This is a genomic window from Actinomadura sp. NBRC 104425 (assembly GCF_030269545.1).
GTDB lineage: Bacteria > Actinomycetota > Actinomycetes > Streptosporangiales > Streptosporangiaceae > Spirillospora > Spirillospora keratinilytica.
Map to the genome: position 1 here is coordinate 56,300 of NZ_BSTN01000018.1, position 82,476 is coordinate 138,775.

The following is an 82,476-nucleotide window of genomic DNA, read 5'->3' on the forward strand; positions in this document are numbered from 1 at the left end:
CTGCCGTGCTCGTCGCCGGCGCCGACCACCAGCGACAGCACGTCGGCGAGCGCCTCGCGGCCGAGCCCCCGGGTCGCGTCGAGCCGGGGCAGGTCGGCGGGGAGCACCCACACCAGCGGGTCGTCGCCGCGGTCGGCGGCCAGCCGCAGCAGGTCATGGGCGACCGCGCCCTCGGACAGGTCGATGACGGTGACGCGGGCGCCGACCGCCAGCCGGGACGCGCCCATCGTGGTGACGGCGGCGGACCAGCCCGCCAGCGTGCCGCCGACGATGTCGACGCGGTCGACGCCGGGCGGGACGGCCACCGGGTACCACTCGCGCTGGCTGTCGTAGGCGCGGCGGCGCCGCTCCCAGTCGCGGTAGGCGGCCTCGTGCTCGCGGGCCGCGGCCTCCTCGCGGCGGCGGCGTTCGGCGCGCAGGCGTTCCAGCCGGTCGCGTTCGGCGGCCAGGCGGGCCCGGATGACCCGCTCCTCCCGCCACAGCGCGGACCCGGTGATGCCCAGGATGATCGCGCAGGCCAGCAGCGCCACACCGGCGAACGCCCAGGGCAGCACCCCGGCCAGCCCGCAGCCGACGAACAGTGCGACGCCGACGCCGGTGGCGCCCGCGGCCATGCGCAGCGGACGCCCGGCCATGTGCTCGACGGGCCGCGGCACCGGAACGGCGGGCGGCGGTTCGAGCCCCGCGGGCTCGGGCGGTTCCGGCGGCGGCCCGGGGTCCGGATGGACCTGCGCGTAGCGCCAGCCGACGTAGACGCGGTCGGCCTGGATCAGCCGTGTCGTCGCGGACCCGCGGGCGCTGTCGGTCACGTCGTGAGACCCCTGGGAGTTGCGGGATGCCTGAGGGCATGGCGTCCTCTTCCGCCCAGATTAAAGACGTTCGCCGGGTCCCGCGCCACGTTCCCCCGAAGAGCGCCTGATGAGCGATATTCATGGCGAATTCGGTCAGCAGGTTCACCTGCGGTAAACATCGGGCACCCCGACGCCGCAGCGCTGGCCGGATCCGGTCACCGGAACATCGCCGTCAACCCCCCGCGGGCTCGGCCGAGCCGGTACAGGTGCCGTGGGGGCTACGGTTTGCGGGCGATGCCGCCGTACATGAGGCGCCGTCCGGGCGCCACAGCGGCAGGGGCACCCGGCCGCCGTGGGCACCGGCCGGTTCCGCACCCCCGAGCCTTTTCAGCCGTGGATCGGTCGCCGGAAATGCGCAGGTTGTCGGGCCTGGTGCGGGCGGTCACGAGGCGGGCGCCGCGGCGTCGGGCTCGGGTTCGGCTTCGGCGGTCCGCTTCCGTGAGGCGTAGACGCAGGCCACGACGGTCATGACGGCGGCGATGGGGAGCCAGACGGCCGCCACCGGCCAGAAACGTTCCTTGTCGCTGCCTGCGGTCAGAACCGGGGCGAAGAGCCCGGCGAAGAACAGCGCGATGGACAGGCCCAGAGCGGCGGCCATGCCCGGCGTCGGGTCGGCGACGCGGCGGGCCAGCCGCCACAGGCACACGGCCGCCATGAGCAGGCCGCTCGGGATGGTGATCAGCGCGAGCACGAGGGACCGGGCGCGCAGGTCGGCCGGGGCGTCGTAGGTCCGCTGGGACTCGCCGTCGGCCGCGATCTCGGTCAACCGGCCGCGCCAGATGGTGCCGGTGACCCGGTCGCCCTTGTCCAGGCTGTCCACGACGGGGGCCCGGGAGGTGTAGCGCGCCTCCCAGGTCTTGCCGTCCGCGCCGGTCAGCACCACGCGGTCGAAGTCGCCCCTCTTGTTGGTCAGGTGGACGCCGGACACGGTGAACTCCTGCGTCCAGCGGCATTCGGCGGGCCCGGACGGGGCGGCCGGGCAGCGCTGCGCCGCCTCGTAGGCGCGCAGGTCGCGGACGCCGTCCGGGAACTCGGCCACGACGAAGACGACGCCGATGGCCGCGATGACGACGCCGAACAGGAGGGTGACGACGGTTCCGACGACGCTGCGCAGAACCCCGGAAACGGAGAGATGAGACACATTCATATTGTCCCACCCATTGGGGATTCGGTGCGTTCCGCCCGTATCCCGCACACGCACGTTTCGCGATCTTGACTCTCCCGCAATGGGAGCGTCCATGCTGGTGGCGTGACAGAGGAACTCCTGCCGATCGGGCGGTTCGCCGGCTGTACCGGCTCGGCGTCAAGCAGCTGCGGCACTACGGCATCCTGGGCCTGCTGGTTCCGGCCCGGGTCGATCCGGACACCGGCTACCGCTACTACCGGCTGGAGACCCGGCTGATGATCCGGCTTGACGACGCGGGCTGACCACGCGTCCGACCTCGAAGGGACCTGAACGATGGCGTCCTACGACGTCAAACGAGAACGCAAAGCGCTGTACGCGCCGAAGAACACCGAATGGGCGCTGGTCGAGGTGCCCGAGCAGCACTTCATCGCGATCGACGGCCAGGGCGACCCCAACACCTCGCCCGTCTACGCGGCCGCCGTCGAAGCCCTCTACAGCGTGGCCTACACGCTCAAGTTCGCCGCCAAACGCGAGGGCCGCGACTTCGTCGTGGCGCCCCTGGAAGGGCTGTGGTGGGCAGACGACTACGAGGTGTTCACCGCCCGGGCGAAGGCGTCCTGGGCATGGACGATGCTGATCAGCCTGCCCGACTGGATCACCAAGGAGGCGGTCGAGGAGGCCCGCGCCATCGCAGCGGCCAAGAAGAAGCGCCCCGCCATCGCCGACGTCCGCCACCACACCCTGCACGAGGGCCTGTGCGCGCAGGTCCTGCACGTCGGCTCCTACGACGACGAGGCGCCCCTGCTGGCCCGGCTGCACAACGAGTACATCCAGGCGGGCGGCCTGCGCCTGCACGGCCTGCACCACGAGATCTACCTCAGCGACCCGCGCCGGACCCGGCCGGAGAAGCTCAAGACGATCCTCCGCCAGCCCGTCCGCCGGGCCGAGTGACGCATCGTGCCCCGGGCGATCGAGATCAAGTGCTGAGCCCCGGCCGAGGGCGGACGCCGCGCGGCTGTCAGTCCCACCAGAACCACCAGGACTCGGCGTCGGCCAGGAACTCGGCGTACTGGTCGAAGTCGCCGACGCCCTGCCAGATGTTGTCGGGGCACAGCGCGTGGTGCTCGACGGCGACCCGGCGGGCGTGCTCGACCGTCGTCGGCGGCGCGGCCACGGAGAGGCGGAGGATGTCGAAGCCCACCGACGTCACGCGGGCCCCGAACCGGTTCTCCCAGGAGCGGACGACGGCCGACACCTCGGCCGTGCCGAGGTGGTTGCACGGACCGCCCCAGCCCGCCGCGGTCAGCGCGTCCGCGCCGCGCTCGGCGGGCACGAGGCCGAGCAGGGCGCAGTCGCTCCTTTCGGCCTGGCGGCGCGCCGCGGCGTCGGCGTCCGCGTCCGCCTCGCCGGGAGGGGCCAGGCCGGGCCACGGGCCGGACAGCGGGCCGTGCTCCGCCCCCTCGGTCACCGAATGCCACGCCTTCTCCAGGACGTTCTCGGCGTCCAGTGCGTCGATGGCGGCGACGGAGCCGGGCCACAGCTCGCCGTCATGCCAGGGGCGGCCGGGGTCACCGGCCAGCCCCTCCAGCAGCAGCGGGTAGAGGCCGGTCTCGTGACGCAGGTCGTAGAGCCGCAGCCAGTGCCGGCCCGCGTCGGGGAGCGGCTCGTCCGACACCCACAGGGCCGGACGGTCGGCCTCCTCAGGTGTGATCAGCCTGCCCGGTGGAAGCCCGTCCGGCAGTTCGTCCAGGGATCCTCGCGACATGCGCCGCAAGCTAACCGGCCCCACCGACACTGCGCGGCCGCCCGGCGGCTGCCCCGTGCTCAGGTGGCGTCCGGCCGGGCGGTGTCCAGGCCGGCGGCGGCGGCCAGGGTCGCGGCGGCGGCGCGTACCGCCGGGTCCGGGTCGTCCAGCAGGCCGAGCAGGGTCTGCCGCCGGGACGCGACCGCCGCGCGGGCCAGCGCCGCACCGCGATCGGCGGCGGGGGCGCCGACGATCCGGGCGAGGAGGTCCAGCAGCCCGGCGCGGACCTTGCACCCCGGGTCGGCGGCCGCGTCCAGCAGCGGGGGCGCCGCCGTCCCCGCGGCCGGGCAGGTCGCGCCGTCCTCCAGGAACCGCGCCGCCAGGGCCTCCACCGTGCGCTCGGCTTCGTAGGCGTCCGCCGTCGCCGCGCGCAGGATCAGGTCGGGGATGTTGGAGGCGTCGCGGTCGGGGAAGGTCCTGAGCGATTCCCACTCGACCTTCTGCAGCCGCGCCGCCAGTTCGCGCGTCGGCCACAGCCGTTCGGGACGCAACCGCAGCAGGACCGTCCCGTGGTCGCCGCCGACGACGAGCGTCGCGTCGGGCCGCAGGACGAGATGGTCGATGCCGCTGCCGAGTTCGAGGTCGGCGGTGAGCTGGGTGACCATGTCGTGGATCCGGACCAGCCCGTCCGACCAGGCGACGGCGACGGCCACGCCCGTGGGCAGCAGCTCCGCATGCAGGGCGGTGACCCGGTTCCGCCTCCTGATGTCGTAGGGCACGTCCAGCGGGTCGAGCTCCGAACCCCACATGCGGACGACGCCCTTGTCGTCCCCGCTCCACATCACCGAGGCCCCGCTCCGCGCCCTGAGGCTGGTCACCGCCGTCACCGCGCCGTTGTGCAGGGCGTGCTGGAGGGCGCGCGGCGGGTCGGCGTCCAGGAGCCGGACGTGCACTCCGCCGTCGCGGTCCCCGGCGACCAGGGTGGCGGCCTCGGAGTCGAGGGCCGCCACCGTCAGGCCGGGCGGCTCGGCCTCGCCGGTCACGGCCCCGAAGGAGATCTCGGCGCGTTCCGTCCGCTCGGGGCTCACCTGGAGCACCGTCCACCGGCCCTGGTCGTCGGCATCGCCCGCGGCGAGCGCGACGGGCCCGAGGTCCAGCTTGGCGTCCTCGGGGTCGGGCTCGGAGATCCACTCGTCCCGCACGTCGATGCCGAGCGCCTCCGCGACGTCGCACAGGGCGGCGCGGGTCCGCCCGTGAATGTGCAGGGGGCCGCCGTCGTAGTCCTCGGCGTTGAACCGGATGATCGCGTCAGGGGCGCCGTAGGTGTGGCTCTCGGCGCCCAGCTCCCGCCACGGCAGCAGGCCCAGCTCCGGGAACCGCTCCCGGACCCGCCGGGCCATCTCCGCCTCGTCCGCGCCGAACTCCTCCTCCCCCAGCCACAGCGTCCACCCGAAGTGCTGGGGCAACCGCTCCACCGCGAGCTGGAGGAAGAACTCCGACACCGAGCGGCTCTGGACGACCCAGCCGTCCTCGACGCTCACGAACACCCGCGGATCGGCCATCCCGGCCTCCGCGGCCAGGTAGCCCCACTCGTTGCAATACTGGTTCTCCGCCATGAACACGCAGAGCCGCAGGTCGCCGCCGGGGCCGACGTACGGGTTGTCCTCCGGCAGCCCGTCGCTGACGCCGTACCCGGTCGGGTCGGGACGCACGGCCGGCGGCCACACCGGGTTCGTCCAGTAGAGGCGGGGGCGGTAGGCGAAGGAGTTGAACGGCAGGTCCCACCACTCGTCCAGCGCCTTGGGGATGGGCAGCGACAGGTCGACGTCGGCGAACCGGTCGTCGTCGGTATGGCCGAACAGGCTGCGCACGTACGCCTTGTGCCCGTCCTCCGTCCAGCGCGGCCAGGCGGGCTCGCCGCCGGGCGGCACGTACCCCCACTCCTCCTGGAACTGCCGCAGCAGCTCCCAGCGCGGCCCGGTGTCGGCCAGGTGCTCGGCGAACTCCTCCTCGGACATCCGCCCCCGGTCGTCCCAGCGCGGCATCACCTGCCGGAGCCGCTCCGCAAAGCGCCCATAGTCCACGATCCCCGTCACAGGGCCCGACCTTACCGATGACGGGGGGACACCCTGGTGCAGTCCGGACGACCGAAGGGGCGCTTCGGCCGCCGCGGGAACCGGAAACCCGGCACACGGCTCGTTCATTAACCGTTCACGCGAATTTCGCCGATTGCTAATCCGCGTGTCGCCGAGCCGTTTCCGCCGCAAAGTACACGGCCCGGCGATCTGCCCCGAAAACCGCTTCCGCCCGCCCGATTCCGTCGATTCGTGCATGGCGGACGCACCGGCCAAAGTAAGCTGCATCGGGTGCCGATCGCTGGTTTGCCTGCTTGGCGAGGACCAGTATCGTCTCCCTTGGCGCCAGAGGAGTCCACTGCCGCGGCGCCGCCCGCGAGGAGACCGCACGGCGAGCGGCACACACCCCTTGACATGCGATCGAGCCGGTCGCCGCGGTCCACCCGCGACCGGTCCGCAGCGCACCCGATGAACGAATACGAGGGCCACCTTGAACATTCTGGAAGCGGTATTCCTCGGCGCCGTGGAGGGGCTGACCGAGTTCCTGCCGATATCCAGTACCGGGCATCTGACGATTCTGGAGAGCCTGCTCGGATATTCTCCCGACGATGCTGATATCACCGCGTTCACCGCGATCATTCAGATCGGCGCCGTCCTGGCGACGCTGCTGTACTTCCGCGGCGATTTCGCGCGGCTGATCGGCGCGTGGCTGCGCGGCCTGTTCCGCCGCGAATTCCGCGACGATCTGGACTACCGCCAGGCCTGGGCGGTGGGGCTCGGCGCGATCCCGATCGGCATCGTCGGCCTGCTGTTCAAGGACCAGATCGAGACGACGCTGCGCAGCCTGTGGTACGTCGGGTCGGCGCTGATCCTGTGGAGCGGGGTGATGTACTTCGCCGACCGGACCGCCGCCCAGACCCGCAGCGAGAAGGAGGTCACCTGGAAGGACACCCTGGTCATCGGGCTCGCGCAGTGCCTGGCGCTGATCCCGGGGGTGTCGCGTTCGGGCGCGACGATGTCCGCGGGCCTGCTGCGCGGCCTGGACCGGGTCACGGTCACCAAGCTGTCGTTCTTCCTGTCGGTCCCCGCGCTGGCCGCCGCGGGCGGGCTGCAGCTCGTCGACGAGTACGACACGATCACCGAGGGCGTCGGCTGGACCGCGACGCTCACCGCCACGGCGGTGAGCTTCATCGTCGCCTACGTCGCCGTGGCGTGGCTGCTGAAGTTCGTCGCCAAGCACACCTACACCGTCTTCATCGGCTACCGGGTGGTGCTCGGCGTCATCGTGCTCGCCCTGGTCGCCACGGGCACGGTCTCCGCCTCCTGAGCGGAGATCACGTGGCGTCCGGCGGCGCGCCTCAGGCTTTGACGGGCAGAAAGGCCTCCAGCTCCATGGAGGGGTGCGGATACTTCCAGTCGAGGCCGGCGAACGGGACGTACATGCCCTCGTGCCGGCCCGCGAGGAAGTAGTTTCCGTTCCACCGGTTGGGGTTGGTGACCGGGTCGCCGACCGGGAAGTTGGCGCCGAGCGGCTCGCAGTCGACGCCGACCCCGAACACGGCGTACACGGCGGCGTCCACGAAGTTGTTGTGCTCGATCGAGCCGCGCAGGTGGGTGCCCTGGATGGCCAGGCCGTGCACGCGGTCGCGGACGAAGTACAGGGCGCTGAGGTCCTTGACGACCTGGTTGAAGTCGTGGGCGCCGTCGTGGTGGACGAACGCGCGGGTCTGCGGCTCGGCCGTCAGCACGATGCTGACGTAGGTCGGCAGGTCGCCGTGGAACATCCGCACGCGCGCCATCGCGTTCGGGAACAGGCGGCGCAGGCGTTCGCGCGTGAACTGCAGGTAGGCGTGGTTGACGTCCACCAGGTCCAGTTCCAGCCCCATCGGCTCCACGCACCCGGCCAGGATGGCCGACGAGCCGCCCATGAAGACGCCGACGTCGACCAGCCGGGTCAGCTCCAGATGGGTGCGCTCGACACGGCAGAACACGTCGAAGTAGTGGTGGGCGCTGCACTGGTCCTCGTAGGCCACCTGCGACGACTCGATCCGCGCGGTGATGCGGTCGAAGATCGTGCTGCGTCCGGCGAACGTCTTGAGCGGGGCATGGTGCCCGCTGTAGATGGGGATGTGCAGCGCCTCGTGCAGGTCGTCGACGTCGGCCAGGGCAGGGTCCGGTTCGAGGAAGGTCCCCCAGGTCTCCTCGTGCATCGCGACAGTCGTGACGTAGTTGCCCAATTCGTCCCTCCGCAAAGAGCGAGGCCGCGGCGGCGGGTCGGATCCGGTCAGGAAGCCGCGGCCGGGGTGTAACGATCGCGCGGCGCCCCGGCGTTCCCGAAGCGGGCGGCGCGGGTGCACAGCCAGGTCATCGCACCCAGCGCGAGCAGGCCGACCGTCGCCGTGAGGAGGGCCGTGGCCGAGCCCAGCGGGGGCTGCCACTCGCCGGTGAGCGGGTTCACAGCGGGCACGCCGGGCCGCAGGCCGTGCTGGTATCTGATCATCGTATACGCCAGTCCCACCAGGTGCGCGGGGAGCACGGCCGCCGCCAGCCAGCGCGTCACCGAGGGGGCGAACGGGCGGGCGAACAGGCCGCTTTCGTCGACGGTGTAGGCGGCCAGCAGGACGGCGCCGACCGCGCACGGCAGCATGTAGCGGCCCTGCGCGACCATGCCGTCGGATTCGGCGCCGAAGACGTCCAGCCACAGCGGCAGGGCGAACGCGCCCGCCGCGGTGAGCAGGAGGCGGAGCCGGTCGCGGCCGGTGCCCGCGGCCAGCGCGGCGAGCAGCAGGAAGCCGGCCGCGGCGAACCAGACGGCGTAGAAGGCGGCCGGCATGGTGAAGTCCAGCCACCCGAACTGGCCGACCATGGACTTCAGATAGAACGACAGGCGTTCGACGGCGACCACGCGCAGCGCGTCGGCGGGGCCGAGCCCGGCGCCGCCGGGGACCGGCACCAGCTCGGTGGCCTTCATCGCCAGCGTCCAGATCCCCGAGGTCAGGCAGGCCGCGGCGACGGCCAGGGCGGTCAGCCGGGCGGCGCGGTCGCGGACCAGCCGGGCGAGGCGGGCGCGGCCGGCGGTGCCGCCCAGGACGGCCAGGGCCAGCGCGACGGCCAGCGGTCCGGACGGGCGGCTCCACGCCACGACGGCGGCGGCGACACCCGCCAGAACCAGCAGCCGCCGCTCGACCGGCCGGTCATCGAGGACGGCGGGGATCAGGGCCGTCCACATCGCGATCGCCGCGCTGACCTCCAGCCCGTTCGGGTTGATCACGCCGGTCAGGTGCAGCGCGAGGGGCGTGGCGGCGACCAGCAGACCGGCGAGCAGGAACGGCCGCCGCGCCCAGGCCAGGACGCTGTGGGTCGCGGCGGCGAGGAAGGCCGCCGACAGGGCCGCGCTCAGCAGCCGGGCGAGCAGCAGACCGGTGTCGTCCGGCCACAGCCTGAGCGGCCAGCCGACCACCGCGTGGTAGGTGGGGTGGTAGCGGCCCGTGGCGGAGAACCCTTCCGCGGGCGCGTGCGGACGCGGCGCCGGGGCCCTCTCGTCCATGCAGCTGGCGGGCTGCTCGGGTTTGAAGGCGAAGCACGCGGGCGACTTGCGCAGGACACCGGACGGAACGGTCTGGTGGGTGCCCGGCAGCGGCCGCGGGAAGCCGGGCACGGTGATGTACGCCGGCGGTGCGGCGACGTCTCCGCCGACCACGCCGGCGGCGCGGGTGATGTGCGCCTGCTCGTCCGGGCCGCCGTCCCAGGGCATCGCGATGGCCCAGCCGCCGCCGACCGCGAAGAAGCCGAGGAAGGCCAGGATCGCGATCAGCCGGGACGGCGGCGCCGGGGTCATCGTCCGTCCGGGTCCCGGCGCACTTTGGCGGTTATGGCCCGCCCCAGCTGGGTGACGGCGGTGCCGAGTTCGGGCGGTGCGGCGCGGCGGGGGGCCGTCCGCCGGGCCAGTTCGGCGCGCAGCCCCTCCAGTTCGTGCCGCCGGGTCGCGATCTCGGCGTCGCGTTGTTCGAGTTCGCCGCGCAGCCGCTCGATCTCCCGCTGCTGGGCGGCGATGGTCTCGGCGAGCCGGTTGGCGTCGTCCGCGTGGGTCTGCGCCTCGTACTGCAGTTGCAGCACCCGCGTGTACAGCGCGATCCGGTTGTTCTCCATGGCGGCGAGCAGGGCCGAGGACGTGTACGGCCGCAGCGCCGCGAACAGCTCCGCGGTGCCGGGGACCTCGTCGCGGGCGAGCACGCCGAACCCGAACACCGCCGGGACGATCTCGAACCGCCAGCCCGCGCCGCCGTCGGCCAGCGCGTCCTCGACGGCCGTGAGCACGCCGTTGCGTTCGCCGCCCGCATGCGTCGCGACGGTGTAGGCGCCGTCGCCGACGAACCCGGCCGGGGTGACCTCGTCGTGCCAGACGGTGGGCCCGTCGCGGGTGGAGTCGTGCACGTCCGAGGGCGGCAGGGGGGACGGCTGGTAGTAGAAGTCGCGGCGGCCGCACGGCCACAGCACGTCGTGCAGCACCACGACGGCGTCCGGGGCATGCGCCATGATCCAGGCCAGTTCGCGGCGGACGACGGCGTAGTTGTGGTCGCCGTCCAGCACGTACAGGTCGGCGGCGGGCAGCTCGCCCAGGACGTCGGGCGACGCCCCCTCGACCAGGTTGAGCCGCGGATGCTGCGCCAGGAACTCGCGCAACCGCTCGTCGGGGTTCGGCTCGACGCAGTACACGGTGGCGCCGAGGTCGGCGTAGACGGCGCTGACCTGCCCGGACTCCACGCCCACCTCGACGACGGCCGACACCCGGCGGTGCGCGAACACCAGCTCGAACAGCTCGCGGAACACCGCCATGGAGTGCAGCAGCAGCGGCTGCTCGCGCGCGGCCCTGGCCTGCCGGTGCGGGTCGCCGCGCGAGCCGCGGATCTCGGCCGGGTTCAGAACGCACCTCCCAGCTTGCGCCTGGCGACACGGCCCGCCCCGGCGGCCACGCCCTTGACGCCCGAGGTGCGGTACTCCTCGCGCAGCCGCCCCGACAGGCGGGCCGCCCGCGCCGACAGCTCCGCCCGCTTGTCGACGGGCATCCGCGGCGCCATCCCGCTCATCGACTGCGGCAGCATGGCGAAGGCGACGCTGACCTGGCCGGACGACACGACCGGCGCGCCGGCGCGGCGGGCGATCGGCAGCCAGACGGCGGCGTGCGGGGCGAAGAACTCCATCAGGTTGCCGCCCAGGTAGCGGCAGTCGGCGTAGTGCAGGCCGACGAAGTCCTCGGGCTTGTCCCAGCGCAGCACCTGCTCGCGGCGGCGGCCGCCCGCGATGACCCGGGCCTCGATCCAGTCCACCCGCACGATCGCGGGACGGCCGGGGATCGCCAGGGAGATGTCCACGGTGTCGTGGTGCTCGAAGCGCAGCCGGGCGAACGACAGCCCGTTGTGGTTGACGCGGACGCGACAGCGGATCGTCTCGTGCCAGCGGTCGTCCACGGTGCGGTAGCGCAGCCGGGTGTCGACCGGCTCCCCGGCCGGTTCCAGCGCCCGCCGGTCGAGGTGGCCGTCGGCGATGACGCGGGCGAGCGCGCCGAGCTGCGGGTCGGACGCGGCGATCAGACCGGGCCAGAACGAGTCGCGCATGTGCAGGTCGGCCAGGTCGTTGACGGACAGGTACGGCACGGCGGCGCGCAGGTCGTCCGGCAGCAGCGTGGTGACCAGGTCGGAGCCGAAGTTGTCCTCGTGCACCCAGTTGCCGAAGACGGCGGCCTCGGCGGGGGTCGGCGTCTCCAGTGCCGCCACCAGGATGCGGGCGAGGCGGTCGCGGGCGGCCTGCGGCTCGGCCAGGTCCGGCCAGGGGGTGTCGGCGGCCGCCGCGTACCGGTTCCAGTTGCGCTGGAAGGCCAGGATGCCGTCCTGGACGGCGCGCCGCTCGGCGTTCTGCGACGGCGCGTCGGCCGTCTCGCCGAGGATCGGGGAGCCGTCCTCCTCGAACCCGACCAGCGACCCGCACAGCGCGTTGACGCACTGCTCGACGATCTCGGGGCTGCGGGTGATGGTCGCGGCGACCCGCTCGGGGTGCCCGGCCTGCGCCAGGTAGCCCTCGGCGCGCAGCCCGGCCAGGTAGACGCGTTCGGACCGGTTGTCGGTGGCCAGGTAGAGCCCGGCGGGGGCGACGTCGATCCCGGCGATGCGCAGCGCCCGGGCCAGCTGGAGCTGGATGGTGCCGCCCCAGCCGAGGTCCACCAGGGTCAGCTCGCCCCTGCCGTCGGCCCCGTCGGCGCTTTCGTCGAGGGCGCCGGCCTCGCGCAGCGAGCGGATCATCCGCTCCCGGGCGGCGGTGACGGTGACGGCGAGCCGGTTGCGCAGGTGCGGCGTCTCGGTCAGCGCGCGGGCGACGCGTTCGGCGATGTCGCCGTTGTCGATGACGGTGTCCAGCTCGGTGGCCAGGCCGGGCACCTCGCCCGCCTGCAGCTCCAGCACCGACAGCACCTGCCGGACGGTCATCTGGTAGCCGCTGCGCACGAACGCGTGGACCGCTGCGGTGTCGAACGGGTCGAGCCCGGCCAGCGAGGTGACGAACCGGGACAGCCAGACCGGGTGCGCCTCGACGTCCCAGCCGCGGGTCCGCGCCGCATTGTTGATCATCTGGGAGAGCAGTTCGCCCTCGCGCATGGGGCACCACAGCCGGCGGATGCCGGACGCGTGCGCGCGGGCGGCGGCCCATTCGGCGAACCCGGTGAGCACCGGGCCGAGCACGCCCGCGCCGTACCGCCAGGCGGTGTCGAGGGCGGAGGTGGCGTGCGGGCCGCCGGCGTGGATGGTCTTGGCGCGCAGGCTGGTCAGGCCGAAGTCGCCGTGCACCGGGTCCAGGTCGGGGGCGTGCGCGTCGAGGTCGTCCAGCGGTTCGCGCTCGCGCCGCAGCACCTCCTCGTAGGCGTCGTCGAGCCTGCGGTAGTGGACGGTGCGCACGCCCAGCTCCGCCGGGACCTCGAAGTCGGCGGTCTCGTTGTCGCCGATGTGCACGATCTGGCGGGGGCTGCGGTCCAGCTCGCGCAGCACGATCTCCCACAGGCCGGACGCCTTGTCGGTGCCGTGCTGGTTGGAGCGGAAGATCGCAACGTCGTGCATCGGGCCGAGCTCGGGCCGGTCGAGCAGCAGCGACAGCTGGTCCTCGGTGAAGTAGGTGTCGGACACCAGCACGATCTGGATGTCCTGCTTGCGGGCGGCGCGCACGACCGCGGCGACGTCCAGGTCGACGACGGTGATGTCGCGTTCCAGCCGCACCTCGGCCTCGACGAGCTGCTCGGGCTCGGCGCCGGCGAACACGTCGGCGGGCATGGCGCGCCAGATGTCGGCCAGCGACACCTCGCTGCCCATGGCGTCGCGGCCGCGGCGGGCGGTGCGCTCGGCGGCGATCCGCATGCGGCGGAACGTGGCGTCGGTGACCCACGGCGGGCACAGGCCCTCGGCGCGCAGCCGGGCCGCCAGCAGCGCGAACGCGTCGGTGGGCCGCGGCACCCGCCGCCACAGCAGGGTGTCGAAGATGTCCAGGGACAGCACCGCGCACTGTTTGTCGGCGACGATGCGGTGGACCTCCTCCAGCATCGGGCACCCGATCTCGTGCTCAGCCAACGCCGTCCCCTCCTGCTGCCATGCCTGTTCTGCCCGACGTGTGGATGATGGTGCGGACACCCTATCCACGCGCACTGCTTCATCCACGCGCAATACTTCGACGCGTTATCTGTCGATGCGTTCCGTCATCGCGGCAGAATCAGGAAGCCGTCCCATTATGTCCGGCGGTGCCGCCGGGACCGGGCGTCCCGCCGTGGCCGCTGGTGGCCGCCAGCCGGCGGGCCTGCCGGTCCTCGCGCCACAGCGCGCCGGCCTCCGCCACGTCCCCGTCGAAGACCTTGCGGCCGTCCCGCATCATCACGCCGCGATCGCACAGCTGGGTCAGCATCCGGATGTCGTGCGCGACGATCACCATGGTGCGGCCCTCGCCGCGCAGCTCGCGGATGCGGGCCAGGCACTTCTCCCTGAACGGCGGATCGCCGACGGCCAGCACCTCGTCGATGAGGAAGATGTCCGGCTCGGTGTGCGCGGCGATGGCGAACGCCAGCCGCATGAACATGCCGGACGAGTAGAACTTCACCTGGTTGTCGAGGAACCGCTGCACCCCGGAGAACTCGACGATCTGGTCGAACTTCGCGCGGATCTCCCGTTCGCCCATGCCGAGGATGGCCGCGTTGAGGTAAACGTTCTCCCGGCCGGTCAGCTCGGGGTGCAGGCCCGCGCCGACGTCGATCAGCCCGGCGATGCGGCCGCGCACCAGCACCCGGCCGCGGTCCGGCCGCATCACCCCGGAGATCAGCTTGAGCAGGGTGCTCTTGCCCGAGCCGTTCAGCCCCATCAGCGCCACGGTCTCGCCGGGCCGCACGGTCAGGCTGACGTCGTCCAGCGCGTTGAAGGTCTCCGACAGCTTCTCCCGCCGCATCGCCCGCACCGTCATCTCCTTGATGGAGCGGGCGTGCCGCAGCGTGAACCGCTTGCTGACCCGGTCGATGACGATCGACGGAGGGACGTCCGCTCCGCCGCCGTTCACGGCTGCGCCGTTCCGGGCGCCGCCTGTCGCGTCACTGCTCACGGCTACAGCTCCTCGGCGAAGCGGCGCTGGGCGCGGGCGAACAGCAGCCTCCCGGCCGCCAGCACGGCCGCCGCCACGGCCAGCGACACCGCGGCCCGAGCGTACAGGTCGGGCGGGAAGGCGAAGTCCTGCCGGGTGCCGGGGAACCAGAACGCCCGCTGGAACAGGCTGACCGCCGAGACCAGCGGGTTGGCCAGATAGGCGTCCAGCACCCAGTCCGGGGCCTGGTCGCGCACATGCGTCCAGGGGTAGATCATCGGCACCGTCCAGGTGATGACGATCATCAGGATGTCGACGACCTGCTCCAGGTCCCGGAAGTACACGTTGACCGCGGCGCACATCAGCCCGAGGCCCAGCCCCAGCACCACCACGATCGCGAAGGCCAGCACGGCGCCGCCCAGCCCGGCCGGCGTCGGCCGCCACCCGTACGCCGCCGACGCGGCGAGCAGGATGCCGAAGCCGGGCAGGAAGTGCACCAGCGACACCAGCAGCGACGCCACCGGGAACAGCTCGCGCGGCAGGAACACCTTCTTCACCAGCGGCGCGTTGCCGGTGACCGAGCGGGTGCACGAGTGCAGCGTCTCGGTGAACAGGTTGACCAGCACCATCCCGGAGAACAGGTAGACGGGGAAGTGCTGGACCGCCCGGTCCATGCCCATGAACACGCCGATGACGTAGAAGTACACCGTGAAGTGCACGGCGGGCCGCACGTACGACCAGCCGAGCCCCAGCAGCGACCCCTTGTAGCGGGCCTTCAGCTCCCGGCGCACCAGCAGCCGCAGCAGGTAGCGGCGCCGGAACACCTGCGCCAGCCCGCCGTCGGCCTCGGGCGGGCGCAGCCCGTCGGCGGCGACCCGCGGCGCAGCCGCCGTCATCGGTCCCCGGCGTCCGCGGCGTCGAAGGTCCGGCGCCAGGTCTCGGGGGCGGCCAGGTCGTGCATGGCGGCGCGGTAGCGGCGGCTCAGCTCGGGCCACTCGCGGGTGAGCCGGGCGTGCAGCAGCGACGTCCGCTTCATGATGCGCTTGAACCGGTCGGGGTCGCGCTGGTACCAGGCCACCTTCGTGCCGTCGGCCGACGACACCAGGGCGCTGTCGAACTTCGACAGCACGCCCCAGTGCCGGTCGATGTGCGGGATGACGGTCTGCGGGTTCTCGCGGGTCGCGGCGTCCACCGGGCGCAGCTGCCGCAGGGTGCCGAGCGCGGCGCCGACCAGCAGCGCGGCGCGGCCGCGCGGGGGCCGCGGCTCGCGCCCCCGCTTGGGCGGCCGCCGCCGCTTGACCTGCGGGAACTCCTCGTGGCTGGAGCGGTTCTGCGCGTCGGGGAAGGCGGCCCGGAACGCCAAAATCTGCGGCAGTTTTCCGGCGATCTCGGCGTGCATGTGGTCCGGTCCGCGCAGCACGTCCTCGATCGCCTGCAGCATCAGCTCGGCGGTGGAGTACTGCATGGCCAGGGCGTGCTTGATCGAGATGATCAGGCTCTCCTTGAGCAGGTTGCCGCCCCGCTCGTAGGGCGAGTGCAGCAGCGCGGTCACCAGCCGGTTGCGCTCGTGGAAGTAGGCCTGCCAGTCGATGCCGTCGTCCTTGTCCTGCCACGGGACGTGCCAGGCGGCCATGCCGGGCAGCGAGACGGTCGGGAAGCCCGCGGCGCCGGCGCGCACGCAGTACTCGGCGTCGTCCCACTTGATGAACATCGGCATGGACAGCCCGATCTTGCGCATGACGTCGACCGGGATCAGGCACATCCACCAGCCGTTGTAGTCGACGTCGACGCGGCGGTGCAGCCAGGGCGTCTCCAGCAGGCTGCCGGTGCTGGCCTGCTTGGCCGTCAGCGGATTGGCGGGGCGGGCGAAGTCGTGCTCGCGCCGGGTGTGCGGCGCCTCCTCCCACCACCACCGGTACCGCTGGATGCTCTCGCCGTAGGCGTGCAGCTGCGACCGGACGAACAGGTTGAACATGTGCCCGCCGACGATGGTGGGCGTGCGGGCGTGGTCGCCGAACGCCACCGCGCGCAGGATGCCCTCGGTCTCGGTGACCACGTCGTCGTCGAGCAGCAGGACGTAGTCGCTGCGGCCGGCGCGCAGCGTCTCGTCCATGGCGCGGGAGAAGCCGCCCGAGCCGCCCAGGTTGGCCTGCTCGATGACGCGCAGCCGCTCGCCGAGCAGCTCCGCGGCGCGCGGGAAGTTCTCGTGGTCGCGGACCTTCTGCGTGCCCTGGTCGACGACGTAGATCGCGTCGAGGACGTCCAGCACCTCGGGTGCGCCGCCCAGCGCGATCAGCTGGTCCACGCAGAACGAGGGCCGGTTGAACGTGGTGATGCCCACGCTGACCCGGCCCTGCCGGACCGGCTGCGCCCCGTCCGGCTCGGCGCACCAGTCGGCCCGCTCCAGCACGGCGGTGCGCTCCCCGGCCAGCACGTCGAACCAGTACCAGCCGCCGTCGATGAACGGCTGCAGCGACAGCCGGAACGTCTCCTCGCGCGGCTCGTCGGAGTCGATGCGCACCGACGCCACCCGCTGGATGTGGCCCTTGGCGGACGACCGGTAGACGATCACGTTGGCCTGGCCGCGCACCCGCACCCGCAGCAGCACGTCCTCGACGCTGGTCCAGCGCCGCCAGTAGCTGGCCGGGAAGGCGTTGAAGTAGGTGGCGAACGACACGCGGCGGCCGATCGGGACGACGACGGTGCGGCGCCCCACGTCCTCGGCGGCGACGTCGAGCGGCAGCTCGGCGGCCCGCGCGATGTCGTTCTCGGCGGCGCGTGCGGCCTCCAGCGCCTCGGCGCCCCGGGCGATGCGGCCCTCCACGTACAGCTTGAGCACGTCCAGGTCGCGGTCCACGGGCAGCACCACGCGCTGCAGCACGCGCAGATCGGCGGGCGCGTCGGGCGCGCCGGTCACCTCGGTCACTCGTCTGCTCCTCCGGTCACGAGACGCGCTCCCTCCGTGAAGTGGGGGCGCAGTTTGTTGTCGACCATGCTGAGCGCGCTGGCGATGGCCATGTGCATGTCCAGGTACTTGTAGGTGCCCAGCCGCCCGCCGAACAGCACGCCCTGCTCGCCGCGCGCCAGCCGCCGGTAGGCCAGCAGCCGGTCCCGGTCGGCGGGGGTGCCGATCGGGTAGTAGGGCTCGTCGTCGCGCGCGGCGAACCGCGAGTACTCCCGCATGATGACCGTCCGGTCCGGCGGATACCAGTCGCGCTCGGGATGGAAGTGCCGGAACTCGTGGATCCGCGTGTACGGCACGTCCTCGTCGGCGTAGTTCATCACCGCGGTGCCCTGGAAGTCGCCGGTCTCCTTCACCTCGGTCTCGAAGTCCAGGGTGCGCCATCCCAGCTCGCCGTGCACGTAGCCGAAGTAGCGGTCCAGCGGCCCGGTGTACACCACCGGCACGTTGCCCACCACGTCGTCGCGCACGTCGAGGAAGTCGGTGTTCAGCCGCACCTCGATGCGCGGATGGTCGGCCATCCGCTCCAGCCACGCGGTGTACCCGTCGACCGGCAGCCCCTCGTAGGTGTCGTTGAAGTACCGGTTGTCGAAGGTGTACCGCACCGGCAGCCGGGTGATGACCTCCGCCGGCAGCTCCCGCGGATCGGTCTGCCACTGCTTGGCCGTGTACCCGCGGATGAACGCCTCGTACAGCGGCCGCCCGATCAGCGAGATCGCCTTCTCCTCCAGGTTGGCCGGGTCGGACACCTCGGCCGCCTGCCCGGCGATCAGCGCGCGCGCCTCGTCGGGGGTGAACACCCGGCCGAAGTAGGCGCAGATCGTGCCCAGGTTGATGGGCATCGGGTACACCCGGCCCTTGAAGGTCGTGTACACCTGGTGCCGGTAGCCGGTGAACTCGGTGAACCGGCGGGCGTACTCCCACACCCGCTCGTTGGAGGTGTGGAACAGGTGCGCGCCGTAGCGGTGCACCTCGATGCCGGTCTCTGGTTCGGGCTCGCTGTAGGCGTTGCCGCCGATGTGGCCGCGGCGCTCCAGCACCAGCACCCGCAGGCCCAGTTCGGCGGCGCAGCGTTCGGCCACCGTGAGCCCGAAGAAGCCGGACCCGGCCACTACTAGATCAACATTCACAGGACGACGCCGTCTCCGCGGGGGGCTTCGGGGGTCTGCCAGGGCCTGCTATCGGCCGATCGGTACTGATTCGGGGCTAAGATACCCGGGGTTCCACTGGTACAAGTGCAAGTCCGTGCGGATCAGCCGTCGGCGGGCGTGAGGATTCGCACGTCGACGCGTACGTCAACGAGGATCTCCGTGCCCCCGACCCCTTCCGGCAGCGTGCCCTCGGGCGACCGTCCCGTGGTCTTCCTGCACGTGGGGGCGGCCAAGAGCGGCACCACGTACCTGCAGACGGTGCTGTGGCACAACCGCGAGCGGCTGCGCGCCGAGGGCGTGCTGTACCCGGGCCGCGACTTCGCCGCCCACGTCAGGGCCGCCTTCGACCTGCGCCGCACGTTCTTCCGCGGCGCCAGCGACCCGACGGTGCGCGGCGCGTGGCGCGAACTGGTGGACGCCGCGCGCGACTGGCCCGGCACGACCGTCATCTCCCAGGAGCTGTTCGCCCCCGCCCATCCGCGCTGGGTGGCGCAGGCGCTGGACGACCTGGACTTCGCCGAGGTGCACATCCTGTTCACCGCCCGGGACCTGGGCCGGCAGATCCCGGCGCACTGGCAGGAGGACGTCAAGAACCGCTTCACCTGGACGTTCGAGGAGTTCGTGGACGCGCTGTCGCGGCCCGACTGGGAGAACTTCGAGGCCGCGCGGCTGTTCTGGGGGCTGCAGGACCCGGTCGCGGTGCTCGCCCGGTGGGGTGGGCGGCTGCCGCCCGAGCGGGTCCACGTCGTCACGCTGCCGCGGCCCGGCGCGCCCCGCGACCTGCTGTGGCGGCGGTTCTGCGAAGCCGTCGGCCTGGACCCCGACGTCTGCGACCTGTCCGCCACGTTCGCCAACCCGTCGCTGGGCCTGGCCGAGACGCAGTTCCTGCGGCTGCTGAACGAGGGGCTGGAGGGCCGGGTCGGCTGGCACGTCTTCAACGACGAGGTCAAGCTGTTCTTGGCGCAGGAGGTGCTCACCCGGCGCCCCTCCCCCATCAAGATCAGACTGCCCGCCGAGCATCTGCCCTGGGCGGTGGAACGCGCCGTGGAGACGGTGGAGGCGCTGCGTGCGGCCCGCTACCGCGTCGTCGGCGACCTGTACGAGCTGATCCCCAACTACGAGACCCCGCCCGGCGCACCGCCCGCGCCGCCGCCGGACGTCCCGCGCTGGGCCGAGGCCGCCGACGTGGGCACCGACGCGGTCGCCGCGCTGCTGGGGCGGCTGCTGGAGCGCGAGCGGCAGGCGGCGGAGGCGCCCGGCGGTGACGCGACCGTCCGCGAACGCCTCGAGGAGCTGTCCAACGACGCGGCCGCGCTGGGCGACCTGACCGCGCGGATGGCCCGCGACGCCGCCCCGCTCACCACGCGCGCCGCCCTCGGCATGCGGCGCTACCCTGCGGTCCGGCGGCTGGGCGGCGCCTACCGCCGCATCCAGGCCCGGACCGGCGCCCGGCCGGACGCCGGCGCGGCCCGGGACGACCGCGCCGGCAGCGAGTGAAGGTGAACGCGCACATGGCCGAACAACGATCCGCCGAACAACGACCCGCGAAGCAACGACCCGCAAAGTCCGTCTTCCTGCACGTCGGCGCGCCCAGCGCCGGCGCGGACTTCCTGCAGCGGGCGCTGTGGAAGAACCGGGCGCGGCTCGGCGACTCCGGGGCCTGCTACCCGCTCGGCGGGCCGGGGGAGCACTTCGGCGCGGTCATGGACCTGCGCGAGATGTCGTGGGGAGGCCGCCGCGACCCCGCCTGGGACGGCGCCTGGCAGCGCGTGGCCCGCCGCGCCCGCGACTGGGACGGGCCCACCGTGCTGTTCTCCCAGGAGCTGCTCGGCGGCGCCACCGAGGAGCAGGTGAAACGGGCCGTGGCCGCGCTGGAGCCGGCCGAGGTGCACGTGGTGTTCATCACCCGCGACCTGGGCTGGCAGCTGATCCTGGACTGGCAGGCGCAGCTGCGGCACGCCCACACCATCACCTTCGAGCAGTTCGTCGACGACCTGGTCGAGCTGGGCATCGCCGCGCCCGAACCGTACGGGCCGATGTTCTGGGGCCTGCACGACCCGGTGCGGGTGCTGCGCACGTGGGAGTCGGCGGTGCCGCGCGAGCGGATCCACGTCATCACGCTGCCGCCGCCGGGGCCGGGCCCCGAGCAGCTGTGGCGGCGGTTCTGCCGGGTCACCGGGCTCGACCCGGACGCCTACGACGTGGCGGGCATCCCCGCCGAGGAGCCGTTGACGGTGGTCGAGGCCGAACTGCTGCGCCGCCTCAACGTCAAGATCGGGCCCGCGCTGGGCGCCGACTACGAGCGGGCCGTGCGCGACCACCTGGTCGGCGCCGGGCTGGCCGACGCCGCCGAGGACGCCGGCCGCACCCCGATGGGCCTGCCCGCCCGGCACGCCGCCTGGGCCGCCGACCGCACCCGCGAGCTGGCCGGTTCGCTGCGCGCGTCCGGCTACCGGATCGTCGGCGACCTGGACGAGCTGACCACCTCGCGGTCCCCGCGGGCCACGCTGCTGCCCGGGGACGTGCCGGACGAGCAGATCGCCACCGCGTCCGTCGCCGTCGCCGCCTACCTGCTGGAACGCATCTGCGAGGCCAATGAGCGCATCGGCCTGGCCCACCTGCACAGCGAGCTGGCGAACGTGCGGCACAACCTGGACCGGCTCATCGAGACGGCCGCGTCGCCGTCGCCCGGGCTGCAGCGGGCCGCCCGCCGCGCCGCCGGAAGGCGCACCTCGTGAGCGTCGCGGTGACGGCCGTCGTCGTCACCTTCAACCGGCGCGACCTGCTGGCCGAGTCGCTGACCGCGCTGCGCGCCCAGACCCGCGCCCCCGACCGGATCGTCGTGGTGGACAACGCCTCCTCCGACGGCACCGCGGCGATGGTGCGCGACCGGTTCCCGGGCGTCGAGCTGCTGGAGCTGCCCCGCAACATCGGCGGTGCGGGCGGGTTCGGCGCGGGCATGGCGCGGGCGCTGGACGGGCACGCCGACCTGCTGTGGCTGCTGGACGACGACACCGTCCCCGAGCCCGGCGCGCTGGAGGCGCTGCTTTCGGCGCGCGACCGCGCCACCGCCGGCGACGGCGCGCCCACGCTGGTCGCCAGCCGGGTCGTGTGGAGCGACGGCCGCGACCATCCGATGAACACACCACGCGCCAAGCCCCGCGCCACGGCCGCCGAACGGCGGATCGCGCAGGCGGCGGGGTGCGTGCCGATCCGGTCCGCGTCGTTCGTGTCGGTGCTGGTGGACGCGGCCGCCGTGCGCGAGCGCGGGCTGCCGGTCGCCGACTACTTCCTGTGGAACGACGACTTCGAGTTCACCACCCGGCTGCTGCGCGGCCGCCGCGGAGTGCTGTGCCCGGACAGCGTGGTCGTGCACAAGACCCGGGCGTTCGGCGGGACCGAGACCGACCCGGGCGACCGCTTCTTCTACGAGGTCCGCAACAAGATCTGGCTGTTCACCGGCAGTCCGGGGCTGTCGCCGCCGGAGCGCGTGCTGTACGCCGGGTCGACGCTGCGGCGCTGGTCGCGCACGTTCGCCGCGTCCTCCGACCGCCGGGTGCTGCGCCGCGCCCTGCTCCGCGGGCTCAAGGACGGGGTGCTGTCCCGGCCCCGGCCGACGGCGGCGCTGCTGCGCGACGTGGGAGTGGACGTGAAGGGCGGCGCGGGCGTGGAAACGGAGGGGAACGCGGAGGCGAACGCCGTGCGCAAGGCGTCGCACTCCGTGGACGAACCGCCGCATTCTTCGGCATGATCCCCAGATGTCCCACGCGACGTCTGATCAACACGTGCGCGCCGTGGACCATCGCGCGCCGTCCCGGGCGCTCCGGCTGATGCCGCTGCTGCCCGCGGCGGCCGCGCTGGCGGTGACGCTCGCGGGTATCGGCGGGCCGTCGTTCTGGCTGGACGAGTCCGCCACGGTCAGCCTGGCCGGGCGTCCCGTCGCGGACCTGCTGCCGGTCTTCGACCGGTTGGACCTCGTCCACGCCGCCTACTACCTGATCATGCGTCCGTGGGCGGCGGTGTTCGGCACGGGCGAGCTGTCGCTGCGACTGCCCAGCGCGCTGGCGACCGCGGCGGCCGCCGCCGGGGTCGCGGTGCTGGGGCGCCGCTGCTGCGGCCCGCTCGCCGGACTGCTGGCCGGGCTGGCGTACGCGGGCGGCGTCACGGTGTCGCGGTACGGGCAGGAGGCGCGCTCGTACGCCATGGTGGCCGCGGCCGCCGTCCTCGCCTCCTACCTGCTGGTGCGGGCCGTGCAGCGGAACGCGCGGCGGCCGTGGCTCTGGTTCGCCGCCTACGCGCCCGCCGTCGTGCTGCTGGGGCTGCTGAACCTGGACGGCGTGCTGCTGGTGCCCGCGCACGCCGTCACGCTGCTGGCGGCGCACAGAGGGCCGGCGCGCGCCGGGCGGGTGTGGGCGGGCTGGTCGGCGGCGGTGGCCGTCGCGGCGGTGCCGCTCGTGCCGTTCGGGCTGGCCGCTTCCGGACAGAAGGTGCAGATCGACTGGCTGCGCACGCCGACGTGGCAGACCGCCGAGAAGCTGCCGGAGTTCCTGACCGGCGGGCGGTGGCTGGTCGCGCCGGTGCTGGCGCTGGCGGTGCTCGGCGCGGTCGCGGGACGGCGGCCGCGCGGCACGGCCCCGCTGACCGCGCTGGCCGTGCCGTGGCTGGTGCTGCCCCCGGCGGTGCTGGTGGTCGTCTCGCTGGTGTCCGACCCGATGTACACCGAGCGCTACGTCTTCTTCTGCGTCCCCGCCCTGGCTCTGCTGACCGGCGCGGGCCTGGCGCGTCTCGGCGCGCTCGGGCGCCCGGCGGTCGGCGCGGCGGCCGTGACGGCGGCGGCCGCGGCCGTGGCGGCCGTCTCGGTGCCCCAGCACGTGGCGATCCGGCGGCAGGACAGCCGCCCCGACGACTTCCGGGCCGCCGCCCAGGCCGTGCGCAACCACGCACGCGACGGCGACGCCATCGTCTACCTGGCGGGCATCGCCCGGTGGGGCGCGGCGGCCTATCCGCGCGCCTTCGGACGGCTGCGCGACATCGGGCAGGCGCAGTCCCCGGTGCGGGCCGAGAACCTCAAGGGGCGCGACCTGCTCCCCCGCCAGCTACGCGGCCCGCTCATCCGCTCGCGGCGCGTCTGGGTGATGCGCACCAGGTCGATCGTCACGCACCCGGGCGACGTGGTGTGGCGGCGCGAGCAGATGGTCCTGGCCACGGGGCCGTGGCGGGTGGCCGGGCAGTGGCGGTTCCGGGGCGGCATGCTCACCCTGCTGGAGCGGACCGGCCCCTACCGCACCTCCACGTAGTCGATCTGGCCGCCGCCGTCCAGGCGCCGCAGGCCCAGCGTGTTCCATCCGGCGCTCAAGTCGCGCTGGACGGTCGCCGACGTCCAGGAGCCCTTCTTCGTCCTGCGCAGGCTCACCGGCGCGGGCGCCGCCCCGTTCACCGCCACCTCCAGGCGCGCCCTGCCGCCCGACCAGTTGGCGTACTGGATCCGCACCGAGTAGCGCCCGGCAACCGGCGCGAACACCGCGACGTCCACCGAGCAGCCCGGACCGCCCGACGGCCCGGCGGCCCCGCCGCCGGACGCCCGGGGGCGGCGCAGCGGCGTCGCGCACCCGTTCAGCCGCGCCCGCTCGGCCTCGTAGCGGACCGGCGCGCCGCGCACCACGGGCCGCGCGCCGTCCCAGCCGAGCGCGGCCACGTACATGCCCCGGTTCACCTTCGAGCCGCCCAGCCGCTGCCGGATGCCGTGGAAGACCAGGTAGTCGCCGCCGGCGTCGGCGAGCACGTCGACGCTGCCCGGCCCGCGCACCCGGCCGCCGTACCCGCCGGTCGACAGCAGCGGCCCGGCGGCCTTCTCGTACGGGCCTTCGATCGACGAGGCGACCGCGTACCGGGTCTGGTAGGAGGAGTCGAAGTACCAGCCGGCCGAGTAGAACAGCACGTACTTGCCGCCGCGCCGCACCAGGTCGGGGGCCTCCACCAGGACGGGTTCGCCGGCTCCGCGGCCGAGGATGCGCTGAGGCGGGCCCGCCGGACGCAGCCCGTCGGCGGTCAGCCGGACGAGGTATATCGCGGCCTTGCTGCGGGCGTCGGTCTTGTAGAGCAGGTAGCGGGTGCCGTCCTCGGCGATGTAGGAGGCGGGGTCGATCGCGCCGCCGAGGTCGGTCGGGCACACCAGCGGCCCGCCGTCCAGCGGGACGAACGGGCCCGCGGGCGAGGTCGAGGTGGCCACGCCGATGCACTGCATGTCGCGGTCGTTGCGGCGGGCGGAGAAGTACAGCAGGTAGGTGCGGCCGCCCGGACGGGGCGGCACGACCTCCGGCGCCCACGTCCACCCGGGCGCGGCCCACGACGGCAGCCGCGCCAGGCCGTCGCCCGGCCTGCGGGTCCACGGCCCGGTCGGCGACGGGGCCGTGGCCACCGGCATCATCGCGTCGGGGCTGTTGGTGCCGTAGGCGTAGTACGTGCCCGCCACCTTCACAACGGTCGGGTCGGCGAAGTAGTCGCCGATCACCGGCTTGACGGGCGAGTACCCGGGCGCGGTGAACGGTGTCGCGGTCTGCGCCGGGCTCGGCACCGGCGGCGCGGGCGCCCGCGGGGTTTTCGCTGAGGGCGCAGGCCGTCCGGCCTGGGGCCTGCTCCGTCCGCCCGCGTCGGCCCAGCCCGGGTGCGGGGCGTGCATGCCCGCGAGCCCGGCCAGCACCACGAGCGCCGCCAGCGCGCTGACCGGCGCGCCGGCCCTGCCGTGGGGACCGCCGAACGACGACAGCGGTCCGCGTGCTCGCAGGTCCACGATCAACTCCCTCGCCACCCGGCATGATGCCAAAACACCCGACCCGCATGCCCGTTTCGGCCTTCTTTGTCACTGATTACGCATTCGGAGCACTCCTGAGGGAGCTAATACGCTTACTGGGCGATCCCCGCCGGAGAGGAGACTCGGGACTTGTACCGGCCTAGGCGTCTCGGCACCGCCCGTCTTCCTCTCGTCGTCGCACTGCTGTCGGCGCTCACGCTCGGCCTGGCGGGATGCCTGGGCATCGGCCTGTCCCCGTTCGGCGGCGACCGCCCCTCGGTCGCCCCGCTGCCGAAGAAGCCGAACATCGTCTTCGTGCTCACCGACGACCTGTCCTGGGACCTGGTGCCGCACATGCGGCGCGTGCAGGACATGCGGGCCAAGGGCACCACGTTCGACAAGTTCATCGTCGCCGACTCGCTGTGCTGCACGTCCCGCGCGACCATCTTCACCGGGCGGTATCCGCACAACACCGGCGTGCGCACCAACTTCCCGCCCGACGGCGGGTACGGCGTGTTCAAGGCGCGCGGCGGCGAGCAGGCGTCCTACGCCCCGGCCCTGCACAACGCCGGCTACCGCACCGCCCTCATGGGCAAGTACCTGAACGGCTACCTCCCCGGCGACCCCCAGGGCGGGTCGCGCCCGTACGTGCCGCCGGGCTGGGACGAGTGGGCCGTCACCGGCAACGGCTACCCCGAGTACAACTACAACCTGAACGAGAACGGCAGGCTCGTCCACTACGGCAACCGCCCGCAGGACTACCTCACCGACGTGCTGGCCGACAAGAGCGTCGACTTCATCCAGCGCGCCGCGGCCGACCGCAAACCGTTCTTCTTGCAGGTCGCCACGTTCGCACCGCACGGCCCGTTCGTTCCCGCGCCCCGCCACAGCCAAGCCTTCCCGCAGGTGACGGCGCCCCGGCCGCCGTCCTTCAACGAAGCGGACAACTCCGACAAGCCGTCCTGGCTGCGGTCGCGGCCCCGGCTGCGCAAGCCCGGCATCGCCCGCATCGACGCCGGCTTCCGCGACCGGGTCCGCATGGTGCAGGCGGTGGACGAGCTCATCGGCCGCATCCAGCAGGCGCTCGCCACCGCCGGTCACGCCCGCGACACCTACCTGGTCTTCGGCTCCGACAACGGCTTCCACCTGGGCCAGTACCGGCTGGCGGGCGGAAAGATGACGGCCTACGACACCGACATCAGGGTGCCGTTCGTCGTCACCGGCCCGGGCGTCCCGGCGGGCCGCACCACCGACGCCCTCGCGCAGAACACCGACATCGCCCCGACGTTCCTGGAACTTGCGGGCGCGGCCGTTCCCGCCGCGACCGACGGACGCTCCCTGGTGCCGTTCCTGCGCGGCAAGGATCCGGACGACTGGCGGAATGTGGCGCTGATCGAGCACGTCAAGCCGCCGCCCAGCCGCGAGGACCCCGACCGGCAGGACTCCGGACCCGGCGCGCCCCCGACCTACAACGCGCTGCGCACCGAGAACGAGCTGTACGTCGAATACGCCAACGGCGAGCGCGAGTACTACGACCTGGCACGCGACCCGCACGCCCTGGACAACCGCGCGAAGGCGATCCCGCCGCAGCGCGCGCAGGAACTGTCGGGCCTGATGTACGCGCTGACCCGCTGTTCGGGCGCCAAGTGCCGCTCGGCGGGACGCACCCGCTAAACCACCCGGTCATGTGGTCCGCAACATGCCGCCTTTACGAAAATCGAAAAACGGTCTGACGCACGTTCCTGCCTGTCACAGGCCGTTCTCGGCAACGGATGTGCCGCCGGGCACTGCCCGGCAAGACCGTTTCACGCGGCGCCGCCGATATGATCCGTGACGAACCTTTTCGATGGGCATCGAGCGCGCATACTTTGAGGCGCGCACAGTCGGGCGTCACACGATCACTGGAGACGGGCGTGACCGCACCCAGGACCCCGGACGGCGAGCCGGGCCGCGACCAGCAGCAGGCGTCGAACCCGCAGGACGCGGCGGCCCCGCAGGACGCGGCGGCGCCGCCCCCGCCGCGGTGGCTCACCGAGGGCGATTCGCAGGCCGAGGCTCCCCTGCTGCCGGAGGTGCCCCCGCCGCCGTTCGGCGGCGACGACGCCGACGACGAGGTCGCGCCCTCCGAGGGCGAGACCACGCGCTCCGACGCGGGCGCCATGCCCGCCGCCGGCGCCACGACCATGCGCTTCGACAGCGAGAGCACGCGCTCCGACGGCGAGGCCGTGCGCTTCGACGGCGAGGCCACCCGCGTCGACTCCGGCGCCGCGCAGGACGGCGGCGAGAGCGGCGACGATGCCGACGCCACCCGCACCGACGTGTATCCGGCCAAGGCCGCCGCCGCGTCGCCGGCCGCCCAGCCGTCGTCCGACGAGACCGTCACCGACCTGTCCCCGTGGCCCCCGTCGAAGAGCGAGGCCGCCTCCGCGGCCGAGGATGGCGACGACGAGGAGGACCTGGAGCGCACCCGCGTCGACCGCCCGCGGCTGTCGAAGGACGAGCCGGCCGAGCAGCCTCCGCTCCCGCCGCAGCCCGCGCCCGGGGAGCCGGACGAACCCGCGCCGTTCCCCTACGCGCAGCAGATCCCGGGAACCCCGCTGGCCGCGCCCACCCCCACGGCTCAGCCGCCGGCCCCGCCCATGCCGTTCCCCTACTACGCGCTGCCGGACGCGTCGTCCGCTCCGCCCGCCCCCGGGCCGACGCCGGCGCCGCACCAGCCTCCGGCGCCGCCGTCGGCGAACCAGCAGCCCGCGGCGCCGTTCCCGTTCCCGCAGGAGATCCCCGACAACAAGCCGCAGCCGACGCCGTTCCCCTACGCCCAGGAGATCCCCGGCCACGAGCAGAACGCGCCCGACCTGTCGGAGACGCGGTTCGACCTGGGGCTGCCCGCGCCCAAGCCGGTGGCGCCACCGCCGCACATCGACGAGCCGTGGCGCACCGTCCCCAAGGGCAAGAAGAAGCGCGGCAGGCTCGGCAAGCGGATCGCGCTCATCGCCGGCGCCGGGCTGGCCGCCGCGGCGCTGGTCGCCGGCGGCTTCGTGGCCGTGTCCAACCTCGGCGGAGACGACGATGGCGGCGGCGGCCCCGGCGCCCAGCTCGCCCGATCGGTCTTCCCGGTGGACGCCACCGCCCGCACCGACGGGTACGAGCAGAGCATCACCGGTGTCGCCGCGTCCGGCTCCACCGTGGTCGCGGTGGGCGGCGAGACCGGCGTGCGCGGCTCGCGCGGCGTGTTCCTGTTCTCCACCGACGGCGGCCGCACGTTCAACACCGCCCAGGTGCGCGGCGCCGACGGCGCCGCGCCCCGCGCCGGCGACGTCCCGTCCGCCGTGGGCGGATCGGCGCGCGGCTGGGTGGCCATCGGCTCGCGGGTGACCGGCGGCGCGGTGTGGACCAGCGAGAACGGCCGGGAGTGGCAGCGCCAGCCCGACGCGGTCGGCGACGTGTTCGGCGGCAACACCCGGGTCACCCGGATCGTGGCGGCGGGCGGCCGCTACCTGGCCGTCGGCGAGACCTCCGCCAAGGGCGACTTCACCGACGCGGTCCCGGCCGTGTGGCTGTCCAGCGACGGCCGCCGCTGGGAGCCGCGCTCGGGCGACCAGATCGGCCTGCAGGTCCGCGACGCCGACCTGCGGCTGGTCACGGCCGCCTCCAACGGCGACGCCATCCTGCTGGAGGCGCTGGTCACCCCGCGCACCGGCCGCAAGACCCCGTACCGGAGGGTGTGGCGCTCGCAGGACGGCGGCCGCACCTGGACCAACTCCGAGGTCCCGGTGCCCAAGGGCTCGCGCGGCCTGATCATCGGCGGCGGCCCGGCCGGGTTCGTCGCGGTGCGCGAGCTCGGCACCGGCGGTTCCGCGCACGGCCAGGCGTTCACCTCCAAGGACGGCGTCTCGTGGACCCGGGCGGGCGAGCTGCGGTCGTCCGGCTACCGGGTGACCAAGCAGCTGCTCGGCGACGACAAGGGCTTCGCCGCCGTCGTCACGCGCGGCCGCGACGTGCTGCTGTCGCGCAGCTCCGACGGCCGGTCCTGGCGCGACGCCGGGACGCTGGCCGCCCAGCCGGGCCGCGAGGTCATCGACGCGGCGCTGGCCGGGGAGCAGACCGTGCTCGTCGGCACCGAGCCGGGCGGCGGCGACACCGACCCGCTGCTCGGCGTGTGGGACGACGGCGGCCGCCAGCTGCCCGTCGACCTGGCCAAGGTGCCCGGCGCGGTCCGCTCCGACCACTCGGTCGTCGCGGTCGGCGCGTCCGGCGACCGCGCGGTGGCCGTGGGCAGCGCGGCGGGCGACGCGGCCGTGTGGACATCCCAGGACGGCGGCAGGTGGCAGCCCGCCCAGGGGCTCGGCGCCGCCTTCACCCGGCCGGGCTCGCAGCAGCTCCTGGACGTGACCTCGGGCGGCGCCGGCTGGCTGGCCGTCGGCTACGACCAGGTCGCGCCGCGGCGCCCGCTGGTCGTCACGTCCGCCGACGGGGCCAACTGGCAGGCCGCCGACACCGCCAACGCGTTCCGCGGCAGCTCCCGGGCGGTGCCGACGACCAACGCGGCGGCGTCCGGCAAGGCCGGCTACGTGGTGGTCGGCACCGAGGGCAGGTCGGCCGCCGCCTGGTTCTCCGCCGACCTGAAGAACTGGGAGCGCGGCCGCGCCTCGAACTCCGACGCCGGTCTGGACGGCGCGCTGAACAGCCGGAACGGCGACACCCGGTGGATGCTCGACGTGACCGGCGGACCGTTCGGCTACGTCGCCGTCGGCGGCGTCCGCGACCCGAAGGCGGGCAACCGCCCCGGCGTGTGGACGTCGACGGACGGCAGGCAGTGGACGCTGCAGGTGCTGTCGCTGCCGGGCGGCACGAAGGAGGCGCACTTCACGCACGTCGCGGCCAGCGGCAACATGCTGGTGGCCGCGGGGATCGCCGCCACCGGGCAGGGCCTGGGGTGGCTGGGCTACTTCTCGTCCGACGGCGGCAAGACGTGGCAGCCGCTGGAGGCGCCGGGCGGCGACGCCAAGGTCACCGTGACCGCGCTGGCCTCGACCGGCAAGGGCTTCGCCGCCACCGGCACGACCGGCGAGGCGGGCTCCGGGGACGTGGTGGCGTGGACGGCGGCGAACGGCTCGGACTGGACGGCGGACAAGCCCGGCGGCACGGGCCTGGCGGGCGACGGCGAGCAGCAGGTCACCGGGCTCGCCGTGTTCAAGGGCAAGCTGCTCGGCGTGGGCCGCACCGCCGACCAGACCGACGACCAGCCCATCCTGTGGACGCGCCCGGCCCCCTCCTGACGGCCGGTCAGCCCTCGCTTCCGCCGCCCGCGACCGCGTCACGCCGGTCGCGGGCGTGGCGGGGCACGTAGCGGGACGACTTGGACCGCCCGGCCGCGCCGCGCGGGGCCGCGCTCGGGGCCTGCTGCGGGGCGGGCGGCACATCGGGCACGCCGCGGTTGCGGTTGCGGCGGGCGCCGTAGGGGGCGACGAGCATCCGGTAGACGGGGCGGCGGATCAGCGTGGGCGTCAGCCGGTAGCCGCCCCGGATGGCGACGTTGCGCCAGTACTGCAGGCGGCTGATGAAGCCCTCGCGGTACATCTCGCGCTGCAGGCGCAGTTCCGAGCGCAGCAGCTCGCGGCCGCCGCGCCGCTCGTACGCGCCGTCGCCGACGCGGTAGTACACCAGGGGCTCGGGGATGTTCACCACCCGCGCCCCGTTGGCGATCATGCGGATGAACAGCCAGTAGTCCTCCATCAGCGGCAGGTCGCCGTAGCCGCCGACGGCGACGACCGCGCTGCGCCGGTACACGACGGTCGGATGGTTGAACGGGTCGTGCAGGCGCGAGTAGCGGGCGATGTCGCAGGGGTCGCTCGGCGGGATGCGGCGCCCCACCACATCGTCGATATCGGAGCCGAACTCCAGCAGCCCGGCGCCCACCAGGTCGGCCCCGTCGCGCACCAGCGGGACCTGCCGCTGGAAGCGGTGCGGCATGGCCACGTCGTCGGCGTCCATGCGGGCCACGATGTCGAACCGGCTGGCCTGCAGCCCGGCGTCCAGGGCGGGGCCGAGGCCGCGGTTGTGCCGGAGCTGGACGAACGTCACCTCGACCGGGCTGTCGGCGATCAGCCCGCGCAGGCAGAACTCCAGTTCGGGCGAGACGGGGCCGTCCTGGACGAGGACGACCTGGTCGGGCCGGAGCGTCTGGTCGTGCACGGCGCTGCGGAAGGCGTCCCGGACGTACTCCTCCCGGTCACCGCCGTAGACGGTCATCAGGAGGGCGAAGGGTTCGGGGGGGCTGTCGGCCTTCAAGAACTGTCCATTCCCGGGAGCGGGCCGTCGTGCGGTGTTGGCAGGGGGGTCGCACGCGGCCCCGCGGTCGTCACGGGCGGGGAGCCGTCACGTCCAGTCGAGTCATTGCCAAGTGTGAGTGAAAGGTTCGTGAGCGTCGCCAAGATACAGCGCGGCCGGACGGACCATCGACCGGTTGTTCGCGTTCATCGCTGGATTCACCCTCTTGTTACCTTCCCCCGCGCCTGTCCCGCGGGCCGCGTGCCGGTCATGTCTGGGCGCAAACGTCCTGGTCAGCGCGGATCTCTCCGGCCACCTTGGGCACCTGGCCTGCCGTTCCTGCGACGTTTGCCCCGTCCCGTCCGATTACCAGGTAGACCTGGCCGGGTTTGGCCGCCGCGGACAGCCGCGGCTGCCGTCCGGGCAGCACGGCGGCCAGCGCGGCGGCGTGCCGTGCGGCGCCGGTGCCGTAGAGGATCTGCGTGCGGGCGGTGGACTTGGCCTTGGTGCTGCCGATCCCGACGACCTGGAACTTCTTCTCGGCGAGCTGGTCGGCGACGCGCTGGCCCAGCCCGTCGGTGGTCGTCCCGTTGAGCACGACGACCTTCACCTGGTTCGCCGGGACGGCCTGCTGCGCGGCGCCCTGCTTCGCCGCGCCGGCCCGCCCGTTCTTCTGGCCCGCGGCCGCGGCCTTGGGCGCGGGGCTGCTCTGCGGGACCTCGTTGTCCTGGCGGATCGCCTTGAACAGCGGCCGGGCCTGCGCGTTGTTGAACTGCACGCGGTTGGGGTCGGCCGGATACGCCTGCACCGGGACGGTCACGAACCGCACCTTGCCGGCGCTGAGGCCCTGCAGGCTGCCGGCGATCTGCTGCATCACCGACAGCGTCAGCCGGCTGTCGGTCTTGATGGACTTGGTGACGGCCGACAGGAACCCGTACACCTTGCCGGGGTCGGTCAGCATGCCCTGGCTGGTGGCCTTCTTGACGACCGAGGCCATGAACTGCTGCTGGCGCTTGATGCGCGACAGGTCCGAGCCGTCGCCGAGGCCGCCGGTGCGGGTGCGCACGTAGCCGAGGGCCTGCTCGCCGTTGACGGTCTGCCGGCCCGCGCGCAGGTACAGCTCGGCCTTGGGGTCGTTGACGGCCTTGGGCACGCAGATCTCCACGCCGTCCAGCGCGTCCACGACCCGTTTGAAGCCGGTGAAGTCGACCTCGACGTAGTGGTCGATGCGGATGTCGGTGATGGCCTCGATGGTCTTCCAGGTGCAGGCCGGGCCGCCGATCGCGTACGCCGCGTTCAGCATGCTGAGGCCGCCGGGCTGCGTGCCGCCGCTGCGCGTCTTGCAGGAGGGGCGCTGCACCATCAGGTCGCGCGGGAAGCTGAGGCCGATGGCCCGGTCGCCGCCCGGGGAGATGTGCAGCAGGATCGTGGTGTCGGAGCGCTCGCCCTGCTCGGTGCCGTACCGGGCGTTCTCGCCCTGGCGGCTGTCGGAGCCCATCAGCAGGATGTTGATGGAGTTGTTCAGCTTGGCCGGGCGGTTCTCGCCCAGCTTGTCGTCGACGTTCTCGCGGGTGATCTGCCCGTCCAGCCGGCGCCAGAAGCCGTAGGCGGTCAGGCTGCCGACCACCAGCAGCGCCGACAGTGCGATGGACGCCCAGCCGAGCACGCGCCAGCGCCGGTCCCGCCCGGGTTCCGGGGGCGGGGCCGCACCGTTGTCGAAGTACACGCGCGGGGGCGCCACCGATTTATGCATCCGTAGCATTTCAGCACACAATGGACAGCCGTCACGGAGTTCACAGCAAAGTCGCCGACCCGCCCGCTCCGGCCGCTGCGGGGCGCCATGGCATGGCTAGACTCCGCTGAGGATGAGCATCGTGGACGCCCTCACCGACCAGGCGATGGTCGTGCTGCAGGACCGTCCCCTCGTCGCACTGCACGCCTGGCTGGCCGGGCTACTGGACGACTGCGCCGCGTCCGGGCGCACGCTGCACCTCGTCACCCCGATCGGCACGCGGCTGTCGCTGCCGCTGCGCTCGGTCGCGGCCGGGCGGACTGCGCAATGGGTGGTGCGCGACGGCGACGGCTACTACGAGGGCCTGACCGGACGGCCGCTGCGATGGGACGGCGCGGCGTTCGTCCCGGTGCCCGATGCCCGCGACTACGCGCCGGGCTTCAAGACCCGTCCCGCCGCCCCGGTCGGCGCGCAGCTCGCGCTGGTCTACCGCGCGCGGCACGGCCGCCGCGTCGAGACCCTCGGCGGCGCCGCCGGCCGTCTGCTGCGGCTGCTGACCGGCCGCCCGCCGACCGGGTGGGGTCCCGCCGAACCCCTGTCGCACCCCTGGGAGCCCGACCGGTTCACCGAGCACGTCCGCGGCCGCGCCTCGGCCCGGCTGGTCGTCATGGGCGACGGCCCGCGCACCGCCCAGGCGGTGTGCGAGTTCACCGCGGCGGGCAGGGGCGCGACCACCGAGACGACCACCGTCACCGTCGGCTACGCCCCCGGCGACCGGCCGCCGCTGGGGCGGCTGCCGTCCCTGATCGCCGAGCTGGCCGCCGAGCAGCCGGTGGCCTCGCTGCTGGCCCAGGTCGTCCCGGGCCGCGCCGACCTGACCGCCGAGCCGCGCTGGACGGGCGAGCCCGCCGTGGTCTCGCTGGCCGTGGCGGGTGCCGTCGCGGGCCCGCCCGGCATCCCCGGCCGGCAGATCGGCCCGCCGGACGCGCCGGTCACCCTCTTCCCGCTCGGCGACGGCCGCTCCCCCGACGGGTGGCGGCGCCACCGCGAGGTCATGCGGCATCTGACGTCCGCCCGGCGGCCGTCCTGACGCGTCGGCACCAGCGATCGTGGGTGCGACCAACGGCTCGTTAGACTGGCGGGCATGAGCGCCACGGCCGACGACGGCACCCCGGCCCGCCTGAAGGGCGCGGCGAGCTGGCTGATCAACCAGGTCTCGCTGCACTCCCAGCGGCTGGTCGCCGAGGGCATGGCCGCCGCCGGCGCCCGCGGCTACCACTACCGGCTGCTGGCCGCCCTGGAGGAGTTCGGCCCCGCCAGCCAGGCGGCGCTCGGCCGCCGCACCGGCATCGACCGCAGCGACGTCGTCGCCATGCTGAACGAGCTGTCCGACCAGGGGCTGGTGCGCCGCTCGCCCGACCCGGCCGACCGGCGCCGCAACGTCATCACCATCACCCTCGAGGGCGCGCGCCGCCTGCACAGCCTCGACCAGGTGCTCGCCGGGATCCAGGACGAGCTGCTCGCCCCGCTCTCCCCCGACGAACGCGCCGAGCTGGTGCGGCTGCTGTCGGCGCTGCTGGCCCACCACTCCGGCCGCTGACCGGCGCGAACATCGCCTCACGTTTCTTTCCGGACGGGGGAACGGGCGCGGCCGACGTTGCGTCCCATGAACATCGGCCGCCTCGACTGCATCGAAAGAGATGGCCGAAACAGCGACATATAGGGACTAAACGGGCGTCTGTTGACCGCCGCGCCGTCCATGTCTCGCTGGAACCTCACCGTTCGACCTGTACCTGCCGATACGGAGGGACCATGCAGCCGCCTCAATGGCCCGGGCAGCCGGGCTACCCGCCGGGGCCCCAGCAGGGGCCGCCGCTCGGTCCCGGCATCTCCAAGCCGCCTCCGCCGCCCAAGAGCGACGGCGCCGGCGGTGTCATCATCGCGCTGCTCCTCGGCGGCGGTTTCCTGGTGCTCGTGCTGATCGTCGGCGTCGTCGTCGTGCTGGCCAGCGGCGACGACGATGACGACCGGACCTCGCCCCCGGTCACGGTGTCGACGTCGTCCACATACTCGCCGTACAGCACCCCGACCACCAGCGCCGGCGGCATCGACCCGAAGGGCGTGCTCACGCCCACCATCCGCACCGCGCGCGGCAACACGTTCACGCGGGTCGGGACGCGCGTCGACTCGTGCACCGCGCGGGCCAACTCCACCATGCTGGAGCGGCTGCGCCTCTACCCGTGCACCGACCAGATGTACTCGGCGGTGTACGCGAACCCGTCGCGCACCATCGTCACCGTCATCTCGGTGGTGCAAACGGGCAGCTCGACCGACGCCAACGGCCTCAGCCGGGCCGTCTACTCCGAGGGCTGGCCGCGCCTGCTCAAGCCGTCCGACGACAGCGGGATGCCGCAGCTCAGCCAGGAGCCCAGCAGCTGGACCCGCGCCTGGACGCTGGACTCCACGATCGTCTACGCCCAGTCGTACTGGGCGCGCGGCGGCTCCGTCGGCGACCGGACCGGCTCGGTCTACAACACGGCGGGCGAACTGGGCGTCGAGGTGACCAACACCCTGCGCTTCAGCAACTGACGATTCCGCATCAGGGCCGTACCGACCGGTACGGCCCTTCGCCATGTCCGCGGACCGGTGCTCAGCCGGTGGCGGCGGCCCCGCCGGCGCCCGCCGCCCCGGTCACCGCCCCGGTCGCCGCCCCGGTCGCCGCCTCGGCCGCCGTCGCGGTCGCGCGCCAGCTCAGCGGCGGACCGTCGCACTCGCCGTCGGGGTGGACCGCGCCGCCGAGCCAGTGCACCAGCGCGTCGGCGAAGCGGCGGGCCACCCTCGGGCCCTCCGGCACGTCGGCGGCCGCGCGGACGTCCACCCACCACAGCCGGTCCGCGGACGCCAGCCGCCCGGCGAACTCGTCGCCCAGCAGACGCCGGATCTCCCCGGGGACGGCCACCGGCACCGGCGCCTCGATCGAGACGATCAGCCGTCCCGCGGAGTCGTACAGCCGGGTGGCCGCGGGGTCGCCGCCGCGGACCTCCACCGGCACCCCCAGGGCGACCAGCCCGTCGACGACCGCGCGCACGTCCGGCGGACGGCGCACCACGGCGACCAGGTCGCGGCTCACCCGCCCACCTCCGGCGCGCCGATCGCACGGGCGAACACCTCGTAGGCGATGCGTCCGACGGCGGTCCCGGTCGCGCCGGACAGCCTGCCGGCGTCGACCGCGCCGCCGAGCGCCAGCCGCCGGTCGTACGGCACGTGCACCACGGGCAGCCCCCACCGGCCGAGCATCTCCTCGGCGCGGTCCAGGTCGGCGCTCGCCCGCGGCGCGTGCGTCACCGTCGCCACCACGGTGCGCCTCAGCAGCGCCTGCCGACCGTTGTCGCGCAACCACTCCAGCGCACCGCCGGCGCTCAGCGCGCCGTCCACCGTGCCCGGCGTGACCAGGACGAGGCCGTGCGTGCCCGCGAGGAGACTTCGGTGCAGGTCGGTGCGGACGCCCGAGCCGCAGTCGACAACCGCGGCGGCGAAGTGACCGGCGACGGCGCCGAGCGCGGCCTCGAACACGTCGGGGGTGCACCGCTCGGCGATGCGCCCGCTGCGGGCGGCCGACAGCACCCACAGCCGCTCGCCCGCGCGGGCGAGGCAGGGCGCGGCCTCCTCGAACGTCCGGGGCCGGCGTGCCACCAGGTCGGCCGGCGAGCCTTCGGTCCGCACCCCGAGCCGCGGCGGCAGCGAGCCGAGCTCGGCGTCGGCGTCCACGGCCAGCACGCGGTCGGTGCGGTGCCGCGACAGCTCGGTCGCCAGCAGCGCCGCCAGGGTGGTCTTGCCCGCGCCGCCGCGCACGCTGACCACCGTGAGCCGCCGGAGGCCGGGCACCGGACGCCGCAGCATCTCCGCGGTCTCGGCCTGGGTACGGGCATGGCCGCCGGACGCTCCGGAGCCGCCGACGGCCTTGCGCACGCCCCGCCCCATCCGCACGAGCAGCGGGTCGCCGCGGTGCGGTCCGCGCCCCGGCTCGGCGCCGCTGCTCCCGTCACCCGGCGTCGGGCCGCCCGGATGCCCGGACGGCGCTGGCGGGGCGGCCTCCGGCTGCGCCACCGGAGCGGGGCGGGGTGCCGGTTCGCGCTGGGCGCCGTCCGGCTCCGGGGCATCGAGGGCGGCCAGTCCGCGCTGGGACACTCCCATGTCGCGCAGAACGATCTCCTGCCAGCCTGCGTCGGACACCTGCCTCCCCTTCGTCACCGCCAGCCTAATCACCGCCATGGCGCCCCGCGGCGTCCCGACCGGCGCGGACGGTGCGGGCGGTGCGGGCGGCCCGCGCGGCATGGACGTCCGCCATTCGTCCAAGGAATGGCTCCGTATCCGACCATGCAGCGTCATATGCTCCTCTGGCGGACGGAATTCGATCTTGGAGGGGGACGAGGGTGGCGGAGTTCTCGGGCGCGGAGCTGGAACGGATGCTGGCCGAGGCGCGCGAGACCCTGGAGTCGATGCGGCAGGGCGGCACGGCGCCCCGTCCCGCCAAGACCGCCGAGGCCGCGGACGGCGACGCGCTGGAGGGGGTCGGCGAGGCGGCCGACGGCGCGGTCAAGGTGGTCGCCGAGGCCGCGGGCCGCATCAAGAGCGTGGCCCTGGACGACAAGGCGATGCGGCTGTCTGCGCAGAAGCTGGGCGAGCAGCTGGTGACGGCGGTCAACGCCGCGCTGGAGGACCTGCGCGTCAAGGCGGCGACCGCCGCGGCGGCCCGGCGCGAGGCGGAGCCCGGCGAGCGGTCCGAGGACATCCAGAACCAGAGCCTGCGGCAGATGGAGCTGATCACCCAGGCCATCAACGACACCCTCGCCAAGATCGGCGGCAACCGCTGAGCACCGCGCCGCACGAGGTCCGGACGGGGCGGTGACGGACCTCGGCCTGCCGCCTGTCGGCAGCCGCCGTTAGCATCTGGCGCGTGCGAGCCTCCACGTCGACGACACCGCCCGCGCGGTCGCGCCGGCTCGTGCCCGTGTCGGCGGCGGGCGCGGCGGCGGTCCTGGCGCCGGTGCTGTGGCTGACCGGCGGGCTCCGCGAGGCGCCGCAGGAGCCGCTGAAGGCGCCGGGCCGGCCGATCAACCAGGGATGGTTCGACGTCACCGTGCACGACGCGCGCATCGTCAACGTCGAACCGCCGTTCGGCACCACGCCGCAGCGGCGACTCGAAGTGCGCATGCGGGTGGTGAACAAGGGCAAGGAGACGGCCTCGCTGGGGCTCAGCGGGTTCGGCCAGGGGGTCGCGGCGCGCACAGCCAAGGGCAAATGGGTCAAGCCCGAGGACGTGGCGGGCACCGCCGCGGGCTCGGCCACCGACGCCGTCCAACCGGGGCTGCCCGTCGAGGCGGCGGTGCGCTGGCAGCTCGGGCCGCAGGAGACCCCCGCCACGTTCACCGTGGGCCTGCGCAAGTGGAAGTACGGCACCGGGTTCACCGACACCTCGTTCCAGTGGCGGGTGGAGACCGACGACGACGCGGGCCTGGCCGGACGGCTCACCCTGCCGGTGGGGCGGTCATGAACACGGGCAGACTGCTCGTCCAGGGCGGCGCCGCGCTCGTCGGCACCGCACTGCTCGCCGCGGCGATGTGGCTGTACGACCTGACGCCCGAGGTGGAGTCGCGGCAGCTCGACCCGATCCGCGACACCGGCCGCATCGGCCAGATCGTCACCAATCCGCGGTTCAGCGTCCAGGTGCAGCGGGTGGCCGCCGCCCGCTCGCTGGCGTCCGCCACGCCGCGCACCAGACCGCCGGTGCGCACCGAGGGCGTCTTTTTGATCGTCCACGCGCGGGCGACGAGCAAGCGCGAGCCGCTGCGGCTGCAGACGGCGCAGTTGGAGACCCCCGGCGGCTACGTCTTCCGCAAGGACCCGCGGCCGTCGGTGTCGCTCGGGCCCGATCCGACGTTCCAGCCGCTGATCTGGGACGAGACCGCGTTCGTGTTCGAGCTGCCGCCGCGGCGGCTGGCGGGCGCGCGGCTGGTGGTCGGCGAGGGCGGGCTGCTGCCCCAGCTGTCGGCCGCCGCCGAGATCGACCTGGGGCTGACCCGGTCCCGCGCCGCCGACCTCATCCGCCGCGCCGCGGAGAACTACGACCTGCGGGCTGCGACGTCATGACCCACCGGGCACCTTTCCACGATCCCGGCGACCGGTTCCGGCAGGACGCGGGCGGGCGCGATGCTCCGCCGCCCGCCCGTCCCGATCCGGGCTCCGAGCGGCCCGGCAGCACCCGGCCGCAGGGGCGCGGGCTGCCCGCCGTGGGCCGCTACAGCAGGACGGCGCGCAACGAGCGGGCGCAGTCGGCGGCCCGGCCGCCCTCGCGCGAGACGGGGCTCCCGGACGGGACCGGCGCGCATCCCGTCCGGGAGCCGGAGCGCCGGGAACACGACGAGCACCGGGCGTCCGGCGACCCGGCACCCGAGCGGGACGGCCCCGCGGACGACGCCGCGGACGACGCCGCGGACGCGGCGGCACCGCGGCGGCGGATGCGCCCCGGGGATCGGCGGTTCCTCGAGGCGATGGCCCTGGTGACACTGCTGCCGGCCCTGGTCGGGCTGCACTGGCTGGACGACACCCGCAACATCCAGCAGCGACTGGAGCGGCCCGAGAAACCGACCACGGTGGCCAAGGGCAAGGTCGGCGTGCTCGCCGACACCCGCTGGCTGTTCGTCCGGCGGACGGTCGCCCGGGCGCCGCTCAACCCGGACCCGGACGTGGCGGAGGTGCGGATGGTCGTGGCGATCAAACCGCTCACCCAGGCGGGCGCCAAGACCGTCGGCTCGTTCGGGATGTCCTACCGGCTGCGCGACGGCGAAGGGCACATCTGGTCGGCCACCGCGGTGCCGTCGTCCACGCCGCGCGCGGGCGCCATCGCGCTGCTCACCGTCAAGGGGGTGCTGCCCCGCTCCAAGGCGCAGACGGTGACGCTTGAGGTGCGGCCGCCGACGACATACCGGCCGAAGGAACCGCTGCCTTCGCTGCGGTTCGCATCGTGACCCTTGCCACGACCAGGTTGAACGCCGCCGCCAGCAGGCAGATCCGCAGAATCTGGAAGACCAGGGCGGTACCGAAGCCGATCAGCGTGAGGCGGGGCACCCACCAGGCCGCCGAGTGCGGGCCGATCAGTTCGTAGATCTGCCGCCGGGCCAGCCGCTCGGCGACGTCCAAACCCATGAACAGCGCGCAGAACAGGCCGAACGGCACCACGCCCGACCGGCGCACCAGCCGCAGCCCGTACCAGGCGGGCAGCCACATCTCCCGGATGCCGCGGGTGGAATCTCCCGCGGGCTGCCGGTCCGGTCCAGGTCGCCGGCGCGGGCCAGCCGCCGGGCCGCGGCGCTGCGGCCGAGCACGACCCGCTCGTCCCCGGTGTCCAGGCCCAGCACCACCCCGGCGAGCACCAGCCAGATCAGCGAGCCGAGCACGGCATGCTTGAACGATGGCCACAGGTCCAGACCGCCGCCGGCGGCCTGCTCGACCCAGCCCCACGCCCGCCGGTCGGTCATCCACTCGCCCGCCTCGCGGCGCAGATGGTCCACGGTGAAAATGCCGAAAAGCGCGAAGTTGATCTCCAGGAAGGCCAGCAGAACGGCGCCGGGGGCGCCCAGCCGCTCCCGGGCCAGCCATTCGAAACCCACCTTCAGCACGAAGAACCCGGCGGTGAGGGCCACCGCCAGCGTCACGTGCCGTTCGAGGGTGATGAGCATGCCGAGGCCCTCGATCTGGCCGGTGATGCCGCCCTCGGCGAAGCCGCGGCTCTGCGCCATGTCGGCGAACTCGCGGGCGTCCCGGCTGTGCAGGCCCCAGCCCAGGTAGAACACCATGAACGGCAGGACGGCGCGGCCCAGCGCCTCCAGCGCCGTCTCGCGGTTGCCCACGGCCCAGGGGGTGAGGTCGCCGCCCGGTTCGCGGGCATGCACCGCGTCCAGGCCCTCCCGGACGCAGTGGATCATCGCCACCGTGACCGTCAGGGAGATCATGACCAGCAGGCTGACGGTCACCAGCGGCGCCACGGTGGCCGCGGTGCCCTTCAGCTGGCCCAGCCGGTAGCCGCCGTACATCGCCCCGTACCGCAGCAGTTCGCCCACGGTGCACCACAGCGCCAGCGGCAGGGCGAAGCGCCCGGCGAGCCTGATCGTCGCCAACGGCAGAACGAGCGGTGAACGCGCCGATAGTCCAGGCATTCCGTGAATGCTACACAAATAGCAGGTGATACGGGTTTTCGCCGTCGGTAATCTGCCTGGGCATGAACGCTCCCCCGAAGAGTCCAGCGGTGACCGTTTTCGCGGTTCTGGCGTTCCTCGCCCTCGCGCTGTGCGTGGTCTTCACCTTCGCCACCCTTTCCAGCGGCACCAGCCAGATCAACGCCTCAGCGAACTGCGGGACGGGCCGCGACGCCGACATGGGCTGCTACGCCCAGGCGGAAATCATCCAGCGGGGCCAGGTCGCCGACCGCGAGGCCAATGTCAAGATAGGGATGACCTTCACCCTCACCTGCGGGTTCGCCGCGCTCACCCTGGCGGCGTGCGCCGTGGCGTTCGGCGCGAACCGGGGCCCGTCCGACAAGGGGGTTTCCGTGGCGTTCCCCGGCTCTTCCGGCGCTCCCGGCGGGGCCGCGTTCCCGCAGCCCCAGCCCGGCGCGCCCCAGCCCGGCGCGCCCCAGCCCGGCGCGCAGCAGCCCTACTCCCCTCCGCAGCAGCCTCCCGGCGGCAACCGCACGTGAGACGCGACGGACCCCGGCGCCCGCACGACGGGTGCCGGGGTCCGCTGGTCGTTTGCCGATCGCCTCAGGTCAGATGGCGACCTCGACGGCGGCGACCTCGCCGGTCTTGGCGGTGACGGTGGTGTCGACGCTCACCCCGCCCGCGGCCAGCACGCGGACGGTCCAGTCGCCGTCGGCGGCGAAGAAGCGGAACACTCCCTCGTCACCGGTGACGACCTCGGCGGTGAACTCGCCCGTCGAGTCCAGCAGCCGGGCGTAGGCGCTGCTCACGGGGGCGCCGTCACGGGTCACCTTGCCCTGGATGACAGCCTCGTTGGACAGGTCGACGGTAGCGGGCAGATGCGCCGTCTGCGCGGGCGCTGCGCAGCCCTGGGTGGTCATTTGTTCCTCCACATCTCCGGGACACGGCGGGCACGGCCGCCGGGCGGCTTTGGCGGGTCTCGGCCGTCGGGCGCGGCCTTGCTGTCTCGGTCGGGCGCGTACTGCCCGGCCGGGTGTTACTTGGCCTCGCCGAGCTCGATCGGCACGCCGACCAGCGAGCCGTACTCGGTCCAGGAGCCGTCGTAGTTCTTCACGTCCGACAGGCCCAGCAGCTCGTGCAGGGCGAACCAGGTGTGCGACGAGCGCTCACCGATGCGGCAGTAGGCGATGGTGGGCTTGGACAGGTCCACCCCGGCCTCGGTGTAGAGCCGGCGCAGCTCCTCGTCGGACTTGAAGGTGCCGTCGTCGTTGGCCGCCTTCGACCACGGGATGTTGCGCGCGGTCGGCACGTGCCCGGCCCGCTGCGCCTGCTCCTGCGGCAGGTGAGCGGGGGCCAGCAGCTTGCCGCTGAACTCGTCGGGCGAGCGGACGTCGATCAGGTTCTTGCTGCCGATGGCGTCGACGACCTCGTCGCGGAAGGCGCGGATGGCCAGGTCCTGGTCCTTGGCCTTGTACTCGGTGGCCGGACGCGACGGGACCTCGGTGACCAGCTCGCGGGAGTCCAGCTCCCACTTCTTGCGGCCGCCGTCCAGCAGCTTGACCTTCTCGTGGCCGTACAGCTTGAAGTACCAGTAGGCGTAGGCGGCGAACCAGTTGTTGTTGCCGCCGTAGAGGATCACCAGGTCGTCGTTGGCGATCCCCTTGGCCGACAGCAGCTGCTCGAAGCCGGTCTTGTCCACGAAGTCGCGGCGGACCGGGTCCTGCAGCTCGGTCTTCCAGTCGATCTTGATGGCGCCGCGGATGTGGCCCTTGTCGTAGGCGGACACGTCCTCGTCGACCTCGACCAGAACCAGGCCGGGGTCGTCGAGGTGGGCCTCGACCCAGTCGGCGTCCACGAGGACGTCGGAGCGGCTCATGCGGGAACCTCCCTGTCGGAGCGGATCTTTGGAGTGGAACGGCGGGTCAGCAAGTACATCTCGCGGAGGCAGAACCCGAACGCCGCGTTCGGCAACCCCTTACCCGGCGCGATGGCGATGGCACCGTTGCCGAGCCATCCTGGCCCCTTGGCGTGCGGGCGCGCGTACCGGCAGGCGTACCCGGCCTGTGCGGACCCGTGCGGACCGGCGGCCTGCGGTTCCCGCGGCGCGTCCGGCCGAGGCCGTGCCTGCATCTTTGCAAGCGGCCTGCCCGAGGCGTGGCGCGCCCCCTGGACTGCTGCGATCGCGAACCCTGCCGGCCGGCCGGCGAGCGGCCACCGGCTTTGGGTCGCCGGCATCGTACCGGGGACCACCGTCGTGACGGCCGCGGCCCAACGCTGCCCGCGCGGGTCAACCTGCATCCGGGGTGCTCCTGGCGGAGAGGAGGCGTGCGTACGGCGGGTTCGACGAGATCGAATGGGGCTCGGGGCGGAAAACGGGCTCGATGCCTCAGGCCATACGACAGAGCGCGGTGGTCACGCGGCAGAAGTCGACCGCGCGACGCTTGGTGAGCAGCTGCTCCGTCCGATAACGCACGAGCCGATGGTAAGCCGACGATCGGCGCTCTGTCACATCTGTCTCGGCTTGCGAGACAGTGACAATCATCTCGGCGCAGGTCAGCGCCGTCCCGGCAGGCGAGCGCGACCACGGACACCGGTCGCCGCTCATCCGCGGACGGTCAGCAGCGGCCGCCCCTGCACCGTCATGATCTCGAACGAGAAGATCTGGTCGCGCTGGAACATCGTGGACCCGTCGTACCGGCCGTAGCCCTTGCTGTAAGGGACGTACCAGCTACCCAAGGGGTCGCGTTGCCCGTCCCGGGCCACCGCGTACCACTTGCAGTGCTCCCCGCGCGGAGCCCCGGACAGGTACAGCTCGACCTTGGTGCCCCACTGCTTCTTGTAGAGCATCACGTAGGCGTCGATGCGTGTACGCGGGTCGGAGGCGTCCAGCCGTTCCGCAGGGGCCACCTGCGGCTGGGGGTCGGCCGTAACGGTCCGGGTGGCCGCGGGGCGCCCGCCGTCCCCGAACGGCCGCACCAGCCCGCCGAACAGCACCCCCATCAGGAACAGCACGCACGCCGCCGCCAGCGGCGCCCACCGCAGCCGCCCCACACCGCCCCCGAACCGGCGGGAGCGCTTCTGCTCGGCGGCGCGGGCCAGCAGCGAGTCGAGCAGTTCGGGCGGCGGCTCCGCGACCTGCCGGATCTGCGCCTCGTCGACCCGGCCGAGCAGCGCGGGCAGCCCGGCCAGCCCGGCCAGCTCGTCACGGCAGGCCGGGCAGGCGTCCAGGTGCTGCTCCAGCCGACTGCGTTCGGCGGCGTCGATCGCGCCGACGACGTACACGCCGAGCGCCGTGCGCACCTGCGCGCACTCGTTCATGGCGCCAACCCCCGCTCCTCCAATGCGAGTTTGAGCGCCCGCAACGCGTAGTAGGTACGGGATTTGACGGTGCCGGGCGGGACGCCGAGCGCCTTGGCCGCCTCGGCGACCGACCGGCCCCGGTAGTAGGTCTCCACGAGCACGGCCCGGTGCGACGGGCTGAGGTCGGCCAGGGCCTCGGCCACCGTCCACGACTCCAGCGCCCGGTCGATGTCGTCCGACCCGGCGGTGGCGGTGACCTGCTCGTCGATGCCGGTCTCGGGCGGACGCGCGCGCCGGGCGCGGTGGGCGTCCACCACCAGGTTGCGCGCGACCGTGAACAGCCAGGGCCGCACGGGACGTCCCACCAGCGCCTCCGGATTTCGCCAGGCGCGCAGCAGCGTCTCCTGGACGACGTCCTCGGCCTGCGGGCGGTCCCCGCCGGTCAGCCGCAGCACGTAACCGAGGAGGGGGCCGCCGTGCTCGCTGTACAGGGCGCGCAGCAGCCCCTCATCCGCTGTGGGACCCACACCCTCATCACGTCCGGGCTTCCCCATCGGTTCAACCGGGCCGCAGATCGTCCGCCGTCACGTCTTCGGCAGGTCGTTGAGGTGGACGTTCTCGGCGGTCGCGGCCACGCGCAGACCGTCCGGCGTCGGCTCGACCCGGCTGATCCGGGAGCCGACGGGCAGGTCGGTGACGGGCACCGTCCAGGTGAGCCGCTGCCGCATCAGCGTCAGCGGGATCTGCAGGCCGCCGGAGGCGCCGACCGACACCGGCGTGATGGCGATCCCCCGGGACGTGGCCTTGACCTCGACCACGGCGCTGCCCGACAGCGGGATGCCCGCGATCGATCCGGCCAGCTCCACCTCCAGGTCGTCGCCGCGCTGCGCGATGCTCCGCACCTCCTGGGGCGCCTGCTTTTTGATCACGTCGTAGGGCACCACGGCCGAGGCCGTCGCGGTCCGGGCGGTGACGTCGGCGCCCGCCCCCTTGGCGATCTCCGACAGCGGCGCGTCCACCCCGCGCATCTCGACCTTGACGTCGTGCACGGTGACCCCCTGCTCGGTCCAGCGGCCGAGGTCGACGTCGATGCCCTCGTACTCGCCCTGGACGGCCTGCAGCAGGAAGGAGAAGCCGTGGAAGGTGACCTCGGGCTGGGTCGACAGGTCGTACTGCGCCGCCACCTGCCTGCCGATCTCGTTCTCGGCCCGGTTGCGGGCGATCGGGTCGGCGATGAGGCCGAGCACGCCCACCACCACGGCCAGGAAGACCAACACCACCAGTAGCTTGCGCATGCCTCTCCTCGGGCCCTCGCAGGTTCGGATCTGCCGCCGGCGACGGTCGCCTCACGATAGTGCCGTGCGCGCGGGGTCCGCCGAGTCGCCTTGCGGGATGACATCGGGGAAATGTCCGTACGAATTCGGCACTATGCGCGGGTCCGGCGGCATGCGCCCCGGCGGCGGGCGTCAGCCGCCCGCGAAGGGCGGGAGCACCTCGACGACCCCGCCCTCGGGCAGCGCCACCGCGTCGTGGGGGCGGGTGCCGACGGGGTCGCCGTCGATGAGGAACGAACTGCGTGCGAGCACGCGCCGGAAGTCCTCGCCGCGCCCGTCCCGTCCGGCCGCCGCGGCGAGCGCCTCGGCCAGGGTCTGCGCGTCGTAGGGCTCCTGCTCCGCCCCGGCCGCCGCCTTCGCCGCCGCCCAGTACCTGATCGTTCCCTTGGCCATCGTCACCAGCCGCTGAGAGTCCGCAGAGGAAAGGGAAAGCGTTCCCTCCACGATGTTCCCACCGGCGGCCGGATGCGGTCCGGCGGGGTGGGCGCAGATCCGCCCCGTTGCCCGGCAGGTCGCCTGGGATATGCTCGGGTGTTAGGGATCCAGGGCGATGGGGCCGGGGGAGTTCGCGAGAACACCCTCCATGGTCACCCCGCCTTCGGACCGGCGACCGGGCCGGACGAAGGACGCGAGCCTGGATCCTTCATCGTTTTTATGGGCGAGGAGGCGGCACTTGAGCAACCTGCTCCTGCTGACCAACGCGTTGGAACCCTCCGACGAGGTCCTGCCCGCACTGGGGCTGCTGTTGCACTCGGTGCGCGTCGCCCCCGCGGAGGGGGCCGCGCTGATCGACGCTCCCCCGGCCGATGTGGTGATCGTTGACGCCCGCCGCGACCTCGTGCAGGCCAAGAGCCTGTGCCGGCTGCTGCGGACGACCGGGCTGGACTGCCCCCTGCTGGCGATCGTCACCGAGGGCGGCCTGGCCGCGCTGAGCCCCGAGTGGGGGCTGGACGACGTGCTGCTGCAGACGGCGGGCCCCGCCGAGGTGGAGGCGCGGCTGCGGCTGGCGGTGGGCCGGGCGGCGGCCGCGGCCGAGGCCGACGACGTCCCCGGGGAGATCCGCAGCGGGGAGCTGACCATCGACGAGGCCACCTACACCGCGCGGCTGCGCGGCCGGGTCCTGGACCTGACCTTCAAGGAGTTCGAGCTGCTCAAGTACCTCGCCCAGCACCCCGGGCGGGTCTTCACGCGCGCTCAGCTCCTGCAGGAGGTATGGGGGTACGACTACTTCGGCGGCACGCGGACGGTGGACGTGCACGTGCGGCGGCTGCGCGCCAAGCTCGGCACCGAGTACGAGTCGCTGATCGGAACGGTGCGCAACGTCGGGTACCGGTTCGTCCCCGACCACCGTCCGGGCGAGCAGGAGGAAAGCGCCCCGGTCCCCTCCTGAGCGCCTTGCGCCGCTCTCTTCGGGAACGCGCCAAAACCCCGCACGTGGTGGGCCGCCTGGCCAGGCGGCGGAGTCATCCCACGAGTCGTCCTACGAGTCGCCCCACCACGTGTTGCGCTCCAGCACGCCGCCGCCCGGGGCCCGCCCACCCCACGGCGCCGACGCCCGCCCCGCGCGCGTCGGCCCGCGCCGCACAGGCATCGGGCCCGCGCCGCGCCTAGCCCCGCCGCGCGGTCTCAGCCGAAGCGGCCGGTGATGTACTCCTCGGTGGCCTTCTGCTCGGGCTTGGTGAAGATCTTGCTGGTGTCGCCGATCTCGACGAGCTTGCCGGGCTTGCCGATGCCGGCGATGTTGAAGAACGCGGTGCGGTCGCTGACCCGGGCGGCCTGCTGCATGTTGTGCGTCACAATGACGATCGTGTACTGGCTCTTCAGCTTGGCGATCAGGTCTTCGACGGCCAGGGTGGAGATCGGGTCCAGCGCCGAGCACGGCTCGTCCATGAGCAGCACCTGCGGCTGCACGGCGATGGCGCGGGCGATGCACAGCCGCTGCTGCTGACCGCCGGACAGGCCCGCACCGGGCTTGTTCAGCCGGTCCTTGACCTCGTTCCACAGGTTGGCGCCCTTGAGCGACTCCTCGACGATGTCGTCGAGCCGGCTCTTGCGGCGCACCCCGTTCAGCTTCAGCCCGGCGGCCACGTTGTCGTAGATCGACATGGTGGGGAACGGGTTGGGGCGCTGGAACACCATGCCGACCACGCGCCGCACCGCCACCGGGTCCACGCCGGGGCCGTACAGGTCCTCGTCGTCCAGCATCACCTTGCCCTCGACGCGGGCGCCGGGGATGACCTCGTGCATCCGGTTGAGGGTGCGCAGGAACGTGGACTTGCCGCAGCCCGAGGGCCCGATGAAGGCCGTCACCGAGCGCGGCTCGATGGTCATCGAGATGTCCGCGATGGCGTGGACGCCGCCGTAGTAGGCGTGCAGTCCGGACACTTCGATCCGCTTGGCCATGGGGGATTCGCTCCTATCGGGTCCTACTGTGCGGGTGCGGGTCTCACGGTGCGGGGCGCACAGTGCGGTCGCCTCGCGGTCGGCTCGTCGCGGGACGGTCAGCGGCTCACCGGCCGGAAGAACCGCGCCACCAGCCGCGCGCCCAGGTTGAACAGCATGATCAGCAGAATCAGCACCAGGGCCCCGGTCCACGCCCGGTCGATGGACGCCTGGTTGGGGTCGCCGGCCTGCTCCCAGATGAAGGTGGGCAGCGCGGCCTGCGGCCCCTCGAACGGGTTGGCGTTGATCGCCTTGGTGAAGAAGATCGTCAGCAGCAGCGGGGCGGTCTCCCCCATCACCCGGGCGACGGCCAGCATGACGCCGGTGATGATCCCGGTCAGCGCGGTGGGCAGCACCACGAAGCAGACCGTGCGCCAGCGCGGCACGCCGAGGGCGTAGGACGCCTCGCGCAGGTCGTTCGGCACCAGCTTGAGCATCTCCTCGGTGGCCCGCACCACCGTGGGGATCATCAGGATGGTCAGCGCCAGCGACCCGGCGAACCCCGAGTAGGTGAACCCGAACGTCAGCAGCCACAGCGCCAGCACGAACAGGCCGGCCACGATGGACGGGATGCCGGTCATGACGTCCACGAAGAAGCTGACCGCGCGGGCCAGCCGGCCGTTGCCGCCGTACTCGACCAGGTAGACGGCGGTCAGCACGGCGATCGGCACCGCGATCACGCTGGTGATGGCGACCTGCTCCAGGGTGCCGAGGATGGCGTGGTAGGCGCCGCCGCCCTCGTCGCGGCCGCCGACGCCGTTCATGGAGAACTGCAGGAAGGTGGCGTCCAGGCGGCCGAGGCCGTTGGTGAGAACGGTCCACAGCACCGACACCAGCGGCACGACGGCCAGCGCGAAGGCGATGTAGACCAGGATCTGGACGAGGCGGTCCTTGAGCTTGCGCGCGGCGGAGACCGAACCGAGGGAGCCGCGGGCCGCGGGCGGCAGGTCGTCGGTGGGCTTGGTCAGGGTGGTCACACGAACTCCTTGCGCCGGGCGACGACGGCCCGCGCCGCCATGTTGACGATCAGCGTGATCACGAAGAGCACCAGACCGGAGGCGATCAGCGCGCCCCGGCCGGTCTCGGTGGCCTCGGCGAAGCTGTTGGCGATGTTGGCGGCGAAGGTGGTGCCGCCGTCCTCCAGGATGTGCCAGTTGATGCCGGGCACGAACGTCAGCACCATGGCCACGGCGATCGTCTCGCCCATGGCGCGGCCGAGGCCCAGCATGGAGGCGCCGATCATGCCGGACCGGCCGTACGGCAGCACCGCCAGCCGGATCATCTCCCAGCGGGTGGCGCCGAGCGCCAGCGCCGCCTCCACATGCGCCCGCGGCACCTGCAGGAACACCTCGCGGGAGATGGACGAGATGATCGGCAGGATCATGATCGCCAGCACCACGGACGCGGTGAAGATCGAGTTCTTGCCCGGGTTGTCGCCGCCGAACAGCGGGATCCAGCCGAGCGCGGAGTTGAGGAACGAGCTGACGCCCTCCATGTGCGGGGCCAGCACCAGCAGCCCCCACAGCCCGTACACGATGCTGGGCACGGCGGCCAGCAGGTCCACCAGGTAGCCCAGGGGGCCCGCCACGGACCGCGGCGCGTAGTAGGAGATGAACAGCGCGATGCCGATCGCCACCGGCGTCGCCATGAGCAGCGCCAGCAGCGAGGAGACCACCGTGCCGAACGCCAGCTGGGCGATGCCGAACCGGGCCGGGGTCCCGTTGGGGTCCCACTGCTCGCTGGTGAGGAAATTGGCCTCGTTCTTCTGCAGCGCGGGGATCGCCCTCCAGATCAGGAAGACGGCGATGGCCGCCATGATGGCCAGCACGAGGATCCCCGAACCCCGTGCGGCCGAGACAAAGATCTTGTCACCGGCGCGTCCGGTGCTCATGGCCGCGCCGCGCACCGGGCTCTGGACCGCGGCGGCGCTCTTCACGCCCGTGTCGGTGGTCACGGGGGTCCTCCTTCACTGACGGGGCGGAACCCAGGCGTGCCCCGCCGCCGAGGTGCTCGGCGGCGGGGCTGCGGTCACCGGAGTTCCTGTCTCAGGACAGGGCCTTCACGCTCGCCTGCACCTTGCTCAGCACTTCCTGCGGGACCGGCGCGTAGCCCACGCTGGTCAGCACCTTCTGGCCGTCGGCGCTGGAGGTGTAGCTGAGGAAGGACTTGACGAACTTCGCCTGCTCGGCCGGCAGGCCCTTCTCACAGGCGATCTCGTAGGTCACCAGGACGATCGGGTAGGCGCCCGCCGTCTTGGTGGCGTAGTCGAGCTCCAGGGCGACGTCGTTGCCGGTGCCGACCTGCTTGGCGCCGGCCAGGGCCTTGGACGCGCTGTCGGCCGACAGCTCGACGTACTCGCCCGCACCGTTCTTGATCTTGGCGGTCTGCAGCTTCAGGTTGTCCGCGTAGGACATTTCGACGTAGGAGATCGTCCCGGCGGTGCTCTTGACCTGGCCGCTCACGCCGTCGGACTTGGCCGCGCCCTGCCCGGCGCCGATGGACGGCCACTTCTTGGCGGGCTCGGCGGTCCACACGTCCGGCGCGGTCGCCTTGAGGTACTTGGTGAAGTTCTCCGTGGTGCCGGACTCGTCCGACCGGTACACCGGCTTGATGTCGGTGTCGGGCAGCTTGGCGCCGGAGTTCTCCTTGGCGATCGCCTGGTCGTTCCACTTCTTGATCTTGCCGGTGAAGATGCCGGCGACCGTCTCCGGCGACAGCTGCAGGCCGTCAACACCTTCAAGGTTGTAGACCACCGCGATGGGGCCGACCACCATCGGCAGGTTGACGGCGTTGCTGCCCTGGCAGCGCTGCTTGGCGGCGGTGACCTCTTCGGGCTTGAGCGCCGAGTCGGACCCGGCGAAGGCGACCTGCCCGTCGGTGAAGGCCTTGATGCCCGCGCCCGAACCGTTGGGGTTGTAGTTGAGCTGGGTGCCCGAGCACTTGGCCGTGTACTGCTTGACCCACTCGTCCATGGCGTTCTTCTGCGCGCTGGACCCGGCCGCGTTGACCATGCCGGTGGCGCAGTCGATGTTTCCGGTGGGTGCGTTGCTGGCAGTGGCGGTAGTGTTGTCGTCACTGCCGCAGGCGCTCAGGGCGAGAGCCCCGGCGACCACCACACCGCCCAAGGCGGCCAACCGAGAACCGTTCTTCACCGGTCAATCTCCTCTTAGTCGTCGGGCGGCGCCCCGTCCTGGTCACACCCGACCAACCCACCCCGTCCGACAGCCGGGTCCGGCGGTCTGTCTGGGCTCATGGGGTCACCGTCGGGTGAGAAGTTAGGCAGAGGAGGTGACCAACCCCCCTGGAGAAGGTGAACGGAGGGTGAACCAGGTCAGGCAACGTCAAAAAGACTGTCTCGCCTAGGTATGGACAGCGGGTTAACATCGCAGGTTACGTTCGGCCGCGGCGGCGGGCCCCGTGCCGTAAGGGACGCCTTATGCGCCGGGCTGTGCGACGCCGTACATGACGTCGACGGCGCGACGGGTGAAGCCGAGCGACTCATACAGCCGCACCGCCGCCGTGTTGGCCTCGTCGACGTACAGCATGATCTCGGGAACGCCGCGTTCCCGCAGGTGGTGCAGGCCCGCCAGGGTGAGGGCGCGGCCGAGGCCGAGGCCCTGCGCGGCGGGGTCGACGCCCACGACGTACACCTCGCCGACGCCGTCCGGGTGGATCTTCGTCCAGTGGAATCCGGCGAGCGCGCCGCCGCGCTCGGCCAGGAAGAAGCCGGCCGGGTCGAACCACGGCTCGCGCTCGCGCTGGAGCACGTCGTCCAGCGTCCAGGCGCCCTGCTCGGGGTGGTCGGCGAAGGCGCGGGCGTTCACCCGCAGCCAGTCCCGCTCGTCGCGGCCGGGCTGGAACGTGCGCAGCCGCACGCCCTCGGCCAGGCGCGGCTCGGGCAGCGGGTCGGCGGCGGGGCGGCGCATCTGGAACAGCGCGCGCACCCGCGCCAGGCCCTCGGACCGGGCCAGGGCCGCCGCGGCGGGCAGGTCGCCGTGGGCCCACACGCGCAGTCCGTCGCCGGCCTCCCGGCACAGCGCCCGCAGCAGCGCCCGGCCGTGGCCGCGCCGCCGGTGGTCCGGGTGGACGACCAGTTCGGCGGACGCCTGCTCCTCGTCGGTGGCCGGGTCCAGGTGCGCGTAGGCGACGACGGCGCCGGAGGCCGTGACCGTCAAGGCGCGCGACCGGCCCGGGCCTTCGTGAGCGCGGCGCAGCCACAGGCGCGCGTGCTCGGACAGCGGCCCCACGCCGTCGTGCTTTTCGGCCGCGGCCACCAGCGCCGCGACCTCGGCAATCTCCGGTTCCGAAAGCGTCCGCCGCACCGCCACACCGCTCATGATCACAGGTTATGCGGCATACGGGATGGTCCGGCCGGGCACCCCCGCCCTGACGAAACCGTCACGCAAACGTCATTGGGGTTGCCTATGCCCGTTCGTCCGGCTGGCTTACGGTGCCCGCATGATCAGACGACGAATCACCCTGGCCTGCGCACTGGCGGGCCTGGCCGTGGGCGTGGCGGCGCAGCCCGCCGCAGCCACCGGCCCGCACGGCCCCACGGCCCCGGTGCGGCTGCTCGCGCTCAACGACTTCCACGGCAACCTGGAGCCGCCCTCGGGGAGCTCGGGCACGGCGGTGGACGAGCACGGCGCGTCCGTCCCCGCGGGCGGCGCCGCGTACGTCGCCACGCACCTCAAGCGCCTGGCCGACCGCAACACCGTCACCGTCGCGCAGGGCGATCTGATCGGCGCCTCTCCGCTGCTGTCGGCCGCCTACCACGACGAGCCGTCGGTGGAGTTCCTCGGCAAGGTCGGCGTGACCGCCTCGGCCGTCGGCAACCACGAGTTCGACGAGGGCTACCAGGAGCTGCTGCGCATCCAGAACGGCGGCTGCCACCCCGTCGACGGCTGCTCGCCCGCGGGCCGGTGGAAGGGCGCCAAGTACGACTACCTCGGCGCCAACGTGCTGTCGGAGAAGACGAACAAGCCCGCGATCAGGCCGTGGACGATCCGCAAGATCAACGGGGTGAAGGTCGGGTTCATCGGCGTGGTCACCAAGACCACCCCGACGATCGTCACCTCGTCCGGCATCCAGGGGCTGCGGTTCGACGACGAGGTGGCCGCCGCCAACCGGGCCGCGGCCGAGCTCAAGCGCCGCGGCGTGCGCGCCATGGCGCTGCTCGTCCACGAGGGCGACCAGGTGCCGTCCGGGCAGCGGCCCGACTCCTGCGACGTGGTGGCCGGCGCCGGCACCCGCATCGCCCGCGACGCCGACCCCGAGATCGACGTCGTCCTGGCCGGGCACACCCACCAGCAGTACGTGTGCAAGATCGCCGACCCCAAGGGCCGGCCGCGGCTGTACTCCTCGGGCTCGTCGTTCGGCCGGGTGATCACCCAGGTCGACTTCCGCGTCGACCGGCGCACCGGCGACGTGGTCCGCTCCACGCTGAAGGGCGACAACCACGTCGTCACCCGGGACGTGCCGCCCGACCCCGGGATCAACCGGTTCGTCGAGACCTGGAAGGAGCGGGTGGCGGAGGTCGCCGACAAGCCGATCGGACGGATCACCGCCGACCTCACCCGCACGCCGTCCCCGGCCGGGGAGACCGCCCTGGGCGACGTGATCGCCGACGCGCAGCTGGCGGCGATGCGGGACCAGGGCGCCCAGATCGCGGTGATGAACCCGGGCGGGGTGCGCGCGGACCTCACCTATGCCGCCTCCGGCTCGGAGGGCGACGGCGTGGTGACCTATGGCGAGGCGTTCGCCGTGCAGCCGTTCAACAACGTCGTGGGCGTGGCGTCGCTGACCGGCGCGCAGCTGGACGCGCTGCTGGAGCAGCAGTGGACGTCGGCGGGCGAGAAGATCCTGCAGCCGTCGTCGACGCTGCACTTCACCATCGACCGGTCCAAGCCGGTCGGCGACCGCGTCTCCGACATCACGGTGGACGGGCAGCCGGTGGACCCGGCGGCGACCTACAAGGTGGCGGCCAACAACTTCCTGCTCGGCGGCGGCGACGGCTTCACCGTCTTCACCGAGGACAGCAGCCCCGTGCTCGGCCCCATCGACCTGGACGCCTTCCAGAAGTACCTGGAGAACAACTCGCCCATCTCACCGCCCGCGCTGGACCGCATCTCCGGCCAGTGAGCCGGACGGGCGGGGCCGCCCGGTACCGGGCGGCCCCGCCCGCGACAGGCGTGGCGGCGCCGCGGATCAGGCGCCGAAGAAGTGGACGAGCCAGTAGACGACGGCGGCCACGGCGGCGGCCATCGGCATGGTGAGCACCCAGGCGGCGACGATGTTGCCCGCCACGCCCCAGCGGACCGCCGACAGGCGCTTGGTGGCACCCACCCCCATGATCGCCGAGGTGATCGTGTGGGTGGTGGAGATTGGAGCGTGCCAGATGTAGGCGGTCGCGTAAAGGATCATTGAGGCCGTCGCTTCGGCGGCGAACCCCTTGGGCGGGTCCAGTTCGATCACCTTGCGGCCCAGCGTCCGCATGATCCGCCAGCCGCCCGCGTACGTGCCCAGCGACAGCGCCCCCGCACACGAGACGATCACCCACAGCGGCACCGTGCCGCCGGTGGGGTGCCCGGTGGTGACCAGCGCGAGCACGATGATGCCCATGGTCTTCTGGGCGTCCTGCAGGCCGTGCCCGAGCGCCATCGACGCCGCCGACAGCGACTGGGCGACGCGGAAGCGGCGCCCCACCCGGCTGGGGTGCGCCCGCCGGAACATCCACAGGATCGCCACCATCACCAGGTACGCCAGGCAGAACCCGACGACCGGCGACACCACCATCGGGACGGCGACCTTCTCGACGACGCTGCTCCAGTTCACCGAGGACGCCGAGGCCAGCCCGGCGCCCACCACGCCGCCGATGAGGGCGTGCGAGGACGACGACGGCAACCCGAAGTACCAGGTGATCAGGTTCCAGGTGATCGCGCCGAGCACCCCGGCGGCGACCACGGTGAGGCCGTGCAGGCCGGTCGGCGGGGTGATGACCTCGCTGACGGTCTTGGCGACCTCCACGCCCAGCAGCGCGCCGAGCATGTTCATGACCGCGGCCATCAGCAGCGCGGCCCGCGGCGTCAGCGCCCGCGTCGACACGGAGGTGGCGATGGCATTGGCCGCGTCGTGGAACCCGTTGGTGTAGTCGAAGACCAGCGCGACGGCCACGACCAGCACCAGCACCGCCGTCTGGGCGTCCTGGCGCAGCCCGAGCGCCCCGGCCAGCATTACCGCGACGATTCCGACCGGCAGCACCAGCCAGAATCTGCGCGGCCCCCGGCGCGCCTGCTCGGCCAGCGTCGGCGCGGCCCCCGGCGCGGTGTCCTTGGCGTCCTTGGCGTCCTTGGCGGCCAGCGTCGCCCCCGGATTGCCGGCCGCGCTCATGATTCTTTGACCGCGATGGTCTCGACGGTGTTGGCCACGTGTTCGAAGGCGTCGGCCGCCTCCTCCAGCCGGTCGATGACCTCCTTCAGCTTCATCACCGTCATCAGGTCGTACTCGCCGCCGAACAGGGTGGCCAGCAGCTTGCGGTAGACCTGGTCGCCCTGGTTCTCCAGCCGGTTGATCTCGATCCAGTACTCGTTGAGCTCCTTCATCGAGCGCAGCCGCGGCATCGCCTCGGCGGTCAGCTCGGCGGCCCGCTCCAAAACCTCGACCATGTGCACGATGCCCTTGGGCAGCTCGTCGAGCTGGTAGAGGACGACGAGGTCGGCCGCCTCCTCCATGGCGTCCATCACATCGTCGATGGTGGAGGCCAGCCGGTAGATGTCCTCGCGGTCGAACGGCGTGATGAACGTTTCGTTCAACCTGCGCATGATCGCGTGAGTACACTCGTCGCCCGCGTGCTCGCAGGCGCGCAGCTTCTCCGCGATCGCTTCCCGGTCGGCGCCGTCGCTGATGAGCTCCACGAGCAGCCTGGCGCCGGTGACCAGGTTGTTCGCCGAGTCGGCGAACATGTCGTAGAAGCTGTCCTCACGCGGCGTGAGACGCAAGCGCACGTCGTACTCCTGAAGTGCCGGAACGGTCCGCAGAGGATCGTAGGGGCAACCAGCTGTAAAAAGAACCTTTGCCCCTCCTTCGGCTGCCGGTCCCCATCCTCTCACTTAGAAGATGCCCGAGATCAAGAGGTGCACACTCCGGTCATAGCCCGCGATCTGGGCGGATGCGCCGCCGCGGCGGGCGGAGGGCGGGCGGCGAAGGGGCGGCCGCACGGGGCCGCGGACAGCGCGTGAGATTCGTTACAGCCCGCTTCCGGCCATGCCCGGGGCGTTCGCGCGGCGGCCTGCCGGGCGTCCGGACGGGCCGTCCGGGGCCCGAAGCGCAGGTCCGAGGGGCGCCGGACACAGATGTGCCGGGGGACGCTTGCGCGTTCCCCCGGCACATCCCGGTCTCCGGTAGCCGGTCCCGAGCCGGCTAGTCCCGTGGCGTCAGATCGCGACGACCGTTTCCGTCGGGACGCACGCCGAGCACCACGTCGATCTCAGCGAGCGACAGCGGCCCCTCGGCCGCCGCGACCGCGCTGAGCATCTCGGCGTAGAGCTCGATCTCGTCCAGCGCGACACGGTCGTGGACGCGCAGGTCCACATCCTGCTGGCGCACCGCGTCCACCTCCGTTCGTTCCCCGCACCCAAACTCGAGGCTACGCGTCCGACCCCCGGCGGCACATGACCCAAGCGGGCCATTCGGGGGTCACTCTCATTGCCCGGTCTTCCCGTGCGCCGTGGGGATGATGCGTGCCATGTCCGACCTAGTCCGCCCATGGTCATACATGACCCGCCAGTAGCATCCGCCCCCACCGGACCGGACACATCACGCCATACTTATATAGATCGGACGGGGGTCGACGGGGCGTAATGACCGCATGGTCACTGGCCGGGGCGCAGCTCGCCCATCATCTGCTGCAGCGGCGACTCGGGCAGGTCGCGGACGCTCAGCCGGGCCACGGTCGCGGCGTTGACGTCCACGCCCGCCAGCCGCGCCGCCTGCCGCGCCACGGTCTGCTCGAACAGCTCGCGGACGGTGCGGGCGTAGGCGAACGAGCGGTCCTGGCGCATCCGGCCCAAACGCGTCAGCAGTTCGACGCGCAGCTCCTCGTCCAGCACGTACAGGTCGCGTTCGGCGTAGTCCTGGAACAGCCGCACCAGGTCGCGGTCGTCCATGCCGGAGAACTCCACGACCCGCCCGAACCGGCCGCGGAACGCCGGATTGCCCGCCAGGAAGCCCTCCATCTCCGCCGCCGGACTGGAGCAGACCACCATGAACCGGTCGCCGCGCTCGGCCATGCAGCGCATCAGCTCGTTGACCACGGCGGGGGTGCGGTCCAGCCGGTAGGCCTCCTGGATCAGCAGGACGCCGCCCATGGCCTGGTCCACCATGGCGTGCACGCGGTTCTCGGCGTCGACCGCGTCGCGTCCGGCCAGGTGCACCGGGCGGCAGGCCACCACGTGCCCGGCGTCCAGCAGCCCCAGCGCGGCGTACATCCCGCCGACCAGCCCGGCCACGGTGGTCTTGCCGGTGCCGGGCGGGCCCACGAAGATCAGGTTGCGGTCGGCCTTGGCGCGCAGCCCGTGCCGCACCCGCTCGGCCTCGACTTCGGCCTCCTCCAGCAGCTCCCGGACGGCGGCCTTGACCTCCTCCAGCCCGTACAGGCCGTCCAGCCGCTCCAGGTAGCCGTCGACGTCGCCGGGCGGGCGCAGCGCGGGCTCGATGCCCTCGGCGACGCCCTCGAAGTCCTCGGGGGTGAGCACCAGGCGGTCGCGGGAGGCGCTGCCCGCCCGCTCCAGGTGCCGCTGGCACGCCTGGTCGAGATAGGCCTCCACCAGGCGGGCGTTGACCAGGTCGCCGGGCCCGCGCAGGCGGTCCAGGTCCGCCTGCACGACCTCCAGCGCGGCGGGCGGCAGCGTGACGCGCCGCTCCGCGGCCAGCACGTGCAGCAGCGTCATGCGCCGGTCCAGGTCGGTCAGGTCGGGCATGCGGAAGACCCGGAACAGCTGGACCAGCTTGGGGTGATCCTCGCGCAGGCGGCGGAACGCGCGGGGGTCGCAGGTGGCGATCAGCACCGTGTCCGCGGCCGGGCTGAGCCGGGCCCGGCGCACCGCGTCGACGACCGCCTTCGGGTCGGGGGCGGAGTCGATGGCGACGTCGAGCCGTTCGAACAGGATCGTCGGGCCCTGCCTGGTGAGGATGTGCGCGGTGCGCTCGGCGGGGGCGGCGCGCACGTCCTCGGCGTCCACCGCGCGGATGGCGCCGTCGCCCAGGCCGGCCTCGGCGAGGGTCAGGGCGATCAGCCGGGCCAGGCGCCGCTGGCCGGTGTGCGGGCTGCCCACCAGCAGCACGCTGGGCACGCCGGGGCCGGACGCCGCTCCGCCGTCCACCCGGGTCAGGCCCGACGTCGACTCCCGCCGCGACGGCCTGTCGATGCGCGTCATGGGAGCGGCCGCACCGCCGCCCGGGCGGTCCACGCGGGTGGCCTCCATGTCCGACCCGGCGGGGGCGTTCCACTCCTCGGCCTGGGCGCGCAGCTCGTCGAGCAGCTCGGCGGCGTCCTGCGCCCCGGACACGAAGCTGATGCCGTACCGCTCCAGGACGCGCCGGTCCTCCTCCGGGACGCGCGGCGGCGGGATCTCGTGGACGGGCCGGTCGGGGGCGGGCGTGTCCTCCAGGAAGTCGAAGCTTCCGATCATGGTCTCGGACATGACCCGGGTGCCGGGACCGCCGGTCTCCGCCCCGGACGGCCGCGCCGGCTGCTGGGGCTGCTCGCCCTGCTCGTCCAGGCCCTGCAGGTCCTCGCCGGTGAACACGCGCGTGCGCGGCGGGTTCTGCTGCGTCGGCTGCTGCTGCGCTGGCTGCTGCTGGGCGGGCGGTTCGGGTTGCGGGGGCTGGGCGGGGACGGGCGGCACAGGCGGCCCCTGGGCGGCCCCGGGTGGCGTCGCGGCGGGCGCTCCGGGGCGCTGGAAGCCGAGCGCGGTGTACGGCGGGGCGGCGTTCTCCGCCTGCTGCTCCTCTTCCGCCGGTTGCGGATGCTGCGGAGGCTGGATCTGCGGCGCCTGCCCCTGGGCGGGCCGGCCCTGCGGTGCCTGGGGCTGGGCGGGGTGGGGCGCCCGGTACGGATCCGGTACGCCGGGGGCGGGCATGTCGTAGACGGCGGCCGCGTCCCCCGGCGAGACCCCCGGGCCGTGCGGCGCGGCAGGGCTCGCCTGGCCCGGCGTGCCCGGACGCTGGAAGCCGAGCTCGGTGTAGGGCGGGGACACGCTGTCGGGCTCGGTGTCGTCCTCGGAAGCCGAGACCGGCGGCTCGACCGACGCGTACGGCATGTCCGGCGCCGGTGCCGGCATCCGGCCCAGGTCGCGCCGTTCCCTGCGGTCGGCGTCCGCGGGGGGCTGCACGAACGGCCGGTCGGGCCCGCTCACTCCGCCCGGGGAACCGGACGCCGCACCCGGCGGCAGCCCCGGCTGCCCCTGCGCGCCCACGGGGCCGAACGACGGCGCCCTGAACGACGGGTCGGGGGACGGCTGCGCCGGGGACGCGGACGACGAAGGCGACATCGTCGCCGCCGACGCCGTGGCGCGCACGCGATGCCGTCCGATGATCTTGGCGATGACGGCGTTCGGCACGGGGAACCCGCGGGGACGCGCGGGCATCCCCCCGGCCAGCCTGCACCACGCCAGGTCCAGCGCGTACACGGCCGCCAGCAGGGTCTCGGCGTCGTCGCCCCGGGAGATCGCCGAGCGGAGCGGCTCGGGCAGGCGCAGGTCCTCCGGCCACAGGCGCCGCAGCGGGTGGCCCTGCTGGTCGAGCACCGCCTGCACGGTGTACCGGATCTCCGGGTCCAGCCAGGGGACGATGCTTGCGGCCACGTCCCTGCGCACCACGTTCAGGTCGGCGGCCAGCAGCGCGGCGGCCACCAGACGCGGCTCGACGTAGGCGGGGTCGGCGTGCTGCCCGGACAGCCTCCCCACCACCTCGGCCAGGGTGTAGAAGGCGTGGCGGAAGTTGTCCCCCGGGGAGCTCTCGTCGCGCAGGGCGGGCACCAGGTTCGGGGGGCAGCGGGTCAGCCACTGCTGGACGAGGGCCTGATCGCCGTACGGCAGCACGTCGTAGTCGACCGTGGGGTTGCTGAGCGTCACCCCGAGGATGGCCAGCAGCGCGTCGGCGCGCGCCCGGAAGCGGACGTCCTCGCGCAGGGCGCTCGCCACCGCCCACATGGTGCGCAGGACGACGACGGCGGCGTCCACGCGGCTGGCACGGAGCCGTTCGGCGTACAGCCCCGCCAGCGCCTCCAGCGACGGAGGCGTCAGCCAGCGCGGCCCGTCCACCTTGGGCAGCGGCTTGGCGCGGTAGGGGCGCCACAGGTCGAGCATCTGCTCGTCCATGCGCGCGTCGAAGACGGGGGCGGGCGCGCACCACAGCATCACGCCCCAGGCGGCGACGACCGTGGACGGCGTCTGCGGCGTGAACTGCTGCCACGTGTGCGGGTACTCGCTGACGGGCAGCGCGGCGGCCGACTCCACCGTCGAGCGCATCCGCGACGTCAGGTCGGGCAGCAACGAGCGCCTTACGAAGGGCTGCGCCTCGGGGGCGTCGTAGGAGAAGTCCGGCCCCGCCGGGATGACGTGGGGAGGCAGCGCGGGCACCGGCCCCATCGCCCCGTGCTGGGCCGGGCGCGCCGCCATGCGGACCTGCGGTGAGCGCGGGGGCGGGCACAGGTACCACTGGCCGTCCGAGGGGTGCAGCCGGTACCAGCGTGCCCACGCGCCGAACAGCCAACGGGTGCCGTCCGGGAGCACCAGCACCCGCCCGCTGAGGGCGTGCTGGCGCTGCTGGGGAGGGGCCGACGCCCACCAACCGGCGGCCACCATCGCCTTCGTGTCGTGCTCAGCCGCCGAGAAAGGATCCTGCCCCCTCGGGGGGCTGGGCGGCGGAGCACTGCCATAGCCCGGTCCCCACACCACGCCGTCATCGTAGTCAGCATGACGGGGCCGCTAATCCGGCGATCACCCGAAATGGGCGGCATCGCCTGGTGGGAACGGCCTTGTCGGAGGGGGAACCGGGCGGGGCGGGGTCACTCCCAGGAGGCCTCGCGGTGCCGCCGCGCCTTCTCCATGTAGGTGTCGGGGGTGTACTGCAGGACGAGCCGGTCATCGTCGGTGAGCTCCCGGACGACCTTGCCCGGCACCCCGGCGACCAGGACCCCGGAGGGGATCTTCTTGCCCGGCGGCACCAGCGCCCCGGCCGCGACCAGGGTGCCCGCGCCGATCCGCGCGCCGTTCAGCACGATCGCGCCGATGCCGATGAGCGACCCGGTCTCCACGTGCGCGCCGTGCACCATCGCCTTGTGGCCGAGGCTCACCCGGTCCTCCAGCACGGCGGGCACCCCCGGGTCGGAGTGCAGGCAGCTCAGGTCCTGGATGTTGCACTCGTCCCCGACGATGATCTCCTCGTCGTCGCCGCGCAGCACCGACCCGTACCACACGCTCGACCGGCGCCCGAGCGTCACCTTGCCGACGACCACCGCGCCCGGCGCCACCCACGCCTCGGGGTGGATGCGCGGCGCGTCCTCGCCCAACGAACCCACATAGCTCATGGGGCCGATGCTAGGCCCGCCCCGCGCCGGGGCATGCGCACGGGACGTCTCGGACATATCCGGGTTTTACGGCCGAGCCGCTAACGTGCCGCTGTGGCGCGGGACAAGAAACGGCAGCGAGAACAGGCATTCCGGTTGCGCGAACGGGGTGAGGCACACGAGAGTCAACTCTGACGTTCCCTACCCTTAGCGACGTCCCGCCCACCCTCACGACGCAGTGAGCGACGTAGAAGCCCGTGCAGTCCCCGACCCCGACGGGGTGACACCCCGGCGACGACCCCCCAAGGCACCATGAGCAACGAAGCGGAAATCCTGCCGAACCTCCTCCGTGAGGACAACTTCGAGATCGTCATGCGCGGCTACAACCGCCGCCAGGTCGACGAGTACATCGCGCGCAGCCAGCAGAAGATCCAGGAGCTGGAGGCGCGGCTGGCCCGCGCGCTGGACGACGTCGAGCGCACCCGGCGCGAGATGGCCGAGCTGCGCGAGGCGCGCAAGCCCACCGGCGACGACCTGTCCGACCGGCTCCGCCAGATCATCAACCTGGCCGAGGACGAGGCCAAGGACAAGGTCGCCCAGGCCGAGGCCAAGGGCGCCGAGATCCGCAAGGAGGCCGAGAACGAGTCGCGGCGCATCATCGACGAGGCCCGCGCCCGCGCCGACCGGGACGTGGCCAACGCGCAGGAGAAGGCCGAGCAGGTGCTGGCGTCGGCCAAGAAGGAGGCCGACAGCGTGCTGTCGGCGGCCAAGTCCGAGGCCGAGCAGACGGTCACCAGCGCCCGGCTGGAGGCCGAGCGGACGCTGACCGCCGCCGAGCGCCGCGCCGGCGTGATCAACGAGGGCGCCACCCAGCGGCTCAACCACCTCACCAAGAACCACACCACGGCGCTGCAGCGGCTCACCGAGATCAGCGAGACGCTCAACCGCCTGCTGACGGCCGAGAACGAGGCCGGGCCGCTGGAGAAGATGGTCGAGGACGCGGTCAAGACCTCGACGCCGCAGCGCAAGCAGGCCGCCCCGGCCGCTCAGGCCCAGGCCAAGCCGGCCGCCGCCAAGGCCCCGGCCGCCCCCGCCCCGGCGGCCAAGCCCGCTCAGGCCGCCCCGTCGGCTCCGTCCGCGGCGCAGGCGGGCGGCGCCGGTGCGGGCAAGCACGCCGCCCCGCCCGCGCCGCAGGCCGCGGCCCCCGCGGCGCCGCTGAAGAAGCCCGAGCCCGACTCGCCGGGGGTGGACGCGCCCGCGCCGGCCCAGCCGCAGGGCAAGGCCGTGCCGCAGGTGCCCGCGCCCGGCCCGGCCGACGGCCCCGAGATCGCACGGCCCGGCGGCCCCGGCGCCCAGCACGGCCAGGGTCCGGTGCCGCCCCAGGCGGGCCGCGGCCCGCTCGACCCGAGCTGAGGCGTACCGGGTCCGGGCGTTCGGGACGCGACGCACGTCCCGTTTCGCATGCGCGAGCGGCGCTCCGCCACCTCGGGCGGAGCGCCGCTCGCGCTTTGTAGCATCACGGTCATGAGCAAGGCGGACGACACGCGTGGCGCACGGCGCCGCGGGCGCGGCGACGGCGGGCGGGGCACCGTCCGACCGATCCGGCGGCTCGGCGACCCGGTGCTGCGGACCGAATGCGACCCGGTGCGGACGTTCGACGCCGCGCTGCGCCGACTCGTCGACGACATGTTCGCCACGATGTACGAGGCGGACGGCGCGGGTCTGGCGGCCAACCAGATCGGCGTCGCGCAGCAGATCTTCGTCTACGACTGCCTCGACGACCGCGACCGCCGCCATGTCGGCCACGTGATCAACCCGGTGCTGGTGGCGGCGGACGGCGACACGCTGGTGGAGCCGGAGGGCTGCCTGTCGCTGCCCGGCCTGCGGTTCGACACCCCCCGGTGCGGCCACGCCGTGGTGGAGGGCGTCGACGTCAAGGGCAGGCCGATCCGCGTGGAGGGCACCGGCTACTTCGCGCGCTGCCTGCAGCACGAGTACGGCCACCTGCAGGGCCAGGTCTACATCGACACGCTGTCGGGCGAGGAGCGCCGGGAGGCCATGCGCGCCATCCGCGCGGCGTCCGCATAGCCGCGGGCGGCCCCGCGGACTTGCAGATCAGTACCAGCGGGCCGCACGCTGCCGTTTGATCTCTGAGCGGCGGCGCTTGTCCTGCAGGCGGCGTTCGTTGATGGCACGCGGGATCTTCTTGGGGATGCGCTTTTTGGGCGGCGGCGCGGTGGCCTCGGCGAGCAGGGCGGCCAGACGGGCCTTGGCGGCCTCCCGGTTGCGCCGCTGGGAGCGGTGCTCCTCGGCGCGGATGGTGAGCACGCCGCGCACGAGGCGTCCGGCCAGCCGGTCCAGCGCCCGGCGCCGCAGCGTCTCGGGGATGGACGGCGAGCCCGCCACGTCGAACGACAGCTCGACCGCGGTGGCGCTGGTGTTGACGTGCTGCCCGCCCGGCCCGGAGGCGCGGGAGAAGCGCCAGGCGAGCTCGGACTCCGGCACGGAGAACGAGTCGCGGACGCGGATCTGCTCGGGCATGCGCCCGATTATCCCTGCTTGTCCGGGCCCATGTCGTCTCGTTTTCCGCGCCCCCACGGCCGCCGCCTGCGGCGACTCCCCCGCGTCCACTGCCGGAGGACGGCGCAGGCATCGGCCACACGGCGACACGGCCGTGTGATTCCGACCCCCACCGGAATCACACGGCCGTGTCCCCCAGGCCGCGCCGCCACCGGACCCGAACCCCCTAGACGAACCCGGCGCGGCGCGGCGGCTCTCCCCCTACTGACCGGTCAGGCTCCGCTGCCGGCCAGGATCTTGTCGGCGATCTCCTTGGCCTCGTTGATCGGGATGGCGAACCCGACGCCGATGCTCCCCGAGCTGCTGCCGGACGTGGCGATCGCGGTGTTGATGCCCACCACCTGCCCGGCCGCGTTGGCCAGCGCGCCCCCGGAGTTGCCGGGGTTGATGGCCGCGTCGGTCTGGATCGCGTTCTCGATCACCTTGGTCTCCTGCTGGGACAGCCGGCCCTGCAGGTAGGGCGGCAGCCCCTCCTGCTCCTGCGAGCCGCCCTCCTCGATCTTGCGGCCGAGGGCGCTGACGATCCCGGAGGTCACCGAGCCGTCCAGGCCCAGCGGGCTGCCCACGGCCAGCACCGGGTCGCCGACGGCCAGGGCGTCGCTGTCGCCGAGCGTGGCGGGCTTGAGCCCGGAGACCCCCTCGGCCTTGATCAGCGCGATGTCGTGGGTGGAGTCGGCGCCCAGCAGCCGCGCCGAGGCGGTCTTGCCGTCGCTGAACTTCACCGCGATCTGGGCGCCGTCCTCCACGACGTGCGCGTTGGTCAGGATGACGCCGTCCGACCGCAGGATGACACCGGACCCGCTGGCGGTCTCCCCCGTGGCGCCCTGCACCTGCAGGGACACCACGCTCGGCTGCACGGCCGCGGCCGTCTTGGCCGTCGTCGTCGCGTTCTTGGTGGACGCGCCGGACACCGCGGTGGGGCTGGAGTACACCGTCTCGCCGCCACCGGACACGGCCAGCGCGGTGACCGCCCCCGTGGCGCCCGCGCCCAGCGCCAGCGCCACGGCCGCCCCGAGCGCCGCGATCCTGCGGCGCGCCGTCCACCAGAGCCCGCCCGAGGGGCCCGCGGGCTCCGCCGGCGGGTGCGCCATCGCGGGCATGCCCGGCGCGGGCGGCGCGAAGTGCGGCATCCGCCACTGCGGCTGCGGCCCGGTGTACGGCCCGGCCTGCGGGCCGTCCTGAAAGCCTTGCTGGGGCTGCGGATGCGGTCCGGTCGCGGCGGCGCCGTGCGGGTCGTGCCGCGGGCCCGCCTGGTCGTCCCGCTGCGGGTCGGTCTGGTGACCGGGCTGCGGCTGCGGGGTCGGCTGCCGCCGCTCCCCGTACGGAGCGAAGTCCGGCTGATCGGCGCTCATCTCATCCCCCTGTCGTTCACTTGCCTACGATGATGCGCCACCGTGCTGTAATGTCCCTGAGGCCAACCTGAAAGTCCCCTGAAAACAAATCCGGCCCCTTTGTTTTCGATCATGGGAAACCGCGACCGGGAATCGGAGCGGGGGGGACTTTGCTACGATTCCCGGCCGCGGCAGCGCTTGGCCAGGGCGCACGCCTCCGCCGGCGGGCCCATGCCCCGGAGGGCGCCCTGTACCAGCCAGCGAACCGCACATACCTGAAAGCTTCCTGAATCGCGCCTAAAACTTCGCCGAGGACCGGTACCTGCTCCCTCTGCCGAGCGAATCAGCGCAGCTCGAACAGCGCAGCTCGAACAGCGCAGACCGAAACAGCGCAGGTCGAATCACGTGCCGGACGAAACAACCGCCATGCGAATCGGCGCGGCAAGGATCGGTTCGGCGCGGCAGGGGTTCAGTCCGGGGCCAGCGGCAGCAGCACCCGGAACACCGCGCCCTCCCCCGGCTCGGAGTCCACTTCCACCGCCCCGTCGTGCGCGGCCACCAGCGCCGCCACGATCGCCAGGCCGAGGCCGGTCCCGGACTGCTTGCTGCTGCGGGTCTGCGGGCCGCGCGCCGGATCGACCCGGTAGAAGCGCTCGAACACCCGCTCGGCCTGCTCGCGGGTCAGGCCCGGTCCCTCGTCGGCGACCTCCAGCACGGCCGCGGGCGCGTCGCGCAGCGTGCCCGGACGCAGCCGCACCTCCACCGGCGTGCCGGCGGGCGTGTGCGTGACGGCGTTGGCGAGCAGGTTGCCCAGCACCTGGCGCAGCCGCGCCTCGTCCCCGATCACCTGGAACGCCACCTCGCCGCTGACCGACAGCTCGATCTCGCGGTCGGGGGCGACCATCCGGGTCTCCTGGACGGTGTCGGCGGCCACGGCCAGCAGGTCCACCGGGCGCCGCTCGATGGGCCGCTGCCGGTCCAGCCGCGCGAGCAGCAGCAGGTCCTCCACCAGCAGGCCCATCCGGGACGCGGTGTTCTCGATGCGGCCGATCAGCCGGTCCAGCTCGTCCGGCGAACGCGCCGCGCCCTGCCGGTAGAACTCGGCGAACCCGCGGATCGCCGTCAGCGGGGTGCGCAGCTCGTGGCTGGCGTCGGCGACGAACCGCCGCATCCGCTCCTCCGAACGCCGCGCCAGCTCCTCGGACCGGCGCGCGGACGCCTCGGACTCCGCCCGCGCCCGGAACGCCGCCTCGATCTGCGCCAGCATGGTGTTCAGCGCGCTGCCGAGCCGTCCCACCTCGGTGCTCGGGTCGGCGTCCGGCACCCGACGCGACAGATCCCCGGCCGCGATCGCCCCGGCGGTCTGCTCCATCGCCGCCAGCGGGCGCATGCTGGCGCGCACCACCCACACGCCCACGCCCGCCAGCACGCCCACCACCAGGACCCCGACGATCGCGTCGATGGCGATCAGCTGGCCCACGGTGCGCTGCAGCTCGTCCTGGCTGAGCCCGACGACGAGGATCGAACCGCCGGGCAGCGACTCGGCCAGCACCCGCCAGCTCGCCCCCGACCCGCCGCGGCCGGGCACGGTGAACGGCTCGTTCATGCGGCCGTCCAGGTGCGCCGGGAGCCGGGGCGTGCCGCGCTCGCCGAACGCGGCCTCCTCGTCCAGGATCTGCCCGTCGGCGCTGCGCACCTGGGCGTACATCTCGCTGGGCACCCGGATGCCGATGTCGGCCGCGGGACGGCGCAGCTGCGGGACGACCTGCCCGATCGCCTGCTCCACCGCCGCGTTCAGCTGCACGTCCGCCCGGTCGATCAGGTACTCGCGCAGCACGTACACCGAGGCGACGCTCATCACCGTCAGCCCCGCGGTGACCAGCACGAGCATCCCGGCGATGAGCTTGACCCGCAGCGACGTCCGCGCGGACACCGCCCGCAGCCGCGCGGCGATCCGCGCCGCCCACCCGGGGCGCGTCGCGCCGTAGCCGGCTGCGCCGCCGGGAGGGGCGTACCCGAACTGCGCGACGCCGTCCGGGCGGGTGGTTCCGGCCGGCTGGACGGGCTGGGTCGGCGCGGGGGCGCCCGGGTGGGCCGGGCGATGGTCGTCCGGCGGGACGAAGCCGGGGCGCCTCGGTTGGTCCGGCCCTGGCACGCCGATCAGCTCCCGTTGCGGGGCATGCGCAGGACGTAGCCCACACCGCGCAGGGTGTGGATGAGCCGCGGCTCGGTGTTGTCGACCTTGCGCCGCAACGCCGAGACGTAGGACTCGACGATGCCCGCGTCCCCCCGGAAGTCGTAGTTCCACACGTGGTCGAGGATCTGCGCCTTCGACAGCACGCGGCCCGCGTTCGCCATGAAGTAGCGCAGCAGCTTGAACTCGGTCGGGGACAGCTGGATGGGCTTGCCCGCGCGCCACACCTCGTGGCTGTCCTCGTCCAGCTCGATGTCGGCGAACACCATGCGCGGCGTGGGCTCGGGCACGCCGTCGCGCACCCGGCGCAGCACGGCGCGGATGCGCGCGATGACCTCCTCCAGGCTGAACGGCTTGGTGACGTAGTCGTCGCCGCCGATGGTGAGGCCCTTGATGCGGTCCTGAACGGCGTCCCGCGCGGTCAGGAACAGCACCGGGGTGCGGGTGCCGCCCGAGCGCAGCCGCCGCACGACGTCGAACCCGTCGAAGTCCGGCAGCATCACGTCCAGCACGATCAGGTCGGGACGGTGCCGCTGGGCGGCCTGGACGGCGTCCGCCCCGGTGGTGGCGGTGATCACCTCGAAGCCGGTGAAGCGCAGGCTGCCGGCCAGCAGTTCCAGGATGTTCGGCTCGTCCTCCACGACGAGCAGCAGCGCCTCCGGCGCCCGGGCCCCGCCCGCGGCGTTGTTCGGCGTTCGCTCAGCCACTGACACGTCCCCCTCGTCCCATCATTCCAGAGGGTGACAAGCCAACCTGAACGCAACCTGAAAGCACGCTGATCCTTCACCGAGGATGCCCGGCGCGCAGCGAAGACGCCCGGACGGTGCGGGCCGTCCGGGCGTCTCGGCGCGGTTGCGGAAGGGTCAGCGGAGGGTCACTCGCCCTTCCAGACCGGCTTGCGCTTCTCGGCGAAGGCGGCCGGGCCCTCCTGGGCGTCCTTGGAGCCGAAGACGGGCATGACGATCTCGCCCTGCTTGCGCCAGGCCTCCTCCTCGGACCAGTCGGCCGACTCGACGATGATCTTCTTGGTGGCGGCCAGCGCCAGCGGAGCGTTCTCGGCGATCTTCAGCGCCAGCTCCTTGGCGGCGGCCAGGGCCTGGCCCGGCTCGACCAGCCGGTTGACGAACCCCAGCTCGGCCATGCGGTCGGCGGGGTACTTGTCGGCGGTCAGGGCGATCTCCATCGCGATGTGGTACGGGATGCGGCGCGGCAGCCGCAGCAGCCCGCCGCCCGCCGCCACCAGCCCGCGCGACGGCTCGGGCAGCCCGAACTTGGCGTCCCGCGCCGCCACCACCATGTCGCAGGCCAGCGCGACCTCGCAGCCGCCGGCCAGCGCGTAGCCCTCGATCGCGGCGATCAGCGGCTTGGCCGCCGGGCGCTCGACGATGCCGGCGAACCCGCGGCCCTCCACCACCGGGTTGTCCCCGGTGAGGAAGCCCTTGAGGTCCATGCCCGCGCAGAACGTGCCGCCCGCGCCGGTGAGGATGCCGACCGACAGGTCCTTGCGCGAGTCGAGCTCGTCCAGCGCGGCGGCGATGCCCTGGGCGACCGCGCCGTTGACCGCGTTCCTGGCCTCCGGCCGGTTGATGGTGATGACGAGGACGGCACCGTCCTCCTCGGTGAGAACAGCCTCGCTCATGCGTTCCTCACTTCGGCTGGAAGCGGATGCCGCCGTCGAACCGGACGGTCTCGCCGTTCATGTAGTCGTTCTCGATCAGGGCCTTGACCAGGTGCGCGAACTCCGACGGCCGTCCCATGCGCTTGGGGAACGGAACGGGCGCGTACAGCTTGGCCTTGAACGCCTCGGCGGCCTCGCCGGTGCCGTAGATGGGGGTGTCGATGATGCCGGGGCAGATCGTGTTGACCCGCACGCCGATCGCCGACAGGTCGCGGGCGGCGGGCAGCGTCATGCCGACGATGCCGCCCTTGGACGCCGAGTAGGCGACCTGGCCGGTCTGCCCCTCCAGCGCCGCGACCGAGGCGGTGTTGATGACGACGCCGCGCTGGCCGTCCTCGTCGGCCGGGTCGGTCTTGGCGATCGCGGCCGCCCCGATGCGCATCAGGTTGAAGGTGCCGATCAGGTTGACCCGGATGACGGTTTCGAAGGCGCCCAGGTCGTGCGGGCTGCCGTCGCGGGCCACGGTGCGCGCGGCCCAGCCGATGCCGGCGCTGTTGACGATGATGCGCAGAGGCGCGCCGGTGTCGACGGCGGCCTGGACGGCGGCCTGCACCTGGGCCTCGTCGGTCACGTCGGTCTTGACGAACACGCCGCCGATCTCCTCGGCCAGGGCCTTGCCCTTGTCCTCCTGGAGGTCGGCGATGACCACCTTCACGCCGTTGGCGGCCAGCTCCCGGGCGGTGGCCTCGCCGAGGCCGCTCGCACCGCCGGAGATGACGGCGGAAACTCCGTTCAGGTCCATAAGCAGCACCTTACGTCAGGGACCGAATCTGGTTCGGGCCGATGTTACCGAAGGGTCACGCCGCGGGTCATGCTCGGCCCCCGCGGCCGGCCCCGTACCGCACACCCGGCTTGCCGGAACCAGCCCCGCGAGGAGACCAAGAACAAACGCCCCGCGCAACCCCAGCCCTACCCAGACCATCCCAGAGAGATGACACCCGCCCGCCAAGACCCGCGGCCACTGCGCCAACGCCGAGATCACCCCGTCCTATGTCTTCCCCGCGGGGGCTCGCCTGCCGTCCCCCTACCCCAGCGCCCCCTCGCAACAGCGAGACCACCCCGGCCGGCCGCGCCCCGGCCTGCCCCACCAGCGGGCGATCGACGCTTCATCCGGACGGCGCCGGGGCAGGGCGGCGTGTTCGGCGAAGAGCGGGCACTCGCACCGTCCGAGCAGCACACCGCGCGCGCTGGACCGCCGACAGCATTGCCCCCCACCGAGCGTGACGCCCTTCCCGGTGCCCCTGAGCGGCGTGATCGGCGGCGTGTGGCAGGCCTCCCGGCGGTGCCCCGGCCGGGCACCGCCGGGAGGGGCGTGCGGTGGTCGTGTCAGCAGTCGACGAGTTCCGGCGACTGGTTGAGCAGCTGTGCGCGGGGCGTGACGAACTCGGCGTGGCGGCGGGTCTCCCCCGGAGCGAACGCCGCGACGCGGTGGCAGTTCTGGAACGCCAGCCGGACACCGAAGTGGCGTTCCAGTGCACCGCGCATCGCGTCGCTGGCCAGCACGCGCAGCAGCTGGCCGCGGGAGCGCTCGTCCGGCGGCGGGGTGGTGTTGTCGGCGAAGCCGTCGGCGGACTCGCGCATCCGCGCCACGACGTCGCTGATGACCTGCCAGGCGTACGGCAGCGACCGGCGGATGCAGTCGACGAACTCCGCGTCGTCCACCTCGCCCTGCCGGGCCCGTTCCAGCAGCCGGTCGTCGACGTTGAGGGACATGACTGTCTCCCTTCGGTTACGGGTCGGAACGATCCAAGACCCAGGGTGACATGAAAACGATATTCGTTTCAACGCGAACGCGCCGGCCGGCGAATGACCGATTCCGGCCTGGTTACTGAAATGTGTCGGATATGCCCAGGTATGCGGCCGCGGGCCCGGCGCACCCCGGGGCAGATCTGAGGACCCACTTGAGTAGGTCAGTGCGCACAGGTACTCAGGCGCGGCCGCCCACCGCGCGGAACAGTGGGCGCATGAACGCGTTGCTGCAGCTCAAGGGCACGACCGCATTCTTCGTCCAGGCGATCCTGTCGTTCGCGGTGTCGCTCACCGCGGTCGCACTGGGGATCGTCTTCCTGCCGGCGCCGGTCTGGATCCGCGCCTTCCTGGCGCTCGGCATGCTCTACGTCACGACCTCGACCTTCACCCTGGCCAAGTGCGTGCGCGACCGCCAGGAGGCCGGCGCGGCGGCGGCCCGGCGCGACGCGTCGGGGCAGGTGCTGCCGCCGAACGCTCCGTACGTCGACTCTTCCGCCGCCTGGAGCTGAGGGACAGCTGAATACCGCCGCGAGTAACGCAACACTCCTCAACCGGAAGGGTCGCCGGACGCTTTGCGAAGGCCCGGCGAACGACCGAATGGAACGGCGCCCGCCACCCGGCGGGCGCCGTCGACGTGTTCGGACCGACACGGAGCGCTACCGAGTGGACCGCTCCAGACGCCCCCGCCGCCGGGCGCACCCGTCCATGCGATACGGTCCGCACGGCCACAAAGATCAACCCACTCGGCCATTGTGGGGTTTATCACAGACTGAACAAATGCCTATCGGCCAAGCAACGCCGATATCACACACAGTAAAGTGTTGCAAATTGCATTTACTTTTTCAGTGCCGTGACCAGCATGCAAGATCTCACCCCGAGGGGATGGCGCACGGCGGCCCGCTACGGAACGTAACCATCGGCGGGGGTCGGAGGCGGGGCGCCGGGGCCCTATCCGAAGCCCTACGACGCGCCCGGCGCGGACGGCAGATTTGCCTATCCGCAAGAAATGTGATTCAGATCACAATATGCGAATACCGTACTGTATTCGCGCAGGCAGAACGGCTCGGCCGGGTTCTCCCCGGACGCCTGTCCGCCCTTCCGGCCGGCCGCGGAGATTTGCCGGATATCCCGAGCCGTGGCTACCTTCGTGCCGGTTCCAGTACGCGGCACCGCTGCCGCTGCCGATAACAGAACATCCACGACGGGCGGTGGCGCCGTCCCCCATCCCGGAGGCCCCGGGAGCGCGAGCCGGTCAACGGAGACACCGGCCGCCCGGCGCCCGAACAGACCGCCGTCGAGCCGAATCCGTGTCGACCGGAGACACGGAACCGGTGCGGGCCCCGAGGCCGGTGGCGTGTCCGGCTTCCCAGGACGCGACCGCCGCCGGGCGGCCCCGGCATCCCCCATCGCGACCGCGGTGACACCGCGTGCGCGTCGGCTGCCCCGGTAGGCGTCAGGAACGAGGTCAGGAGCAGTTCTGCATACCCCCCGAACCACCCCCAGGTCCACGGCCGGCATCCGCGGCGCGTTCACCGGCGGCATCGTCCTGACCGTGACCGCCGCGCTGGGCGCCGGTCTCGTCGCGGCCGGCTCGGTGCAAGCCGCCGAGCCGCAGACCGCAGCCCAGACGACATCGCAGACGACATCGCAGACAGCAGCGCAGGCACCGTCGCGGCAGGGCGCGAAGGCCATCACCATCGCCCCCCAGACGGCGACCCTGGTGAGTGCGAAGATCTCCGCCTCCCGCAAGGCCAAGCAGAAGAAGCGCGCGGCCGCCGCCGTCAAGTACGCCTACAAGCAGATCGGCGACCCGTACCGCTACGGCGGCACCGGTCCCAAGTACTGGGACTGCTCGGGTCTGGCCGGCGGTGCCTGGCGCAAGGGCGCGGGCGTGAAGCTGCCGCGCACCACCCAGCAGATCTACCGTGCGGTCAAGTACAAGGTCTCCTGGAAGGGAGCCGTCAAGGGAGACCTGCTGTTCTTCTACTCCGGCAAGAGCCACATGGGCATTTACGTGGGCAACGGCTACATGATCCACGCGCCCAGCTCCGGCAAGCGCGTCAAGAAGGTCAAGCTGACCAGCTACTACAAGCGCAACTTCAGCGGCGCCGTCCGCCCCGGCTACTGATCGGCGGCTCCGCGTCGCCCGCGTTCCGTATCCCCCACACCCGGCCCCGTGCCCGGGGCGGTGTCACGTCGTGCGATCGGCGCGGACGCACGACCGGCACGCCGCCCCGGCGCGGGGTGCGGACCCCGCTCGGACGCGGCACGCGGGCGACGCGGCCCACGGACGGCCCTGGGCAGCTGAACCCCAGGGCGACGCAAAAGCTGAGACGGCCATGACGGGGCTCATCTCGGCTGCTCGCGGTGAGCGCTCCGGCGCCGTTGGCGACGGCGCCGGAGCGCTCACCCGTGCTCACGGCGCGACCGCGCACGCGGACCCCGGTCAGGCCCCCAGCGCCGGGTAGTCGGTGTAGCCGCGGTGGTCGCCGCCGTAGAAGGTGCCCCTGTCGGCGGTGTTGTAGGGGCCCCCGGCCTTGATGCGGGCGGGCAGGTCCGGGTTGGCCAGCCACAGCTCGCCGAAGGCCACCGCGTCGGCGACCCCGTCCCGCAGCGCCGCAACGCCATTGTCGACGGTCGCCGGGAACGCCTCCGGCGTGGGATGCGGGTTGAGGATCAGCGTGCCCGGCCACTGCGCGCGCAGCCGCTCGGTCAGCGCCCGGTCCCCCGCCTCCATGATGTGCAGGTACGCCGGGTTGTACGGGGCGACGGCGCGCAGCAGCTCGGGGTACAGGTCGGCGGTGTCGCTCTCGGAGATGTTGTTGACGGTGCCCCCCGGCGAGACGCGCAGCCCGACCCGGTCGGGGCCGATGGCGTCGGCGATGGCGGCCACCACCTCCACGGCGAAGCGGATGCGGTTCTCGATCGAGCCGCCGTAAGCGTCCGTGCGCCGGTTGGTGCCGTCGGCCAGGAACTGGTGGATCAGGTAGCCGTTGGCGCCGTGCACCTCCACCCCGTCGAAGCCGGCGTCGACGGCGTTGCGCGCGGCGGAGGCGAAGTCCGCGACCGTCTCGGCGATGTCGTCCAGCGTCATCTCGCGCGGCACCGGGTGGTCGAGCATGCCGTCCGGGGTGAAGCTCTGCAAGCCCGAGGCGATCGGCGACGGGGCCACCGGCAGGCCGCCGTCCGGGTACAGCACGGGGTGCCCGATGCGGCCGCCGTGCATGAGCTGGGCGAAGATCCGGCCGCCCTTGCCGTGCACCGCGTCGGTCACCGCACGCCACGCCTGCGTCTGCTCGGCGGAGTGCAGCCCCGGCGTCAGCATGTACCCCTGGCCGCGCATGCTCGGCTGCACGGCCTCACTGATGATCAGGCCGGCGCCGGCCCGCTGGGCGTAGTACTCGGCGGTCAGCTCGGTCACCCGTCCGTCCTCGGTGGCCCGGCTGCGGGTCATCGGGGCCATCACCAGGCGGTTGGGCAGCTCCAGCTTCCCTACGGTCACGGGCTCGAACAGCTCGTCCACGATGCTCTCCAAGAGGAATACAGGGGTCGTCGGCAGACGTCCATGAACCTATGAGCGGGCGGTACGGACCGAATCCGTAGGGTTTCGGGGTTCGCCCACGTAACTTTGGGAGCGTGTTGTACGGGCGGGAAGCGGAGCAGGCCGAGATCGACCGGCTGCTCGCCGACGCGCGCGCCGGGCGCAGCGGCGCCCTCCTCGTGCGCGGCGAGGCGGGCATCGGCAAGTCGGCACTGCTGCAGTACGCCGAGCGCACGGCGGCGGACACCGGCGACGGCGCCCCGGCGATGCGGGTGCTGCGCGCGACGGGCGTCGAGGCGGAGCAGGACCTCCCGTTCGCCGGGCTGCACCAGCTGCTGTGGCCCGTGCATGGCCGTATCGACGCGCTGCCGCCCGCCCACGCCCGGATTCTGCAGGCCCTGCTCGGGCTGGGCGCCGGCGTGGAGTGCCGGCCGGGCGACCGGTTCGGCGCCGGGCTGGCGCTGCTCACCCTGCTCGCCGACCTGGCCGACCGGCAGCCGCTGCTGTGCCTGGTGGACGACCTGCAGTGGATCGACCGCGGGACGAGCGAGGCGCTGCTGTTCGCCGCGCGGCGGCTGGCCGCCGAGGGCGTGGCGATGCTGTTCGCCACCCGCGAGGAGACCTTCGGCGGGACGGGCCTGCCCGAGCTGCGGCCGCGGCGGCTCACGCGCGCCGACGCGGGCCGGCTGCTGGCCGACCGGGGGCTGCCCGCCGCGCTGCACGACCGGGTCTTCCTCGAGTCGGCCGGCAACCCGCTGGCGCTCATCGAGTTCGCCGCCGCGGGCCGCGGGCTGCCCGACGGCGGGGTCACGCCGCTGCCGGTGGCCGACCGGGTGCTGGCCTCGTTCCGCGCGCAGATCGCCGCACTGCCCGAGCGCGCCCGGCTGATGCTGCTGATCGCGGCGGCCGAGGGACGCGGCCACATGCCGGCGCAGCTGGGCGCCGCGCAGCGGTTCGGGGTGGACCTGTCCGACCTGGCGGCGGCCGAACAGGCGCGGCTGGTGGAGGTGACGGGCGGCTCGATCACCTTCCGGCATCCGCTGGTGCGCGCCGCCGCCTACCAGGACGCCCCGTCGGCGCTGCGGGTGCAGGTGCACCGGGCGCTGGCCGAGGCGGCCGACGACCCGGGCTGCCGGGCCCGGCACCGCGCGTCGGCGGCCGTGACACCGGACAAGAGCGTCGCCGCCGACCTGGAGACCCAGGCCGCCAGGGCCGCCGAGCTGGCCGACTTCAACACCGCCGCGTCCCTGTACCGGCAGGCCGCGCGGCTCACCCCCGACCGGCCGGGGCGGGCCCGGCGGCTGCGGCACGCCGCGTCGGCCGTCCTGCGGGCGGGCAACGCCGAGGCCGCGCTGTCGCTGGCGGCGGAGGCCGAGCAGTACGCCGCCGACCCCGCCGAACGGGCGCGGCTGGCGTCCGTCCGGGCGGCGGTGGAGTTCGAACGCGGCGACCCGTGCTCGGCCGCGCGGGTGCTCGTCGAGCACGCCGCCGGAGCCGCGCCCGCCGAGGCCCAGTCGATGCTGCGCACCGCCGCCACGTACGCCTGGACGACGGGCGAGCTGTCGGGGGTGCGGAAAGTTGCCGAACGGTTGCGCGCGCTGGGCCGCCCCGACAAGGCGGTGGACGGCATGGCGCTCGTGGCCGCCGGCGACCACGCCGCCGGGCTGCCCCTGCTGACCGAGCTGATCGCCGAGGTGCGCGCCGCGGAGGCGTCGCCCTCCGCCGCCGACGCCGCCCACGCCGACCGCCGCATGGAGGCCGTGCACGCGGGCCTGGCCGTCGGCGACGACGAAGCGACGCTGAAGCTGGCCGCCGCGCACGCCGCGTACTGCCGCGCGGGCGGCCTGCTCGGCTCCCTTCCGGGCGTCCTGCGGGCCCAGGCGCAGGCGCAGGTCGCCGCCGGGCTGCACCGCGACGCCGAGAGCACCGTCGCCGAGGCGGTCGCGCTGGCCCGCGACATCGGTCTGCGGCACGGCACCGGACTGCTCCGCGAGCCGCTGGCGCGGATTGCGGCGATCGAGGGCGACGAGCAGCGGGTGCGCGAACTGCTCGCCGACGCGCCGCCCGACGCCGCCGCATACGCGCTCGGCCTGCTCGACCTCGGGCTCGGCCGGCACGCCGACGCGCTGCGCCGCTTCGAGGACGTGGCGCACCGCATGGCCGCCGCCGACGCCGACCGGGTCGAAGCGGCCGTCCGCGCGGGCGACCCGGACCGGGCGCGCCAGCCGCTGGAGCGGTTCCAGCGCTGGGCGCAGGCGGGCGGGCAGCCGTGGGCGCTGGCGGTCGCGGCCCGCTGCCGGGCCCTCCTGGACGACGCCGAAGAGCCGTTCGCCGAGGCGGTCCGCCTGCACGCCGAGCACGGCGGCAGGCCGTTCGAACGGGCCCGCACGCAACTGCTGTACGGCGAATGGCTGCGGCGGTCGCGGCGCCGCTCGGACGCCCGCGCCCCGCTGCGTTCGGCCCTGGAGACGTTCGAACGGCTGCGGGCCGCGCCGTGGGCCGAGCGGGCCCGCGCCGAGCTGCGCGCCACCGGCGACGCCGGCGCCGCGGCACCCGCCGCCGCACCCGACGTGCTCGACCGGCTGACTCCGCAGGAACGGCAGGTCGTGCGGCTCGCGGCGGACGGCGCGAGCAGCCGCGAGATCGCCGCCCAGCTCTTTTTGAGCCCACGGACCGTCGAGTACCACCTGTACAAGGCGTATCCCAAACTGGGCGTGTCGTCCCGCAGGGAACTGCCCCGGGTGCTGGCCGCAGCGGGACGAGCGGAGTCGTGACCGCAGCTTCCGGCTAGGGTGCGGCGGATGCACGCTCACCTCTCCCTGAGCGGCCGTGGTGACGCACACACATCCCGAGGCCGCCGCCCTGACCGCGTCCGGCGCCCCGCCGCCCGCCGAGTGGCCGGCGGCCACCGAAGCACTCCCTACCTGGGTCGAGCCGGAAGATGCCGCCTGAGGTGATCCTCGGTGACCGCCCAGGCGCGGGCGGCGTGCTCGGGCTGGTGGAACATCGGCGCCTTGCGGTTGTGGAAGGCGTGCCCCGCCTCCTCGAACACCTGAATGGTCGCGTTGGCCCGTCCCTCGGCGGCCTTCTCGACCTGGGCGATCTTGTCACGCGGGATGTACGGGTCGGACCCGCCGAAGATGTACAGGATCGGGCAGCTGATCCGGTCGAGCAGCTCCACGGCGTCCGGCACGCCGGACCCGTAGAACGACACGGCCGCGTCCACGTCCGCCCGGGCGGCCAGCAGATGCGTCATCGTCCCGCCGAGGCAGAACCCCAGCACCCCGACCCGGTCGGTCACCTGCGGCAGCTCCCGCAGCAGCTCCAGAGCGGCAGCCAGGTCGTCGACGCCCTTCTCGGCGTCGAAGCGCGCCCCCAGCTCGAGCGACTGCTTGACGGTCTCCTCGGTGTGCGGGACCGCCCAGCCGGGCTGCAACCGCCAGAACAGGTCGGGGGCGGCGACCACGTAACCGAGCCCGGCCAGATCCTCGGCGACCGCGCGAATGTAGTCGCTGACGCCGAAGATCTCCTGGATCAGCAGGATGCCCGGCCCGCTCCCGGCGGCCGGCACCCACACATGCAGGTCGAACGCGCCGTCGGGAACGGCAACTTTGATCGTTTTGCTCATGCGAGCAGAGCGTAGACCGTGCCAGCCGTGGCACCGCCGGCGGTCATCGTCACATCGGCGAACGCCGGCGTCCGGCCCAGCTTGGTGACCTGCACCTTCACCAGCACGTCCGTCCCGACGACGGGCCGCTGGAACGTCGGCTGCTGCACGGTCGTCATCGGCACGAACCCGCCGCGCGCCCCCGACACCGCGATCACCGTGGCGGTGTCGGCCGCCGCCATCAGCGCCTGCCCCGACAGGCCGCCGCCCTCCCGCGCCAGCCGGTCCGACCACGGCAGCCGCAGTGTGGCGCGCCCGTCCCCCACCTCCTCCACGGTGAGCCCGAGGTCCTGCACCGAGGGCGCGAAGTTGTCGCGCAGAATCCGGTCGCCGTCGGCGGGCGTCACACAACGATGACAATGGAAGGGTGCCGACGCACGAGGAGATCTTCCTTCCGGCGACCTACGCCGAGCGCGTGCCATACGCCGCGTTCCGGCGGCTGCGGGCCTCCGCCCCGGTCTGCTGGATCCCCGAACCCGCCGTCGGCCCCTGGCCTCCCGGCCCCGGCTACTGGGCGGTCTTCCGGCACGCCGACGTCAAACACGTCCTGCGGACCCCCGAGACGTTCTCCTCCCATCTGGGCGCCACCCAGATCCGCGACCCCGACACGCCCGAAGACCTCGCCTTCGTCCGGTCGATGATGCTCAACCAGGACCCGCCCGGCCACACCCGCCTGCGCCGCATCGTCGCCGCCGCCTTCACCCCGCGCGCCGTCCGCGCCCTGGAAGCCGCCATCGCCGCCCGCGCCCGCACACTGATCGCCGACGCCGCCGACCAGGACGAGATCGACTTCGTCGAGGTCGCCGCCGACCTGCCCGTCTGGACCCTCGCCCAGATCATGGGCGTCCCCGCCGAGGACCGCCGCCTGCTGTACGACTGGGCGTCCCGCGTCATCGGCTACCAGGACCCCGACCACGCCGGCCTGTCCACCGCCGACCGGACACCCCTCACCCCGCTCGGCCGCGCCGCCCTGACACACCGCCCCCGCTCCCTGACCGGCCCCGACGGCCGCCCGATGAACCCTTGCTCCCGCGCCGCCCTGGCCGACATGTTCGCCTACGCCCACGCCCTCGCCGACGTCAAACGGCGCCACCCCGGCGAGGACATCATGTCCCGCATGCTCGCGGGCGGCCTCACCCGCCCGGAGTTCGAGAACATGTTCTTCCTGTTCGCCGTGGCGGGCAACGAGACCCTCCGCAACGCCATCCCCGGCGCCCTGCTCACCCTCCTGGACCACCCCGCCGAGTTCCGCCGCCTCCGCGACAACCCCTCCCACCTGCCCACCGCCATCGAGGAGATGCTCCGCCACTGGCCCCCGGTGATGAACTTCCGCCGCACCGCCACCCGCGAGACCGTCCTGCGCGGCGTCCGCATCCGCGCCGGCGACAAGGTCGTCGCCTACCACGCCTCGGCCAACCGCGACGAGACCGTCTTCCCCGACCCGGACCGCTTCGACATCACCCGCACCCCCAACGACCACGTCAGCTTCGGCTTCGGCCCCCACTACTGCCTGGGCGCCCACCTGGCCCGCACCCAGATGCGCGCCGTCTTCACCGAACTCCTCCACCTAGACGTCGAACGCACCGGCACCCCCGTCCGCCTCGCGTCCAACTTCCAGAACGGCCTCAAGCACCTCCCCGTGCGCCTCACCCGACCCCATGGCCATACTCGGATGCGAGTACCAACATCGCCCTCTAGACTCTGATCGGAAAGGACTACCACCCACGAAGGCCGGTGAGAACCACACCACACCATCCCCAGGGTCGCTAGCTCAATTGGCAGAGCTCCGGACTTTTAATCCGTAGGTTGTGGGTTCGAGTCCCACGCGACCCACCCAGTCTGACCAGGGCAAACGCGAGAATGCCCCGGTATGCCCGCCGTCGCCTTCACCCCGGTTCGTCCCCGTGTCGGCTCCATGTTGGCTCGCGGACACGAACCCAGACATCACCGAGCCCCCATACCCCCACCTCGCCCCACGCCCCTCACAGATGCAGCAACATCAGCGAACCAGGCGCCACCAGCAGACGATGACTGCACCCAGGGGCGACCATGTTCCCGACATGGGCCCGCGGATCTTGACGCCCAGCAAGACGGTGCCGCACCGCCAGACACAGACACAGTCGGCGTTCAAAGCGGGCACCCTCGATACGGGTTGCCGCCGTTCAAAGGGCGTAGACGGCATGGCCACCGCCACCCCTGCACGCAGGAGAAGGAAGCAGGCCAAGTGGGCTGTTCAACAAACCGGTCGACGACGCACCATGAACGGACGATGCGCACCTGAGCGTGCCCGGCGTGCCCGGCGATCAGTACGCGGACGCCGGACGCCATCTCGCGACGGCAGCCCCCAGACACAGCCGACGAAACCCCAGTCGAAGAGTCGAAGACGGCAGCCGATGGCGGTCCGCCGGCCCCGCCGCGTCAGCGAACCACCCCCCCCCCCGCCCGCGCGGGGAGAACTGCGCCACGTTCACCTGCGCTCACGGCCACAACCTCCCAAGGCAACCGCACCACAGCCACCGACACGATCCCTGCCGCGCCTAAACTGCCTCCATGCCCGACCGGCCACCGGCACACCACACAAGGTCACAAAACGATAACGCCGTCGCTTAGCACCAGCTCAGCAAGTGTTCTCCCCGCGCGAGCGGGGGTGGTCCGTGCGTGTGCGGCGCTGCGGAGTCGGCGTTACCGTTCTCCCCGCGCGAGCGGGGGTGGTCCGTCGGGCAGCCACGAGCGGACGAGCTGTCCGCCGTTCTCCCCGCGCGAGCGGGGGTGGTCCGGGGGCCAAGGCGAGCAACGAGCACGTGCAGACGTTCTCCCCGCGCGAGCGGGGGTGGTCCGTCAACCCGCTGTACTTCTCGATCACCGACACCGTTCTCCCCGCGCGAGCGGGGGTGGTCCGTCGCCCCGCCAGTAGGTGTCGTGCGCGTTTGTGTTCTCCCCGCGCGAGCGGGGGTGGTCCGTCTAATGGGCCGCGCCTCTTTCGCCCCGGGCAGTTCTCCCCGCGCGAGCGGGGGTGGTCCGGTTGTCGAGGGTCCAGGAACCTCCCTCGGCAAGTTCTCCCCGCGCGAGCGGGGGTGGTCCGCGGTTGACCAGGCCGCCTGCCATGTCGGAGTCGTTCTCCCCGCGCGAGCGGGGGTGGTCCGGCCCGCGAGCTGATCGAGCAGGGCGGCATCGTGTTCTCCCCGCGCGAGCGGGGGTGGTCCGGTTCTTCGGGCAGCGGGCGGCCGGTGGGACGGGTTCTCCCCGCGCGAGCGGGGGTGGTCCGAGTGACCGACCTGGATGACCTGTACGTACGCTGTTCTCCCCGCGCGAGCGGGGGTGGTCCGCCGTGCAGGGCCTCGATGATGTGCAGCCGGTCGTTTTCCCCCGCGCGAGCGGGGGTGGTCCGCAGCACGGCATCGAGTCCACGATCCGGCTCAGGTTCTCCCCGCGCGAGCAGGGGTGGTCCGGCACGCGGGTAGACGGGCATGGAAGGGGGCAGCCCTGCACAGGGCTGCCCCGGGTTGTCGACTGTGTTCCACCTCGGACTGCGGCGCGGTGCCTTCAGTACACGCGCGGCAAAGGGGCTTCTGAGTCAG

71 protein-coding genes, 1 tRNA gene and 1 CRISPR repeat array (1 of these 73 running past the window's edge) are annotated in these 82,476 nt (G+C 73.1%); of the genes, 26 read left to right on the top strand and 46 right to left on the bottom strand.

What is annotated here, in order from left to right; translation table 11 throughout:
* Together QSK22_RS23905 and QSK22_RS23910 are read right to left on the bottom strand one after the other, a co-directional pair.
* Positions 1 to 809, bottom strand: partial view of a coiled-coil domain-containing protein gene (locus tag QSK22_RS23905; protein ID WP_285496576.1) — the 5' portion only. 1,492 nt of this gene lie to the left of the window's left edge; 809 of the gene's 2,301 nt are visible here — the first part of the coding sequence; the start codon lies at positions 807 to 809; its stop codon lies off the left edge, out of view.
* A 424-nt stretch (positions 810 to 1,233) separates the two neighbouring features.
* Complete coding sequence (locus QSK22_RS23910; RefSeq protein ID WP_285496578.1) at positions 1,234 to 1,992, bottom strand: hypothetical protein; 759 nt, start codon at positions 1,990 to 1,992, stop codon at positions 1,234 to 1,236.
* Positions 1,993 to 2,063: 71 nt separating this feature from the next.
* Between QSK22_RS23910 and QSK22_RS23915 the strand changes: the two genes are divergently transcribed.
* Positions 2,064 to 2,279 carry a MerR family transcriptional regulator gene (locus QSK22_RS23915; protein ID WP_285496579.1) on the top strand — a complete coding sequence of 72 codons (216 nt, stop codon included), beginning with the start codon at positions 2,064 to 2,066 and terminating at the stop codon, positions 2,277 to 2,279.
* A gap of 31 nt (positions 2,280 to 2,310) precedes the next feature.
* Positions 2,311 to 2,928 (top strand): GyrI-like domain-containing protein, encoded by a 618-nt coding sequence (locus tag QSK22_RS23920; protein ID WP_285496580.1) that lies wholly within the window; start codon positions 2,311 to 2,313, stop codon positions 2,926 to 2,928.
* 67 nt (positions 2,929 to 2,995) lie between these two features.
* Here QSK22_RS23920 and QSK22_RS23925 read toward each other — a convergent pair whose 3' ends face one another.
* Together QSK22_RS23925 and QSK22_RS23930 are read right to left on the bottom strand one after the other, a co-directional pair.
* Positions 2,996 to 3,742 carry a DUF4253 domain-containing protein gene (locus QSK22_RS23925; protein WP_285496581.1) on the bottom strand — a complete coding sequence of 249 codons (747 nt, stop codon included), beginning with the start codon at positions 3,740 to 3,742 and terminating at the stop codon, positions 2,996 to 2,998.
* Positions 3,743 to 3,801: 59 nt separating this feature from the next.
* Positions 3,802 to 5,817: a WD40 repeat domain-containing protein gene (locus QSK22_RS23930; protein WP_285496582.1), complete on the bottom strand. Its 2,016-nt coding sequence runs from the start codon at positions 5,815 to 5,817 to the stop codon at positions 3,802 to 3,804.
* A gap of 469 nt (positions 5,818 to 6,286) precedes the next feature.
* Between QSK22_RS23930 and QSK22_RS23935 the strand changes: the two genes are divergently transcribed.
* On the top strand, positions 6,287 to 7,123 hold the full coding sequence (locus QSK22_RS23935) for an undecaprenyl-diphosphate phosphatase (protein WP_285496583.1): 837 nt from the start codon (positions 6,287 to 6,289) through the stop codon (positions 7,121 to 7,123).
* A 31-nt stretch (positions 7,124 to 7,154) separates the two neighbouring features.
* Here QSK22_RS23935 and QSK22_RS23940 read toward each other — a convergent pair whose 3' ends face one another.
* The 8 genes from QSK22_RS23940 to glf all read right to left on the bottom strand — a co-directional run bounded on the left by QSK22_RS23940 (position 7,155) and on the right by glf (position 18,468).
* Positions 7,155 to 8,006, bottom strand: coding sequence for a class I SAM-dependent methyltransferase (locus tag QSK22_RS23940; protein WP_285496584.1), 852 nt, complete (start codon positions 8,004 to 8,006; stop codon positions 7,155 to 7,157).
* 74 nt (positions 8,007 to 8,080) lie between these two features.
* A complete protein-coding gene (locus QSK22_RS23945) occupies positions 8,081 to 9,634 on the bottom strand; it encodes a DUF2142 domain-containing protein (protein WP_285496585.1) in 1,554 nt (517 codons plus the stop codon).
* The gene (locus QSK22_RS23950; protein WP_285496586.1) at positions 9,631 to 10,632 is read right to left on the bottom strand and encodes a class I SAM-dependent methyltransferase; all 1,002 of its coding nucleotides are present in this window, start codon (positions 10,630 to 10,632) and stop codon (positions 9,631 to 9,633) included. Before QSK22_RS23950 ends, QSK22_RS23945 begins: the two co-directional genes overlap by 4 nt.
* Before the next feature lie 83 nt (positions 10,633 to 10,715).
* A complete protein-coding gene (locus QSK22_RS23955; RefSeq protein ID WP_285496587.1) occupies positions 10,716 to 13,403 on the bottom strand; it encodes a hypothetical protein in 2,688 nt (895 codons plus the stop codon).
* A gap of 139 nt (positions 13,404 to 13,542) precedes the next feature.
* Positions 13,543 to 14,415, bottom strand: a complete 873-nt coding sequence (locus QSK22_RS23960; protein WP_285496588.1) for an ABC transporter ATP-binding protein — start codon at positions 14,413 to 14,415, stop codon at positions 13,543 to 13,545.
* A gap of 2 nt (positions 14,416 to 14,417) precedes the next feature.
* Complete coding sequence (locus QSK22_RS23965) at positions 14,418 to 15,290, bottom strand: ABC transporter permease (RefSeq protein WP_285496589.1); 873 nt, start codon at positions 15,288 to 15,290, stop codon at positions 14,418 to 14,420.
* The gene (locus QSK22_RS23970) at positions 15,287 to 17,320 is read right to left on the bottom strand and encodes a glycosyltransferase (protein WP_285496590.1); all 2,034 of its coding nucleotides are present in this window, start codon (positions 17,318 to 17,320) and stop codon (positions 15,287 to 15,289) included. The genes QSK22_RS23965 and QSK22_RS23970 overlap by 4 nt, the downstream gene beginning before the upstream one ends.
* Complete coding sequence (gene glf / locus QSK22_RS23975) at positions 17,317 to 18,468, bottom strand: UDP-galactopyranose mutase (protein WP_285496591.1); 1,152 nt, start codon at positions 18,466 to 18,468, stop codon at positions 17,317 to 17,319. Before glf ends, QSK22_RS23970 begins: the two co-directional genes overlap by 4 nt.
* Before the next feature lie 198 nt (positions 18,469 to 18,666).
* Between glf and QSK22_RS23980 the strand changes: the two genes are divergently transcribed.
* The 4 genes from QSK22_RS23980 to QSK22_RS23995 are packed head-to-tail and all read left to right on the top strand — an operon-like array spanning position 18,667 to position 23,804.
* A complete protein-coding gene (locus QSK22_RS23980; RefSeq protein ID WP_285496592.1) occupies positions 18,667 to 20,004 on the top strand; it encodes a hypothetical protein in 1,338 nt (445 codons plus the stop codon).
* Positions 20,005 to 20,018: 14 nt separating this feature from the next.
* On the top strand, positions 20,019 to 21,245 hold the full coding sequence (locus QSK22_RS23985; RefSeq protein WP_285496593.1) for a hypothetical protein: 1,227 nt from the start codon (positions 20,019 to 20,021) through the stop codon (positions 21,243 to 21,245).
* Positions 21,242 to 22,258 (top strand): glycosyltransferase, encoded by a 1,017-nt coding sequence (locus QSK22_RS23990; RefSeq protein ID WP_285496594.1) that lies wholly within the window; start codon positions 21,242 to 21,244, stop codon positions 22,256 to 22,258. The genes QSK22_RS23985 and QSK22_RS23990 overlap by 4 nt, the downstream gene beginning before the upstream one ends.
* Before the next feature lie 7 nt (positions 22,259 to 22,265).
* Positions 22,266 to 23,804, top strand: coding sequence for a glycosyltransferase family 39 protein (locus tag QSK22_RS23995; RefSeq protein WP_285496595.1), 1,539 nt, complete (start codon positions 22,266 to 22,268; stop codon positions 23,802 to 23,804).
* Here QSK22_RS23995 and QSK22_RS24000 read toward each other — a convergent pair.
* On the bottom strand, positions 23,786 to 25,297 hold the full coding sequence (locus tag QSK22_RS24000) for a family 43 glycosylhydrolase (RefSeq protein ID WP_285496596.1): 1,512 nt from the start codon (positions 25,295 to 25,297) through the stop codon (positions 23,786 to 23,788). The genes QSK22_RS23995 and QSK22_RS24000 overlap by 19 nt on opposite strands.
* Positions 25,298 to 25,447: 150 nt before the next feature.
* Here QSK22_RS24000 and QSK22_RS24005 point away from each other — a divergent pair, with 150 nt between their 5' ends.
* Positions 25,448 to 26,971: a sulfatase family protein gene (locus QSK22_RS24005; protein WP_285496597.1), complete on the top strand. Its 1,524-nt coding sequence runs from the start codon at positions 25,448 to 25,450 to the stop codon at positions 26,969 to 26,971.
* Between the two features lie 239 nt (positions 26,972 to 27,210).
* A complete protein-coding gene (locus QSK22_RS24010) occupies positions 27,211 to 30,576 on the top strand; it encodes a hypothetical protein (RefSeq protein ID WP_285496599.1) in 3,366 nt (1,121 codons plus the stop codon).
* A 7-nt stretch (positions 30,577 to 30,583) separates the two neighbouring features.
* Here the strand turns inward: QSK22_RS24010 and QSK22_RS24015 are convergent, their stop codons facing one another.
* A complete protein-coding gene (locus QSK22_RS24015; protein ID WP_285496600.1) occupies positions 30,584 to 31,588 on the bottom strand; it encodes a glycosyltransferase in 1,005 nt (334 codons plus the stop codon).
* Positions 31,589 to 31,835: 247 nt separating this feature from the next.
* A complete protein-coding gene (locus tag QSK22_RS24020) occupies positions 31,836 to 33,320 on the bottom strand; it encodes an LCP family protein (protein ID WP_285496601.1) in 1,485 nt (494 codons plus the stop codon).
* 112 nt (positions 33,321 to 33,432) lie between these two features.
* Here QSK22_RS24020 and QSK22_RS24025 point away from each other — a divergent pair, with 112 nt between their 5' ends.
* The 3 genes from QSK22_RS24025 (at position 33,433) to QSK22_RS24035 (ending at position 35,888) form a co-directional block, all read left to right on the top strand.
* Complete coding sequence (locus QSK22_RS24025; RefSeq protein ID WP_285496602.1) at positions 33,433 to 34,389, top strand: DUF6177 family protein; 957 nt, start codon at positions 33,433 to 33,435, stop codon at positions 34,387 to 34,389.
* Between the two features lie 54 nt (positions 34,390 to 34,443).
* Positions 34,444 to 34,899, top strand: a complete 456-nt coding sequence (locus QSK22_RS24030; RefSeq protein ID WP_285496603.1) for a MarR family winged helix-turn-helix transcriptional regulator — start codon at positions 34,444 to 34,446, stop codon at positions 34,897 to 34,899.
* Positions 34,900 to 35,111: 212 nt separating this feature from the next.
* On the top strand, positions 35,112 to 35,888 hold the full coding sequence (locus tag QSK22_RS24035; protein WP_285496604.1) for a hypothetical protein: 777 nt from the start codon (positions 35,112 to 35,114) through the stop codon (positions 35,886 to 35,888).
* Between the two features lie 61 nt (positions 35,889 to 35,949).
* Here QSK22_RS24035 and QSK22_RS24040 read toward each other — a convergent pair whose 3' ends face one another.
* Positions 35,950 to 36,429: a hypothetical protein gene (locus tag QSK22_RS24040; protein ID WP_285496605.1), complete on the bottom strand. Its 480-nt coding sequence runs from the start codon at positions 36,427 to 36,429 to the stop codon at positions 35,950 to 35,952.
* Positions 36,426 to 37,532, bottom strand: a complete 1,107-nt coding sequence (locus QSK22_RS24045; protein WP_285496606.1) for a CpaE/TadZ family protein — start codon at positions 37,530 to 37,532, stop codon at positions 36,426 to 36,428. The genes QSK22_RS24040 and QSK22_RS24045 overlap by 4 nt, the downstream gene beginning before the upstream one ends.
* Before the next feature lie 200 nt (positions 37,533 to 37,732).
* On the opposite strand from QSK22_RS24045, the gene QSK22_RS24050 reads away from it, so the two are divergent.
* The 4 genes from QSK22_RS24050 (at position 37,733) to QSK22_RS24065 (ending at position 40,327) form a co-directional block, all read left to right on the top strand.
* Positions 37,733 to 38,173 carry a YbaB/EbfC family nucleoid-associated protein gene (locus QSK22_RS24050; RefSeq protein ID WP_285496607.1) on the top strand — a complete coding sequence of 147 codons (441 nt, stop codon included), beginning with the start codon at positions 37,733 to 37,735 and terminating at the stop codon, positions 38,171 to 38,173.
* 83 nt (positions 38,174 to 38,256) lie between these two features.
* Positions 38,257 to 38,853, top strand: coding sequence for a hypothetical protein (locus QSK22_RS24055; protein WP_285496608.1), 597 nt, complete (start codon positions 38,257 to 38,259; stop codon positions 38,851 to 38,853).
* Positions 38,850 to 39,449 carry a hypothetical protein gene (locus tag QSK22_RS24060; protein ID WP_285496609.1) on the top strand — a complete coding sequence of 200 codons (600 nt, stop codon included), beginning with the start codon at positions 38,850 to 38,852 and terminating at the stop codon, positions 39,447 to 39,449. Before QSK22_RS24055 ends, QSK22_RS24060 begins: the two co-directional genes overlap by 4 nt.
* A complete protein-coding gene (locus QSK22_RS24065) occupies positions 39,446 to 40,327 on the top strand; it encodes a hypothetical protein (protein WP_285496610.1) in 882 nt (293 codons plus the stop codon). The genes QSK22_RS24060 and QSK22_RS24065 overlap by 4 nt, the downstream gene beginning before the upstream one ends.
* Before the next feature lie 126 nt (positions 40,328 to 40,453).
* On the opposite strand, the gene QSK22_RS24070 is transcribed toward QSK22_RS24065, so the two are convergent.
* Positions 40,454 to 41,476 (bottom strand): hypothetical protein, encoded by a 1,023-nt coding sequence (locus QSK22_RS24070; RefSeq protein WP_285496611.1) that lies wholly within the window; start codon positions 41,474 to 41,476, stop codon positions 40,454 to 40,456.
* Positions 41,477 to 41,604: 128 nt separating this feature from the next.
* Between QSK22_RS24070 and QSK22_RS24075 the strand changes: the two genes are divergently transcribed.
* Entirely contained in the window at positions 41,605 to 42,054 is a 450-nt protein-coding gene (locus QSK22_RS24075) for a hypothetical protein (protein WP_285496612.1), read from the top strand.
* 69 nt (positions 42,055 to 42,123) lie between these two features.
* On the opposite strand, the gene QSK22_RS24080 is transcribed toward QSK22_RS24075, so the two are convergent.
* The 8 genes from QSK22_RS24080 to QSK22_RS24115 form a co-directional block, all read right to left on the bottom strand.
* Entirely contained in the window at positions 42,124 to 42,435 is a 312-nt protein-coding gene (locus QSK22_RS24080; RefSeq protein ID WP_285496613.1) for a DUF1416 domain-containing protein, read from the bottom strand.
* A 116-nt stretch (positions 42,436 to 42,551) separates the two neighbouring features.
* On the bottom strand, positions 42,552 to 43,391 hold the full coding sequence (locus QSK22_RS24085; protein WP_285496614.1) for a sulfurtransferase: 840 nt from the start codon (positions 43,389 to 43,391) through the stop codon (positions 42,552 to 42,554).
* Entirely contained in the window at positions 43,388 to 43,813 is a 426-nt protein-coding gene (locus QSK22_RS24090; RefSeq protein WP_285496615.1) for a DUF4395 family protein, read from the bottom strand. Before QSK22_RS24090 ends, QSK22_RS24085 begins: the two co-directional genes overlap by 4 nt.
* An 88-nt stretch (positions 43,814 to 43,901) precedes the next feature.
* Positions 43,902 to 44,120 (bottom strand): putative leader peptide, encoded by a 219-nt coding sequence (locus tag QSK22_RS24095; protein WP_285496616.1) that lies wholly within the window; start codon positions 44,118 to 44,120, stop codon positions 43,902 to 43,904.
* The gene (locus QSK22_RS24100; protein ID WP_285496617.1) at positions 44,117 to 44,833 is read right to left on the bottom strand and encodes an anti-sigma factor family protein; all 717 of its coding nucleotides are present in this window, start codon (positions 44,831 to 44,833) and stop codon (positions 44,117 to 44,119) included. The genes QSK22_RS24095 and QSK22_RS24100 overlap by 4 nt, the downstream gene beginning before the upstream one ends.
* Positions 44,830 to 45,369, bottom strand: coding sequence for a sigma-70 family RNA polymerase sigma factor (locus QSK22_RS24105; RefSeq protein WP_285496618.1), 540 nt, complete (start codon positions 45,367 to 45,369; stop codon positions 44,830 to 44,832). The genes QSK22_RS24100 and QSK22_RS24105 overlap by 4 nt, the downstream gene beginning before the upstream one ends.
* A 30-nt stretch (positions 45,370 to 45,399) precedes the next feature.
* Entirely contained in the window at positions 45,400 to 46,110 is a 711-nt protein-coding gene (locus tag QSK22_RS24110; protein WP_285496619.1) for an LmeA family phospholipid-binding protein, read from the bottom strand.
* Between the two features lie 171 nt (positions 46,111 to 46,281).
* On the bottom strand, positions 46,282 to 46,542 hold the full coding sequence (locus QSK22_RS24115) for a MoaD/ThiS family protein (RefSeq protein ID WP_285496620.1): 261 nt from the start codon (positions 46,540 to 46,542) through the stop codon (positions 46,282 to 46,284).
* Positions 46,543 to 46,822: 280 nt separating this feature from the next.
* Here QSK22_RS24115 and QSK22_RS24120 point away from each other — a divergent pair, with 280 nt between their 5' ends.
* Positions 46,823 to 47,539 (top strand): winged helix-turn-helix transcriptional regulator, encoded by a 717-nt coding sequence (locus tag QSK22_RS24120; protein WP_285496621.1) that lies wholly within the window; start codon positions 46,823 to 46,825, stop codon positions 47,537 to 47,539.
* Positions 47,540 to 47,775: 236 nt separating this feature from the next.
* On the opposite strand, the gene pstB is transcribed toward QSK22_RS24120, so the two are convergent.
* From pstB to mshD, 5 genes are all read right to left on the bottom strand, one after another.
* A complete protein-coding gene (gene pstB / locus QSK22_RS24125; RefSeq protein WP_285496622.1) occupies positions 47,776 to 48,552 on the bottom strand; it encodes a phosphate ABC transporter ATP-binding protein PstB in 777 nt (258 codons plus the stop codon).
* A 98-nt stretch (positions 48,553 to 48,650) separates the two neighbouring features.
* Positions 48,651 to 49,559: a phosphate ABC transporter permease PstA gene (gene pstA / locus QSK22_RS24130; RefSeq protein WP_285496646.1), complete on the bottom strand. Its 909-nt coding sequence runs from the start codon at positions 49,557 to 49,559 to the stop codon at positions 48,651 to 48,653.
* A gap of 5 nt (positions 49,560 to 49,564) precedes the next feature.
* The gene (gene pstC / locus QSK22_RS24135) at positions 49,565 to 50,545 is read right to left on the bottom strand and encodes a phosphate ABC transporter permease subunit PstC (protein ID WP_502872359.1); all 981 of its coding nucleotides are present in this window, start codon (positions 50,543 to 50,545) and stop codon (positions 49,565 to 49,567) included.
* A 91-nt stretch (positions 50,546 to 50,636) separates the two neighbouring features.
* On the bottom strand, positions 50,637 to 51,743 hold the full coding sequence (gene pstS, locus QSK22_RS24140) for a phosphate ABC transporter substrate-binding protein PstS (RefSeq protein WP_285496623.1): 1,107 nt from the start codon (positions 51,741 to 51,743) through the stop codon (positions 50,637 to 50,639).
* A 282-nt stretch (positions 51,744 to 52,025) separates the two neighbouring features.
* Positions 52,026 to 52,928 carry a mycothiol synthase gene (mshD, locus tag QSK22_RS24145; RefSeq protein WP_285496624.1) on the bottom strand — a complete coding sequence of 301 codons (903 nt, stop codon included), beginning with the start codon at positions 52,926 to 52,928 and terminating at the stop codon, positions 52,026 to 52,028.
* A gap of 121 nt (positions 52,929 to 53,049) precedes the next feature.
* On the opposite strand from mshD, the gene QSK22_RS24150 reads away from it, so the two are divergent.
* Positions 53,050 to 54,732, top strand: coding sequence for a bifunctional metallophosphatase/5'-nucleotidase (locus QSK22_RS24150; RefSeq protein WP_285496625.1), 1,683 nt, complete (start codon positions 53,050 to 53,052; stop codon positions 54,730 to 54,732).
* A 66-nt stretch (positions 54,733 to 54,798) separates the two neighbouring features.
* Here QSK22_RS24150 and QSK22_RS24155 read toward each other — a convergent pair whose 3' ends face one another.
* The 5 genes from QSK22_RS24155 to QSK22_RS24175 all read right to left on the bottom strand — a co-directional run bounded on the left by QSK22_RS24155 (position 54,799) and on the right by QSK22_RS24175 (position 62,179).
* Positions 54,799 to 55,824: an inorganic phosphate transporter gene (locus tag QSK22_RS24155; protein ID WP_285496649.1), complete on the bottom strand. Its 1,026-nt coding sequence runs from the start codon at positions 55,822 to 55,824 to the stop codon at positions 54,799 to 54,801.
* Between the two features lie 152 nt (positions 55,825 to 55,976).
* On the bottom strand, positions 55,977 to 56,594 hold the full coding sequence (locus tag QSK22_RS24160; RefSeq protein ID WP_285496626.1) for a DUF47 domain-containing protein: 618 nt from the start codon (positions 56,592 to 56,594) through the stop codon (positions 55,977 to 55,979).
* Between the two features lie 415 nt (positions 56,595 to 57,009).
* Positions 57,010 to 57,195, bottom strand: coding sequence for a hypothetical protein (locus QSK22_RS24165; RefSeq protein ID WP_285496627.1), 186 nt, complete (start codon positions 57,193 to 57,195; stop codon positions 57,010 to 57,012).
* Between the two features lie 266 nt (positions 57,196 to 57,461).
* Entirely contained in the window at positions 57,462 to 61,454 is a 3,993-nt protein-coding gene (locus QSK22_RS24170) for an AAA family ATPase (protein ID WP_285496628.1), read from the bottom strand.
* A gap of 203 nt (positions 61,455 to 61,657) precedes the next feature.
* Positions 61,658 to 62,179: a gamma carbonic anhydrase family protein gene (locus QSK22_RS24175; RefSeq protein ID WP_285496629.1), complete on the bottom strand. Its 522-nt coding sequence runs from the start codon at positions 62,177 to 62,179 to the stop codon at positions 61,658 to 61,660.
* 291 nt (positions 62,180 to 62,470) lie between these two features.
* On the opposite strand from QSK22_RS24175, the gene QSK22_RS24180 reads away from it, so the two are divergent.
* Both QSK22_RS24180 and def read left to right on the top strand, forming a co-directional pair.
* Positions 62,471 to 63,571, top strand: coding sequence for a DivIVA domain-containing protein (locus QSK22_RS24180; RefSeq protein ID WP_285496630.1), 1,101 nt, complete (start codon positions 62,471 to 62,473; stop codon positions 63,569 to 63,571).
* 111 nt (positions 63,572 to 63,682) lie between these two features.
* Entirely contained in the window at positions 63,683 to 64,246 is a 564-nt protein-coding gene (gene def / locus QSK22_RS24185) for a peptide deformylase (RefSeq protein ID WP_285496631.1), read from the top strand.
* A 27-nt stretch (positions 64,247 to 64,273) separates the two neighbouring features.
* Here the strand turns inward: def and arfB are convergent, their stop codons facing one another.
* The 7 genes from arfB to QSK22_RS24220 all read right to left on the bottom strand — a co-directional run bounded on the left by arfB (position 64,274) and on the right by QSK22_RS24220 (position 71,654).
* A complete protein-coding gene (gene arfB / locus QSK22_RS24190; protein WP_285496632.1) occupies positions 64,274 to 64,699 on the bottom strand; it encodes an alternative ribosome rescue aminoacyl-tRNA hydrolase ArfB in 426 nt (141 codons plus the stop codon).
* 251 nt (positions 64,700 to 64,950) lie between these two features.
* Positions 64,951 to 66,090, bottom strand: a complete 1,140-nt coding sequence (locus tag QSK22_RS24195) for a S1C family serine protease (protein WP_285496633.1) — start codon at positions 66,088 to 66,090, stop codon at positions 64,951 to 64,953.
* A 448-nt stretch (positions 66,091 to 66,538) separates the two neighbouring features.
* Positions 66,539 to 68,224, bottom strand: coding sequence for a sensor histidine kinase (locus QSK22_RS24200; protein ID WP_285496634.1), 1,686 nt, complete (start codon positions 68,222 to 68,224; stop codon positions 66,539 to 66,541).
* A 5-nt stretch (positions 68,225 to 68,229) separates the two neighbouring features.
* Positions 68,230 to 68,970 carry a response regulator transcription factor gene (locus QSK22_RS24205; protein ID WP_285496635.1) on the bottom strand — a complete coding sequence of 247 codons (741 nt, stop codon included), beginning with the start codon at positions 68,968 to 68,970 and terminating at the stop codon, positions 68,230 to 68,232.
* Positions 68,971 to 69,137: 167 nt separating this feature from the next.
* Positions 69,138 to 69,902 (bottom strand): crotonase/enoyl-CoA hydratase family protein, encoded by a 765-nt coding sequence (locus QSK22_RS24210; RefSeq protein WP_285496636.1) that lies wholly within the window; start codon positions 69,900 to 69,902, stop codon positions 69,138 to 69,140.
* Positions 69,903 to 69,909: 7 nt separating this feature from the next.
* Entirely contained in the window at positions 69,910 to 70,683 is a 774-nt protein-coding gene (locus tag QSK22_RS24215; RefSeq protein ID WP_285496637.1) for an SDR family NAD(P)-dependent oxidoreductase, read from the bottom strand.
* A gap of 584 nt (positions 70,684 to 71,267) precedes the next feature.
* Positions 71,268 to 71,654 carry an SCO5389 family protein gene (locus tag QSK22_RS24220; protein WP_285496638.1) on the bottom strand — a complete coding sequence of 129 codons (387 nt, stop codon included), beginning with the start codon at positions 71,652 to 71,654 and terminating at the stop codon, positions 71,268 to 71,270.
* 251 nt (positions 71,655 to 71,905) lie between these two features.
* Here QSK22_RS24220 and QSK22_RS24225 point away from each other — a divergent pair, with 251 nt between their 5' ends.
* Both QSK22_RS24225 and QSK22_RS24230 read left to right on the top strand, forming a co-directional pair.
* Entirely contained in the window at positions 71,906 to 72,199 is a 294-nt protein-coding gene (locus tag QSK22_RS24225) for a YiaA/YiaB family inner membrane protein (protein ID WP_285496639.1), read from the top strand.
* Positions 72,200 to 73,242: 1,043 nt separating this feature from the next.
* Positions 73,243 to 73,818: a C40 family peptidase gene (locus QSK22_RS24230; RefSeq protein ID WP_285496640.1), complete on the top strand. Its 576-nt coding sequence runs from the start codon at positions 73,243 to 73,245 to the stop codon at positions 73,816 to 73,818.
* A 318-nt stretch (positions 73,819 to 74,136) separates the two neighbouring features.
* Here QSK22_RS24230 and QSK22_RS24235 read toward each other — a convergent pair whose 3' ends face one another.
* Entirely contained in the window at positions 74,137 to 75,213 is a 1,077-nt protein-coding gene (locus QSK22_RS24235; RefSeq protein WP_285496641.1) for an alkene reductase, read from the bottom strand.
* Between the two features lie 113 nt (positions 75,214 to 75,326).
* Here QSK22_RS24235 and QSK22_RS24240 point away from each other — a divergent pair, with 113 nt between their 5' ends.
* Positions 75,327 to 78,005, top strand: a complete 2,679-nt coding sequence (locus QSK22_RS24240) for an ATP-binding protein (protein ID WP_285496642.1) — start codon at positions 75,327 to 75,329, stop codon at positions 78,003 to 78,005.
* Between the two features lie 146 nt (positions 78,006 to 78,151).
* Here QSK22_RS24240 and QSK22_RS24245 read toward each other — a convergent pair whose 3' ends face one another.
* Both QSK22_RS24245 and QSK22_RS24250 read right to left on the bottom strand, forming a co-directional pair.
* The gene (locus tag QSK22_RS24245) at positions 78,152 to 78,859 is read right to left on the bottom strand and encodes a dienelactone hydrolase family protein (RefSeq protein ID WP_285496643.1); all 708 of its coding nucleotides are present in this window, start codon (positions 78,857 to 78,859) and stop codon (positions 78,152 to 78,154) included.
* The gene (locus QSK22_RS24250) at positions 78,856 to 79,245 is read right to left on the bottom strand and encodes a PaaI family thioesterase (protein ID WP_285496644.1); all 390 of its coding nucleotides are present in this window, start codon (positions 79,243 to 79,245) and stop codon (positions 78,856 to 78,858) included. The genes QSK22_RS24245 and QSK22_RS24250 overlap by 4 nt, the downstream gene beginning before the upstream one ends.
* 20 nt (positions 79,246 to 79,265) lie before the next feature.
* Between QSK22_RS24250 and QSK22_RS24255 the strand changes: the two genes are divergently transcribed.
* Complete coding sequence (locus QSK22_RS24255; RefSeq protein ID WP_285496645.1) at positions 79,266 to 80,603, top strand: cytochrome P450; 1,338 nt, start codon at positions 79,266 to 79,268, stop codon at positions 80,601 to 80,603.
* Positions 80,604 to 80,658: 55 nt separating this feature from the next.
* A tRNA-Lys gene (locus QSK22_RS24260) sits at positions 80,659 to 80,731 on the top strand.
* 793 nt (positions 80,732 to 81,524) lie between these two features.
* A CRISPR array of direct repeats spans positions 81,525 to 82,347; the repeat unit is 29 nt; unit sequence GTTCTCCCCGCGCGAGCGGGGGTGGTCCG.
* Positions 82,348 to 82,476 lie beyond the last annotated feature (129 nt).

Coding starts and splice junctions, on each gene's coding strand:
- QSK22_RS23965 (WP_285496589.1), bottom strand. CDS start 15,290: ATGACGGCGGCTGCGCCGCGGGTCGCCGCCGACGGGCTGCGCCCGCCC.
- QSK22_RS23985 (WP_285496593.1), top strand. CDS start 20,019: ATGGCCGAACAACGATCCGCCGAACAACGACCCGCGAAGCAACGACCC.
- QSK22_RS24155 (WP_285496649.1), bottom strand. CDS start 55,824: ATGCTGGCCGGGGCGCTCGGGCTGCGCCAGGACGCCCAGACGGCGGTG.
- QSK22_RS24080 (WP_285496613.1), bottom strand. CDS start 42,435: ATGACCACCCAGGGCTGCGCAGCGCCCGCGCAGACGGCGCATCTGCCC.
- QSK22_RS24095 (WP_285496616.1), bottom strand. CDS start 44,120: ATGAGCGGCGACCGGTGTCCGTGGTCGCGCTCGCCTGCCGGGACGGCG.
- mshD (WP_285496624.1), bottom strand. CDS start 52,928: ATGAGCGGTGTGGCGGTGCGGCGGACGCTTTCGGAACCGGAGATTGCC.
- QSK22_RS24115 (WP_285496620.1), bottom strand. CDS start 46,542: ATGGCCAAGGGAACGATCAGGTACTGGGCGGCGGCGAAGGCGGCGGCC.
- QSK22_RS23940 (WP_285496584.1), bottom strand. CDS start 8,006: ATGCACGAGGAGACCTGGGGGACCTTCCTCGAACCGGACCCTGCCCTG.
- QSK22_RS24035 (WP_285496604.1), top strand. CDS start 35,112: ATGCAGCCGCCTCAATGGCCCGGGCAGCCGGGCTACCCGCCGGGGCCC.
- arfB (WP_285496632.1), bottom strand. CDS start 64,699: ATGCCCGAGCAGATCCGCGTCCGCGACTCGTTCTCCGTGCCGGAGTCC.
- QSK22_RS24025 (WP_285496602.1), top strand. CDS start 33,433: ATGAGCATCGTGGACGCCCTCACCGACCAGGCGATGGTCGTGCTGCAG.
- QSK22_RS24180 (WP_285496630.1), top strand. CDS start 62,471: ATGAGCAACGAAGCGGAAATCCTGCCGAACCTCCTCCGTGAGGACAAC.
- QSK22_RS24030 (WP_285496603.1), top strand. CDS start 34,444: ATGAGCGCCACGGCCGACGACGGCACCCCGGCCCGCCTGAAGGGCGCG.
- QSK22_RS23920 (WP_285496580.1), top strand. CDS start 2,311: ATGGCGTCCTACGACGTCAAACGAGAACGCAAAGCGCTGTACGCGCCG.
- def (WP_285496631.1), top strand. CDS start 63,683: ATGAGCAAGGCGGACGACACGCGTGGCGCACGGCGCCGCGGGCGCGGC.
- QSK22_RS24100 (WP_285496617.1), bottom strand. CDS start 44,833: ATGAACGAGTGCGCGCAGGTGCGCACGGCGCTCGGCGTGTACGTCGTC.
- QSK22_RS24195 (WP_285496633.1), bottom strand. CDS start 66,090: ATGAGCGCCGATCAGCCGGACTTCGCTCCGTACGGGGAGCGGCGGCAG.
- QSK22_RS24105 (WP_285496618.1), bottom strand. CDS start 45,369: ATGGGGAAGCCCGGACGTGATGAGGGTGTGGGTCCCACAGCGGATGAG.
- QSK22_RS23995 (WP_285496595.1), top strand. CDS start 22,266: ATGTCCCACGCGACGTCTGATCAACACGTGCGCGCCGTGGACCATCGC.
- QSK22_RS24220 (WP_285496638.1), bottom strand. CDS start 71,654: ATGTCCCTCAACGTCGACGACCGGCTGCTGGAACGGGCCCGGCAGGGC.
- QSK22_RS23950 (WP_285496586.1), bottom strand. CDS start 10,632: ATGGCGGTGTTCCGCGAGCTGTTCGAGCTGGTGTTCGCGCACCGCCGG.
- QSK22_RS24065 (WP_285496610.1), top strand. CDS start 39,446: ATGACCCACCGGGCACCTTTCCACGATCCCGGCGACCGGTTCCGGCAG.
- QSK22_RS24150 (WP_285496625.1), top strand. CDS start 53,050: ATGATCAGACGACGAATCACCCTGGCCTGCGCACTGGCGGGCCTGGCC.
- QSK22_RS24085 (WP_285496614.1), bottom strand. CDS start 43,391: ATGAGCCGCTCCGACGTCCTCGTGGACGCCGACTGGGTCGAGGCCCAC.
- pstB (WP_285496622.1), bottom strand. CDS start 48,552: ATGGCCAAGCGGATCGAAGTGTCCGGACTGCACGCCTACTACGGCGGC.
- QSK22_RS24060 (WP_285496609.1), top strand. CDS start 38,850: ATGAACACGGGCAGACTGCTCGTCCAGGGCGGCGCCGCGCTCGTCGGC.
- QSK22_RS24175 (WP_285496629.1), bottom strand. CDS start 62,179: ATGAGCTATGTGGGTTCGTTGGGCGAGGACGCGCCGCGCATCCACCCC.
- QSK22_RS24245 (WP_285496643.1), bottom strand. CDS start 78,859: ATGAGCAAAACGATCAAAGTTGCCGTTCCCGACGGCGCGTTCGACCTG.
- QSK22_RS24020 (WP_285496601.1), bottom strand. CDS start 33,320: ATGCATAAATCGGTGGCGCCCCCGCGCGTGTACTTCGACAACGGTGCG.
- QSK22_RS24090 (WP_285496615.1), bottom strand. CDS start 43,813: ATGCAGGTTGACCCGCGCGGGCAGCGTTGGGCCGCGGCCGTCACGACG.
- QSK22_RS24215 (WP_285496637.1), bottom strand. CDS start 70,683: ATGGACCTGAACGGAGTTTCCGCCGTCATCTCCGGCGGTGCGAGCGGC.
- QSK22_RS24210 (WP_285496636.1), bottom strand. CDS start 69,902: ATGAGCGAGGCTGTTCTCACCGAGGAGGACGGTGCCGTCCTCGTCATC.
- QSK22_RS24170 (WP_285496628.1), bottom strand. CDS start 61,454: ATGGTGGCCGCCGGTTGGTGGGCGTCGGCCCCTCCCCAGCAGCGCCAG.
- QSK22_RS23945 (WP_285496585.1), bottom strand. CDS start 9,634: ATGACCCCGGCGCCGCCGTCCCGGCTGATCGCGATCCTGGCCTTCCTC.
- QSK22_RS24225 (WP_285496639.1), top strand. CDS start 71,906: ATGAACGCGTTGCTGCAGCTCAAGGGCACGACCGCATTCTTCGTCCAG.
- QSK22_RS23925 (WP_285496581.1), bottom strand. CDS start 3,742: ATGTCGCGAGGATCCCTGGACGAACTGCCGGACGGGCTTCCACCGGGC.
- QSK22_RS24110 (WP_285496619.1), bottom strand. CDS start 46,110: ATGCGCAAGCTACTGGTGGTGTTGGTCTTCCTGGCCGTGGTGGTGGGC.